Here is a 115,343-nt window from a genome sequence, read left to right as displayed (position 1 = left end):
GGCCACGCTGGGCATGTACCTGCTGAGCGTGAAGGCCGACGCCACCATCGCCCCCGGCGACTGGCTGCAGCTCGGTGGCGCACTGATGTGGGCAGTGCACATGCTGCTGGTCGGTCATCTGGCACGCAGGCACGACCCGCTCAGGCTGTCGGTGCTGCAGTACCTCGTCGCAGGGGTACTGTCGATGCTGGTGGCGCTCGGCCGGGAGACGATCACGCTCGACGGTGTGCTGCAGGCCGGCGGCGCCATCGCCTGGGGCGGTGTGCTGTCGATCGGCGTGGCCTACACGCTGCAGGTCATCGCGCAGCGCGACGCCCTCGCCTCGCACGCCGCCGTGATCTACAGCAGCGAGGGACTGTTTTCGGCCATCGGCGGCTGGGTGATGCTCAACGAGCAGCTCGCGCTGCGCGGCTGGCTGGGGGCGCTGCTGATCTGTGCGGCCATGGTGCTGGCGCAATGGCAGCCCGCAGAGGCCAAGGCAGAATGACCGGATGCTCCCCACCTTCTCCCACCCCGACGCGCTGACCGGCCCCGAGAGCGCCCAGGCCGCCGACCACCTGCGCACCCAGGGTTTCGCGCGCCTGTCGCCCGACGCACTGGCCGTGGCGACCGGCGTCCCGCTCGACGCGCTGCACGGCCTCGACCCGTTCTGGCACGACCTGCCGCCCGACCAGCACCTCAAGGACGGCGGCCGCTACCGCCGCCGTCGCCATGGCAGCTTCGTGCAGGACACGCGCGCCGGCACGCTGACAGCGGTGCCGCACCGCCCGCACTGGCAGCCGACCACCTACAACGCCCTGCATGGCGGCATGCTGCGCGACTTCGCGCCGCTCGCCCCGGCCATGGCCGCCTCGCCCGCCTTCCTCGCCGTCGTGCAGCACCTGGGCGACGTCTTCGCCGCCGCCGCGCACGACACGCCCAGCGAGCCACCCTTCGACGGCCGCTGGTGCATCGAAGCCCACCCCTTCCGCATCGACACGACCGGCGGCGTCGGCCGCCCCACCCCGGAAGGCGCGCACCGCGACGGCGTCAACTTCGTCGCCGTGCTGCTGGTGGCGCGCGAGGGCGTGCTGGGCGGCGAGACACGCGTGTTCCAGGCGGACGGCCCGCTCGGCGTGCGCTTCACGCTGGACCAGCCGTGGAGTGCGCTGCTGCTCGACGATCCGCGCGTGGTCCATGAAAGCACGCCCATCCAGCCCGACGGCGCTGCGGGCTGGCGCGACACGCTGGTGCTGACCTATCGCGCCGGTGACTTCCAGGATCCGCCCCGCCCCGTAGAGTGAGGGCATGACCACGCCCTCTCCTTTGCCCTATGCCGCGCGCCGCGCGGCGCGCTCGCTGTTCGTGCCGATCCGCGGCCTGCGCTACCACGTGATGGCCTGGGGCGACCCGTCGATGGTCACGCCCGAGGCGCCGCCCCTGGTACTGGTACATGGCTGGATGGACGTGGGCGCATCGTTCCAGTTCGTGGTCGATGCACTGGATGCGCTGGGCGCCGCAGGCGGCCCGCCGCGCTACATCATCGCACCGGACTGGCGCGGCTTCGGCCTGAGCGAAAGCGCTCCGTCGGGCGGCGGGACGGACACGTTCTGGTTCCCGGACTACCTCGGTGATCTGGACGCCTTGCTGCGCTCACCCGGACTGGGTCTGCAGCACGAACCGACGGTCGATCTGGTCGGCCACAGCATGGGCGGCAACGTCGTGATGCTCTACGCCGGCATCCGCCCGGAGCGCATCCGCCGGCTGGTCAACCTCGAAGGTTTCGGCCTGCCGCAGAGCCACCCCGCCCAGGCACCGCGCCGCTACGCCCAGTGGCTCGACCAGCTGCGCACACCGGCCGAGCTGCGCGACTACGACAGCCTGGACGCCGTGGCCAGCCGTCTGCGCAAGAACAACCCGCGCCTGCGCAGCGACTTCGCGGACTGGCTGGCGCCGCACTGGTCGCGCCGCAACGCCGCCGGTCGCTGGGAAATCCTCGGCGATCCGGCGCACAAGCAGGTCAACCCGCAGCTCTACCGCAAGGAGGAGGTGCTGGCCTGCTGGGCGAAGATCACAGCACCAGTCCTGTGGGTCGAAGGTGACGAGACGGACGTGACGAAATGGTGGGGCGACCGCTTCCCGCGGGCGGACTTCGAGTCGCGGCTGGAGGCTGTGCCCGTGCTGACGCGGCACCTGCTCAGCCCCTGCGGCCACATGCTGCACCACGACCAGCCCGAAGCACTGGCCGTCCGTCTGGCCGAGCACCTCGGTTACACCGGCTGAACAGCCACCACCCTGCGTTTTCGCGGGGGCGTCCATGCCAAAATCGCGCCTTTCGCGTGCCGACGCCTTCGGCACGCCGCAGACAGCATCGAGCGACCCATGGACATCGAACGCATCAACGCCATTGGCAACACCCTGGCCGACCTCAGCGAGCGCACGAACGCGCTAAGGGGGTATCTTTGACTACGAACGCAAAGGCCTGAGACTGGAAGAAGTCAACGCCGCGCTGGAAAACCCCGCGGTGTGGAACGACCCGAAGCGTGCCCAGGAACTGGGCAAGGAAAAGCGCTCGCTGGAGACCGTCGTCGGCACGATCGACCACCTCACGGGCCAGATCTCCGACAACACCGAACTCTTCGAGATGACGAAGGACGAGGAGGATTTCGACTCGCTGACGACCATCGAGACCGAAGCCGCCGCACTGCGCGACATCGTCGAGAAGCTCGAATTCCGCCGCATGTTCTCGAACCCGGCCGATCCGATGAACTGCTTCGTCGACATCCAGGCGGGTGCGGGTGGCACGGAGGCGTGCGACTGGGCGTCGATGCTGCTGCGCCAGTACCTGAAGTACTGCGAGCGCAAGGGCTTCACCGCCACGGTCGAGGACATCACCGAGGGCGACACCGCCGGCATCAAGAGCGCGACCATCAAGGTGGAAGGCGACTACGCCTTCGGTCACCTGCGCACCGAGACCGGCGTGCACCGCCTGGTGCGCAAGTCGCCGTTCGACTCCTCGGGCGGGCGCCACACCTCGTTCGCGTCGCTGTTCGTCTACCCGGAGATCGACGACTCGATCGAGATCGACATCAACCCCTCGGACGTGCGCACCGACACCTTCCGGGCCTCGGGCGCGGGCGGTCAGCACATCAACAAGACCGACTCGGCGGTGCGGCTGACGCACATCCCGACCGGCATCGTCGTGCAGTGCCAGGACGGCCGCAGCCAGCACAGCAACCGTGACGTGGCGTGGAAGCGCCTGCGCTCGCGGCTGTACGACCACGAGATGCGCAAGCGCATGGAAGAGCAGCAGAAGCTGGAAGACACCAAGACCGACGTGGGCTGGGGCCACCAGATCCGCAGTTACGTGCTGGACAACAGCCGCATCAAGGATCTGCGCACCAACGTGGAAATCTCGGCGACGCAGAAGGTGCTGGATGGCGATCTGGATGCGTTCATCGAGGCGAGTCTGAAACAGGGGCTGTGATCACCCGTCGGTGATCCGGTCCACGCAGGGGAATTTCGATGACATTGGCCGCACTGCTGTTCGACATGGACGGCACCCTGATCGACAGCATGCCGCTGCACGAACGCTCCTGGGCACTCTGGCACGCCGAGACCGGCCTGCCCTACGACGAGGCCGGCTTTTTCGCCGCCACGGCGGGGCGGACCAACCTCGAAATCCTGCGCGACCTGTTTCCAGCGCAGGGCGAGGAGGCGTTGCAGGCGATGGCCGCCCGCAAGGAAGCCCTCTACCGCGAGATCGCCGAGCGCGAGCTGACGCTGATCGCCGGCGCGCGCGAGGTGATCGCCCAGGGACGCGCCCGCGGGCTGAAGATCGCCATCTGCACCGCCGCGCCGCCCGAGAACATCGCCATCGCCTTCGCCCGCTTCGGGCTGGGCGCGCTGGTCGACACCGTCACCAGCCCCGCCGACGGCCTGCGCGGCAAGCCGCACCCGGACATCTTCCTGGAAGCCGCGCGCCGCATCGGGGTGGCGCCGGCGCAGTGCCTCGTCTTCGAGGACGCCCCGCTGGGCATCGAGGCGGCGCGCAACGGCGGCATGGCGGCGGTCGTGCTGACCACCACGCTGCCGGCGCAAGCCTTCGCGGGTTACGACAACGTGCTCCAGTCGATCGCCGATTTCACCGATTACACCCTGCCGCCCAGCCTGGGCTGACAACAAGAGACAAGCCATGCGTGAAGGTACCGTCACCCTGACCCGGCGCGAGGACTACGTCGCGCCGAGCCACTGGATCCGCTCGGTCGATCTGACCTTCGAGCTGGAGCCGGCCAAGACGCTGGTCATCAGCCGGATGCAGGTCGAGCCCAACCCGGAACGCCCTGGTCAGCCCCTGCGCCTGGACGGCGAGGACATCACGCTGACCCGCGTGCAGGTGAACGGCGAGAGCGTGTCGTTCCACTTCGACGATGGCCAGCTCGTGCTCGACAAGCTGCCCGCCGAGCCGTTCGCGCTGGAGATCCGCAACACCTGCGCGCCCGAAAAGAACACGCAGCTCTCGGGGCTCTACACCTCGGGCGGCGGTTTCTTCACCCAGTGCGAGGCCCAGGGCTTCCGCCGCATCACCTATTTCGCCGACCGGCCGGACGTGATGGCGGTCTTCAAGGTCACGCTGCGGGCGGATGCGAAGAAATACCCGATGCTGCTGTCCAACGGCAATCTGGTGGAGTCCGGCGAATTGCCCAAGGGCCGCCACTACGCCGTCTGGAGCGACCCGCACCCGAAGCCGAGCTACCTGTTCGCGCTGGTGGCCGCCGACCTCGTCTGCCGCGAGCAGAAGATCCGCACGCGCTCAGGATCCGACCACACGCTGCAGGTCTACGTCCGCGCCGGTGACCTCGACAAGACCGAACACGCGATGAATTCGCTGATCGCGTCGATTGCCTGGGACGAGGCGCGCTTCGGGCTGAAGCTCGACCTGGAGCGCTTCATGATCGTCGCCGTCAGCGACTTCAACATGGGCGCGATGGAGAACAAGGGCCTGAACATCTTCAACACGAAGTTCGTGCTGGCCAGCCCCGCGACCGCCACCGACATCGACTTCGGCAACGTCGAGAGCGTCGTCGGCCACGAGTACTTCCACAACTGGACCGGCAACCGCATCACCTGCCGCGACTGGTTCCAGCTCAGCCTGAAGGAAGGCCTGACCGTCTACCGCGACCAGGAGTTCAGCCAGGACATGGCGGGCGAGGCCTCGGCGCGCGCGGTCAAGCGCATCGAGGACGTGCGCCAGCTGCGCCAGAGCCAGTACCCGGAAGACGCCGGCCCGATGGCGCACCCGGTGCGGCCCGACCAGTACCAGGCCATCGACAACTTCTACACCGCCACCGTCTACGACAAGGGCGCCGAGGTCGTGCGCATGATGGCCACGCTCGTCGGCCGCGCCGGGTTCCGCCAGGGCATGGACCTGTACTTCGCGCGCCACGACGGCCAGGCCGTGACCTGCGACGACTTCGCGCAGGCCATCGCCGACGCCAACCCGGACAGCGCGCTGGCCGGACGGCTGGACACCTTCAAGCACTGGTACGCCCAGGCCGGCACGCCGCGCCTGAAGGCGCAAGGCTCGTTCGACGCCGAATCCGGCCGCTACACGCTGACGCTGAGCCAGCACACCCCCGCCACGCCCGGCCAGCCGCTCAAGCAGCCGTTCGTGATCCCGGTGGCGATGGGCCTGCTGGACGCCGCCGGCCAGCCGATCGCCGGCACCGACCGCGTGCTCGTGCTGGACAGCGCGTCGCAGTCGTGGACCTTCGACGGCCTGAGCGCCGCGCCGGTGCCGTCGCTGCTGCGCGGCTTCTCGGCACCGGTGATCCTGGAATGGGACGCGAGCGAGGCCGAGCTGTTCACGCTGCTCGGCCACGACACCGACGCCTTCAACCGCTGGGAGGCCGGCCAGCGGCTGGCGGTGCAGCGGCTGCTGGCGGCGGTGCGCCAGGGCGGCGCGCTGGTGCTCGATGACGCCTACCGCTCGGCGATGCAGACCGTGCTGAACGACACGGCGCTGGACGCGGCGTTCAAGGAGCTGGTGCTGACGCTGCCCAGCGAAGGCTATCTGGCCGAGCGCATGGCCGAGGCCGGCGAGCCGATCGACCCACAGAAGATCCACGCCGCCCGCGAGTCGATGCGCGCGCAGCTCGCACGCGGCCTGCACGCCGACTGGGTCGCCGCCTGGGGGCAGCACAGCCAGACCGGCGGCTACCGGCCGGACCCGGTGTCGTGCGGCCGGCGGGCGCTGGCCAATCTGGCGCTGAACATGCTCGTGCTCGACGGCGTGGCCCAAGGCGAGCCGCTGTGGCAAGGCAAGGCGCTGCAGCGCTTCAAGGACGCCGGCAACATGACCGACCGCCTCGGCGCGCTGACTGCGCTGGTCCACGGCCGCTCGGCGCTGGCAGGCGCGGCGCTGGAGCGGTTTCACGCTGGTTTCAGCAACGAGGCGCTGGTCATCGACAAATGGTTCGCGCTGCAGGCGGCGGCCCCCGAGCACGACGGCCAGGTCTTCGAGCAGATCAAGGCCCTGTCCCGCCACCCCGACTACTCGCTGCGCAACCCCAACCGCGCCCGCAGCCTGCTGCTGACGCTGACGCAGCTCAACCCGGGGGCCTTCCACCGCACCGACGCCGCTGGCTACGCCTTCTGGGCCGACAAGGTGCAGGAAGTGGACGGATTCAACCCGCAGCTCGCCTCGCGCATGGCCCGCGCCCTGGACCGCTGGCGTGCGCTGGCCGAGCCGTATCGCGGCCACGCGCGGGCCGCGATCGAGCGCATTGCCGGCAAGGCGGACTTGTCGGCCGATACGCGCGAAATCGTCACGCGGGCGTTGGCAGACTGAAATCTGGAGGCGGTAGGATCGGGGAATCCCCTGAAACGCCTCTGTAACTCCTGATCCGGCACTGCCCATGACCAAACGCATCAGCCTCACCCAGTACCTCGTCGAACAGCAGCGCGAGCACGGCCACATCCCCGGCCAGCTCCGCCTGCTGATCGAAGTCGTCGCCCGCGCCTGCAAGCGCATCGCCATTGCCGTCAACAAGGGCGCGCTCGGCGAAGTCCTTGGCTCGGCCGGCAGCGAGAACGTGCAGGGCGAAGTCCAGAAGAAGCTCGACATCATCTCCAACGAGGTGCTGATCGAGGCCAACGAGTGGGGCGGCCACCTCGCGGCGATGGCATCCGAGGAAATGGACGACATCCACGTCGTGCCCAACCGCTACCCGCAGGGCGAGTACATGCTGCTGTTCGACCCGCTCGACGGCTCCAGCAACATCGACGTGAACGTCTCGATCGGCACCATCTTCTCGGTGCTGCGCAAGGTCGGCCACAACCGGGGCGTGAGCGAAGAGGACTTCCTCCAGCCGGGCAAGTTCCAGGCGGCGGCCGGCTACTGCGTCTACGGCCCGCAGACGACGCTGGTGCTGACGGTGGGCGACGGCGTCGCGATGTTCACGCTCGACCGCGAGACGGGCTCGTGGGTGCTGACCAGCGAGCATGTGCAGATCCCGGCCGACACCAAGGAATTCGCGATCAACATGTCGAACATGCGCCACTGGGCCCCGCCGGTGAAGCGCTACATCGACGAATGCCTGGCCGGCAAGGAAGGCCCGCGCGGCAAGGACTTCAACATGCGCTGGGTGGCCTCGATGGTCGCCGACGTGCACCGCATCCTGACCCGCGGCGGCGTGTTCCTCTACCCGTGGGACCAGCGCGAGCCGAACAAGCCCGGCAAGCTGCGCCTGATGTACGAAGCCAATCCGATGGCCTTCCTCGTCGAGCAGGCCGGCGGCATGGCCACCAACGGCCACCAGCGCATCATGGACCTGACGCCGACCAAGCTGCACGAGCGGGTCAGCGTCATCCTCGGCTCGAAGAATGAAGTGCAGCGCGCCACCGAGTACCACCTGGCCGAGAATTCGCCTGTGAATTCCAGCGAAGGGGCTTCACAAGCCTGATTTTCATGGGCTACAATATCGTTCTTTCGCCGGTGTAGCTCAGTTGGTAGAGCAGCTCATTCGTAATGAGAAGGTCGAGGGTTCGACTCCTTTCTCCGGCACCAATGAAATCAACGGGTTAGCGTTCACAAGGCGCTGACCCGTTGTGCTTTCAGGGGTGCTGCAATGCTCACCCGTTCCCCGGCCACCAAGTCTCCGACAGCACCTCATCGCGCACCGCCCACGGGCACACCTCGGGGAAAGCGTCCAGCCCGGTTTCGTTGACTGCCTGCGCGACGGCGCGTGTCCAGACCACATCCAGCCACGCCGGTTCCTGCAGCTTCGGCTCCAGGCTAGGCGACTCGCCCAGGGCGTAGCGGATGTCCTTGCGCTGCGCCTTGATGGTTTTCTCCCAGCTCGCGCCGCGCCGCTCGGGCTGGTATTGCCATTTCAGCAGGTGCGCCAGCAGGACCGCCATCCGGCTGGCCAGCGCGCGCTGTTCACTCTTGCCCACGTCTTCGATCTCCCCGGCGAGGTGTTCGATGTCGAGCAGGTCGAAGCGACCCGCACGCAGCAGCCGGGCCTGTTCGTTGGCCCATGCGTTCAGGTCGGTTTCGTAGGTCTGCATGGTGGACGTCCTTGTGCATCCGGCCGCCAGTTCAGCCGGCGGCCTCACTTTGCCTTGCCGCTTGCCTCGCTGTCCACCAGTTGCTGGTACCGCCCGAAGAGAAAGGCCACGCGCTCGGTGTCGTCGGGTTTGCCGGTGTAGCCATAGGCGGCATCGACGGCCTTGTCGAGTTTCTGGTGGGCCTTGAGCAGCGCGGGGGGCATGGTCAGCGGGTCGTAGAGATCGGCCAGGGACGAATCCTGAAACGCTGCCCGCGCAGCCAGCACCGCCTGTGCAGCCGCCTCGATGGCAACACGCTGCTTGTCGATCAAGGACTCGCCGGGCCACGGGTAGTTGTTGTAAACGATGGCCGCCGAGTAGCGGTAGTCACTTTTCATGCGCCCACACGTCGCACGGACCCAGGCGTTGTGCATGGTGCTGGACAACACCCCTAAGTGATAAAACGAAGCATCCTGAGCGATCTTCACCAGATTGCTGCAAAAGGTTTCTGGCTTCTCAAACCCAAAAGGAATGAAAAACCGGCGCTCAGACGACACCTCAGGTAGCACCAAGTAGGGCTTGTCAGGCATGTTCTCAACGTGGAACCGCGTCGGCGTGTCAGCCAGCTTGCGCGTCGGCGCACTCTTGCTGGCCAACCGAACGTCTCGCACCGCCTGAATGCGCTTGCGGCATTCGGGCAAGGCGCGCAGCTCCGCCGGGCTGGCTTGGCCCAGCCACAGACACCAGCGTTCGTAGCCGTTGAGAAATTCGTCAGCACCGATCCAGCGGCGAAAGAACCAAGCAGCGTCTGGCTCGATGCGAAGGAACTCGTCGCGCTCCTCGGTCGTGAACAGGTAATGCCCGCCGTCAATCGGCTTGTTGCCAATACCGACTTCGGGCACCGCACACAGCGGCGTGCTGCGGCGTGGCAGCACCACGTCTGGCGCATCGACCAGATAGGGATTGATGTTGCGAGCGGCGACCTCTACAGGCTCGCCTTTGATGTCCGGGTATTCAAAGAGCCGCTTGCCCGCCCGGTCCTGTCCACCAAAGCCCACGATCACGCAATGGACCGCTGCCACGCCCTTGGCGTCGTTGCTCCACTGGAACGTGCGGTGTGCAAACTGGATCTTCATGCCCTGCGCCAGCATCCAGCCCCACAGGACGCCGACCTGCTCGCCCTGCGTGATGCTGTTGGTGGAGACAAAAGCTGCCCGCATGGCCGGCGCTGCCTGGAGGTAGCGCGCAGCCTTGACGTACCAAGCAGCCACAAGATCCAGCAGCCCCGCATTCTTCAAGTCGCCAAAGGCCAAGGCCACGTCTTCACGCTGTCCATCGCTCAGGAACTTGGCGCCCACGAACGGCGGATTGCCCACCACATAGCTGCACTGCCCCGGCGGCAGCACAGCCGCCCAATCCAGCCGCAGCGCATTGCCTTCGGCGATGGTCGCGCTGTGCGTCAGCGGCACGCTGGGCCGCGCCTGACCCAGACGCTGGGCGGCCACGAGGTTCATCTGGTGGTCGGTGATCCACAGCGCCACGCGGGCAATGTGCGCAGCGGAGGGGTCGATCTCGATGCCGTAGAACTGGTCCACCTGCACCCGCAGCAGATCGCGCATGTCCAGCAGGCCACGGCTCTTGGTCGCGTCGCCGTGCAGGCGATGCACCAGCTCGATCTCCAGCAGGCGCAGTTGCTGGAACGCCACGACCAGGAAATTGCCGCAACCACAGGCCGGGTCCAGCAAACGGAGTCCCGCCAGCCGCTCGTGCAGCGCCTGCAGCTTGCCCTTGTTGCGCTTGGCCGCCTCCAGCTCCGCCTTCAGCTCGTCCAGAAACAGCGGCCCCAGCGCCCGCAGGATGTTGCGCTCGCTGGTGTAGTGCGCCCCCAACTCACGGCGTGCAGCCGCCAGTTTCTTGACATCCTCGCGGCCCTTCTCCAGCACCGCCTGGAACATGCTGCCAAAGATGGCCGGGCTGATGCTGCCCCAGTTCAGCGCCGAGCACTGCAGGATGACCGCACGCTGTGCGGCGTCGAAATCCGGCAGCCGGCAGGACTCGGAAAAGAGCCGGCCGTTGACATAGGCGAAGTCGGCGAACTTGGTCGGCAGCTTGGCCGAACGCCTGGCAACCGGCGTGTCCAGCACCTCGAACAGCTTCGACAGCGTGGAGCCGAGATCGCCGCCATCGTCGGCCGAGTTCAGCAGCAAGCGATGAATCTGGGTGTTTTCACCGAAGATCCCGGTGTCATCGCCGAAGAAACAGAAAATCAGCCGGGTCAGCAAGATCTCCAGATCCCGCCCACCGTACCCATCGGCCGTCAGCGCAGCGTGCAGATCAGCCACTGCACGGGCCGCCTTGATATCGACACCCGGTTGTTCGAGGAAGCCGACACTGTCCTCCTGCGGCAGCAGGAACTTGAACAGCTCCGCCTTCTCGGGCAGCTCGTCGATGCCGCATTCATGCACCACCGTGCGCGCCAGATTGCTGAAGTCGTACAGCCGCAAGTGCTGGAAATTGCACAGCACGGCGTAACGCGGCTGCTCGCTGGGCGGCAGCAGGCCGTAGTAGCCCTGCAGTTGCTCGACGGCCGAACCCAAATCGACGTGGCTGCCCTTGTGCTCGACGATCAGCTTGCCTGGGATGAAGGCATCGACGTAGTTGTTCTTCTTGCCGAGCTTCAGGCGGTGCTCGAACGCCTTCTTCAGCACCGGCTCGCCCACGTCGAAGCAGCGCAACAAGGCGTTCCAGTACGGCTGGGCCTGACCGCGCTCGTAGTTGGCGTCGCGGTAGACATGGACAAAATCCTGTAGCTTCTGGCGGATGGCCGACCAGTCGGCGCGTCCAGGTGCAGAGGAAGTCTTGACGCCGGACTCGGCCGGGTGGTGTCCCGCTGGGGTGCGGGTACTGGCTTTGCGTGGATTCATCCCTGTCGCGTCGGGTGGCAGCCCGGCTGTGTTGGTGGCGGCCAGCAGCTTAGCCGGAATTGAAACCAGAACTGGCTGGGCGACCCGATCAGACGAGCGACAGCGGATTCCCAAGTTTGGCACCGTGATCGGCCAGCAAGGTCAGGATGGGTGGCACACCCTCCAGATTGGAATCCACTTCGTCGCGGAAGAAGTTCAGCACGCCGGCCACGCTGTCGGTCGGAAGCTGCTTTTCGGCCTGGCGTCCACCCAGCCATAGAGACTGCTTGCAGGTCTGCGCAGCAACATCGAAGACTTCCTGTTGTCTAAGTGAATACCGAGTTGCGTCGGCTTTGTTGCACAACCCCACTGAGGCTGAGTTTCCCCTGGCCCCAGACGGCGTTACGCTACGGCCCGCTTCACTGGCCTGGCCGTGGCGAAAACTCAGGCGGCAGGCACGACAGCCAGGCGCAGACCCGCGGCGCGCAGCACCGCCTGAACGTCCGACAGCTCCAGGTCATCGCCAGTCGGCAGCGCCAGCCGATGCGCCTCAGCGACATGACGCAGTGCCCGGCAGAGTGCGCCGGGGCTTTCGCTCAGGGCATCGTTCAGGTAGGCGCTGCAGGTCACCGGGTCGGCCAGCAGTTCGGCGCGGAAGGTGTTCAGCGTCTTCATGGCGCTCACGCGGCCAGTTCAGCCGGTGCCCGCTGCACGTTCAGCGGGGTGACCTTCAGCCGCTGCTCGGCCTGCCACGTGTCATAGGCGAGCTGCTCCGCCAGCCACAGCCGGGCGTCTCCACCGCGCTCCTTGCCAAGCCACGCCTCGATGCGGAACGCCATCTCGGGCGAAATCGCTGCGTGGCCGTTCAGCACCCGCGACAGGGTGACGCGGTTCACGCCGAGCTGTTGCGCCGCCTGGGTGACGTTCAGACCCAGCGCAGGCAACACGTCGTCGCGCAGCGTCAGGCCAGGGTGCGGGGGGTTGAACATGCGTGCCATGTGAGGCTCCTTGCGTCAGTGGTAGTCCTGGTAATCGACCAGTTCGGCGTCCTCGCCCACGAAGGTGAAGGTCAGACGCCAGTTCCCCGACACCCACACGGACCAGTGGCCCGACAGCGCCCCCTTCAGCGGGTGCAGCTTCCAGCCGGGGAGGTTCATGCCTTGCGCATCGGTCGCCACGTTCAGGCGGCGCAGCATGGCCCCCAGCTTCGCGGCGTGCTCGGCTCGAATCCCGGCAGTGCTGCCCGTCTCGAAGAACAGCTTCAGCCCCTTGTGTCGGAAGTTCTGAATCATGGTTGATTGTAGTCCGTAGCGTTACACACATCAACGCGCATCAACGGGAATGCACCACACGCAACGCGCCCGGTTCCTCGTTGGCGCTGGGCTGCTCGATGCCGGCCTGTTCCAGCATCCACGCCTCGGCACGGGTGTGCCACATGCGCAGCAGGTCCAGCGGGCGGCGGCGGTAGTGCTTCTCTGCCGTGGCGCTCGGCTTGTGCCCCTGAATCTGCGCCACGACACCGGCAGGCATCTCGACCCACTCCGCCAGCGTCCCGAATGAGCGGCGCAGGCCGTGGATGCTCAGGTGCGGCAGGCCAGCAGCGGCCAGGGCGCGCTCATGCCCGGTGCGCGGCTCCTTCAGCCGGCCATCGGCGGCGGTCGGGCTGCTGAACACCCACTCGTTCCGCCTGGGCAGCGCGGCCAGCAGGCGCGACACGTAGGGCGTGAGCGGGATGACGCGGGCGCCCTCCACCTTGTCGGCGATGGCGATGCTGCCCCAGCGGAAATCCACGTCCTCCCAGCGCATCCCGGCCAGCTCTTCGCGGCGGGCGCCGGTCAGGATGGCGGTCTGCAGGTAGGCGGCGTGAACCGGGTTCGCCAGCTCGCGCACCGCCTTGAACCACAGGGGCAACTGTTCGCGCTGCAGGCAGTCGCCCTCCTTCGCCTTCGACGGCGGCACGGCCTCGCTGACGGCCTTGGAGCGGTAGGCGTCCGGGGCAATCAGGGCGCGGTACTCGGGATGTTCGCCCGCCCAGCGGATGAAACCCCGCACCAGCCGGAAGGCGGACGCAGCGGCGGTGGGACGCTCGGCAGCCTCCCGATCCAGCCACGCGGCCAGCACGTCGGCGTTCAGCTCGGACAGGCGCAGGGGCAGCAGCGCGGCCAGCGGGGCGGCCACGGTCTTCCCTGCCCCTCGCTGGCGCTGCTCGCCACCGGGCGCGGCCATGCGGGTGTGGTTCAGGTAGGACCGGGGGGACCACTTCGGGCGCCGCGCTTCCAGGTAGACCGCCCACGCCTCGCCCACCGTCACGGACTCGCGGGCGCGCACCACGGCGGCGGCTTCGCGGTCGGCTTGCGCCTGGGCGATGGTGGCGGCTTTCTCGGCCCGTGGGTCGGCGCCCTTGTCCACCAGCGTCTGCAGGCGGCGTGCCTCGGCGCGGGCCTCGGGGATGCTCCACGACTCCGGGGCGCCGATGGTCAGGCGCAGGGTCTTCCCGGCGTACTCGGTCTGGAAGATGAACGCCTTCGACCCCGAAGCCGTCACCCGCAGCGCCAGATTGGGCGCGGCGTCATCCCACAGGAACGCCTGCCCCTTCCCGTGCGACGTGAACGCGGTGACTCGGCCGACGGTGAGCTTGGTTCGTGCCATCTGGTGCCTCTGGTCTTACATGGGCCAGCCGTGTAAGTGCTGGTGTAAGACGAATCACGGCATGCAGATGAACACGCATCAACACAACGAACAGCGCAAGTGCTTGATTTACAAGGAATCAGCCTCTCACATCAACACGCATCAACGCCCCAAAATACGCACTTTTGCTCATTCGTAATGAGAAGGTCGGGGGTTCGACTCCTCTCTCCGGCACCAATAAAATCAACGGGTTAGCGCTCACAAGGTGCTGACCCGTTGTGCTTTGTGGCTGTGCTGTAGACCCCTGGCCGTGGTGTAAGCACTGTTCGACGATATATGGCTGGCCAGTTCGCGCTGTTCGATCTTGCCCACGGCAGGGCCACAAGCGCTGACAATGCCTCTGTCAAAGACCACGCGAGTCCCATGTCCTCCAAGCGCACGGAACCGAACAGCCCCGAGCCCGCCCCGCCCGCGGCCCCACCCGCCCCCCGCACCAAGGTCACCGCGAGCGACGTCGCCAAGGCGCTCGGCGTCAGCCCCGCCACCATCTCGAACGCCTTCAACCGCCCGGACCAGCTCTCGGTGACGTTGCGCACCGAGATCATCAGCCGCTCACGCGAGCTGGGCTACTTCGGCCCGGATCCCGCCGCCCGCGCGCTGCGGCGACGCGACGAGGTGCGCGAGGTGGCGGTGGTCTACCACCACGGACTGGAGTTCGCCCTCACCGACCCGATCAGCCTGGACTTCCTGCGCGGCGTCAGCCACGAACTCGACCAGCGCGCGCTGTCGCTGCAACTCATCCCCAAGCTCGGCCGCGACCTGCAGCTCGCCGCCGCGTTCCAGACCACCGCCGACGCGCTCATCGTCCACGCCGAGATCGGCGCCAACCTGGTCCCGGAAGTGGTGGCCGCACGCAAGCCGCTGGTGCTGGTGGACACGGTCGTGGAAGGGGTGCCGAGCATCGGCATCGAGGACCGCGACGGCGCCGACCAGGCGATGACCTACGCGCTGTCGAAGCAGCCCGACCGCGTGCTCGCCGTGTGCTTCACACTGAACGGGCAGCAGCGTCGGCACGCGATGGCCGCCGGGCGCAAGGTGCAGCCGCGCAGCGCGTCCGTGGCCATCGAGCGGCGCATCGGCTTCGTGCGCGCCGCCCGGCGGCTGGGCCGGGCGCTCGACACGGTCGACTGGATAGAGGTCGATGACATCCACCCCGAGACGTCGGCGCAGGTGCTGGCCGCCCTCCGCGTGTCGTTGCCAGCGGGCAGCCGGATCGCGGTCGTGGGCATGACGGACCGCATGGCCCTGGCCGCGCTGGCCGAGGTGCGCACCTGGCCCGGGGTGACGCTGGCGGCGGCTGTCGGCTTCGACAACATCCCTGACGCCGCCACCGCGGGGCTGACCACGATGCGCCAGGACGCACACCGCAAGGGTGTGCTCGCCGTCCAGGCGCTGCTCGACGGGCTGCGACCGCCCGCACTCGGTGTCGAGCTGGTCGTCCGCGACACCTGAACTGCCCAGAACTGACGCCTCAGGATTTCCCTTGGCCTAGGGAAATCCCCGACTTCACAGAACTTGACGGTTTTCTGAACCGATTCAGAATCGCGCCCTGTCGTCTCTGAATCGATTCAGAGCGCTCATTCAACGAGGAGCATCGAGATGCAAAAGAACCTGCAGAAGACATCGGGGCTGGTGGGGCTGATGCCCCTGGCGCTGGCCATGAGCGGTCTGTTCGTCGCGGCGGCGGCGCAGGCGGAAGGCGTGGAGCTGCACGGCTACGTGCGCACCCAGGTCGGCGGCACCAGCGAAGGCGGCAACCTGCAGTGCTTCGGCGGCGACGGCACCTGGCCGATCCGCTCCAAGTACCGGCTGGGCAACGAGTGCGACAACTTCGCCAGCACCACCGCCATCATCCCCTTCGGCAAGTCCGACGGCGCCTGGGCCAAGTACCACCAGACCCTGTCGTTCAAGGAAAAGGGCAAGCAGGCCTGGGAAAGCACCGACGACAAGACGCTCAACATCGCCAGCGAACAGGCGTTCATCGAAGCGGGCGGCTTCTTCGACGGCGGCGCGCTCGACGCGGCCAAGGTCTGGGTGGGCAAGCGGTTCTACAACCGCCATGACATCCACATGAGCGACTACTACTACTGGGGCAACAACGGCATGGGCGCCGGCATCGAGGAGATCAACGCCGGCCCGGCCAAGGTGTCACTCGCCTACTTCCAGAATGGTGGCAACGCCAACGGCGTCGACGACATCGTCGGCAAGCGCTACTCGGCCCGCTTCTACGACATCGACGTCAACCCGAACGGCAAGCTCGAAGCCGAGCTGGTCCTGCTGAACGGCAGTACCGCATCCGCCGACGTCACCAAGGAAACCGGCAATGGCACCATGCTGTTCCTGCAGCACACCCAGAGCGGTGTGCTCGGTGGCTGGAACAAGTTCGGCATCGTCTACGGCAGCAAGCTGGGCAGCGGCTTCGAGTGGCTGCCGACCTACCAGGGCGGCGGTGTCGCCAAGGGCCATTCGTGGCGCATCCATGACCACCTGTACTTCGCGCCAGCTGGCACGAAGATCACCGGCGTGGTGACCGCCAGCTACGGCAAGGCCAACTTCGGCGGCCCCAACAGCAACACCTTCATGAGCGTCGGCATCCGGCCGCAGTACAACTACAACGACCTGCACAGCACGGTGCTCGAAGTCGGCTACGACGCAGGCGAGACCGACGGCGGCAGCAAGCCCAAGGTCGCCAAGGTCACCCTCGCCCAGCAGCTCACGCTGAGCACCGGCTTCTGGGCCCGCCCGGTCTTCCGCGCCTTCGTGACCCACGCCAAGTGGAACGACGCCGCCGGCACGCAGGCCAACGGGGTCTTCGGCACCAAGAAGACGGGCACGACCTTCGGCGCCCAGGCCGAGGTGTGGTGGTAAGCCAGTCATGACGTCATCACCCTTCAGGGACACCCGGGAAAAGCCGGTCGGCACCGACTGGTGGCGCGGCGCGGTGCTGTACCAGGTGTACCCGCGCAGCTTCGCCGACCACAATGGCGACGGGGTGGGCGACCTCCCCGGCATCATCGAGCGGCTGTCCTACATCGCCGGGCTCGGCGTGGACGCGGTCTGGATCTCGCCGTTCTTCAAGTCGCCGATGAAGGACTTCGGCTACGACGTCGAGGACTACCGCGATGTCGATCCGCTATTCGGCACGCTGGCCGACTTCGACCGGCTGATCGAGCGGGCGCACGCGCTGAACCTGAAGGTGATGATCGACCAGGTGGTGTCCCACACCGCGGACACCCACGCCTGGTTCCAGGAAAGCCGCGCCAGCCGCGACAACCCGCGCGCCGACTGGTACGTCTGGGCCGACGCGCAGCCGGACGGCTCACCACCGAACAACTGGCTGAGCGTGTTCGGCGGCTCGTCCTGGCAGTGGGACACGCGCCGCCGCCAGTACTACCTGCACAACTTCCTGACCGCGCAGCCGGACCTGAACTTCCACAACCCGGCCGTGCGCGCGGCCGTGCTGAGCGACATCCGCTTCTGGCTCGACCGCGGCGTGGACGGGTTCCGCCTCGACACGACCAACTACTACTTCCACGACCAGGCGCTGCGCTCGAACGACCCGCTGCCGCCGGACATCAACCGCGCTCCAGCGCACAACCCTTACGACCTGCAGGCGCACGTCCACGACAAGAACCGCCCGGAAAACGTGCTGTTCCTCGAAGAAGTGCGCACCTTGCTGGATGAATACGGTGCGGCCAGCGTGGGCGAGGTGGGCGACGCGGACGCGCTGGCCACGATGCTCGCCTACACCGCGGGCGACCGGCGCCTGCACATGACCTACAGCTTCTCGATGCTGTCGCCGGACGCGAGCGCCGCGCACCTGCGCCGACAGGTCGAGCAGTTCGAAGCCGCGGCGGCCGAACCCGGCCAGGGCGGCTGGGCCTGCTGGACCATCGGCAACCACGACGCCGAGCGCGTGCTCACCCGCTGGAAGGGCACGGGCGCACCGGAGTCCTTCGTGCGCGTGATGCTGACGATGCTGGTGAGCCTGCGTGGCAGCGTGTGCTGGTACCAGGGGGACGAACTCGCGCTGGAACAAGCCGACCTGCCCTTCGAGGCGCTGGTCGATCCGCCGGGCATCGCCTTCTGGCCCGAGTACAAGGGCCGCGACGGTTGCCGCACGCCGATCCCGTGGCAGGCCGACGCGCCGCACGCCGGCTTCAGCGGCGGGCTGGACGTGAAGCCGTGGCTGCCGGTGGTGGACGCGCACCGCCCGCGTGCCGTCGATGTCAGCGAGGCCGATCCGCACGCGCCACTGCACTACATGCGCGCGCTGCTGCCGTGGCGGCGTTCGTTCCCGGCGCTGGTCAAGGGCGGCATCCGCTTCCTCGACGCGCCCGAGCCGGTGATGGCGCTGGTGCGCGAGGCGCCGCTGCGCAAGCTCGGCCCGTCCCTGCTGATCGTGCTCAACCTGGGCACCGAACCACTGCAGATCACGCTCGACGACGCGCCGGCGAGTGTCCCCATGAACGTGCCCGGCCTGCCCGACGCACAACGAGCCCGCCGCACGGGCACCCACTTCTCGCTGCCGCCGCACGGGATCTACTTCGGCGCCCTGGAGGCTTGAGAGGAACGTCATGGCTGATCTGAAATTCAAGGCGCTGCGTAAGTCCTTCGACCAGACGGAGATCCTGCACGGCATCGACCTCGACGTGGCCGATGGCGAGTTCATGGTCTTCGTCGGGCCGTCCGGCTGCGGCAAGTCGACCATGCTGCGCTGCATCGCCGGGCTGGAGGAGATCACCTCGGGCGAGCTGCACATCGGCGGCCAGCTCGTCAACGACATCCCGCCCTCCAAGCGCTCCATCGCGATGGTGTTCCAGAGCTACGCGCTCTACCCGCACATGTCGGTGGCCCAGAACATGGCGTTCGGGCTGAAGCTGGCGGGGATGTCGCAGCCGGAGATCGACACCGCCGTGCAGCGCGCCGCGCAGATCCTCAAGATCGAGCCGCTGCTGGCGCGCAAACCCAAAGACCTCTCCGGCGGCCAGCGCCAGCGCGTCGCCATCGGCCGCGCCATCGTGCGCAAGCCGGGCGTGTTCCTGTTCGACGAGCCGCTGTCGAATCTGGACGCGGCGCTGCGCGTGCAGATGCGCGTCGAGCTGGCGCGGCTGCACCGCGAACTCCAGACCACGATGGTCTACGTCACCCACGACCAGGTCGAGGCGATGACGCTGGCCAGCCGGATCGCCGTGTTCCATGCCGGCGTGATCGAGCAGGTCGGCACGCCGATGCAGCTCTACCACCACCCCGCCAACCTGTTCGTCGCGGGCTTCATCGGCTCGCCGACGATGAATTTCATGCCCGGCAAGCTGGAGTGGGCCGGCAACGACCGGGCCGAGGTCCGCCTGGACAGCGGCCACTTCGTCACGGCGAACGTCGATGCCAGCCGGCTGCCGCACGGCTCGACCGTGACGCTGGGCGTGCGGCCGGAGCACCTGCAGGCGAGCGCCCAGCCCGGCAGCAACGAGGTGCGCGGTACGGTGCAGGCCGCCGAGCACCTGGGTGACGTGACCTACCTGTACCTGCAGGTGGCCGGCGTGCCGCAGACCGTCGTCGCCCGCACCGACCCCGAGAACCCGCTCGCCAGCGGCGACGCGGCGCACCTCGTGCTGCCGCCGCACCGCTGCCACCTCTTCGACGCCCAGGGGCTCGCCCTGCCGCGCCGGACCTGACCTGACCAGACACGCCCTCCCGCATCCCCGAGGAACCGCCATGACCGCCACCCGCTCCACCTTCGCCCTTTCCGCCCTCGGCGCCGCCCTGCTCGCCGCGGGCGCGTTCACCGCCCCGGCCGCGCTCGCCGCCGAACCCGGCAAGCTGCTGATCTGGTACAGCACCGACGGCGCCAAGGGCATGCAGAAGATCGGCGCCGAGTTCACTGCCAAGACCGGCATCCCCGTCACCGTCGAGGCGCCGGAAGACGGCCCTGGCAAGTTCCAGCAGGCCGCGGCCGGCGGCAAAGGTCCGGACATCTGGATCTGGGCGCACGACCGGGCGGGCGAGTGGATCGCGGGCGGCCTGATCGTGCCGGTGACGCCGAGCAAGAAGGTGCAGGCCGACATCGACCCGCTGGCGTGGAAGGCGTTCAGCATCGGCGGCAAGACCTGGGCCTATCCGTACTCGATCGAGGCGATCTCGCTGGTCTACAACAAGGCGCTGGTCAAGGCGCCGCCGAAGACCTTCGAGGAGGTGCTGGCCCTCGACAAGCAGCTCCAGCCGCAGGGCAAGCGCGCCATCCTCTGGGACTACACCAACACCTACTTCACCTGGCCGCTGCTGGCCGCGGGGGGCGGGTATGCGTTCAAGCAGAAGGCGGATGGCACGTATGACGGCAGCGATGTGGGCGTGAACAACCCGGGCGCGGTGGCCGGTGTCGAGCTGCTGAACAAGCTGCTGCGCGAGAAATACATGCCGCTCGAATCCGGCTACGCCGAGATGGAAGGCGCGATGGCCCAAGGCAAGGTCGCGATGATGATCAACGGCCCGTGGTCGTGGGACAACCTGAAGAAGGCCAACATCGACTACGGCGTGGCCAAGATCCCGATGGTCAACGGCAAGAAGGCCGCCCCGTTCGTCGGCGTCAAGGGCGCGATGATCAACAAGGCGTCGCCGAACAAGGATCTCGCGGTTGAGTTCATCGAGAACTACATGCTCACGCCGAAGGGGCTGAAAACGCTCAACGACGCCGAGTCGATCGCGGTGCCGGCCAGCAAGGCGTATTTCGACGAGGTCAAGTCCAACCCGAACATCGCCGCGACGATGGCCTCGGCCCAGGACGGCGCCCCGATGCCCAACAACCCCGAGATGGGCCGCTTCTGGTCGGCGATGGTCTCGGCGCTGGGCAACGTGATGGACGGTCGGCAGTCGCCCAAGGAGGCGATGGACGCCGCTGCCAAGCGCATGCTGACCAAGTGAGCCCGCGAGCACTGGCCGACACACCATGAGACTCGATCACCCCGTTCGCCGCTTTGCCGGTCCCGTGCTGCTGGTGCTGCTCGCGCTGGCGGCGCTCTACCTCGTCACGCTGATGTACGCCGTGGGCGAGACGCTGCTGGCGGGGATGCTGCTGGTGCTGGTGGCGCTGGCCGCGTGGACCTATTCGTCGGCGAAGACGATGGCGCTGCGCTACCTATTCCCCGGCATCGCGGCGGCGGCGGTGTTCGTGGTGTTCCCGATGCTCTACACGGTGTCGATCGGCTTCACCAACTACAGCTCGCGCAACCTGCTCGACTTCGAGCGCGCGCGGCAATACCTGGTGGATGAGACGTACCAGGCCGAGGGCGGCGTGTTCTCGTTCGCACTGGTGGGTGCCGGCGCGGAGGGCCAGTTCCGCCTGCGCCTGCAGGACCAGGACGACGAGAACAAGGTCTTCACCTCGCCACCGCTGGCCCTTGATGGCGCTGCCGCAGAGATCCGCCTGAGCGCGGCCGACGCGGCCACGGCCAGCGCCGACGCCGCGCCACTGACCGAGGTGATCGCACGCCAGAAGCTGCTCAAGCCGCTGACGCTGGTCACGCCCGACGGCGTCAAGGTGCGCATGGCTTCGCTGCGCCAGTTCAGCCCGGTGCAGCCGCTCTACGCCGCACAGCCCGACGGCACGCTGAAGAACCTGCGCGACAACGTCGTGCTGACGCCGAACTTCAAGACCGGCTTCTTCGAGACCGCCGCGGGCGAGCCGGTGACGCCGGGGTTCAAGGTCGGGGTCGGGCTGGCCCACTACGCCCGCATCTTCACGGACAGCAAGTTCCGCGAACCGTTCGGGCGCATCTTCCTGTGGACGGTGGCGTTTTCGGGGCTGACAGTCCTGTTCGCGGCATCGCTGGGCATGCTGCTGGCGGTGCTGCTGAACTGGGACAGCCTGCGCTTCAAGGGCGTGTACCGGTTGGCGCTGTTCCTGCCCTACGCGGTGCCGGGCTTCATCTCGATCCTGATCTTCAAGGGCATGTTCAACCAGAGCATGGGCGAGGTGAACCTGGTGCTGAACGCGCTGTTCGGGGTCAAGCCGGCATGGTTCTCGGACCCGTTCCTGGCCAAGACGATGATCCTGATCGTCAACACCTGGCTGGGCTTCCCGTACATGATGATTGTCTGCATGGGGCTGATCAAGTCGATCCCGGCCGACCTGTACGAAGCGTCCGCGGTCGCTGGCGCCGGCCCGATCACCAACTTCACCCAGATCACGCTGCCGCTGATCCTCAAGCCGCTGACGCCGCTGTTGATCTCGTCGTTTGCGTTCAACTTCAACAACTTCGTGCTGATCACGCTGCTGACCGGCGGGCGGCCCGACTTCCTCGACATCAGCGTGCCCGCAGGCTCGACCGACCTGCTGGTGTCCTACACCTTTCGCATGGCCTTCCAGGACTCGGGGCAGCAGTTCGGCCTCGCCTCGGCCATCTCGACGGTGATCTTCTTCATCGTCGCCGCCATCACGCTGGTGCAGATGCGGTTCACCAAGCTGGCTGAGCAATCGAGCCGCTGAACCGGAACGGAACAGGAGCCTTTCCCCATGGCCATCGTCCTCGACAAGTCCCAGCGCTGGCGCGTCGCCGCCGCGCACGCCTTCCTGATCGTGCTGTGCATCCTCGTGGTGTCGCCGTTCCTGATCGTGCTGTCGGTGTCGCTGCGGCCCGGCAACTTCGCCACCGGCAGCCTGATCCCCGACACCATCAGCCTCGAACACTGGAAGTTCGCCTTCGGCCTGCCCTACCCCGGCCCGGACGGCACGCTGATCGAGCCGGAACTGCCGGTGCTGAAGTGGCTGTGGAACTCGGTGAAGATCGCCACGCTGTCGGCCTGCGTCACGCTGCTGTTCTCGACCACCGGCGCCTACGCTGTGGCGCGCATGAAGTTCCGCGGGCGCCAGCAGGTGCTGACCGGGATGATGCTGATGCAGATGTTTCCCTCGGTGCTGGCCCTCGTGGCGATCTACGCCATCTTCGACCGCATCGGGGCCGCCTTCCCCGCCTTCGGGCTGGACACGCACTGGGCGCTGCTGCTGGCGTATTCGGGCGGCATCGCGATGCACATCTGGACCATCAAGGGCTACTACGAAACCATCCCGATGGAGGTCGAGGAAGCCGCCAAGGTCGATGGCGCGACACCGTGGCAGTCGTTCCGGCTGGTGCTGCTGCCGATGGCACTGCCGATCCTGGTGGTGGTGTTCCTGCTGGCCTTCATCGGCACGATCATCGAATACCCGGTCGCCTCCGTGCTGCTGCACCGCGAGGAGATGCTGACGCTGGCGGTGGGCACCAAGATGCTCGCCCACGAGCACAACTTCCGCTGGGGCGACTTCGCCGCGATCGCGATCCTGTCGGGTCTGCCGATCACGGTCGTCTTCATGCTGGCCCAGAAATGGATGATCGCCGGGCTCACCGCCGGCGGCATCAAGGGTTGATTTTCACCACGTCAAAAGGAGACGCTCATGCACCACCACACTGCGACCCGACTGCTCGCCGGCCTGACGCTGGCCCTCGCCACAGTGCTGCCCGCCCACGCCACGTCCAGCCCAGGCGAAGGCCAGGTGGCGATCAACTACAACCGCTGCGACAACAACTACGACGGCTGGGGCCTGCACGTCTGGAAGAACCCCGGCATCCCGCTGCCTGGCGTGGAGTGGTCCAACCCGATGAAGCCCAAGGGCAAGACCGACTTCGGCATCTTCTGGCACGCCGACCTCTCCGAATTCGGCAGCACCGGCACCGTCAACTACATCGTCCACAAGGGCGACTCCAAGGAACAAGGCGGCCGCGACATGAAGTTCGAGGGCAAGACCACCAAGGAGATCTGGGTCAACAGCGGCGACCGCCGGATCTACACCTCGCTGGAGGACGCCCGGAAGGCCCGCGAAGAAAAGCCCTGCCAGTAAGTCCACACGCACCGACCAGCCCGCCATGACCTTGCGCCGCCTCTCGACCCGCCTGCTCATCAGCACCAGCCTGGCCCTCCACGCGGTCAGCGCCGTCGAGGCAGCGCCCCCGCTGCCGACCGACACCGCCCCCATCGCCGCAGCCGACCCGGGCAGCACGCTCTCGCCGGACTGGCGGCACGGCCCCTTCATGGAGATCTACGTCCGCGGCTACCAGGACAGCAACGGCGACGGCGTCGGCGACCTGCGTGGCCTGATCGCGCGGCTGGACCACCTGCAGTCGCTGGGCATCCGCGGGATCTGGCTGATGCCGGTGATGCGCAGCCAAGACCACGACCACGGCTACTCCGTCAGCGACTACCGCGACATCGAACAGGACTACGGCACACTGGCCGACTTCGACGAGCTGCTGAAACAGGCCCATGCGCGCGGCATCGGCGTGATCATCGACTACGTCATCAACCACAGCGCCGCCGACCACCCGCTGTTCCGCCACGCCGAGTCGTCGCCGAAGAGCCCGTGGCGCGACTGGTACGTGTGGGAGAAGGACAAGCCGGAAGGCTGGCACATCTACGGCAACACGCCCTGGTACGAGAGCGACCACGGCTGGTACTTCGCCGGCTTCTACAGCGAGATGCCGGACTTCAACCTGAAGAACCCGAAGGTGCTCGACTGGCACCACGACAACCTGCGCTTCTGGCTCAACCGCGGCGTGGACGGCTTCCGCTTCGACGCGGTCGGCAACCTCGTTGAACACGGCCCGCTCGCCTGGGAAGGCCAGCCCGAGAACCACGTCATCATGAATGGCGTGCGCCAACTGGTGGGCCGCTATGCCAACCGCTACATGGTCTGCGAGGCGCCGGGCGATCCGCTGGCCTTCGGCAAGGAGGATTCCTGCGGCTGCTCCTTCGCCTTCGGGCACCAGCACAAGCTCGTCGGCGGAGCGCTCGGCAGCCCGGCGATGCTGGAGCAGGTCGCCAGCTACTTCGAGACCGCCCCGGCGACGATGGCCACCTTCGCCTCGAACCACGACGGCTTCGCCGGCGCCCGGCTGTGGGACCGCATGCGTGGCGACGACAAGGCCTACCGCCTCGTGGCCGCGACCTACCTGCTGCAGCACGGCACGCCCTTCCTCTACTACGGCGAGGAGATCGGCCTGGCCGGCGGCAAGGGCCTGAGCGGCGACCACAAGCTGCGCACGCCGATGAGCTGGACCGCCGACCCGCAGACCGGCGGCTTCACGACCGCTGAGCCCTTCCGCGCACTGTCGGCGAACGTGGCGACGCACAACGTCGCGGCCCAGGTCGGCGACCCGAACTCGATCCTGTCGTTCTACAAGTCGCTGATCGCGCTGCGCAACAGCCGGCCGTCGCTGCAGAAAGGCCGCTACGAAGCGCCGAAATCGACCGGCTGGGTCATCAGTTTCCAGCGTGTCCACGAGGGCGAACGCACGGTCGTCGTGCTGAACTACGGCGTGCAGCCCGCTGCCACGACCGTCGCTGGCCTGCCCGCGAAGCAGGCGCTGCGCCCGCTGTGGCCGGCAGCCGGTCGCGCCACGCGCAGCAATGCGCAGGGCCAGGCGCGCGTGAAGCTCGCGCCGCAATCGTTCGCCGTGTATGCCGTCAATGCCGCGAAATAAGGGGCACAACGCCCGCGCTGCGCTGCTGTCGCTGACCCTCGCGCTGCTCGCTGGCTGCGGCGGCGGTGGTGGCAGCGACACGCCTGCCGCCCCGCCGACTCTCGATGCCACCAGCGTCAGCGCCGTCGCCGCATCCGATCCCGGCAGCGCACTGCCCGCGAACTGGCAGCGCGGCGTCTTCATGGAAATCTTCGTCCGCGCCTACCAGGACAGCGATGGCGACGGGATCGGCGACCTGAAGGGCCTGACCTCGCGGCTCGATGACCTGAAGGAACTCGGCATCACGGGCCTGTGGCTGATGCCGATCCACCCGAGCCAGGACCGCGACCACGGTTACGCCGTCACCGATTACCGCGCCATTGCCCCCGAATACGGCACGCTCGCCGACCTCGACGAACTGCTGCGCAAAGCCCACGCCCGCGGCATCGGCGTGGTCCTCGACTACGTGATGAACCACAGCGCCGCCGCCCACCCGCTGTTCGCCAACGCACGCAGCGCGGCGGACAACCCGTGGCGCGACTGGTATGTCTGGCAGAACTCGACCCCCTCGGGCTGGAACATCTACGGCAACAACCCGTGGCACGGCGCCGGCAGCAACGGTAGCAGCGGCGTCGGCCACTACTTCGGCGGCTTCTGGAGCCAGATGCCGGACTTCAACCTGAAGAACGCCCGCGTCGCCGAGTGGCACCGCGACAACCTGCGCTTCTGGCTCAACCGCGGCGTGGACGGCTTCCGCTTCGATGCGGTCGGCAACCTCGTCGAAAACGGCCCCGCCGCCTGGGAAAACCAGCCGGAGAACCATGCGCTGATGGCCGCAGTCCAGGGCGTGCTCACCGGCTATGCACGGCGTTACCTCGTCTGCGAAGCGCCGGGCCAGCCGCACCGCTACGCCGAGGACGACTCCTGTGGCAGCGCGTTTGCGTTCGGGCAGCAATACGACATCGTGTCGGCCGCCAAAGGCGACACGGCCGCCATCGCCCGCGTCGCGGCCTACCGCAGCACCGCCTCCGACACGCTGGCCGGCTTCGCGTCCAACCACGACGGCTTCGCAGGCGAGCGGCTGTGGGACCAGCTCGGCGGCGACGGCACCCGGCTGCGGCTCGCAGCGGCGACCTACCTGCTGTCGTCGCCCACCGCGTTTGTCTACTACGGCGAGGAGATCGGCATGGCCGGCGCCAGCGGCCTGAGTGGCGACCCCCGAATGCGCACGCCGATGAGCTGGACCGGCAGCACCGCCAACGCTGGCTTCACCACCGGGCGCCCTTTCCGCGCACTGTCGGCCAACGTCGCCAGCGCGAACATGGCGGCGCAGCGCAACGACCCGGCCTCGCTGCGCTCGTTCTACCGCGACGTGATCGCGCTGCGCCAGTCGCTGCCCGCGCTGACGCTGGGCCAGTACGGCGGCGCGCTGGCGCAGGACACGCGGATGCAGTTCCGCCGCGTGCTGACCACCGCGGCTGGCACCGACACGGTCTGGGTCGGCTTCAACTACGGCGACCGGGCTGCGACACTCGACATCGCCGACCTGCCGGCCGGGATGGTGCTGCGCCGACACTGGCCCGCGGGCGCCGAGGACGTGACGCTCGACACGCAAGGCCGGGCCTCGGTGACGCTGCGAGCACGCTCGTTCGCCGTGTTGCAGGCGGTGCAGACGCCATGAACCGCCGCCGCTGGCTGGCATCGGCATCCGGTGTGGCGCTGCTGGGCGCGGGCGCCGGCTGTGGCCATGCACCCGGCCTGCCAGACGACACCCGCCCACCCCGTGACCCGGCGCTGTGGCCGTTCGCCTCGGATAGTCTGTGGAATACACCGCTTGGCGATGGCGCCCGCTACGCAGCGATCCGCAGCCCCGGCTTCGACCCGACCGCCGGCGCCCGGATCAACACGCGGCAGTGGAGCCACCCGGTCTTCATCGCCCAGGCCGATGATCCAACCGTGGCGCTGCACCTGCTCGGCCAGAGCCGTCCTGTACGGGTGCAGCGTGTGCCGCCTCAGGCCTGGCCAGGCCCGATGGCCGATGGCTCGCTGCTGCTGATCGACGTGCCTCGGCGCAGCGTGGTCGAGCTGTGGCGGGCCGAGCGGGTGGGACCGGACCGGATCGTGGCAGAGGCAATCGCCGTCAATGCGCTGACCGGCCCCGGCATGGGAAGCACCTGGCAGGGGATTCGGGCCAGCGGTGGCTCGGCGCTGGGCGGCCTGATCCGCCAGGGCGAGCTGGAGCATGGTTTCGCCCATGTACTCGCGCTGGCGGTGCCGCCGCAGGCGCTCAACCGGCTCGGACCGGAGGGAAAAGCCTGGATCTGGCCTGCCGTCTCTGCCGACGATGGCGGCGGGTGGCGCTACGGCATGACCGGGAATCTGTACCTCGGGCGCCTGCTGGCGCTACCGCCCGAGGTGGCACTGGACTCGCTCGGGCTGCAACCCGGGCCGGAAACCGTGCTCGCCCGGGCGCTGCAGGACTTCGGCGCCTGCATCACCGACACGGTGCAGCAAGGTGGCCCGGTCGCCTTGCAGGGTGAGCCGGCTGTCCACGACAGTGCGGCGCGTATCCGCCCCGAAGCGCTGCGTGTGCTGGTCCAGCAGCTGCGGGTGGTCGTCAACCACACGGCACGCAGTGTCGGCGGCGGTGGTCGGCGGCGGGCCCCGATGGCTCCGGAGTTCGTCCGCGGCTAACTGGTCCTGCACCAGCCGAACGGAGACCCTCGCGGTCAGTCCGCCACGCCGCCACGGTCGAACCGCGCAATCGCCGCAGCCACCTGCGACAGCGGCAGCACCTCGTCGACACCGTTCAACCGGATGGCCTCCATCGGCATGCCGAAGACGGCGCAGCTCGGCTCGTCCTGCGCCACCGTGCGGATGCCCTGGTCATGCAGCTGCTTCATGCCCCGCGCACCGTCATTGCCCATTCCGGTGAGGAGGATGGCCAGTGCCTGCGCCCCGGCACAGTCGGCCACAGACTGGAACAGCACATCGACCGATGGCTTGTGGCGGTTCACTGGCGGTCCGTCGCTCACCACAGCGAAGTACTGTCCGCCCGATCTGCGCAGCTGCAGGTGCCGTCCACCGGGCGCGATCAGGGCGAGTCCTCGCTCCACCCGGTCACCGTTGCGGGCTTCGCGCACACGCACGGCACAGGCGCTGTCAAGGCGCTGCGCATACATGGCCGTGAACTTCTCCGGCATGTGCTGCACGATGACGATGCCCGGACTGTCCTCTGGCAAGCTCCGCAGCACCGCCTCGATCGCCTGCGTCCCCCCGGTGGAGGCACCGATCAGGACGGGCCGGTCTGCGCCCGCCGGCCCGGTCACGCGCTCCACCGGGCGCGGGCGCAAACGGGCAGCCTGTTTCAGGGTCTGCACGAGCGTGTGGGTGGACAACAGCAGAAACTGCTGCAGGCCCTGGCGCGGTCGCCCCAGCACCGCAACGCCGCCCGCGGCCAGCGCCGCCAGCGCCGCCGGGCTGCGCTCCTCCCCCAGACCCGTCCACAGGACCGTCGGGATCGGCATCTCGCCCCGCAGCAAGCGCAGGAAAGCGGGCACATCCACCGCAGGAATGTCGAGGTCGAGCAGCAGCACATCCGGCGGGTTCCTGCGCACCGCAGGCAGCGCGGTCTGCGGCGTGGGCGCGCTGCCCACCAGCGCGATGTCGGGGTTGTCGCGCAGCATCTGCTGCAGGGACTGGCGCACGACGGCCGAGTGGTCGACCACGAACAGCCGGATGGCGGAGGATGGACTCACAGCGGCACCGCCTCGATCTGCGGCGCCTGCGGACCGACGGTCCAGCGCAAGCGGCGGTACACGGTTCCACCGAGATCAGCCGACACCACCCGCACGCCCTGCGCAGCCAGTGTGCCGAGCGCCCAACGTGCGTTGTGATCACCGACGCTGAGGCCGGACACGATCCCTGGGAACATGTTCCCGCCACCCACCACAAAGGCTTCGCACTGCAGCATCCGAATGCCCCGGTCCTGCAGCAGCCGCGCCATGGACTGCAGCGCCTGGTCCGCCTGCGCAGTCGGGACAGCCGAGCGCTGGGTGGAGGTCCGCGTGTAGACAAAGTGGCACATGGCGCCGACCGTACGGCGCGGATCGGTGAGCACGATGGCCACGCAGGAGCCCAGCAGCGTCTCCAGACGGTCGCCGCGCAACCCCAGCGCGACATCGCCCGGGTGGAGTGTCACCACACGCGGCACCTTCACCTCGATGAGGAAACGGGCTTGCGGAACACGCCGGGGGCCAGCGGCTGCAGCTCGGTCCCGGACGGCACCCGGCATTCGGCGGTCCCGATGAAGAACAAGCCGCCCGGGCGCAAGCGCGCCAGCACACGCTCCACCACGGCACGCTTGGTGTCCTGATCGAAATAGATCAGCACATTGCGCAGGAACACGACATCGAACGGCCCCAGCGGCTCGATGGGCCGGCACAGATTGAGCTGGCCGAACTGCACCCGCTCGGTCAGCCGCTCCTGGATCTGCACCAGCCCCTCGGCCTCGCCCTCGCCGCGCAGGCAGTAGCGCCTGAGGCGCTGCGGCGACACGCAGCGCAGCCGCGCCTGCGGGTAGACCGCCTGCCGGGCGCTGCGCAGCACGCGGTCGCTGATGTCGGTGCCCAGGACCGACCAGCCACCGCCCAGCAGCCCCTGCTGCTGCAGATCCGACAACAGCATGGCGATGCTGTAGGCCTCGTCTCCAAAGGACGAAGCCGCGCTCCAGACCGCCAGCGACGCTGGCCGCTGTCGGCTCAGCGTCTGCTCCAGCAGATCGAAATGCTGCGGTTCGCGGAAGAAATAGGTTTCATTGGTGGTGAGCAGGTCCACGGCGACCTGGAACTCGCCCACATCCGCCTCTGCGGTGATGCGCTGCAGGTAGGCCTCGAAACTGTCCAGCGCGAGGTGGTGCATGCGGGGCGACAGGCGGGCGCTGACCAGGGCCTTCTTGCTGTCGTTCAGCGACAGGCCGATGCTCGCCTGCATCAGGGCAGCGATCTGGCGGTAGGTGGTGTCGCTCAGTTCCTGGATGGGGGTCGGCATGAGGCTCGAACTCTCTGTCGCACGGTTCACCAGGCCGGCGCGGCCACCCCGACCTCCTGGGCAGCCTCGCACAGGCTGGCCATTTCCTGCACATCCAGCGCACGGTCGGGATCGAGCAGGAAGACAAAGCGCGGCCCCAGCTTGGCGATGCCGCAGATGAAATCCCGGCGCACTGTGGTGCCGAAGTCCGGTGGCGGTTCGATGTGCTCGGCGCTGATCTTCAGGACTTCGCTCACCGCGTCGACGAGCAGCCCCAGCTCCGCGCGCTCCCCCGAGCGCACCGCATCGAAGATGACGATGCAGCTCTTCTTGCCGATCCGGGTGACCGGCCGGCCGAAGCGGGCATTGAGGTCGATCACCGGCAGCACCGCGCCGCGCAGGTTGATGACCCCGCGCAGGAATTTCGGCATCAGCGGCACGGTGGCCATCGGACCGCACTGGATGATCTCGCGCACTGTCCGGATGTCCATGCCCAGCACCTCCTCGCCCAGCCAGAAGGTGAGGTACTGGGCGGATGCCGGGGTGACGCTGCTGGCCGTGGTCTGTGGGTTCATCTGCAGCTCCTCGGATCAGTAGGGGCGGAAATTGCCACGGGTGCCTCCGCCCATCGCCGCGGGCAAGGGCGATGCGGCGGCCGATCCCGACGAACGGACGGGCGTGCGCATCGGCGAGCCAGGGGCCCGGCGGTCTGGCATGGCGGGCGGCAACCCGACGCGCCCGCGCACCGGCGCCGGCGCCGCGTAGCCCGTGTCCAGGCTGAAGAACGCCACCGACTCCAGCAGCTGCTCGGCCTGGCCGGACAGCTCCTCCGAGGTGGCAGCCAGTTCCTCGGACGCCGAGGCGTTCAGCTGCGTGGCGTTGCTGAGCTGCCCCATGGCACTGCTGATCTGGTTGACCGACTGGCTCTGCTCCTGCGAGGCGGCGGCGATCTCCTGCACGAGATCGGAGGTCTTGCGGATGGACGGCACGATCTCGTCCAGCAGCCGTCCTGCGCGCTCGGCCGTGGAGACGCTGTCGCTGGCGAGGTTGCCGATTTCCTTGGCCGCCTCCTGGCTGCGCTCGGCCAGCTTGCGCACCTCATCGGCCACCACCGCGAAGCCCTTGCCATGCTCGCCGGCCCGGGCCGCCTCGATGGCGGCATTGAGCGCCAGCAGATTGGTCTGGTAGGCGATGTCGTCGATGATGCCGATCTTCTGGGCGATCTGTTTCATGGCCATCACGGTCTGCGTCACGGCCGCGCCGCCTTCGCTGGCCTCCTTGCTGGCCTTGGAGGCCATGACATCGGTCACCCGGGCGTTGTCGCTGTTCTGGCCGATGGAGACCGACATCACGTCGATGGAGGCGGTCGTCTGCGTCACCGAGCTGGCCTGTTCGCTGGCCGACTGCGACAGCGACTGCGCCGTGGCGCTCACCTGCCCTGCCGCGCCGGTCAGGGCATTGGCGGCGGCCCGCACCTCCTCGATCACCATGGCCAGCTTCTCGGCACTGGTGTTGGCGTCCTGCTTGACCTGGTTGAAGACGCCGTCGGCCTCACGCGTGATGCGCTGGGTGAGATCCCCTTCGGCCAGACCGGAAAAGACCCGTCCGACATCCTCGATGAGGCTGGCCAGCTTGTCGCTGGCGGAGTTGGCATCGTTGCGGACCTGGGCGAACGTGCCTTCGTAGGGGCGCTCGATGCGCTGCGACAGGTCACCGCTGGACAACGCCGCCATCAACCGACCGATGTCGCCGAAGATCGTCGCGGTCGTCTCCACCAGGGCATTGACCCCTTCGCACAGCACCTTGACCGAGCCGCTCTTGCCCTCCAGCGGAACGCGCTGCGACAAGTCCCCCCGCATGGCGGCCACCGTCACCGCCTGCGCCTGGTCGACCGACTGGCTGAGCATGCGGGTCATGCTCACCTCCGCCGTGACGTCGGAGGCGATCTTGACCACCTTGGTGACACGGCCGGTCTCGTCGCGGATCGGGGCGTAGATGCCGCGGATCCACACGGGCTGCCCACTCCGGTTGACCCGCATGAACACATCGTTCTGCGGGCGCCCCTGGCCGAGGTCACGCCAGAAGTCGGCGTAGGCCGGCAGGCAGGCCTGCGCCGGATCCATGAACATACGGTGGTGCTTGCCGACGATCTCCTCGATGCGGTAGCCCATCAGGCCGAGGAAGATCTGGTTGGCCGAGGTCACATGGCCCTGCGGATCGAATTCGATGTAGGCCGACACGGCGTCGATCGCCGCCAGCGTGCCCAGGTAGTGCTGCCGGACCGTCTCGGCCTCGGTCAGGCGCCGTGTGAGGTCGGCTGCGGCCTGTTCGGCCTCGGCCCGCGCGCGGACCTGCACCTCGACCTCGGCCTCCAGACAGGACAGCTCGTCGCCGGCGAAGGTGCGGGCAAGCCAGGAAATTTGGGACTGGGTCATGGAGGTCTCCGCCGGTGGCTACATGGCCCTATCGGCAAAAGGCGGGCATGCTTGAGCGCAAGGTCGCCGCCGGACCGGCTCGGCGCTCCGTGGAAACATTGACACAAACTTAACGTTGCGGTGCTAGATTGCAGACCGCTCCCAGGCTGGATCCGCACACATGAAGACAAGTACCCTCGCTGCTCTCCTGATCGTTGCTGGCGCAGCCGGTACCAGCTATTGGTGGTTGCAGCGCACACCCGCTGCGGACACCGCCGCTGGCAGCACTCCGTCCCCCGCAGGCTCGGCAGCCAGCGGCGCACCAGGAACCGCCAGCGGCACGCGGGCGGGACCACAGACCGTCGGCATCGCCCTCGCGCAGCAGCGGGATGTGCCCGTCTCGGTCGAGGCGGCCGGCAGCGTCATCGCCCTCGACAGCGTCGAGATCCGCCCCCAGACCGCCGGCATCGTGACCGAGGTGGCCGTCACCGAAGGCCAGCCGGTCCGGCGCGGCGACCTGCTGTTCAAGCTCGATGACCGGGCCGAGCGCGCCAACCTGGAAAAAGCCCGTGCCCAGCTCGCCCGGGACAAGGCGACCCAGGCCGACATCGAACGCCAGCTCGCCCGCGCGCGCGAGCTGTTCGAGCAGAACTTCATCGCCCGCAACGCCGTGGACAGCCTGCAGACGCAGCTCGACGCCCAGCTCGCCGCCGTGCGCGCCAGCGTGGCGGCGGTGCAGTCCACCGAGGTCGCGCTCAGCAACGGCGTGCTCAAGGCGCCGATGAGCGGCCGGGCGGGCGCGATCAATGTCGTCAAGGGCAGCCTGGTGCAGCCCGGCGGCGCCGCACTGGTGACGCTGACGCAGATGGACCCGATCGGCGTGAGCTTCACGCTGCCGGAGGCACAGCTCGGGCCCCTGCGCAAGGCGGACAAGGAGCTGGCGAAGGAGGGTGGCGTGCCGCTGGTGGTGCAGCTGCCCGGCGAGCGGCGGGGTCAGCCCGCGGTGGCGCTGCCGGGCCATGTCAGCTTCATCGACAGCGGCGTGGACCCGACCACCGGAACGATCCGCATCAAGGGCAAGCTGCCGAACACGGACCGCCAGCTCTGGCCCGGCCAGTACGTGACGACCCGGCTGACACTGCGCACGGTCAAGGACGCCATCGTCATCCCGCAGGCCGCCCTCATCGTGCGGGGCAACGAGCGCACGGTCTATGTCGTCGATGCGCAGGGCATGGCACAGATGAAACCCGTGCAGACCCGCCAGCCGCTGGGTGAGCTGGTGGTGGTCGAGGGCATCGCGGCGGGCGAGAAGGTCATCGTCGAAGGCAAGCAGAACCTGCGCCCCGGCACCCCCGTGCGCGAGGCCGCCGCCCGCGCCGGCAAGGGCGGTGACCGGGCTTCCGGTGCCGCCGGCGCGGCCAGTGCGGCTGGCGCCGCCAGCGGAGCGTCGCGATGAGCTTCACCGACCTGTTCATCCGCCGTCCGGTGATGACGGTGCTGCTGAACTTGGCGATCGTGCTGGCCGGGCTGGTGGCGCTGGACAAGATCCCGGTCGCCGCGCTGCCCAGCTACAACACGCCGGTGATCCAGGTCTCGGCCGATCTGCCCGGCGCGAGTCCCGACACGATGGCCAGCTCCGTCGCGCTGCCGCTGGAAAAGCAGTTCTCGACCATCGCGGGGCTGGCCACGATCAGCTCGACCAACACGCTCGGGCGCTCCTCGCTGACGCTGGAGTTCGAGCCGGCGCGCAACATCGACGCGGCCGCGGTGGACGTGCAGGCCGCGCTGTTCCGCGCCCAGCGCACGCTGCCGGCCGAGATGACCGCGCCGCCGTCGTACCGCAAGGTCAACCCGGCCGACGCTCCGGTGCTGCTGCTGGCGATGACCTCGCCGTCGATGTCGATGTCGGAGCTGAACGAGTTCGCCGAGAACCTGATCGCGCCGAGCCTGTCGACGATCAACGGCGTCGCGCAGGTGTCGATCTTCGGCCAGAAGCGCTATGCGGTGCGCATCCGCGTCCGGCCCGATGCGCTGGCGGCCCGCGGGCTGACGATGGACGAGCTGCGCGCCGCCGTCGGCAGCGCCAACGCCAACACGCCCGTCGGCACGCTGGACGGCCCGCGCCAGACCCTCACCATCGTCGCCAACCGCCAGCTCGCCAGCGCACGCGAGTTCGGCAACCTGATCGTGACCACCCGCGGCGGCGCCCCGATCCGTCTGCGCGACGTGGCCGACGTGCAGGACAGCGTCGAGACGGCCCGCACCTTTGCCAGCTTCAACGGCGAGCCCTCGATCACGCTGGCCGTGCAACGCCAGCCGGACGCCAACACGGTCGAGGTGGTGGACCGCGTGAAGGCGATGCTGCCGCGCTTCGAGGCGCAACTGCCCGCCTCGATCCGCATGAGTCCAGCCAATGACCGCTCGGTGTCGATCCGCGAGGCGCTGCACGACGTGAACCTGACGCTGGCCGGCACCGTCGTGCTGGTCGTGCTGGTGATCTTCATGTTCCTGCGCCGGCTGTCGGCCACCCTTATCCCGGCGCTGTCGCTGCCGGTGTCGCTGATCGGGGCGCTGTCCCTGCTGTACGCGGGGGGCTACAGCCTGAACAACGTCTCGCTGCTCGGCATCACGCTGGCGGTCGGCCTGGTCGTGGACGACGCGATCGTGATGATGGAAAACATCGTGCGCCACGTCGAGGACGGCATGGCTCCGTTCGAGGCCGCCCTGAAGGGCGCGCGCGAGATGGCGTTCACGATCCTGTCGATCTCGGTCTCGCTGGTGGCGGTGCTGATCCCGATCTTCTTCATGCCGGGCGTGATCGGGCTGCTGTTCCACGAGTTCGCGATCGTCGTCGGCCTGGCGATCCTGGTGTCGGCGGTGGTGTCGCTGACGCTGGTGCCGATGCTGTGCAGCCGCTTCCTGCGCCACCACACGCCGCAGGAGGAAACCGCGCTGGGCCGCGGGTTCGAGCGTGGATTCAACGCATTGCTGCGGGGCTACACCCGCACGCTCGACTGGGCGCTCGCCCATCGCTGGGTCATCGGGCTGGTGGCGATCGGCAGCTTCGTGCTGACCGCGTGGCTGTTCGTGCAGATCCCGAAAGGCTTTTTCCCCGAGGAGGACATCGGCCAGATCCAGGTCACGGTCGAAGCCGCAGAGGACATCTCCTTCGAGGCAATGCTCCAGTTGCAGACCCAGGTGGCCACCATCCTCCAGAAGGATCCGGCCGTCCGCACGGTCAGCTCGTTCACCGGCGGCGGTGGGCCGACCGGCACGCAGAACACCGGCCGGATGTTCCTCAACCTGCATCCGCGCAGCGAGCGTCCGCCGATGAAGGAGGTGGTCGAGACCCTGCGCAAGAAGACACGGGGCGTGCCCGGCGTGCAGGTGTTCATGCGCCCGGTGCAGAACCTGCAGCTCGGTGGCCGGGCCAGCAAGAGCCGCTACCAGTACACGCTGCAGAGCGTCAGCGCCGATGCGCTCAACGAATGGGCCGGCAAGCTGCAGGGCCGGCTGCGCGAGGACGCCGAGCTGTTCCGCGACGTGACCAGCGACTCGCAGTTGCGCGGCCTGCAGGCCAGCCTGAGCATCGACCGCGACAAGGCCGCCCTGCTCGGCGTGTCGATGACCGATCTGCGCAGCGCGCTCTACTCGACCTTCGGGGAGCGGCAGGTCTCGACCATCTACAACCCGAGCAACACCTACGCGGTGCTGATGGAGGCGGCCGAGTCGGACAAGCAGTTCGAAGAGGCCTTCGGCAAGGTCTGGCTGCGGTCGAAATCCGGCGCACTGGTGCCGCTGAGCGCGTTCGCGACCGTCCAGCGCACCCTTGGCCCCACGGCGGTCAACCACCAGGGCCAGCTGCAGGCCATCACGCTGAGCTTCAACCTCGCCCCCGACGTGTCGCTCGGCACGGCCACCGCCAAGCTCGAAGCCCACGCCCGCGAACTCGGCCTGCCCCCGACGCTCATCGGCACCTGGGGGGGAGACGCAGCGGTGTTCCAGGACTCCCAGTCCGGCCAGCTCGTGCTGCTCGGCCTGGCGATCCTGGTGATCTACCTGCTGCTGGGGGTGCTGTACGAGAGCTACATCCACCCGCTGACCATCCTGGCCGGCCTGCCGTCGGCCGCTGTCGGGGCGCTGGCGACGCTGACCTGGTTCGGCATGGACCTGACGCTGATCGCCACCATCGGCATCCTGATGCTGATCGGCATCGTCAAGAAGAACGCGATCATGATGATCGACTTCGCCCTCGACGCGCAGCGCCACCAGGGCATGGCGCCGCATGAGGCGATCCGCACGGCCTGCCTGCTGCGGCTGCGGCCGATCATGATGACGACGCTGGCGGCGCTGATGGGTGCACTGCCGATCGCGCTCGGCCTGGGCGCGGGGGCCGAGCTGCGGCAGCCGCTCGGCCTGGCCGTCGTCGGCGGGCTGGTGCTGTCGCAGGCGGTGACGCTCTACATCACGCCGGTGATCTACCTGGCGCTGGACCGCTGGAGCGGGCGCGGGCCGATCGTCGATCCATCGCTGGAGCCACCGGCGCACTGACGCTGCAAAACTCCCCTCTCGCCCCGCAACGGCCACCCATTCGGTGGCCGTTTTCGCATCCGGATGCGGGGGGCCTTGTTCAGTCCGGGTTCATTCTTATGTGTACATTTTTGTATCTAAATTTACGTTTAGATACTTTGTCACCTGAGGAGACTCCCGTTGACCACTGGCCACCCCCCACATCCACACCGCCCACTCCCCCGCCCGGGGACATCCCATGCGAAGCCCTCTCGGCGACTGCGCGTGCTCCAGTTCAGCCTTGGCGCCACCGCCTTCGGCAGCATCCTGGCCATCGGCAGCATCGCCGAGGCGCAGGTCACGGCCGAGCCCATCGAGACGCCTCGGTCGCTCAAGACCGTGCCGCGGCCCGAACCGTCCAATCTCGGCACGTTCGTGCAGAACAAGACCGAGGCCATCGCACTGGGCAAGGCACTGTTCTGGGACATGCAGCTTGGCAGCGACGGCAAGACCGCCTGCGCCTCCTGCCACTTCCAGGCCGGCGCCGACAGCCGCAGCAAGAACCAGCTCTCGCCTGGCCTGAACCGCATGGCGTCGCTGACGTCGCCGAATCCGGACACCACCTTCCAGCTCGGCGGCGTGAACTACCAGTTCAAGCTGCACGACTTCCCGCTGCACCGGCTCAGTGACCCGAACAACCGCAACTCGTCCTTGGTGCGCTCGGTGAACGATGTCGCGGCCTCGCAAGGTGTGTTCCTGGAGCGCTTCTCCGGCATCAGCACGACACTGAAGCCCCTGCCGACGATGGCGCTTCCGCTCTTCGGCCTCGTCCTGCATGACCCGTATGCGAACTGGTACAGCAGCACGACCGAGCAGCGCACGCTGGTCCCCGATCCGCTCTACACCGCCTCGGGCGTCAACACCCGCCGTGTCGAGCCGCGCAACACCCCGACCGTCATCAACGCGGTCTTCAACTTCCGCAACTTCTGGGATGGCCGGGCCGAGCACGTCTTCAACGGCGTCAACCCCTTTGGCCTGCGCGATCCGAATGCCCGCGTCTACCGCAACGTGCAGGCCGGTCTCCAGTGGTCGATGCAGCCCACGCAGGTGCGCATGAACAACGCGAGCCTGGCCTCGCAAGCCTCCGGCCCGCCGCTCAGCCATTTCGAGATGAGCGCAGAAGGCCGCGACTTCGCGGACATCGGCCGCAAGATGCTCTATCTGCGCCCGCTGCAGCACCAGCAGGTCAATCTGACCGACAGCGTGCTGGGGTGGCGCCGCCACCTCAGTGGCAAGGGTCTGAGCGAACCCAACTACGCCTCGATGGTCCAGAAGGCCTTCAGGCCGGAATGGTGGAACGGCAGCAGCCTCGTGCAGGTCAACGCCGATGGCTCGAAGACGCTGGTGCCGATGAGCGCCTCGCCGGCCGCCAACCAGTACACCCACATGCAGCAGAACTTCAGCCTGTTCTTCGGGCTGGCGCTGCAGCTCTACCAGGCCACGCTCGTCTCGGACGATGCGCCCTTCGACCGCTGGGCGGCAGGCGCCACCACCGCCATGTCCACCTCGGCGCAGCAAGGCTTCGGGCTGTTCATGGGCAAGGGCCGCTGCGTCAACTGCCACGGCGGTGCGGAGTTCACCAACGCCAGCGTGCGCAAGGTGCTCGCCACGCCGATGGCCCGCATGGTCATGGGCAATGGCGCCACGGCGGTCTATGACGAGGGCTTCTACAACATCGGCGTGCGGCCTACGCTGGACGACCTCGGCGCTGGCGCCAAGGATCCGTTCGGCAACCCGCTGGCGATGTCGGCCCTGGCCCAGATCAGCAACACCCGCGTGAAGGAGCTGGTCGGCATCCACCCGAACCTGACCGTCTCGCCGACCGAGCGCATCGCGGTCAACGGCCAGTTCAAGACCCCGACGCTGCGCAATGTGGAGCTGACCGGGCCGTATTTCCACAACGGCGATTCGGCCACGCTGCACCAGGTGGTGGAGTTCTATAACCGCGGCGGCAATTTCCATGACCAGAACCTGCCGGACCTGGACGCCGACATCACCCCGCTCGGGTTGACCGAAACCGAGAAGACGGCGCTGGTCGACTTCATGCTCGCGTTGACCGACCACCGCGTGCGTCACGCCAAGGCGCCGTTCGACCACCCGCAGCTGTTCATCCCGAATGGCCACGACGTGGCCTCGAACGGCGTGGTGATCGAAGCCGGACGGGCCAAGGACTCGATGGTCGAGATTCCCGCCGTCGGCGCAGCCGGCCGTGCCACCCCGCTGCCGAACTTCCTGCACACCACCAACACCGGCTTCCAGCTGGTGGCCGCCCACTCGGGCAAGTGCGTGGACGTTTCCGGTCGTGGCACCAGCGATGGCACCCCGATCATCCAGTGGTCGTGCAACGGTCAGGCCAACCAGAAATGGGAGCAGGTGCCCGCCAACGGCGGCTTCCTGGTGCGCAGCGTCGACTCGGGCAAGTGCCTGGATGTCTCCGAAATCAGCTATGCCCAAGGTGCGCGGATGTGGCTGTGGAACTGCCACGGCGGCGACAACCAGGTCTTCAACTGGGTGGGCAATGAGCTGAAGGTCAAGCACAGCGGCCAGTGCCTGAACGTCAGCGGCGCGTCCCAGTCCGACGGGACCACGATGATCCAGTGGCCTTGCACTCCGCTGGCCGCCAACGACAACTTCAGCAAGCGCTGAACGTCCCCCAACGGATCCCGGATCCCGGATGCGGGATGCGGGATGCGGGATCCGCCTGCACAACGGCCACCCATTCGGTGGCCGTTGTGCCGTTCAAACACGGGAGGCGGTTCGGCGCAGTCTCTGGTCAACTTCCTTGGATACATTTTTAGCGCCAAATTACACTTGGTAACTATTAGTTTATTTTCAGGAGACCGCCTTTGACTCCCGCCACGCCCCCCAGACCGCCAGCCCGGCGAACCCGCCTGCTCCAGATCGGCCTTGGCGCCAGCGCCCTCGGCAGCATCCTCGCCTTCGGTGACATCGCGCAGGCACAGATCACCGTCGAGCCGCCCGCCACGCCCCAGTCGCTCAAGGGCGTGCCGCGGCCCGAGCCGTCCAATCTCGGCGAATTCGTGCTCAACAAGAGCGAGGCGATCGCGCTGGGCAAAGCGCTGTTCTGGGACATGCAGATCGGCAGCGACGGCAAGACCGCCTGCGCCTCGTGCCACTTCCAGGCCGGCGCCGACAGCCGCAGCAAGAACCAGCTCTCGCCCGGCCTGAACCGGATGGCGTCGCTGACTTCACCGAATCCGGACACCACCTTCCAGCTCGGTGGCGTGAACTACCAGTTCAAGCTCGACGATTTCCCCTTCCACAAGCTGGCGGATCCGAACAACCGCAACTCCTCGGTGCTGCGCTCGGTCAACGACGTGGCCTCGTCGCAGGGCGTGTTCAACGAGCAGTTCCTCGGCGTGATCGGCACGCTGCTGCCGGGCGCCTACATGCTGCCGTTCACCAATGGCACCTACACCCAGGACGCCTTCGCCACCTGGTACGGCTCCACCACCGAGCAGCGCCAGCTGCTGGCCGACCCGGTCTTCCGCGCCAGTGGTGCCAACACGCGCCGCGTCGAGCCGCGCAACTCGCCGACGGTCATCAATGCCGTCTTCAATTTCCGCAATTTCTGGGACGGTCGGGCTGAGTTCGTCTTCAACGGGGTCAACCCCTTCGGCCTGCGCGACCCGAATGCGCGGGTCTACAAGAACATCCTGAACGGCGCCACCTGGTCGATGCAGCCGACCCAGGTCCGCATCGACAACGCCAGCCTGGCCTCGCAGGCCTCCGGCCCGCCGCTCAGCGATTTCGAGATGAGCGCCCACGGCCGCGCCTTCCCCGATGTCGGCAAGAAGATGCTCTACCTGCGCCCGCTGCAGGGCCAGCAGGTCAGCTCCACCGACAGCGTGCTGGCCGGGCGCCGCCACAGCTCCGGCCTGGGCTTGAGCGAAGCCAACTACGCCGCGATGGTGAAGAAGGCCTTCCGCCCCGAATGGTGGAACAGCGACCAGCTGATCCAGGTGAACCCGGACGGCAGCAAGTCGCTGGTGACGATGACGTCCACGCCGACCGCTGCGCAGTACACCCAGATGCAGCAGAACTTCAGCCTGTTCTTCGGGCTGGCGCTGCAGCTCTACCAGGCCACGCTGGTCTCGGATGACGCGCCCTTCGACCGCTTCCTTGGCGGCAATTCCAATGCAATGTCCACCCGCGCGCAGCAGGGCATGGGCGTGTTCTTCGGCAAGGGCCAGTGTGCGAGCTGCCACGGAGGTGCGGAATTCACCAACGCCAGCGTCCGCAAGATGCTCGCCACCCCGATGGCGCGCATGCCGATGGGCAATGGCGCAGTGGCGGTCTACGACGAAGGCTTCTACAACATCGGCGTGCGGCCCACGCTGGACGACCTCGGTGCCGGCGGCAAGGATCCCTTCGGCAACCCGCTGGCGATCTCGGCCCTGGCGCAGATCAGCAACACCCGCGTGCGGGAGCTGGTCGGCATCAACCCCAACCTGACCGTCTCGCCCACCGAGCGCATCGCTGTCAATGGCCAGTTCAAGACCCCGACGCTGCGCAATGTCGAATTGACCGGGCCGTATTTCCACAACGGCGAATCGGCCACGCTGCACCAGGTGGTGGAGTTCTACAACCGTGGCGGCAACTTCCACGAACAGAACCTCGCCGACCTGGACGCCGACATCAAGACCCTGGGCCTGAGCACGGATGAAAAGACCGCGCTGGTCGAGTTCATGAAGGCGCTGACCGACGACCGCGTGCGCTTCCACGCCGCGCCGTTCGACCACCCGCAGCTCCTGGTGCCCAACGGCCACGCCGGCTCGACCAACGCCGTCACCAACGACGGCACCGGCCGGGCCGTGGACAGCATGCTGACCATCCCCGCGGTGGGCGCCTCGGGCTACAGCAAGTCGGCCACGCCGGCGAACTTCCTGAACACGCACCACTCCGGTCAGCCGGTCGTGCAGCTCAAGACCCCGGGCGGCAAATGCCTGGCGCCGAACACCTCGCTGCTGACGCTGCTGACGGCCGACCTGCAGGGCAAGGGCTGCACGACCGCGAGCAACCAGCGCTTCCAGATCCTTCCGGAAGCCGATGGCAGCATGCGTCTGGTGATGCAGCACAACGCCTCGCTGCTGCAGGGCTCGGCCCTCCAGCTGATCGGCCTGAAGATCACCAGCGGCAGGCACAACGGCCTGACGCTGCAGCACTGGCGTCTGGAAGACCTGGGCAACGGCTTCACGCTGCTGCGCAACCGCTCCAGCAACCTGTGCATCGAGCTGACGCCGGACCTGCTGCTGGGCAACAAGGCCACCCAGCAGAGCTGCTCCAGCGCGAAGACGAACCAGCTCTTCCGCGTGACGCCGGTCTGATCCACCGCGCCGCCGACGTCAGCGCAGCCCGGACGTCAACAGTCCGGGCAGGCCGCTGGCCCGCCGCGTTCGCCGCTGCAGCGCCTGGGCCCACACCGCGGGGTCCGGCGCCACCAGCGTGAACGCGGCTTTTGCGCGCGTGATGCCGGTGTAGACCAGCTCGCGCGTGAGCACCGGGTTCAGGTGCGGCGGCAGCACCAGCGCGACATGCTCGAACTCCGAGCCCTGCGACTTGTGCACCGTCATCGCAAACGCCGTCTCGGTGGCCGCCAGCCGGCTGGCCATCACCGAGCGCGGCGGCTGGCTCTCCCCTTCCAGCCGCCAGACCCGCAGGCTCGCGCCGCCGTCCACCCCCGGCAAGGCCACGCCCACGTCGCCGTTGTAGACCCCGAGCGCGGCGTCGTTGCGCGTGATCATCACCGGCCGGCCGGCGTACCACTCGCCGTGGCGCGCGACCACACCGCGCCCGCGCAGGTGGGCCTCGATGCGGGCATTCAGGCCCGTCACGCCCCAGTCGCCCTCGCGCAGCGCACACAGCAACCGCACCCGCTCGAACGCCCGCAGCACCCGCACGACCCAGGCCTCGTGGGCCGCCACGTCGCCCGCCGGGGGCTTCTGGGCGAGTTCGGACAGGTAGAGCCCATAGCCGACCGGCGCCCCCGGGCGCCCCCGCAGGGCCAGCTCCAGCACGGCGGGCAAGGCCTGCGCCTCGGTCAGCACCAGCCGCTGCACGGCCGGCTCGCGGTGCCGGAACACCGCCTCGGCCGCCCGCACGTCGCCCGCGTTCACCGCCTGGGCCAGCGCGCCGATGGCGCCCTGGAAACGCCGGCTTTCGCGCAGCATCACCGTCTGCTGCGCCAGCGCCGGCAGTGGCTGGTGCGCCTGGTGCTGCAGCGCGGGCGGCAGGGTACTGCCGGTGCAGGCGGCGATCCAGGCGACGCTGTCGGCGTCGTAGTGCCCATGCTCGGCCGGTCCGCACAGATCGCCGAGCACGGCGCCCGCTTCCACCGACGCGAGCTGGTCCTTGTCGCCCAGCAGCACCAGCCGCGCCCGCTCCGGCAGCGCCGCCAGCAGCGCGGCCATCATCTCCAGGTGGACCATCGACGCCTCGTCCACCACCAGCAGGTCGACGTCAAGCGGGTGGCGGGCATCGTGGCGCAGCGCGCGGGTGTCGGGCCGCGCGCCGAGCAGGCGGTGCAGCGTCAGCGCCTCCTTCAGCCGGTTGGCCAGCAGCGCCCAGTCCAGCACGCCGGGCAGAGCCGCGCCGAGCTGGCCGAGCGCCTGGTCAATCGACTGCTTGAGCCGCGCCGCCGCCTTGCCGGTGGGCGCGGCCAGCGCGATGCGCAGCGTGTCGGGCGCTGGGTGCAGCGCGAACAGCAGCGCCAGCAGGCGGGCGACGGTGTAGGTCTTGCCGGTGCCGGGGCCGCCGGTGATGAGGGCGATGCGGCCCCGCAGGGCCATGGCGCAGGCGATGCGCTGCCAGTCGGGGGCGGCGGGAGCCCCCGGATCGCCCGGCGCTGCCCCCGGCTCGGTCGGACCAAAGAGCCGGTCCAGCCAGTGGCGCACCGTGGCCGGCGCGGGCAGCGGCTCCGGCGGGTGTCCGGTCGCCCCGGCCGTGTCCGCGCTGGCGTGCCCGAGCGCTGCAGCCGCATGGGTGCGGGCCAGCACGGCCCGGGCCACGGACTGCTCGTCGCGCCAGTGGCGGCGCAGGTAGAGGCGGGTGCCGTCCGGGGCGGCGTCCAGCACGAACGGCGACGCCCCCTGCCCTGCGGCCGTGCCGTCGTCCACGGCCGCGCTGCTGCGCAGGTGGTGGTGCCAGTCGGCCAGGTCGGGCGACAGCCGCGCCAGAGCGCCCGCCAGCGCGGCGCGGGCGGCGGCCGGGCCGTCCAGCCAGGCGTCGTCGTCCGGACGGGCGATGGCCTCGGCGCGGCGCTGGTGCAGCAGCGCCTCCAGCGTGATGCAGGTATGGCCACGGCTTTCGCGCTGCGCCAGCAAGGCCGCGCAGAGCAGCAGCTCCGGCGCCGCCGGTGTCGGCTCGGCGTCCAGCTCGTCCTTCAGCCAGCGCGCCAGCGCCACATCCAGCCGGCGCAGCCAGCCCGCGTCGCACCAGCGGTCGAGTTCGGCCAGCAGCGCGGTCGGGGTCAGCGGGCCGAGGGGCGCCGGATCGTCCGGGATCGGGTCGGGCGGGAGGAGCGGCGGCATCAGGCGTTCACCATCGAATCATCCAGACCACCGGCGGAGCGGGCCGGGTCGGTTAGGGCAGCGGGCGCCTCGTCCAGGCAGCGGTCCAGCGCCTCCAGCAGCGCCAGCGGCGCCGGCACCACGACACACCCCGCCTGCGGCCCGCGCACCCCGCGCAGGAACAGGTAGACCGCACCGCCCAGGTGCTGCCCCGGGTCGTAGTGCTCGCCCAGGCGCTGGCGCAGCAGCCGGTGCAGGGCGAGCAGGTAGAGCGCTGCCTGCAGGTCATAGCGGTGGATGAGCATGGCCGCGTCCAGCGCAGCGGCGTGGTAGTCGGCATCGCCGTCGCCGAGGTGGTTGGACTTGTAGTCCAGCACCCACCAGCGCCCGCCCTGCTCGAACACGAGATCGGCAAAGCCCATCAGCAGGCCCTGCAGCGTGCGGGGCACCAGCGCCGGCCGGGGCTGGCCGGGCAGCAGGTGGGTGCGGCAGACGCGGTCAAGCGCGGGGCTGTGCAGCGCGACACTCGGCATCCAGAACTCCATCTCCGGCAGCACCGCCCCGGTCTGCGCCAGCGGCACGCCGCCCAGCGCCGGCAGCGGCGTGTGCAGCACCGCCGCCATCCAGGCCAGCACCTCGTCGGCCCGGTCGCCATGGCCGTGGCGTTCGCAGCGGCGGCGCACGAAGGTCTGCACCAGCGGCGTCTCCCAGCGGTCGAAGCCTTCCTCGGCCAGCCACTGCAGCAGCTCGTGCAGGAAGTTGCCAGCCAGCGCGCCCTTGGGGAAGCGGTGCCAGGCGGCATCGGCCTGCGCCTGCGGCTGGGGCAATGACGACCGGGACGCGGCCTCGGCGGTCGGGTCGCTGGTCGGGTCGCTGCTGGCGCCCTGCCCGGCCAGCCATTCCTCGCGGAGCTGCTCGTCCCGCGCCGGGTCCGTGGCCCAGGACGAGGCGGGCACGAAGCGGCGGTCCTCCTCCTCGACGCGGACACTGTCCGGGGTGTTCGGGGCCGGCGAATTCGCGAGATCCCCGGCATCCCGCAGATCGCGCACCAGGCCGGAGAAGCTGCCCACGCTCCAGCGCCGGTCGAACTGGGCGGTGTAGTGCGGGGCGTCGGCCAGCGCCACCGGCGCCTCGGCGCGCTGCAGGCGGGTGTAGCCGGCGCGTGCGGGCAGGGTCTCCACCGAGACGCTGCCGGCAGGTACGGCCGTCTCGCCGTCGTCGGCCGCCGCGCTGGCCCAGTCCTGCAGCCGCTGCAGCGCCAGCGCCGCCGACAGCGCACCCTGTCCGCCGCCGAGCAGATAGCCCAGCGCGCTGCGGTCCAGCTTGTTGCCGCCTGAGCGCCCCGCCTTGAGCAGGCCCACCCCCAGCCACAGCGCATGGCGCGCCCGCGTCAGTGCGACATACAGCAGGCGCAGATCCTCGCGCAGCCGCTCGCGCTCGGCCGAGGCCATGGCGTCGTCGCCGAGCGTGAAGTCGAGGGCGCGGGTGCCGTCCTGGTCGACCCAGGTGATGAAGCGGCGGCCGCGCCGGTCCACCTCGCGGCAGGAGGCGGCAAAGGGCAGCAACACCACCGGGTACTCCAGCCCCTTGGACTTGTGCACCGTCACCACCTGCACCAGCTCGGCGTCGCTTTCGAGCCGCACCACCCGCTCCTCGCCCGTCCCGCCCACGCCGAGGATCTGCTCGGCCAGCCAGCGGATCTGGGCCTGCTCGCCGTCGAGCTGGGCGGCGGCGGCCTGCAGCAGCTCGCCCAGGTGCAGCAGGTTGGTGAGCCGGCGCTCGCCGCCGTCGGCGTCCTCGGTGTCGCCGAGCCAGCGCGCCGGCAGGTCCAGGGCGTGCAGCGTCTGGCGCACCAGCGTCAGCACCCCCTGGCGCTGCCAGACCCCGCGCAGGCGCTGCAGCTGCGCCAGCCGCGCGTCCCAGGCCAGCTCATCGGTCACCAGCTGCGCCAGGGCGTGCATCGGCAGCACGACCATGGCCGTGGCGTAGGCGGCCCGGGCGAGTGGCGCGTTCAGCGGCTCGGCCACCGCCTGCAGCCAGCGCAGCAGGTCACGGGCCTCGTCCGACTGGAACACCGAGTCCTGGTCCGACAGGTACACCGACGCCACGCCGCGCCGCAGCAGCGCCCGCCGCATGGCGTCCGCCTCGCGCCGGCTGCGCACCAGCACCGCCACATGCCCCGGCGCCAGCCGCTGCCAGCCGCCCGCCGCGTCCCGGAAGCCCACGGTCGCATCGTTCAGCCAGTCGACGAGCTGCTCGGCCGCGTGCTGGGCCAGCGCATCGGTGAGCGACGTCTGGGGCAGCACGGTGTCGAGCAGCCGCACCGTCAGCGCGGGCAGCGCCCGCTCGCCGCGCACGAACACCTCGCTGCGGCCCTGGGCCGCCACCGGCTCGAAGGGCAGCGCCAGCGGCCCGCCCCGGTCAAAGGCAAAGGCGCCGCCCGACCAGCGCCGCTCGGCCTGCGAGAAGATGGTGTTGACCGCCTCGACCAGCGCCCGGGTCGAGCGGTAGTTGGTGCCCAGCACATGGTGGCGGCCCTCGGTGGCCTGGCGCACCTGCAGGTAGCTGTAGATGTCGGCGCCCCGGAAGCCGTAGATCGACTGCTTGGGATCGCCGATCAGCAGCAGCGCGGTGTGCGGGTCGTGCGCGGCCACCCGGTAGAGGCGGTCGAAGAGGCGGTACTGCAGCGGCGAGGTGTCCTGGAACTCGTCGATCAGCGCCACCGGGTACTGCGCCAGGATGCGCTGGCGCAGCCGCTCGCCGGCCTCGCCCGCCTCGGGCGAGAGCGCATGGTCGAGCCGCGCCTGCAGGTCCGCGAAGCCGAAGCGGGCGCTGCGGCGCTTGAGCTGGTCGAGCCGGTGGGCGACGCGGTAGGTGACATGGAGCAGCAGGCGCGGGGCGAGCGGCTCCAGCGTGTCGAGTGCCTGCTGCAGGGCCTCGAACTCGGCGAACTCGGGCGGCAGCGGCGGCAGCCGGGCGCCCTTCTTGCACGCCTTGGTGATGCCGTCCGGCGTCAGGCGGGTGCGGCCGGTCTCGGGGGAGAGCTGCAGCAGCGTGGCCGCCGGATCGTCGGCCCAGGCGACGATCTGCCCGATCCAGGCCTCCAGCGAGCTGGCGCGCAGCAGATTGCCGTTGAAGGGATTCGCCCCGCCCTGCTGCACGGCGTGGATCCAGCCGGCGAGTCGGCGCGCCTTGTCCGCCCAGCCCGTCTTGAGGCGTGCCAGCGTCGCCCGGCGTTCGTCGACCAGCGCCGGCAGCCAGTCGCGCAGCCGGGCCTGGGGCTGCGGGTCGGGGCCGAGCAGCTCGGTCTGGTGCAGCAGGGCCTGCACCTGCTGCTGCATCACCGCCACCGACGGCCACACCGCCAGCAGCGCCTCCAGCGGCGCACTGTCCAGCGGGTAGACCTCGCGGCGCCAGACATCGTGCATCGCCTGCGCCAGCAGCTCGGCCTCGTCGGCGACCAGCTCCTCATTGAACAGGTTGCCGCTGTCGAAGGCGTGTTCGCGCAGCATGCGCTGGCACCAGGCGTCGATGGTGTGGACCGCCGCCTCGTCCATCGCCTCGGCCGCCAGCGCCAGCCGGTAGGCGGCCTGCGAGCGCGCCGGGGCCGCCGGGTCGTCGCCGTGGGCGGCGATCAGGTCGTGCAGGAAGGTGTCGTGCAAGGCGGGTGCGGCCGTGCCACGGAAACACTGCGCCGCCTCGATCAGGCGGGCGCGGATGCGGTCCGACAGCTCGCGGGTGGCCGCGCGGGTGAAGGTCATCACCAGGATCTGCGACGGCCCGAGCGGCTGCGCCTGGCGCCCGCCGTGGTCGCCATGGCCGAGCACGAGGCGCAGGTACAGCGCCGCGATGGTCCAGGTCTTGCCCGTGCCGGCGCTGGCCTCGATCAGGCGGCTGCCGGACAGCGGCAGGGTGAACGGGTCCAGCAGGGACATCGGGCGGGCGGCGTCAGTCATCGTGGGGTTCCTCGTCGTCCTGCTCGGCACCGGGCTCGGCATCGGGCAGCGGCTGCACGGCGACGCAGTCGGGATCGGCCACCCAGGCGCGCAGCGGCTCGTACAGCCGCTCGGCCCAGGTGTCGAAGCCCGTCCCCTCGCGCAGCCGGTCCCAGTCCGGAAAGCTCCGTGCCAGGGCGGCGTCCTGCCCCTCGCCGCTGCGCTGGTGGCCGCCTTCGTAGCAGCTGCGGGCGGCGTCTTCCGCCTTGTCGGGCTGGTCGGGGTGCTGCAGCCAGGCCAGCGCCGTGCGACAGGCCACCGGCAGCGGCTGCAGCATGCCCTGCTGCCAGACATCGAGCAGGTCGTCCAGCACCCCCTGCGCCACCGGCCGGCGCGGCGGCGTGAGCACCAGCACGGCATCCCGCGCCACGATGCGCCCCTCTAGCGCCACCCCGCAGGCGCCCGCCACCAGCATCCGCAGCCACGGCCGCACCAGCTTGTACGCCAGCGGCTGCAGCGCGCCGGTCTTCTGGTCGAGCCGGCACAGCCGCCGCGCGTCCAGCGTCAGCCAGACCGGGCGGTCGTGGCCGGGCGCTTGGCGCAGGTCGTCCAGCCAGTCGTCGAGCGTGAGGCCTTCAAGCTCGGCGCGGACCTGCCGGGGCTGGGCGGGCGCGGCACATTCGCGGCGCCAGGCATTCCACTGCAGCGCCATCGGCGCACTCTGCTGCACGAACTGCGTGCGCCAGCGCTGGCCCAGCCCGCCCACCGGCAGGTCACCCCGGCGCACCAGCCGCTCGGTGCGCGCCAGCAGATCGGCGCGGCAGTCGGCCAGCGCGGTCAGTGTCTCGGCGCCGGGCGACTCCAGCAGCTCGCGCAGCAGCAGGGTCTCGTCCAGCGCGTTCAGGTCGAACGGCTCGTCGTCCGCCACCGCCAGCTCCAGCGGCTGGAAGACGACGCCCAGGCGCTCGCGGAAGTGGTCCTTCACGGGATTGAGCAGGAAGTTCTCCAGCCGGCGCAGCGTCAGTGGCAGCATGGCCTTGCGCTCGGCCTCCCCGAGCTGGCGCGGGGCGGCGGGCGGCAACGCCGCCGTCTCGGTCGGCGCCTCGACATGCGCCTGGCGCCACTCGCGGGCGTAGGTGAACAGCGCGGATCGCCCCTCGGCGCCCTCCGCGCCCTTCGCCTGTTCGGCACGTTCGGCCTGCTCGAAGTAGCGCCGGCTGAACGGCTGCAGCGGGTGCTCGGTCGTCAGCCGTGCCACCACCGCCTCGCCCCAGCCCGCTGCGAGGTGGTCGCGCAGCTGCGAGACCAGCACCGACGGCGGCTGCGGCGTGTTGTCGCGCACGCTGCGGCCGGCCCAGCTGATCGACAGCACCCGCCGCGCCGCCAGCAGCGCCTCCAGCATCAGCATCCGGTCGTCGTCGCGGCGGGCGCGGTCGCCGGGGCGGTGCTGGCCGGGCTGCGCCATCAGGTCGAAGTCGCTGCGCGGCGCGCGGCGCGGGTAGTCGCCGTCGTTCATGCCCAGCAGGCAGACCACCTCGAACGGGATCGCCCGCATCGGCATCAGCGTGCAGAACACCACCCCGCCGCCGAGGAATCGGCTGTTCAGGCTCGGCTCATCGACCCCCGCGAGCCAGCCCTCGCGCAGCACGGGCAGCGTCACCGGCGCGTCGAATCCGGCCTCCTCGCAGTCGTCGAGCCAGCGGCCCAGCGCCTCGTGCAGCGAGGCGAGCATGAGGCGGTCGTCCTCGTCGGCCGGGTCCAGAAAGGTCTGCAGCAGCGCCTGGGCGTGCTGGAACCACTGCGCCGGCGAGGCCGGCGTGCAGGCCACGGCCCACCAGCGCCGCAGCGCGTCGATCAGCCCGGCCAGCGCGCCGGCGATCTCCGACTCCAGGCCACCGATCTCGTCGTAGGGCTCGATCGCGTGCCAGGGCGGCGCCGCGCCGCCGCTGTCCGAGCGCCCGCAGGCATAACCCAGCAACATGCGCCGCAGGCCGAACAGCCCCGTGTTCTGCTCGCCGCAGGCGCCCAGCCCGAGGCCCTGGCGCTGGGTGGCGTCCAGCCCCCAGCGCACGCCGGCGCCGGCCAGCCAGCGGGCGGCCGTCGCGCGGTCCTGGTCCTGCAAGCCGAAGCGCCGGGCCAGCGCCGGCACTTCCAGCAGGTCGCGCAGCTCGCTGGCCGTGCAGCGCTGCGCGGTCACACGCAGCAGCCACTCCACCGCCATCAGCAGCGGCTGGCGCCCGCGCTGGCGCAGGTCGGCGATCTCGTAGGGGATGTGGCGGGGATCGTGCTGGCCGTGCTGGCCGAAGACGGCGTGGATGATCGGCGCATACGGCTCGATGTCCGGCAGCATGACGACGATGTCCCGGGGCGCCAGCGGCGTGGCACCGGGGTGCGCCAGCAGGTGCAGGAGCTGGTCGTGCAGCACCTCGACCTCGCGCATCGCGCTGTGGGCCATGTGGAAGACGATCGAGCGGTCGCGGTCGCCTTCGGGCCGCGGCGGGCCGCCCCGCACCCGCTCGACGAGTTCGTCCAGGGGCAGGCCGTCGCGGACCGCGCTCTGCACCTGGGCCAGCAGCGTGTCGCCGTCGCCCTCATCGAAGAGGTCGATGCGCGGGATCTGGAACTGCTGGCGTGCGGTCTCGGCGTCGTCGAACGCATCAAGCAGGCGCAGGAAATCGCGGCCCTGCCGGCCCCAGGCCGCCAGCAGCGGATGGGCCTGGCCATGCGCCTGGTCGAGCGGGAGGGCGCCCAGGTCGACCCCACGGCGGTGGCCGTGGCGCTGGCGCGGTGCGCGCAGCAGCTCGCGGCCGTCGATGATGTCGGCCCAGTGGAACTGGCAGGGATTGGGCACCGCCAGCAGCACCTGCGCCCGCTGCGACAGCGCGGCCAGCGCCTGCAGCGTCTGCCACGGCAGGTGGCTGTGGCCGAACAGCACGACGCGGCGCGGCAGCGGCTGGCGCGGTGCGTCGCCCGCCTCCACCGCCGCGACAAACCGCCGGTGCACGTCGCTGCGCACCGCGCGGCGCCCGGCCGGGTCCAGCCGGTCGACCAGGCGGCACCAGAGCCGGGCCTGCCAGCGCTGGTCGTCGGGCAGCGGCTCGGCCACCCCGTTGGCGCGGATGAGCACCTCGCGGCCACGGGCCCAGGCGTCGAGCCAGTCGGCGCGGTAGAGCTGGTACTGGTCGTAGAGGTCGGACAGCCGCTCGGCGAGCTGCAGCCGGCGGCCGAGGTCGTGCGTGCCATCGGCGGCCGGCGAAGCCGCCAGGAACTGCGCCAGCGGCTCGAAGCCCGCGTCGCCGATCCACTCCGGCAGCGCCTGCATCAGCCGCCAGGTCATCGGCGCCTTGTCGAGCGGCGAGCGGGCCGGCGCCCCATCGCGGCCGAGCATCGCCCGGTACAGGCGCCAGAGAAAACGCGCCGGCAGCTCCACGCGGGTCGCCGCGCACACGCCGCTGCGCCGGGCCAGCGACATCTTCATCCACTCGGCGATGCCGTTGCTCTGCACCAGCAGCACGTCCTGCTCCAGCGGATCGAGCGGATGGCGCTCCAGCCAGGCGAAGACCGCCTCCTGCAGCAGCTCCAGCCGGTTGCCGTGCAGCACCAGCAAGCCAGGCGTGATCGGGCTGCGGTGGGAGGCGCCGGGCGCCGGGTGGCTTCTTTCAATCTCGGGCATGGGCGGCAGTATCGCCCACCCTCCCTGAGCCGGCCGGCTCAGCTGCGGTGCAGGACGCTGTCGAGTTCGGCCTCGATGGCGCGCATCGAGACTTCCTTGGCGCGCAGGTCCAGCCGCTCCACGCTGCGCACGCTGGGCAGCGGGATGCGGCACAGCCCCTCGTGGTCATGGTCCCAGCTGTCGAGGAACCAGACGCCCTCTTCATGCACCAGCCGCATCGGCGAGACGACCCGGTCCCGCTCGCGTCCGCCGTCGTCGCCATCGACCGTGAGCCGCAGCCGGCGGCGCTCCAGCACGGCGCTGGCCAGCCGCTCGAAATGCCGACCGCGCACCGGCCGGTGCACCGGCGGCACCACGCGCACACGGCGGGTGAGTTCGCGGGCCTCGGTCTCGCTGGTGCCGAGCATGCCGTTGAGCTTGTCGAGCAGCGGCTGCAGATGGCGGCCCATGCTGCCGTTGACGCCCAGCCCATCCAGCAGCTGGTGCATGCTCAGCAGCGCGTGGATCTCGCGCTCGTTGAACCACACACCCGGCGCCTCGGTGGCGAGGTTGCGCCGGCCATTGCGCCCCACGGCCTCGAAGCGGTAGCCGTTGCGGTCGCGGTCATAGACGATGGCCGCGTCCATGCGCGTGCGCAGGTGGTCCAGATCGCGCTTGAGCGTGGCGCGCGAGACAGCCAGCTCAGTCATCAGATCGGCGAAGCTCACACAGCCGCGGCTGCGGATGAGCATCTCGATCTTGCAGAAACGTTCCGTGCGTTCCATGGTTTGTATTCCCCTAGTCGACGCGGTGCAGCACCCGCCAGAAAACGCCAGATTCATGCGCCATACCAAAGGATGGCTCACGAATCGAGCCTCATGGTAGCGGGGTGTCCACGTGTAACCAACGTTACCGACCCCGTGTTCGGGGGACCAATCGACATCCCCGGGCCGTCCTTGCGCACTACGCACTCCCGGTGAGCAGGGGATCGGAGCGGTCCCCCCTGAAACCGGGCACCGGAGGATTCAGATGGGGGCAACACAGCCGACAAAAGGGAGGCCTACACTCATCCACGCCACGTCCACGTCCACGAGCGCCTGCCCATGCCAAGACCGAACCCGACTGTCTCGCCGATCTCCCGCCTGCGTGCGCTGCTCACTGCGCTGGCACTGGCTGGCACGGTCGGCTCGCCGGGCGCTGCCGGCACGGAAGCCAGTCCGCCCGCACGCCCCGACCTGCGCGGCACACCAGCGGGCGAGGCACGCGTGATCGTCAAGTTCCGCTCGACACGGTCGGTGAATGCGCTGTCCGCCGCCGCGGCCGCCACGGCCAGCGCCGACATCGCACCCCGCCGCGCCCAGGCCCTCGGCCAGCGCACCGGGCTGCGGCTCAGTGACGGCCCTGCCGTGTCCGCCGACACCCAGGTGATCCGCGCCACTGGCCTGAGCAGCGCCAGCCTGATGCGGGCGCTGGCGGCGGATCCGCAGGTCGAGTACGTGGTCGAGGACCGCCGACGCCGTGCCCATGCGGCTGCGGTCAGTGACCCGCTGTTCACGGGCGGTGCCAGTGTCAGCCCCGCCGCGGGTCAGTGGTACCTGCAGGCCCCGAACGCCGTGCTGGTCTCGTCCGTGAACGCCGAATCGGCCTGGGCGCTCACGACCGGCCGCGCCGACGTCGTCGTCGCCGTGCTCGACAGCGGCGTGCGCTTCAACCACCCGGATCTGGACGGCAAGCTGCTCGCCGGCTACGACTTCGTCAGCGAAGCGGTCACCTCCAACGATGGGGACGGCCGCGACGCCAACCCGACCGACCCGGGTGACTGGATCACCGCGTCCGAAGACGCCAGCTCCCCGACCTTCGCCGGTTGCGGCGTCCAGGACAGCGCCTGGCATGGCACCCAGGTGGCCGGCCTCGTCGGCGCGGCCACCAACAATGCCAGCGGCATGGCGGGCATCGGCCGCCATGTGCGCGTGCTGCCGGTGCGCGTGCTGGGCAAATGTGGCGGGTACGACGCCGACATCGTCGCCGGCATGCGCTGGGCGGGCGGGCTGCGGGTGTCCGGCGTGCCCGACAACCCGACACCCGCGCGGGTCATCAACCTGAGTCTGGGCGAGGTGGGCTCCTGTGTCCCGGGAACCGACCCCACCCGCCCGGGCATCGCCCGGCTCTATCTGGACGCCATCAACGAACTGCGGCAGGCCGGCGTCGTCATCGTCGCGTCGGCAGGCAATGACAACGGCGAGGTCAACCTGCCGGGCAACTGCGCCGGTGTGATCGCGGTGGGCGGACTGCGCCACGCGGGCGACAAGAGCGGATTCTCCAGCCTGGGGGCCGAAGTGTCGATCGCCGCCCCCGCCGGCAACTGCGTCAACGAAACGGGCGAGTGTCTCTATCCGGTGCTCAGCACGACCAACACCGGCACGACCGGACCGGCCTGTCCGAGTTACACCACGGGCAGTGGCACGGCGGGTCTAGGCACCAGTTTCTCCGCACCGCTGGTGTCGGGCACGGTCGCATTGATGCTGTCGGCACAACCGACGCTCACCCCCAGCCGCGCACTCGAACTGCTGCAGTCCACCGCGCGGGCCTTTCCGGCACGCCCCGCAGGCGCCACCGCACCAGCCTGCAGCACCGACACCCGCGTCTCGCAGATCGAATGCCACTGCACCACCAGCACCTGCGGCGCCGGCATGCTGGATGCGGGCGCCGCCGTGCGCGCGGCGGTCGGCACCTCGCTGGTGGCCCGGCTGGGGGACGGCAGCACGCGCATTGCGCTGAACGGCAACACCACACTGGATGCCAGCGGCTCCCGACCCGGCACGGGCCGCACCCTCACCGGCTACCAGTGGCGCATCACGGACGGTGCCGCCCTGGCCGGCTTCAGCGGCAGCACCACGGGCAGCGTGGCCTTGCTGGGTGCGCTCGGCAGCGGGCTGGCGACGGTGGAGCTGACCGTCACCGACAGCAGCGGCGCCACCAGCCGCAGTGCAGCCGTGTTGCGCACCGGCCCGGCGCCGGCCGCGGTCTGCGGGCCGGATGCCAACGACGCCGTGGCCTCGGACGGCGGCGGCGGTGCGATGAACGGCGGCTGGCTGGCGGGGCTGGCGGCCGTGGTGGCCCTGCTCGCTTGGAGTCGCCGCCGCGCGGGTTCAGCCGTTCACTGAACGCCCAGGCGGCGCGCCAGCGTCTGCACGTGGCCCATCGACACCCGGTGGGCGTGGAGAAGTCCCAGCAGGCCCAGGCGGTGCAGCTCGATCACCGCCTCGTCCGGTAGCGTGGCCAGCCGGGCTTCGTCGACCATGTAGAAGCCACCCGCGTTGAGCGGCTGGCCATCCGGCAAGGTGCCCTGGATCTCGCCGCCGCGCAGCAGGTCCAGCGCCACCAGCCGGTCGCAGAACACACGGGTGCGCACCGTCTCGCGCTCGAAGTTGTCGAGCAGCTGGCGCACAGCCTGCAGCACTGGCGTCGGTTCGCCCGCCGCGTCCAGCACCACCTCGCCCGCGTCACCGCCGAAGCCCGGCCAGGCGGCATCGACCACGAGATCCAGCGCCCCGGCCCCGTTGTCCGTGTAGGCAAAGGGAAAGCGGCGCAGGAAGGCGGGCAGGTAGGTGGCCAGCCATTCGCCGGACGGGCCGACAAACAGGTTCTCGCCTTCGCGCAGCCCCAGCAAGGCCACCGGCGACACCCGCACCCGGCCCTGCGCGTCCTGGCCGGCCGGCACGAAGGCGATCGGGAACTCGCGGGCTGCTTCAGTGCACTCGATGGCGGTCAGGGGCACCGCGTTCAGGCCCCGGGCAATGCCCCAGTCGCACACGGGCGCGACACGACAACCCGCATGCGCATCACGGGTCAGCTGTACCGGCTGCCGGTACAGCGTGGCAGAGGAAGCGGTCATTCGATCAGTCCTTCATCGTCACCGGTGCGGCTGGCCAGCACCTTGTCCACACGCTTGCCATCGAGGTCCACCACCTCGAAGCGCCAGCCGGCCCATTCCACCGAATCCGTGGTCTGCGGCAGGCGCCCGAGCAGCAGCATCACCATGCCGGCCAGCGTGTTGTAGCGGCCGCGGTCCTCGTCGGGCAGCTGCTTCAGGCCCAGGCGGTCCTTGAGTTCCGGCACCGGGATCATCCCGTCCACCAGCCAAGAGCCGTCCTCGCGCTGCACAGCCCAGGCGTCCTCGGCCAGGTGCGGCGTGAACTCGCCGGTGATGGCCTCCAGCACATCGCGCAGCGTGATCACGCCCTGCACCTCGCCGTATTCATCCACGACGAACACCATCTGCACCGGCGAGCCGCGGAAATGCTCCAGCAGCTCCATCCCCGAGAGCGTTTCCGGCACGAACACGGGCGGCTGCATCGAGTCGATCAGCGAAATCTCGCGGCTGGCGGCGAGTTGCATCAGCAGCTGGTGCGCGGTCACCACCCCCAGCACCTCGTCCAGCCCCCCGCGGCAGATCGGGTAGCGCGAATGGCCGTGCTCGGTCAGCCCGGACAGGATCTCCTCGCGGCTGGCCGACACCTCCAGCCAGGCGATGTCGCCACGCGGGATCATCATCGAGCCGATCTGGCGGTCGTCGAGACGGAAGACATTGCGCACCATCTGGTGCTCATGCGCCTCGATCACGCCAGCGTCCAGGCCCTCTTCGAGGCTGGCGGCGATCTCCTCTTCGGTCACGCCGCGGTTGGTGCTTTCGCGCACCCCCATCAGACCGAGCACGGCCTGGGTCGAGCCGGCCAGCAGCTTGACGAAGGGACTGGCGGCCACCGAGAGGCCCCGCATCGGACGCGCCACCAGCCGGGCCACCGTTTCGGGGTACATCTGGCCAACCCGTTTGGGCACCAGTTCACCGAAGATGATGGTCATGAAGGTGATGATCGCCACCACCAGGCCGGTGCCGATCACATCGGCCACCGCCTCCTGGAGCCGCAGGGTGGCCTGCAGCCAGTCGGCCACAGGACCGGCGAAGGCCGCCTCGCCCACGATCCCGTTGAGCACACCGATCGAGGTGATGCCGATCTGGACCGTCGAGAGGAACTGGGTGGGGCTGTCGTGCAGGTCAAGCGCGGTGCGGGCACCGGCGTCGCCGGTCTCGGCCATCACCTGCAGACGGGCCTTGCGGCTGGCCGTGAGGGACATCTCCGACATGGCGAAGACGCCATTGATCAGGATCAGAACAAAAAGCAGAGCTAGGTCCATGGGAGGCACGAAAATCCTTCGCGCCCGAAGTTGAGGCGCGAAGAGCGTAGCAGAATCCGCGCCATGGACTACCTGATTGGCGATCTGCAAGGCTGCTGTGACGCTTTTGAGCGACTGCTGGCCACCCTCGACTTCTCGCCTTCGCGCGATCGGCTCTACCTGCTGGGCGATCTCGTCAACCGAGGGCCGTGCTCTCTGCAGGTACTGGAGCGGCTGGCCGGCTTCGGTGAGGCGGCCACCTGCCTGCTCGGCAACCACGACCTGCACCTGCTGGCCGTGGCCCACGGCGTGCGGCGCGCGCACCGCAGCGACACGCTTGGCGAGATTCTGGACAGCCCGCGGCGCGCGCATTGGCTGGACTGGCTGCGCCACCAGCGTCTGGCCGTGCAGGACCACGGCTGGCTGATGGTGCATGCCGGCGTGGCGCCGCAGTGGAATGCCGCGCAGACCCTCGCGCTGGCGGCCGAGGTGGAAGCCCTGCTGCAGAGCGCCGAGCTGCCTGCGTTCCTGCAGGTGATGTATGGCAACGAGCCTGCGCGCTGGGACGACACGCTGCAGGGTGCGGACCGCTGGCGCTTCGTGGTCAACGTGCTGACGCGGATCCGCTTCTGCGCGGCCGATGGCACGCTCGATTTCCAGCTGAAGGAAGGCGCCGATGCCGCTCCGTCACACCTGATGCCCTGGTTCGACGTGCCTGGCCGTGCCACCGCCAGCACGCCGATCGCCTTCGGCCACTGGTCCACGCTCGGCCCGATGGAACGCCCGGACCTGCTGGCACTCGACACCGGCTGCGTCTGGGGCGGCCGCCTCACGGCCGCGCGCGTGGATGGCGGGCGGCGTGAACAGGTCTGGGTCGACTGCCCGCAGGCGCAGGCCCCGCACTGAAGTTCTGCCACAATGGCGGCCCTGCAGCAGGTCCAGGAAGCTTGGCAGAGTGGTCGATTGCACCGGTCTTGAAAACCGGCAACCCGCAAGGGTTCCAGGGTTCGAATCCCTGAGCTTCCGCCAGGACGAGAACCCACGTTCACCGGCCCGGTCCGGCCCGTCCCGACTCAGGTCGTCCAGCGCATCAGCGTCACGAGCAGCACGACAAATCCCAGCCCGAGATTGACCGAAACCCAGGTGCGGATCTGCGCCAGGGCCACTCCACCGGCCACCCCGTCGGACGCCGCCACGGCCTGGCCGAGCTTCTTGTAGAGCGTAAAGCGGATGTGCATGAAGATCGCCACCATGGCGACGCCAAGCACCGCCATGACGGTCCAGGCCAGCGGCATCTCGAAGCTGCCACCCGACTGCACCACTTGCTTGGCGACACGTCCCAGCATCCAGACCCCGCTGGCCAGCGTCAGCAGCGACGCCACCAGCACCGCCTGGAAGAAGCGGCCGAGCACATCGTGCATCAGGCGCAGCCGCACCAGCGGGTCGAGCCGAGCGACTGCTGGCTGCAGGAAGAGCGTGGCAAACACCATGCCACCGATCCACACGAGGATGGCCAGCACATGAACGGCCTTGAGGGCTGCATAGATCATCGAATGCTCCGGTTGAAATCGGTGTCGGTCAGGACGCGCGGCGGCGGGCCGCTTTCGTGTCGCTCGGCTCCTCGCCGTCGACGAGATGCCAGTGGCGCCGTGCGGCGTCCACGACCAGGACTTCGCCGTCGGCCAGGCGGCCATCGGCCTGCGCGGCGGCCAGGGACAGACGCAGCACCGTCCTTTGCAGCACCGGGTCCGAGATCTCGGCCATCAATGCGGCCAGGGTGCTGTCGTCGATCTTCCCCATGTACGAACCTGTGCCATCCCCGCCCGCCAGCAGTTCTTCGCACAGCGTGTAGACGATGTGCGGCAGCAGTTGCGGCTCCAGGCCGAGTGCACGCTCGGCGCCCAGTCGCGTGAGGACGTCAAACTCGGAGCGGCACACCTGACCGTCGGAGATGAGGACCAGCGCGACGATGCGTGCGGCGGCTTCGGGGCTGTTGTGGGGGTAGCGGCGCATGGAGCGACTCCTGTTCTGAAACTCATGTTCATGTCCTGGCGGGCCGGACCTCGCTGACCTTGGCCCGCAAGAAGGCTTGGTCGCCGGCCGAGTAGTCCCACTGCTCGATCTGGCAGCACCCGGGCGCGGCATCCTCGCCCCAGCGCAGCAGGTTCACCGAGTTGGGCACCCCATCGCGAACCCGTGAAGAGACCGCTGTGCCGGCCTGCACGACCCACAGCGGACGCGCCAGTCCGTGCAGCGGCAGCACGAAGGGGAGGTGGATATGCCCGCCCATGACCAGGTCGGCGCCGGCCTCGGCCCAGCGCTGCACAGCGACCGCATGGCCGTGCAACCGGTCGGGCATGTCTTCGGCGCGGGTCACCGCCACAGGCTGGTGCACCACCACCACGCGCAGCTGCGCGGACTCGGCCCGCTCCAGAAGCCGGGCCACACGGTCGACCTGCAGTGCGGAGACCTCGCCATGCTGGTGTCGCCGGGGCCGCGTGGTGTTGACACACACCACCAGCAGATCCGGCGAGCGGTGCACGGGCTCGAGATCTGTGCCGAACGCGGCGGTGTAGCGCCCATAGGGATGGCGCAGGCGGGTCCACAGGTCGAACAGGGGAATGTCGTGGTTGCCGGGAATGGCCAGCATGGGCACACCAAGGCTGTCCACGAACGCGCGTGCCGCCCGGAACTGGTCCGGGCGGGCGCGCTGCGTGATGTCCCCCGACAGCACGAGCATGTCGGGCCTCTGCTGGCGCACGATCCGGGTCAGTGCGTCGACGACTGGAGCCTGCTCGGTGCCGAAGTGCGTGTCGGAAATCTGCAGCAAGATGCTCATGCGCCAGCGTCCTCGGCCCGGGAGACCGCCTCGGCCGTGGCCGTGCTGCGCTGCGGCCCCAGCAGGTACAGGGGCTTGGCGAGCACACGGAAATCGAGCGGCGCACGCATCGTCGTCACCTCGCCGTCGAAGGCCACCTTCACCCCGCGGCGGCCCTGCGGGAGCGTGGGCCTGACCACCAGGTGGTCGAACTCGAAGCGCTCCACGCCAGCGGCTTCCCCCAGCCGGCCCATTGCGCCATGCAGCATCAGCCCGATCATCGACAGCGTTCCGATGGGCCGCAGCACCAGCGCAGCCATGCTGCCGTCCCCGGGCGTGCCCGCGATGGTGTCTTCCGGCTCCGCGCCCAGCTGCTGCAACTGCAGGCGGTTGTTGCCGACGAACAGCGTCAAGGTGTGCACGTCGCGCACCGTGCCACCCGTCTCGATGCGCAGACGCCACTGGCGCTGTGCCCGCAGCAGCGTCGTGCAGGCCGCCACGAACGCCACCCAGCGGCTGCGACCGAAGCGGGCCTTGTAGGCCTCTCGGTCTTCCAGCAGGTCAGGATAGAGCCCGAGGCTGGCGTTCACCAGGAACAGACGGTCGTTGATGCCAGCCACCTGGACCGGGGCTGGCACCGAATGCAGCAGCAGGCGGACCGCCTGGGCGGGGTCTGCAGGGATGCCGTGTGTGCGGGCAAAGTAGTTGAACGTGCCCTGTGGCACCACGCCCATGGCGCAGCCTGCCGCGTGTGCGGCCTGCGCCACGGTATTGAGCGTGCCGTCGCCGCCGACGGCGACCACGGCGGTGCGGGTCGACAAGGCCTTTTGTGCCGACACGCGCGCCACCCGCGCCAGATCGGCAGGCGTGCAGAACGCCAGCTCTCCACGCCGCCCCTGCGCCTGCAGCACCGATTCGATGATCTCGCGCTTCGAGGCCGCGGCATTGCTGCCTGCGGCGGCGTTGACCACGAACTGCAGCGGTGCCGCCGGATCGAACTGCGGTGCAGGCATTCAGTCGCGGCGCAGCAAGTCACTGAAGCGTCTGGTCATGCGGTCACCTGCGAGCGCTGCGGTACCGCTGCACTGCCGCCGCGGCTGCGCCACAGCGCGATGAGCAGATGCAGTCCGACCCCCAGCAGGACCAGCAGCATGCCGCCAAGACCCCAGATCACCCAGGACACGATGGTCAGACCATCCGCCAGCAGCGGCATGGCCTGCAGAACGCTGTCGATGGTGGGGGCGAGACCCGCGAACAGGGCCGTGATCGCCTGCACGGTCTCCGGCGGAATCCAGGGCACCAGCCACTCTGGGAGGCGAAGTGTCTCGACGCCCGATGCAGCCCCGGTCAGCACACCCGCATTCGAAATCGTCCACACGGCAATGCCATGCAAGGCCCAGGCGGCAAGTGACCACAGTGCGAGAAGGCTGAACACCACCGCCCAGCTGAGTGCGTAGAACATGATCGATCCATTTTGGTTGCGTCACGACAGGCCGCAGTCTTTGTCAGTTCGGCGGTAGATGAAACCAGCACCAATCAGAAATAGACTTCTGTTTTTCCGATGTGAACCGCACATGCTCAACTACCGTCATCTGTACTACTTCTGGGTCGTCACCAAGGAGGGCGGCTTCTCCCGGGCAGCCGAGCGACTGGACATGGCGGTGCAGACCATCAGCGCGCAGGTGCGCGAACTCGAAAAGGCGCTGGGCCACCAGCTGCTCAAGCCTGCCGGGCGAGGCGTCACGATGACCGAGGCGGGCCAGGCCGCCTTCGCCCGCGCCGAAGAGATCTTCCAGCTGGGTCAGCTGATTCCCGAGGAGGTCCGTGCCGCGGCGAATGGACAGATCGCCCGTCTGGCCGTCGGGCTGTCGGACGGGATTTCCAAGCTGGCGGCGCATGCGCTGCTGGAGTCCGTGCTGGACACCCCCGCGCTGCGGCTGGTCTGTCACGAAGGCGAGTTCGAGCAGCTGCTGGCTGAACTGGCGCTCCACCACCTGGATCTGGTGCTGGCCGGGCAACCGGCGCCCCGCAACCCGAATCTCCGCCTGACAAGCGAACGGCTCGTCGAGTCCCCGGTGGAGTGGTACGGCCCGGCCGTGCATGTGCACCCGGAGACCGTGGCGCAGTTTCCCCAATCGCTGAACCGCTTGCCCGTGCTGCTGCCGACAGGACATTCAGCCCTGCGCCCGAGCCTGGACCGCTGGTTCGAGTCCAAGGGCCTGCGGCCACAGATCGTCGGCGAATTCGAGGACAGCGCGCTGCTGGCCGTGTTCGCTGCACGCGGGCTGGGGGTGTTCCCGGTCAGCAGCCTGGGCGCGGACGATGTGGGCCTGATGCCGGGGCTGTGCCTGCTCGGGCGCTGCGATGGGGTGAAGGAGGAGATCCACGCCATCCGCTCGCGCCGTGGGCAGCACCACCCGCTGGTGCTGCAGGTCATCGCCGCGGCACACGCCAGTGCCGCCAGACCCGCGTCCCGTTGAGGCGCACCGCCCGGCACCAGGGCTGGACGTCTGAGCATCTGGGCGTCTTGTTCAGGTTTATCCGATGCCCCGCTTCCTGAAAGGCTGCTTTTCCGGGTCACCGAGGCAGGCCACAGTCCCCCTGTCTTTCACCCGATAACCGATGGAGATCCCGCGATGCAAGTGCTCTTCAAGTCCCGTGATCCACACGCCACCGCACTGCGCGATCTGACCGAGCGCCGTGTGCGCTTCGCGTTCCGGCGCATGGGCGGGCTGGTGCCGCGTGCCGAAGTGCAGTTCTCGGACGAGAACGGTCCGCGCGGCGGCATCGACAAGCGCTGCCAGCTGGAACTCAGAACCCACGGCGCCGGATCGGTGGTCATCTCCAGTGTGTCCAGCGACTGGCGCACGGCACTGGACCATGTGCTGGCGCGCGCTGCACGGCTCCTCATGCGCCTGTGGCACAAGGGGCACGACGCCCGTCGACTGCGCCAACGGCCCGCCGGCCCCGACTTCTGAACCGGCACGCCCCCGCGCGACCAGCCACCCCCACCCAGCCACCCCCACCCAGCCGCTCAGCGCCCGCCGACGGGGGCCAGCTCCGGCGCCAGCCACGGCAGCAACCCGGCGCCCGCGCTGCGCATCTGCGCCACCGCAGCCCAGGCGTCGTGCTGTGCATTGACCTCCGCCAGCCGCAGCTGCATGTGCTCGGCCTCGGCCGAGATCAGGTCGAACAGCGAGCGCCGGCCCAGGCGTGCCCACTGCGCGTAGGTGGCCGAGCGGACCTGCTCGCTGTCCTTGAGCACCTCGGTGATCTGGGCTGTGCGTGTGCGGGCGCTGACGGCGGCGTCGTGCAAGGCGGTGGCCGTCCGGATGCGCTCCTCGATCAGCGCCTCTTCCTGCCGCCGGGCGGCAAGCGCCCGCTCGGCCGCTGCGTTACTGCCCGCCATCGCGGCACCGCCATCGGCCAGCGTCAGGTTCAGGGTCAGTCCGGCATTCCAGCTGGTGGCGTCGGCATGCACCGCACGGGACTGGCTCGTCCCGGCCTGCCAGCGCAGCTGTGGCGCCGTTTCCGCACGGCTGGCGCGGGCATAGGCGAGCATGGCCTCGGCCTGCAGACGCAGCTGCTGCACGTCCGGACTGGCACCCATCTCATCGACCACCTGCGCCAGCGCAGGCACGTCCTGCAGCGGTCGCCCCGCATCCGACCACGGCAGGATGGCCGGGCCGCCCACCAGCTGCTGCAGCCGGGTCTGCGCCTGGCGCCGGGCGGTGAGCGCATCTTCGCGGACCAGCTGCGCCTGGCGCAGTCCCACGCGCGCCTGGGTGAGTTCGCTGCTGCGGCCCCGGTCCAGCTCGACCACCTGCTCCATCATCCGGACCAGGCAGGCCATCTTGGCGACATGCCGGTCGTGGACTGCGACCTGCGCGGTGTAGCGGTTGCGCTCCAGCACCGTCACCACGGCCTCGCGCACCACCCGCTCGCGGACCGAGCCGATGTTGACCTCGCCCGCCTCTGCCATGCGCTGCCGGTACTGCACCAGCGCGTCCAGCCGTCCGCCGTCGTAGAGCGGCGCCGTCACGCTCAGCGCGAGGCTGCTGGTGCGGCCTTCGCGGCGGGTGGCGCCGTCCTGGGCAGACTGGGCCAATCCCAGTCCGCTGCTCAGGCCGATGGCCGGTCGGGCGGCGGCGGCGGTCTGGTCCAGGTCGAAACGGGCGGCGCGGCTCCCGTGCTGCGCCCCGCGCACCTCGGCACTCTGGGCCAGGGCGTCACGCGCCAGAGACGCCAGCGAGGGCAGCACATCCTCGCCCTCGCCTGCACCCGCCATGGCGGATGTCGACTCGGCGGCAGGCACTTCAGCGCAATCCGGTGCGGCGGCGCGGACACCGATGCTGGCCAGTGCACTGGCCAAGCACAGCAGCCAAGGCATCAGCCGTGCCGCAACGGATGTGGGCCGAAGGCGGGTCGGCAGGACCGTCTCACCGCTCACGGAACGCCTCCCGCCCCTTGAGCATCGGCGACACCAGGAACTCCAGCACGCTGCGCTCCCCGGTGCGGATCTCGACCGAGGCAGTCATGCCAGGCAGCACGGTCAGCGGCCGACCGGTGGCGGTGCGCAGCCGCGAGGCGTCGGCGCGGATGCGGGCCTTGTAGTACGTGCTGTCCTGCGACGCGCCGGGACGGTCCTCGCCGAGCGCATCGGGGCTGATGACCTCGATCGTGCCCTCCAGCCCGCCGTAGGTGTAGTAGTCGTAGGTGCTCAGCTTGACCGTGACCGGCAGGCCGGCGTGCACGAAGCCGATGTCCGCGGGCGCGATCCGGGCCTCGACCAGCACCCGGTCGCCCTGGGGCACGATCTCCATGATCGGCGCCCCCGCGCCGACCACACCGCCCACCGTCGTCATCCGCACGTTCTTGACGATGCCGCGCACGGGTGACTTCAGCGTCGTGCGCTGCACCGCATCGACCTTGGCGAGCTGCTGCGGCGCGAGCTGGGCCAGTTCACCGTTCACGCGCACCAGCTCGGTGGCCGCGTCCTGGCGGAAGCGGTTCAGCCGCTCCTGCACCTGCATCAGCAGGTCGTTGCGCTGCCGGTCCAGCCGCATGACCTCGACCTCGGACATCAGGCCGCGCTCGGCCATCTGGCGCGCGGTGGCCAGCTCCTGCTCCAGCAGCGCGATGTTGCCGCGGCTGGCCGAGACGGAGTCCTCCAGCACGCGCCGCCGGGCCTGCAGCGCGTCCGTCTCGGCGGCGAGGATGGCCGACCCCGCTGCGCCGGCGGCACGCAGCTCGGCCGGCGGGTTCAGTGCCGTGCGGCCATTCGCCTCGGCGGACAGCCGCGCCGCCGTGCCCAGCAGCGACCACTGGCGCGCGCGGCCTTCGTTCTGCTGGGCCGCGACGCGGGTCGGGTCGAGCTGGACCAGATCGGCACCGACCTCGACCAGATCGCCCTCGCGCACCAGCACCGCGCGCAGCAACCCGCCCTCCAGGCTGGCGATGACCTGCTCCTGGCCGTCGGGTACCACCTTGCCCTGCGCGCGCGTGATCACGTCCACCGGCGACAGCGCGGCCCAGGCTCCCGCGGCCACCACGATCAGGCACAGCAAGTAGATGGCCCACAGCGCGTGGGGCGTGGGCTCGACCAGACTGGCCTGGCGCGTGCCCGTGAGGAAGTGTTCGTCGCCGGGCACAAACCGTCCGGTGGACGCTGCCGCGGCTGTGCCGGTTTTCATCGGGATCTCCGCATGTGGTGCATCTCGGTCCTCCTCAGACCGCGGCCACGGCCGGCGGACTCGGTGCGGCAGCGGTCGGCGCCGCCTGCACAGCCGACAGGTTGGCCGGGCCAGTGGCCGGGCGCTGGCCGGACAGCGCCTGCAGCACGGCCGCCTTCGGACCATCCGCCAGCAGGCGCCCCCCATCGAGCACGACGATGCGGTCGACCAGCTCCAGCATCGCCGGCCGGTGTGTCACCACCACCAGCGTGCGCGGCCCGAGCAGGCGCTTGAGGTGCTGCACGAACTGCTGTTCGGTCTGCGCATCCATCGAGCTGGTCGGCTCGTCCATCAGCAGGATCGACGGCCGGGTCACCAGACAGCGCGCCAGCGCGACGAGCTGCCGCTGACCACCCGAGAGCATCGCCCCGCCCTCGCCCACCGGCATGTCCAGCCCCTGCGGATGCGCGGCCGCGATACGGTCCAGGCCGGTCAGGTGCAGCACGTCGGACAGGGCTTCGGGGCTGGCGCTGTCGCGGCCGAGCAGGATGTTGTCGCGCAGACTGCCGCGGAACAGGCGTGGCTCCTGCTCGACGAAGCCGACGCGGGCGCGGTAGTCCGCGGGGTCGATCTGGCGCAGGTCGATGCCGTCGACTTCCGCGGCCCCCTGCGTCGGCTGGTAGAGCCCGGCCAGCAGGCGCAGCGCCGTGGACTTGCCACTGCCGATCTTGCCGAGAATGGCCACCCGCTCGCCCGCCCGGATGCGCAGGTCCACGCCCTTGAGCACCGGATGGGTGGAGGCCTGGCCATAGGCGAAGCTCGCCTCGCGCAGGCCGAGCGCGCCCTGGATCTGCGGCGAGGCCAGATAGCGCCGGCCCGGTTCGCGGTCGACGGGCAGCGCCATCATCTGGTCGATCATCTGCAGGGCCGCCCGCGCGCCCTGGTAACGCGAGGCCAGCGCGACCACGCTGCCCAGCGGCGCCACGGTCCGGCCGGCGAACATCACCGCCGAGATCAGCGCACCGCCGGTGAGCTGGCCGTCGCGGATCAGGTGCACGCCCCAGACCAGCATCACCACCGTGACCAGCTGCTGCGACACCATCGTCACGTTGCTGACCCAGCTCGACAGCGTGCGTGCCCGCAGCGAGGCCTGCGCCGCGGCGGCATTGGCCTCTTCATACTGGCGCTGGAAATAGCCCTGGGCACCGCAGGCGCGGATGGTCTCGATGCCCTCGACCGACTCGACCAGCAGGCCCTGCATGTCGGCCATCTGCCGCTGCTGCGCCGTCATCGAGCGGCGCAGCCAGTGCTGCACCCCGACCGTCAGCAGCAGGATCAGCGGCACCGCCACCACCAGCACCAGCGCCAGCGGCCCCGCCATCAGCCAGGTCACGCCGATGAACAGCAGCACGAAGGGCAGATCGCTCAGCGCCGACATCGTCGCCGAGGTGGAGAACTCGCGCACCACTTCGAGCTGCGCCATGTGGTGGGCAAACGAGCCGGACGAGTCCGGGCGGTGCTCCAGCCGGATCGACAGCGACTGGCGGTACAGCTTCGCGCCCAGCGCCAGATCGGCCTTGCGGCCGGCGTGGTCGATGAGATGGCTGCGCAGCTGGCGCGCGGCGAGGTCGAAGGCCACGGCCAGCCCCGCCCCGGTCGCCAGCGCCCACAGCGTCGTCATCGCCTGGTGCGGGATCACGCGGTCGTAGACCACCGAGGTGAACAAGCCGGTGAACAGCATCAGCACATTGCTGAGCATCGCGGCCAGCATCGCCCCGCGGTAATAAGGAACGTAGCGGCGCAGCGTCTGCCAGAGCCAGTGGCCGGTGTCGCCGGTCTGGCCCGCCGGTCCGGGGGCGCCTTCGCCGTCGGGCCCGGCGGCCAGCGCGGGCATGGCGATCAGCACCTGTCCACTGGACTGCGCCTGCATCTCCGCCACGTCCAGCCAGCGCTCGACGGACTGCGTTCCCTCCGCCCCGGGCAGCAAGACGCGGAACTGCAGTCCGCCGGCATGTTCCTCGCGGGCGACCAGCACACAGGCCTGCCCGTCCTGCAGCAGCAGGATCACCGGCAGCAGCAGCCCGAGCACCTGCGCCGGATCACGCTGCACCAGCGCCGTCTGGAACCCCGCCTCGCGCAGCACCTGCTGCACCGTCGCGGCGTTCAGCGGCGGCACCAGCCCGAGCGGGGACAGCAGCGAGGTGCGGCTGCGCTCGATGCCGTGGTGGTGGCACAGCCACAGGGCGGCGGACAGCAGCGTGTCGTCTGCCGCAGCGGTGTCCGTCATGCCAGGAATCCGAACTGGCGGCGCACCACATCGAGCATCTGGTCGATCTTCTGGTCACCGTGGTGGTGGTCGAGCGCGTGGCGGTGGCGGGCGACGAGCTGGTCGGCGCCGCCGTCGTCGAACAGGGCGTTGGCCTGCGCGACCACGGCCTGCGGCGCGATGACATCGTGCGGGCCGTAGAAGACGATGTGGCGCGGGTCGAGGTCGCGCACCGGCGCGAGGTGGCGCAGCGCGTCCGGCACGATCGGGATGCCGCCGGAGATCAGCGCGTCGAAGATGCGGATCGGCACGTCGTTGAGCACCGGCACGATCCAGTGCGCCTTGTGCGCGGTCCACTCGGCCAGGCGCTCGGCGGGGGTGCGGACGTGGAAGCTGCGGTCGCTGAAGCCGACCGAGGGGAAATGCTGGCCCAGCGTCGTCACCACGCGGTTGCGGAAGGCAAACGGCGCATAGGGGATGTGCATGCCCAGCGGCAGATCCGAGCGTTCGGCCTGCAGCATCTGCGGCAGCTGCTGCGCCAGGAAGGAGCGCGGCCACTGCACCGAGCCGCAATAGACCGGCCCGGCGATGTTGGCGTTGTAGCGGCTCAGCAGATAGAGGTGTTCGTGGTGCGCAGGTGCGTAGACGTCGCTGTGCGCCGCCAGCAACGTGCTCAGGTCGAGCCAATGGTGGTTGTCCCAGTCCCAGGCGGCGAAGACGGTGTGCTCGCAGCGGCTGAACAGGTCCGCAAACGCGGGGCCGCCGTTGTCCAGCCCGACGTCGTTGTTGTTGACGATCACCACCGCATCGCGCAGGTGGGCCACCCGGGCATCGCGGGTGGTGGCATCGGCGGGCTGGAAAAACCCCTTGGGAAGGAACTCGACAGTGCAGCCCGGGCGCTGGTAGGTGAAGCCGCTCAGGTTGGCCGAGATCAACACCCGCTCGATGCGCCGGCCCCCGAAATGCATCTGCAGCTGGCGGGTGCGCAGCTGCTTGGCGGCGGCGAGGTGGAACAGCGCATCGCTCTGGGCGTGGGCCATCAGCTCGGTGCTGTGGCGCGCGGGCAGGCCGCGGTCGGGCAGGCCGAGAAAGCGCTCGCTGATCTGGACGGAAGCCGAAAGGACGGACTGGGTCATGAACGCACCTGCGGATCGGTTCGGGAATGTCTCAGGCCGCAAGGGCCGGGGTCTGGATCGCTGCGGCCACGGGGGTGGCGGACGGCTGCAGCCCGTGCGGCAGCGGGCCGGTGCTGCTGCTCAGCAGGCGCTCGAAGTAGTCGATGGTGCGTGCAAGGCCTTGCTCCAGCTGCACCCGGGGCGCCCAGCCCAGCGTCTCGCGGGCCTTGGTGATGTCAGGGCAACGCTGCATCGGGTCGTCCTGCGGCAGCGGACGGAACACCAGCGGCGAGGCCGAGCCCGTCAGGCGCAGGATGGTCTCGGCCAGTTCGCGGATCGTCACCTCGACCGGGTTGCCGACGTTGATCGGGCCGGTCACCTGGTCGGGCGTGCCCATGAGCCGCAGCGCGCCGTCGATCAGGTCGTCCACATAGCAGAAGGAGCGCGTCTGCAACCCCTCGCCGTAGAGCGTGATCGGCTGGCCCTGCAATGCCTGGACGATGAAGTTGGACACCACGCGGCCATCGTTGGGGTGCATGCGCGGGCCGTAGGTGTTGAAGATGCGCAGCACCTTGATGCGCAGCTGGTGCTGACGGTGGTAGTCGAAGAACAGCGTTTCGGCGCAGCGCTTGCCTTCGTCGTAGCAGGAGCGGATGCCGTTGGGGTTGACGTGGCCCCAGTAGTCCTCGCGCTGCGGGTGGACCTGCGGGTCGCCGTAGACCTCGCTGGTGGAGGCCTGCAGGATCTTGGCCTTCACCCGCTTGGCCAGGCCGAGCATGTTGATGGCGCCGTGCACGCTGGTCTTGGTCGTCTGGACCGGGTCGTGCTGGTAATGCACGGGCGACGCGGGGCAGGCGAAGTTGTAGATCTCGTCCACCTCGGCGAACAGCGGAAACGTCACGTCGTGGCGCATCAGCTCGAAGCGCGGGTGACCGATCAGGTGCTCGACGTTGCGGCGCGTGCCGGTGAAGAAATTGTCGGCACAGATCACCTCGTGCCCGCGGGCCAGCAATTGCTCGCACAGGTGCGAGCCGAGAAAGCCGGCGCCACCGGTGACCAGGCTGACGGTTCGATCGTGGATGCTCATGGGACGGGTCCGTTCGTGTCCGTCGATGGTGCCGCAGCCCCTGCGCCCGCGCCGGTCCAAGCAGCACGGGTTTTGCCGGTCAAATCTCCGGGGTGCGATGGGCGCGGCCCATGGCCTGGAAACAGGAAATCCCCACCGAGGAGTGGTGGCGCGACGGCACCGACGTGCGCCGCAATAGCGCCGGATCCCGGAAAAACACCGAGGTGCAGTTCTTGTAGATAGGACTTACGCAAGTTGAACTCAGTTAGCACAGAGCTTGGACTTTTGTAGCCATCTCAAATGTACGCCATCGGCACTGACGGTCGAGCTATTTCCTGCCGCATGTAATTCGACATCATCGCCTTCTTGATGCTGTAGATATTCGTCCTCATGTCTCTGGCCAGCGCGGACAGATGGTTCCACGCCAAGATGACACAGGCAATGTGATTCCTCTGCGCCCTGGCAGATCGACACTGGCATTTCTCCATGCCCAGCACCTGCTTGACCTCCCGGTGATACTGCTCGATCTTCCACCTGATCGCGCAGATCTCTCGCGTGTCGTCCACCGAAGTCTGTTCCAGATCATTGGTCACCACCCATTCCGTGCGACCGTTTCCCGTCGCCACCCGAAACAGCTTGACCTTGAGGCTGCCTGGAAACTTGTTCACCTTGACGAGCTTGCCGTGCGCGGCGCCTTGGTCGCTCCACTGCAACTCACTGACGGCCTGATAGGGCGCCTGCGCCTGACTGTCATCGACCAGGCGATTGCTCTTGAGCGGGCAGTAGAAGATCTTGCCCGCACGATGGATGTGCACCATCAGCTCCTTGGTGGCGTACCAGGAGTCCATCAGCACCACGCGGAATGGCAGCTTCTTGCCCGTCATGGCCTCGTCGAACATCTCCTGGACGTGCTGGAGCTTGGTCTTGTGGTCCACCTGCGGGGCGAACACTCGCCAGTCGATGATCCAGTAGCGACCGCTGCGGGGGTTGACGTACAAGCAGTTGACCACACCGATGCCCTTGATCAGGCCATGGGCATTGCCGCTGTACTGCCGCCGCACCAGCTCGATCGCATGGGAGTGGTTCTTGTCCGAGACGCTGTCGTCGAACAGCAAGAAAGCGTTCGGATCAGGTTCGATGGATTTCTCCACCTGCTCCCAGACGATGGCAGGCGTTATGTTTTCGTCTTGCAGGTAACGGTTGATGGCGTCATGCGAGAAATGCGGGTGATGGTCGGCGAAGTAGGTTTGGGTATAGTTGGTCTGGGTGGAGATCAGAAACTGACAGTAGTCGCGTCTTGTCGGCTTCATCATGGCTCCTGTTGAGTTGAGGCAAGCCAATTGTAGGCATATTTAATGAATCCGAACAGCCAGTTGAAACAAGATATTTCAGTGCACATCGGGTGCCGGATCAATCCATGGATCAGAATATGGCACTCAAAACTCAGTTGAGTTTGAAAGTTTCTTTTGCGTAAGTCCTAGTAGAGATACGACGGAATCAGGCCCCAGAAATCGATGCGGTAATACCCCTGGTCAATCAGGAACTGCTGGCCAGCGTCAAATTCCGGGCCATCGGCGTTGTCGAAGACGATGAGGCCGCCGGGGGCGAGCTTGTCGGGGGCCACCCGGGCGCAGTCGTTGCGGCTGGAGCCGTCGATCACGATCACGTCGAAGGACGCATCCGGATAGGCGCGGATGGCATCGAAATAGTCGCTGCCTTGCCGGAACAGCGAGGCGCTGTTCGGCCGGATCTGCTTGACCACCTCGGCATGCCAGGCCGCGTCGTCCTCCACGGACACCACATGCGCCGTGCGCGCAGACCACCACAGCGTCGAGTTGCCGGAGCCCCACTCGAACACCGTCCATTCGGGTCGCACCACGCTGTCCAGGAAGTCGATCGCCGGGTAGGTGAACCAGGGGATCGGCTCGTCCTGCGCGTTCAGCGGCCGGCCCTTGCGCACCGAGTTCAGCAGGCCCGAAGTGACAACGCCGTTGGTGTCCGGCGGCAGCAGCGCGGAGATCTCGTCCCACGGCGTGGCCTGGAACAGCAAGTGAGCGCTCAGCACGCGGATGTCGCGCAACTCGGCGCCCCCTCGGGCCAGGCTTTCGCGCACAAGGCGCGCCGCACCGGCGATGTCTCCTCTGGCGGCCAGCGCCAGGATGTCGTTCTTCATGGGGAATGTTCCTGTTCAGACCTTGCGCAGCAGGCTCAGCAGATGCGGCCCGCGCCATTCCTGACTGAGTATCTCGAAACTTCCCTTGAAACCATAGACCGACGCCCAGCGCAACTGGTTGTCGAAATACAGCGGAAAGGTTTCTTCGGTGATGAAATTGATGTGCGTGGGATCTCGAAATACTGCTGCATGGGGGTATGCGGGCGTGAAGGACATCAACACGCCACCGGGCTTGAGCACACGGTGAATCTCGTTCATGACCTCGACAAAGGCATTGCGGCGCTGCGGCACGTAAATCAGGCGCGGAATATGTTCGAGAAAATCGTGCGCCGTCACATACTCGAATGAGCTGTCCGGAAACGGAATCGGCTCGACCACCAGATCGGCCTTGACGATGTGCGCCTCGGCGTCGTCGCGCACGTCGACACCGTAGACCTCCTGCGCGTTGAACGGGTTCTTGGGTTGCAGGCCGCAGCCCAGGTCCAGGGATTTGCTCATCGGATGTCCTCAAGGGGAGACGGGATCGGTCGCACAGGCCGCGCGGGCCGCAGGGATCTCGGGCAGCGGAGGCGGCATGCAGAAGAAGCCAGCCCAGAACGCGGGGTTGTATTTCCACCAGGCATGTCCGCCCATGGGCGGCACGCCGTTGATCGCGTGGTAGTGCTCCGGCGACAGCTCCCACGCGAACAGCGAGGCCACCCGCTCATTGGGCAGCACGAAGGCGGTGGACAGCAGGCCCATCACCGCAAAGTAGAGGTCTTCGCTGGAGCCGCTCTGGCGGAAATGCTCGGCCGCCTGCGGAAACTCGCGCAGCAGCGCCTGGCAGGCCCGCACCCGGCGCAGGCTCAGGCCACCATTGCCGACCAGCGCGCGCACGGTCTTGGCGTTGCCCCCCTCGAAGCGGTCCAGGTGGACCTTCACCGGCAGGCCTTGCGGCCATGGCGCACCAACATAGTCGTACGGCAAACCGGCCCAGTGGTCGAGATCGTCCCGCAGCAGCACCGCGTCGGTCTGCAGGATCAGCAGGAACTCGTGTGCGGCGTACCGCTCGTAGAAGCCGGGGTCCAGCAACAGCAGGTTGTAGCCGCGGATAGAGCCGAAATAGACCGGGTCGTAGCCGTGAAAACCGATGCCGGGATAGCGCTGGGCGTAATAGGCCAGGTCCAGCCCCTTCGGCCCGATGAACAGCACCTCGCGCCCTTTCTCGGCCAGCAGCGGCAGCGAATGGTCGAGCGAGAACTGCTCCAGCGCCGACAGCACAGGCTGGTAGATGGGCACCAGGACAACGGTGTGCGACATGACCGGGCCTCAGGCGGATGCGGCTGCGGCTGCGGCCGGTGCGCTCAACGCATCGCGGGCACCCCCGAGCTGCGACTGACGCCACATTGCAAGGTAGGCCGCCTCCAGGTGCCGCGTGAAGGCATCGACGTCGAACAGCGCGCTGTCACGGTGCCGCTCGGCGAGGCGGGCCTTCAGGGCAGCGAGCCGGGCCGGATCACGGGCCAGCGCCAGGGCGAGCTGCTCGTAGTCGGCCACCGTGTGCGTGACCAGCTCGGGCAGCCCGGCCGCCTGCAGCAGGCTCCCGGCCACCCGCGACGGGAAGGACTGCCCCGAACACGTCAGCACCGGCAGGCCCGCCAGCAGCGCGTCGGCGGCGGTGCTGTGGGCGTTGTAGGGGTGGGTGTCGAGGAACAGGTCGGCCACCCGGTAGCGCGCCAGGTGGTCCTCGACCCGCGGCACACGCTGCGCGAACACCAGCCGGTCAGGGTCGATGCCAGCGGCCTGCGCACTCGCCCGCAGGTTGCGCTGCGAGCGCTCGCTGCGCGACATCAGCCACAGCACGCTGCCGGGCACCTGCTGCAGCAGCCGCATCCAGACGGCGAACACGGCTGGCAGGATCTTGTAGTCGTGGTTGAAGGAGCAGAACACCATCCCTGTCGGCGGCAGGCCGCAGTCGGCACGGCTGGGCGCGTGGTCGGCGATCTGCAGATTGGACGCGGGTGGCAGATAGGCGTCCGGCAGGTAGACCACCTGCTCGTCGTAGAAACGCCAGTGTTCGGGCGGAATCACGTGGCGATCCGCCAGGATGTAGTCCATGCAGGACAGGCCCATCGTGCCGGGATAGCCAAGGAAATTGACCTGCACCGGCGCCGGACGCCGCGTGAAGATGTCGGCCCGTGAATCCGCGGTGTAGCCCGCCAGGTCGATGACGATGTCGACCTCGCGTTCGCGCAGCCAGGCGGCGATCTGCGCGGAGGTCATCTGCCGTGCATCGAGGAACTGGTCGAAGGCGCGGGTCATGCGCTCGCGCAGACGGCTGCCGTCGTCGACCCCGAGCGAGACGCCAATGGTCTCGAAACGGCCCCGGTCGTGGCGCTCGAAGATGCCGGCCATCAGATGCCCGACCGGGTGCTCGCGCAGGTCTGGCGAGACATAGGCCACCCGGATACGGTCGTGGCGGTAGCGCTGGCCCGTCCACAGTGGTGCCGGGTGGATCGGGTAGCGCTGCTGGGCGAACAGGCGTGCGCAGCGCTGGTGCGCTTCGGCCGAGTCCGAGATGGCCATCAGACCGAGGGACTTGCTGCTGCGCCAGCCAGCGTGCACGCCGTCGATCACCTGCCGGGACAAGGCATCGAAGCCACGCCAGTCGCAACTCTGCAGTTTTTCATGGCAGAGCATGCCGAGCGCGTAGTCGTGTTGCGGTGCCAGCTGCACCAGACGCTCCAGCAAGGCGATGGCGTCTTCGCCACGCTTGAACTCCGCCATCAGCGTGGCCGCATTGGACAAGGCCACCACGTTGTCGGGCTGCAGCGCCAGGACTTGCTGGAAGCGGGTCAGCGCCGCCACATGCTGCTGCAGATCGCGCAGCAGCACGCCACTGTTGATCCAGGCATCGGCGAAGGTCGGCTGGAGATCGATGGCCCGCTGGTAGCTCTGCAAGGCCTCCTCGCGGCGGCCGGCATTGACCAGCGCAGTGGCATGGGCAAACCAGAGCGGCGCGAACGGCACGGCGCTCTGGACGACGCGCTCCAGCAGGTCCAGGGCGGCGGCATTGTCCTGCCGCCGCAGCCAGATCACGGCGATCGAATACAGCGCGACCGGATCGGCCGGGCACTGGTTCAGGAAATGCAGCAGCAACTGTTCTGCTGCGGCGTCATGCCCCTGGTTCTGGAGTTCGATGGCGCGGATCAGCACCGAGCGGTCCACAGACAGCGGAGCGGTCGGTGCGGTGACGGAGGCACGGGGCGTGGCGGTGGGCACCAGGGTCATGGCAGCTCGGGCAGGCGCCGTGCCCACGCTGGAACCTGAGGGCACGACTGGGAATCGGTGCCAGGATGGTTGCAGCAATGTGCCGCCCGAAATGGCGAAAAGCGCCGGACTTGGCCGGCGCTTTTCCGCGCATCCTGTCCGGCTGGACCTGATGCGCTGCCCTTGCGGGCCTGGGGCGATCAGCCCCGGATCAGAGGATCGGCTGCTGGCGCAGCAGCTCCTCCAGTGCCTGGGCCGAGGCCTGCGCGGTCAGGAGCCCGGCATCCGGCGTCGGCACGCAGGCGACCGAACCCGAGGCCGCCGTCTCCGCCAAGGGAGCTTGCGGCGCAGCGACCAGCAGATCCGACGCCATGAGCGGCCCCTGGCAATCCGTCACCGGGGCCACGTCCGCCTTGGCGAACCAGACATCGGCCATCTGGTGGGTCTGTCCATCGACCGTTTCGTAATGCGAGGACAGCGCGATGAGGTTGCCGTTGTCCGAGGCACTGCCAGCCTGCGCGGTGAGGTCCAGCGACACGATGCCCAGATCCGCCAGTGTCTTCAGCTCACCTGCGTCGGTGCTGCCGTCCGAGTCGGCGTCGATCCAGAGCTTCAGCTCGCTGAAATGCGCATCCGCAGCGGTCAGCCGGCCATCCAGGTCGGAGTCCAGCGCCCGCAGCGCGACATAGCCGTCACCCGCCCGCTCGCCAGAGGGCAGCAGGGTCGCCAGACCAAACAGTTCTCGACCGTCATTGATCTGCCCGTCGCCGTTGAGATCGCGCACCAGCAGGCCATCTCCTGCAGACACCCAGCCCACCTGGTGCGCGACACCTGTCGCGCCAAGGTCGAACTGGACACCATGGGCGGCTGCCAGCGTGCGGATGCCATTGCCGTCCAGATCCAGCACGATCGGAGTCACCAGCGGCATGGCGTCGATCTGGGCGACGGACATGACCGCGACGTCAGCCGCCTCGAAGGCAGAGGCCTGTGCGGTGCTCAGCGCCTGGATGTCAGCGGTTTCCAAGGCCACGACCTGGGCGGTGGTGAGCGCCACGATTTGCGCTGTGGTGAAGGCCGCCACATGCGCTGTATTGAACGCCACGATGTCAGCAGTGGAAAGCGCCTGGATGTGCGCGGTGCTGAGCACAGCGACCTGCGCCGTTGTCAGCGCATTGATCTGGGCAGTGGTGAAAGCCTGGATGTCAGCAGTGTCCAGAACACGGATCTGCGCGGCCGTCAGAGCACGAACATCCGAGGTTTCCAAGGCCAGCACTTGCGCCGTGGTCAGGGCGTTGATTTGCGTCGTGGTCAGCGCCGCGACCTGTACGGTCGTCAGGGCCACGATGTCGGCCGTGCCCAGCGCCACCAGATCGCGCGTCTCCAGCGCCACGACCTGCGCCGTCGTCAGCGCGGCGATCTGCGTCGTCGTGAACGCCGCCACCTGCGTGCTGCTCAGCGCGGCGATGTCGGCCGTCTCCAGTGCGCGGACCGCTGCGGTGCCAAGCGCCACCAGATCCCGCGTCTCCAGCGCCACGACCTGCGCCGTCGTCAGCGCCGCGATCTGCGTCGTCGTGAACGCCGCCACCTGCGCGCTGCTCAGCGCAGCGATGTCGGCCGTCTCCAGTGCGCGGACCGCTGCGGTGCCGAGCGCCACCAGATCCCGCGTCTCCAGCGCCCCGACCTGCGCCGTCGTCAGCGCCGCGATCTGCGCCGTCGTGAACGCCGCCACCTGCGCGCTGCTCAGCGCGGCGATGTCGGCCGTCTCCAGTGCCCGGACCGCTGCGGTGCCAAGGGCCACCAGATCCCGCGTCTCCAGCGCCACGACCTGCGCCGTCGTCAGCGCGGCGATCTGCGCCGTCGTGAACGCCGCCACCTGCGCGCTGCTCAGCGCGGCGATGTCGGCCGTCTGCAGTGCAGCGATCTGGCCGCTCGTCAGCGCGGCGACCTGCGTCGTCGTCAGCGCGCCGACCTGTGCGGTCGTCAGCGCCACGATGTCGGCGGTGTTCAGCGCACGGATCGCCGCCGTGCCCAGCGCCACCAGATCGCGCGTCTCCAGCGCCCCGACCTGCGCCGTCGTCAGCGCAGCGATCTGCGCCGTCGTGAATGCCGCCACCTGCGCGCTGCTCAGAGCAGCGATGTCGGCGGTCTCCAGTGCGCGGACCGCTGCGGTGCCGAGCGCCACCAGATCGCGCGTCTCCAGCGCCACGACCTGCGCCGTCGTCAGCGCCGCGATCTGCGCCGTCGTGAACGCCGCCACCTGCGCGCTGCTCAGCGCGGCGATGTCGGCCGTCTGCAGTGCAGCGATCTGGCCGCTCGTCAGCGCGGCGACCTGCGTCGTCGTCAGCGCGCCGACCTGTGCGGTCGTCAGCGCCACGATGTCGGCGGTGTTCAGCGCACGGATCGCCGCCGTGCCCAGCGCCACCAGATCCCGCGTCTCCAGCGCCCCGACCTGCGCCGTCGTCAGCGCAGCGATCTGCGCCGTCGTGAATGCCGCCACCTGCGCGCTGCTCAGCGCAGCGATGTCGGCGGTCTCCAGTGCGCGGACCGCTGCGGTGCCGAGCGCCACCAGATCGCGCGTCTCCAGCGCCACGACCTGCGCCGTCGTCAGCGCCGCGATCTGCGCCGTCGTGAACGCCGCCACCTGCGCGCTGCTCAGCGCGGCGATGTCGGCCGTCTGCAGTGCAGCGATCTGGCCGCTCGTCAGCGCGGCGACCTGCGTCGTCGTCAGCGCGCCGACCTGTGCGGTCGTCAGCGCCACGATGTTGGCGGTGTTCAGCGCACGGATCGCCGCCGTGCCCAGCGCCACCAGATCGCGCGTCTCCAGCGCCCCGACCTGCGCCGTCGTCAGCGCCGCGATCTGCGCCGTCGTGAATGCCGCCACCTGCGCGCTGCTCAGCGCGGCGATGTCGGCGGTCTCCAGTGCGCGGACCGCTGCGGTGCCGAGCGCCACCAGATCCCGCGTCTCCAGCGCCACCACCTGCGCCGTGGTCAGTGCGGCAATCTGCGTCGTCGTGAACGCCGCCACCTGCGCGCTGCTCAGCGCGGCGATGTCGGCCGTCTCCAGTGCCCGGACCGCTGCGGTGCCAAGGGCCACCAGGTCACGGGTTTCCAGCGCCACGACCTGCGCCGTCGTCAGCGCCGCGATCTGCGCCGTCGTGAACGCCGCCACCTGCGCGCTGCTCAGCGCGGCGATGTCGGCCGTCTGCAGTGCAGCGATCTGGCCGCTCGTCAGCGCGGCGACCTGCGTCGTCGTCAGCGCGCCGACCTGTGCGGTCGTCAGCGCCACGATGTTGGCGGTGTTCAGCGCACGGATCGCCGCCGTGCCCAGCGCCACCAGATCCCGCGTCTCCAGCGCCCCGACCTGCGCCGTCGTCAGCGCCGCGATCTGCGCCGTCGTGAATGCCGCCACCTGCGCGCTGCTCAGCGCGGCGATGTCGGCGGTCTCCAGTGCGCGGACCGCTGCGGTGCCAAGGGCCACCAGATCCCGCGTCTCCAGCGCCACGACCTGCGCCGTCGTCAGCGCGGCGATCTGCGTCGTCGTGAACGCCGCCACCTGCGTGCTGCTCAGCGCGGCGATGTCGGCCGTCTCCAGTGCGCGGACCGCTGCGGTGCCAAGCGCCACCAGATCCCGCGTCTCCAGCGCCACCACCTGCGCCGTCGTCAGCGCCGCGATCTGCGCCGTCGTGAACGCCGCCACCTGCGCGCTGCTCAGCGCAGCGATGTCGGCCGTCTCCAGTGCGCGGACCGCTGCGGTGCCGAGCGCCACCAGATCCCGCGTCTCCAGCGCCCCGACCTGCGCCGTCGTCAGCGCCGCGATCTGCGCCGTCGTGAACGCCGCCACCTGCGCGCTGCTCAGCGCGGCGATGTCGGCCGTCTGCAGTGCAGCGATCTGGCCGCTCGTCAGCGCGGCGACCTGCGTCGTCGTCAGCGCGCCGACCTGTGCGGTCGTCAGCGCCACGATGTCGGCGGTGTTCAGCGCACGGATCGCCGCCGTGCCCAGCGCCACCAGATCCCGCGTCTCCAGCGCCACGACCTGCGCCGTCGTCAGCGCCGCGATCTGCGCCGTCGTGAATGCCGCCACCTGCGCGCTGCTCAGCGCAGCGATGTCGGCGGTCTCCAGTGCGCGGACCGCTGCGGTGCCGAGCGCCACCAGATCGCGCGTCTCCAGCGCCACGACCTGCGCCGTCGTCAGCGCCGCGATCTGCGCCGTCGTGAACGCCGCCACCTGCGCGCTGCTCAGCGCGGCGATGTCGGCCGTCTGCAGTGCAGCGATCTGGCCGCTCGTCAGCGCGGCGACCTGCGTCGTCGTCAGCGCGCCGACCTGTGCGGTCGTCAGCGCCACGATGTTGGCGGTGTTCAGCGCACGGATCGCCGCCGTGCCCAGCGCCACCAGATCGCGCGTCTCCAGCGCCCCGACCTGCGCCGTCGTCAGCGCCGCGATCTGCGCCGTCGTGAATGCCGCCACCTGCGCGCTGCTCAGCGCGGCGATGTCGGCGGTCTCCAGTGCGCGGACCGCTGCGGTGCCGAGCGCCACCAGATCCCGCGTCTCCAGCGCCACCACCTGCGCCGTGGTCAGTGCGGCAATCTGCGTCGTCGTGAACGCCGCCACCTGCGCGCTGCTCAGCGCGGCGATGTCGGCCGTCTCCAGTGCCCGGACCGCTGCGGTGCCAAGGGCCACCAGGTCACGGGTTTCCAGCGCCACGACCTGCGCCGTCGTCAGCGCCGCGATCTGCGCCGTCGTGAACGCCGCCACCTGCGCGCTGCTCAGCGCGGCGATGTCGGCCGTCTGCAGTGCAGCGATCTGGCCGCTCGTCAGCGCGGCGACCTGCGTCGTCGTCAGCGCGCCGACCTGTGCGGTCGTCAGCGCCACGATGTCGGCGGTGTTCAGCGCACGGATCGCCGCCGTGCCCAGCGCCACCAGATCCCGCGTCTCCAGCGCCACGACCTGCGCCGTCGTCAGCGCGGCGATCTGCGTCGTCGTGAACGCCGCCACCTGCGTGCTGCTCAGCGCGGCGATGTCGGCCGTCTCCAGTGCGCGGACCGCTGCGGTGCCAAGGGCCACCAGATCCCGCGTCTCCAGCGCCACGACCTGCGCCGTCGTCAGCGCCGCGATCTGCGCCGTCGTGAACGCCGCCACCTGCGCGCTGCTCAGCGCGGCGATGTCGGCCGTCTCCAGTGCGCGGACCGCTGCGGTGCCAAGCGCCACCAGATCCCGCGTCTCCAGCGCCACCACCTGCGCCGTCGTCAGCGCCGCGATCTGCGCCGTCGTGAACGCCGCCACCTGCGCGCTGCTCAGCGCGGCGATGTCGGCGGTCTCCAGTGCGCGGACCGCTGCGGTGCCGAGCGCCACCAGATCCCGCGTCTCCAGCGCCACCACCTGCGCCGTGGTCAGTGCGGCAATCTGCGTCGTCGTGAACGCCGCCACCTGCGCGCTGCTCAGCGCGGCGATGTCGGCCGTCTCCAGTGCCCGGACCGCTGCGGTGCCAAGGGCCACCAGGTCACGGGTTTCCAGCGCCACGACCTGCGCCGTCGTCAGCGCCGCGATCTGCGCCGTCGTGAACGCCGCCACCTGCGCGCTGCTCAGCGCGGCGATGTCGGCCGTCTGCAGTGCAGCGATCTGGCCGCTCGTCAGCGCGGCGACCTGCGTCGTCGTCAGCGCGCCGACCTGTGCGGTCGTCAGCGCCACGATGTCGGCGGTGTTCAGCGCACGGATCGCCGCCGTGCCCAGCGCCACCAGATCGCGCGTCTCCAGCGCCACGACCTGCGCCGTCGTCAGCGCGGCGATCTGCGTCGTCGTGAACGCCGCCACCTGCGCGCTGCTCAGCGCGGCGATGTCGGCCGTCTCCAGTGCCCGGACCGCTGCGGTGCCAAGGGCCACCAGGTCACGGGTTTCCAGCGCCACGACCTGCGCCGTCGTCAGCGCCGCGATCTGCGCCGTCGTGAACGCCGCCACCTGCGCGCTGCTCAGCGCGGCGATGTCGGCCGTCTGCAGTGCAGCGATCTGGCCGCTCGTCAGCGCGGCGACCTGCGTCGTCGTCAGCGCGCCGACCTGTGCGGTCGTCAGCGCCACGATGTCGGCGGTGTTCAGCGCACGGATCGCCGCCGTGCCCAGCGCCACCAGATCCCGCGTCTCCAGCGCCCCGACCTGCGCCGTCGTCAGCGCCGCGATCTGCGCCGTCGTGAACGCCGCCACCTGCGCGCTGCTCAGCGCGGCGATGTCGGCGGTCTCCAGTGCGCGGACCGCTGCGGTGCCAAGGGCCACCAGATCCCGCGTCTCCAGCGCCACGACCTGCGCCGTCGTCAGCGCGGCGATCTGCGTCGTCGTGAACGCCGCCACCTGCGTGCTGCTCAGCGCAGCGATGTCGGCCGTCTCCAGTGCGCGGACCGCTGCGGTGCCGAGCGCCACCAGATCCCGCGTCTCCAGCGCCCCGACCTGCGCCGTCGTCAGCGCCGCGATCTGCGCCGTCGTGAACGCCGCCACCTGCGCGCTGCTCAGCGCGGCGATGTCGGCCGTCTCCAGTGCCCGGACCGCTGCGGTGCCAAGGGCCACCAGATCCCGCGTCTCCAGCGCCACGACCTGCGCCGTCGTCAGCGCGGCGATCTGCGCCGTCGTGAACGCCGCCACCTGCGCGCTGCTCAGCGCGGCGATGTCGGCCGTCTGCAGTGCAGCGATCTGGCCGCTCGTCAGCGCGGCGACCTGCGTCGTCGTCAGCGCGCCGACCTGTGCGGTCGTCAGCGCCACGATGTCGGCGGTGTTCAGCGCACGGATCGCCGCCGTGCCCAGCGCCACCAGATCGCGCGTCTCCAGCGCCCCGACCTGCGCCGTCGTCAGCGCAGCGATCTGCGCCGTCGTGAATGCCGCCACCTGCGCGCTGCTCAGCGCAGCGATGTCGGCGGTCTGCAGTGCAGCGATCTGGCCGCTCGTCAGGGCGGCGACCTGCGTCGTGGTCAGCGCGGCGACCTGTGCGGTAGACAAAGCCTGCACCTGAACTGTAGAGAAGGCGCGCAGTCCGGACGTGGTGAACGCCATGATGTTGACAGTGGAGAGAACCGCCAGATCCGCAGTCGAAAGTGCCGCGATCTGGCTGGTGGTCAGAGCCGCGATCTGGGCAGTGGTAGCACTTGCCCACTCAGCTGTCGAGGTAGCAGCAAATGTGGGGGAAGAGACAGTCGACATGGTGCGGGACCTTGGTAGGAGAGCCGAGGTGGAAGCTGACGTCGAAGACCACATCACCACTTCCTCTAGTGGCGGTATCGACACCGACCCATTGAACTGAAATCAGCTCCTCAGCACGTCGCGCGCTCCGTCAGTCCGATTCGCGCCTCCTGGCCGGCAGGACGACGACCCGCCGAAAAGTGCAGGGCACACACCAGTCTTTTCGAAATTTTCATTTGCGGATCAGCCCGCAGATGTCAAATTCCTCCGAATCGATTACCGCAATCGTTCCGGAGTCCCCTCCGGAATCCCCCGCCAACTGTGAAATGCGTTGCACTTTCTTTTTGCGCGCCAGATATCGAGCACTGGCTCACGTGCTGAAACTCAGTCGTGAAAGCCTGCCGTGCAGACTTAACGTGCCCGGCAGGAATGCGATGCGCCCCTGCAATCCGGGGAAGCAATCGGCCACCAGCAACCGCTAAACTGCGGCCGGTTTTACCCGTTTATCACCTCTTTCATTGCGAGTGCCGCATTTCCGAGCAAATCGGGTGCGGCAATCCTCTCGCCCTCGGAGTATGCAAGTCATGAAGTTGCCCGTGTTCAGTTCCTCCGCCTGCCTGCGGACCTCGCTCACCGTAGGGGTTCTCGCCGCCGCGGCCCTCCTTGCCGCTTGCGGTGGAGGTGAAGGCGACAAGAAGGTCGCCACCCAGGTCGCCGCCAAGGTGAACTCCGGCGAAATCTCGGTGCACCAGGTGAACTTCGTGCTGCAGCGCCAGCAAGGCCTGAAGCCCGAGCAGGCACAGGCGGTGAGCCGGCGCGTGCTGGAAGGTCTCGTGGACCAGGAACTGGCCGTCCAGCAGGCCGTGGATCAGAAGCTTGATCGCGACCCGCGGATCGTCTCGGCCATCGAAGCCGCACGCAGAGACATCCTCGCCCGCGCTTACGCCGACCGCCTCGCGGAAGCCGCGACCGCGCCAACAGCCGAAGACATCAAGGCCTACTACGACAGCAAGCCGGCCCTGTTCTCCAAGCGTCGCATCTACGGCCTTCAAGAGTTCAACATCGAAGCCAACGCCGAACAGAAGGCCGCACTGCAGGCGAAGATCCCGACCCTGCGCAGCGCCGATGAACTGGCGGGTGCGCTCAAGGCAGCCGGCATCCGGTTCGCCGGGCGCAACGTGTCGCAGGCACCGGAGAACATCCCGATGGGCTTCCTGGACCAGCTCGCCAAGCTGAACGAGGGACAGTGGGTCGTGGTCGCCACGCCGACGGGTCTGAACGCCGCGCTGCTCGCCTCGGCCAAGCCCGCGCCGGTGACCGAAGAAGCCGCCAAGAAAGCGATCGAACAGTTCCTCCTGACCGATCGCAAGCGCAAACTCGTCGCAGACGGCATCAAGGCGCTGCGTGGATCTGCCAAGATCGAGTATGTCGGCCAGTTCGCTGCAGCCGCTTCGGGCCCAGCGGACGCTGGCAATGCTGTCGAGGCTCCCGCAGTGACCCCGACGCCGCCGGCTGGCGCTTCTGATGCGCTGGACGCTTCCGCCCTCCAGAAGGGCCTTTCGGGTCTGAAGTAATCCATGATGCTCACGCTAAACACCACCTCGCCCCTTTCCATGCGTCTCTTCGGGCGCGTGCTGCTCGCCTTTCTGACGCTGCTGGCGCCAATGCTGTCCTGGGCTCAGGTCTCCGACGCACAACGCGACTATGTGCTGGGAGCGGGCGACGTGATCCGCGTGAGCGTCTACCAGAACGCCGACCTCACGCTGGAAACCCGTCTCGCCGAAAGCGGCACCATCAGCTTCCCGCTGATCGGACAAGTCAAGCTCGGCGGCCTGTCAGTACCCAGGGCCGAAAAGTTGATCGCGGACGGACTGCGCAACGGCAACTTCGTGCGCCAACCGCAGGTGAGCATCCTGGTCACGCAGGTGCGGGGCAACCAGGCGTCGGTGCTGGGCATGGTCAACCGTCCTGGTCGCTATCCGCTCGAACAGACGGGCATGCGCCTGAGCGAACTGCTGGCAACGGCTGGTGGCATTTCCCAAGGCGGCAGCGACCTCGTGACGCTCAGCGGGATGCGCGACAACCGTTCCTTTCGCGTCGTCATCGACCTGCCGAACCTGTTTGCAGCCTCCACCAGGTCCAACGATCCGGTGATCGTCAATGGCGACACGGTCTACGTCGACCGCATGCCGATGGTCTACATCTATGGCGAAGTCCAGCGCCCTGGCGCCATGCGCCTCGAACGGGACATGACGGTCATCCAGGCGCTGGCCACCGGCGGTGGCCTGACGCAGCGCGGCACGGAGAAGGGACTGCGTGTCCACCGCCGCAATGCCGATGGCAAGGTCGAAATCCTGCAGCCCAGCATGAACGATGCCATGAAGGACGGCGACGTGATCTACGTGCGCGAGAGCCTGTTCTGACCAAACAGGCAAGCCGAGGGGACGGTCGTGTGACTTGCACAGCGTCCCCGCAGTGCCAACAACATTCCGGGTGCGATTCCACATGACCTTTGCGCAACTCCTGTCGATACTGAAAGCGCGCTGGATTTCAGCCATCGTGGTCGCGCTGCTGACGATCGGGGCCACCGTTGCCGCCAGCCTGTTGATGCCCAAAAGCTATACGGCAACAGCGACGGTGCTGCTGGACATCCGCTCCCCGGACCCGATCGTGGGCATGCCGATGGGTGGCATGTCGACTCCGTCCTACATGGCAACACAGGTCGACATCCTGACGAGTGACCGGGTCGCCCAGCGCGTGGTCCAAAAACTTCGCCTGAACGAGAATCAGGAAATGCGTCAGCGCTGGAACGCGGAAACCGGCGGCAAGGGAAATTTCGAAGCCTGGATTGCCAACATTTTCCAGAAGAAGCTGGAAGTCAAACCTTCGCGCGAAAGCAACGTCATCAACGTCAGCTACACCAACGCAGACCCGCGCTTTGCCAGCGCCTTGGCCAATACATTTGTACAGGCCTATATCGACATCAGTGTCGGTCTGCGCGCGTCGCCAGCAAAACAGTACAACGAATTCTTTGATGCCCGCAGCAAGGAAATGCGGGAAGCCGTAGAGCGCGCGCAGGAAAAGCTGTCAACCTTCCAGAAGGCCAATGGACTGACAGGGGCAGACGAACGTTTTGACATCGAGACCCAGCGCCTCAACGAACTGAACACTCAGTTGGTCACCCTGCAAGCCATTTCCGCGGAATCGTCGAGCAGATCCGCTCAGGTGCGCACTTCAGGTGACCAGATGCAGGAAGTGATCAACAACAGCCTCGTGTCATCACTGCGCTCCGACCTGTCCCGCCAAGAAGCAAAACTGACCGAAATGAACGCAAAGTTCGGCGATGCACATCCCCTGGTGCTGGAACTGCGCGCCAACATCGGAGAATTGCGCCAACGCATCGAAACTGAAACCCGGCGTGTCACAGGTGGGGTCGGGGTGACGGGATCGATCAACCGACAACGCGAAGCCGAAACCCGCGCTGCCCTTGATGCACAGCGCAACAAGGTGCTCAGGCTCAAGGCATTGCGCGATGAAGCAGTCGTGATGCAGCGCGAGGTGGAAACCGCCCAGCGGGTCTATGAACAGGTCACCCAGCGGCTCAATCAGACCAGCCTGGAGAGCCAGCTCAACCAGACCAATATCTCCGTGCTGTCACCCGCCACTGAACCCACGGACCATTCTTCGCCCAAGATCATCCTGAACATTCTCGTCAGTGTATTTGTAGGCACATTGCTCGGCGTCAGCTTCTCCATCCTCAGAGAATTGACGGATCGTCGTGTGCGCACGCTGGACGATCTCACCACCGGGCTGGATATCGCCGTGCTCGGCATGATTCCGCGCCCATTGCGGTCAGGTCTGTCTGGACGCAACTCGCCAATGGTATTGCCCAGCAATATCCTGAAGCATCTGCCGAAGCCGGGCAACTGAACGACCGAGACACCAACATGACCATTGCCGCACAGACGACACCCAAGGGTGTTCATCACGATCGCAACAGTTCGATGAACGCAGACGATGTGCACAGCACCCTGGACCAGGACCGCAGCATTGGCGAAATCATCCGGGAGACAAAAAGTCTCACGCAGGAACAGGTCAATCAGATCCTGGAGTACCAGCGGGCCAATAACCTGAGGTTTGGCGAATCAGCCGTCAAGTTGGGTTTTGTGTCAGACTCGGACATCGTTTTCGCTCTGAGCCAGCAATTCAACTATCCGTATGCCCCGGAAAGTCGGCGGGCCAGTCACCGCGAACTCGTTGCAGCAGCCCAGCCTTTTGGAAAACAGGCAGAAGCCTTCCGCGCCATTCGCAGCCAGCTGATGATGCGCATTTTCAGTCCACAGGAACCGAAGCGTGCACTTGCCGTGACCAGTCCCGAAGGGGGTGACGGAAAGACATTTCTCGTGGCCAATCTGGGTGTTGTGCTGGCCCAACTGGGCGGACGCACGTTGATCGTCGATGCCAACTTGCGCAATCCCCGACTGCATGAACTGTTTGACCTCCCCAATACCTCCGGCCTCACCGGCATTCTCAGCGGAAGGCAGGAGGAAAACGTCATCTACCAAGCACCGGATATTCCAAGCCTGTTTGTCATGCCAGTCGGCGTCATTCCCCCGAATCCACTGGAGTTGCTGGAGCGTCCGGCGTTTCGCCTGCTGATGAGCGAACTGCTCAGAAAGTTCGATCATGTGGTCGTGGATACCCCCGCCAGCGCGCTCGGCAGTGATGCGCTGGTCATTGCGGCACGCAGCGGAGCCGCGATGACGCTGGCAAGAAAAAACAAGACCCGAGTCAAGCAACTGCATGACCTTGTTGGTCAACTGAGCGAAACCACCGCAAAACTGACGGGCGTCATCGTCAACGAATTCTGAGTCTTGGACATGGACTTGACCTACACACAAAAACCAGCGGGAAGCCTCCACCCTGAGGACACCTTGGCCAACAACGTGCCGTGGCTAGTTGCCATCGCAGGATTGCTGGCCATGTACGGCCTGACCTTCTGGGACCTTTTCCATGGATTATGGGCGGGTGATCAGCAAGGTCACGGGCCCATCGTGCTGGCCATTTCCATCTGGCTACTGTGGAAGAACCGTGTTGCCCTGAACGCCCTCTCCATCCAGCCCCAACCACTGGCAGGGTGGAGCAGTCTGGTTTTTGGACTTCTGCTCTATCTTGTCGGCAGGTCGCAGGACATCCTGATATTTGAAGTCGGCTCCATTGTCTTCGTCATCGCCGGCATGCTGATGCTGTTGAGCGGTTTCCAGGCAGTGCGTCTGATGTGGTTCTCCCTGTTTTTCATGGTCTTCATGATTCCGTTGCCAGGCGTGTTTGTCGACGCACTCACGCAACCCATGAAGATGGCAGTTTCCTATGTCGCTGAATTTACTCTCTACCACGTAGGCTACCCTATCAGCCGAAGTGGCGTGATCTTGCAGATTGGTCAATACCAGTTGCTCGTGGCAGATGCTTGTGCAGGACTCAACACATTGTTCACGCTCGAAGCACTCGGGCTGCTTTATCTCAATCTCATTCGCCACCAATCGGCCATCCGCAATATCGCGCTGGCCATTCTCATCGTACCCATCAGCTTCATCGCCAACGTGATTCGCGTGATAGTACTCACCTTGATCACTTACCATTTTGGTGATGAAGCTGGCCAAGGCTTTTTGCACGGATTTGCGGGCATGGTGCTGTTCATGGCTGCGCTGATGCTGATCATCGCTTGTGATGGTTTGCTGCGGATGATTCTGCCTCATCGCACGGACGACAACTGAACCCGCATACGAACCCGCATACAGGTCAGGCCAACACCATGAACAAACGCTCCCTCACCGCCATCGTCGCCGCAGTGCTGATGTCTCTCACGGCAGCTTCTGCCAACCATCTGAAACCGACACAACACTTTTCCGATACACGAGGCGGGAAAACACTAAACCAGATCATTCCCGGTCAATTTGGCCGCTGGCAGCAGCAGGAAATTTCCAGCGGCATCGTCAATCCGCAACAACAACAGCTGCTGGACGAACTGTATTCCGAGCAGGTCAGTCGCACCTATATCTCTGATCAAGGCTATCGCATCATGCTGTCGATTGCCTACGGAAAGAACCAGAACGATTCTTTTCAGGTACATCTTCCGGAGATATGCTATCCCGCACAAGGGTTTCAAGTCGTATCCAGTGCGCCCACAACAATCGACACGCCGTTTGGCACCATACCAGCCAAGCAACTCAAGACCACATACCAGTCCCAACGCATCGAACCTGTCACCTACTGGACAACCATCGGCAACCACGCCGTGCGGTCAGGCACGGACAAAAAACTGAAAGAGATTCAGTATGCGATGGAGGGGCAGATTGCCGACGGTCTTCTGTTTCGCGTGTCGAGCGTAGATCCCAATCTACCCAGAGCATTTGATGCTCAATTGAATTTCGTTTCAGAGATGATGTCATCACTCTCACCCGGGGATCGGCTTCGTCTGGCAGGTCTGACCAGGTAAGCTGCATGGCAATCCATTGGCAGAAAATTGCCAAGATTGGGGTATCGATATTTGATCAGGCATGGCTGAGCGGCATCAGTCTCCTGATTTCGCTCATCTTCGTCAAGGAACTGGAAAAAAGCGAGTTCGGACTCTACGTTCTGCTGTTCAACACGTGCCTGTTCTTTCAAGGGATCGGCGGCGCACTTCTGGCGGCCCCGTACACCACCTTGCACACGCGCAAACAAGGGCTTCACCAGATCGGCGTTGTCGAGATATTCACCAAAGGGACTCTGGTCTTCGCCGCAGGAGCCGCAATCCTTGCTGGGTTGGCTTACGCAGCTTATGAAGCATGGTCAGATGATCCACTGTTGACGACTGCTGCAGGCATCGGCTTCGCCGTCTGCATCACGGGCTCGGTCGCAAAAGACAACACACGGGTCTACCACTACTCTCGGCATGATCCAACCGCAGCGCTGAACAGCAACCTGGTATATGGTTGCTTGCTGCTTGGCATCATTTTTCTGATGGTTCAGACGGACACAGTCTCCGCTGCGGGCGTGTTGCTGGCCATTGGGGCCTGCAGCGCCCTCGTCAGCGTACCGCGTCTGTTGAATCCCATGTCGAAAGACATTCCAGTCGCCAATTCAGACCCTGCTCCGATCGACACGGCCTCGAAGCCCGACACTCGACAACTGTTGGGTGAATACTGGGCATGTGGCCGCTGGGCCGCACTCGGTTCGCTTGTGACATTCCTGACCAGCAACACCTACCCCTATCTTGCGGCGATCAGCTTCAGCAAGGCAGAAGTGGCGGATATTTCCGTGGCACGCCTGCTGTCAATGCCCATCGCACTGCTCGGAGCGGCGTGGTTCAATCTGATGCGATCACGCCTGTCCCAATGGGCCGCCGAGAACAGACACGACGTGCTGGACTCGACGGTGAGAAAGTCTGTCATCGGCGCAGCAGCGCTGTCGGCAAGTGTCGCTGTCATGATCGGCGTCTCTGGTGATCTGGTGCATCATTTTTTTGGTGAAAAATACGCCAATCTTCGTGTCCTGAATTTGCTGTGGACTGCACAGACAGGTTTAGCCTTCATCAAGGGCATCTATGCGGCCACACTCATGACCGGGGACAACGGGTTCAAGGATCTGAGTCGGATCGGTGTTGTCACACTGGCTGCCACGGTGGTGGCGATGCTGCTTGCCAGCATGACCCATCATTCCGAATCCATCGTGTTGGCACTCATCTTTCTGGAAATTTTCCAGATCGCCCTGATCCAGCGCAGCCGACACCACATGCGGACACTGAGATGCCAAGTTTCCAGCTAGTTTTCCAGATCATTGCCGGCCTGGGGCCCTATTTTTCCGTGGCCATTCTGCTGGCCATGTTCCTGGGCCTGTTTTTGCCCTGGGGTGTCATGAACCCCCAGAAATGGCTGTTTCTGTATATTTTTGGAATTGCGCTGCTGCCTTTTGGTGGAAACGATCCAGACGGCGGGGGCAGTCTGTACAAACAACTGACGTGGGGACTTCTCTACGTTTTGTGTTTCATCATCCTTCTCCGCTCGCGCAAGGATCCGGATTCGCCCAAGCTGAATATCCCACCAGAACTGCTGCTGCTGTACACGTTCCTGTTCATCACGATTGCCTGGTCCGACTACCGTTTGAGTTCTTTCAAGCGATACATGCTGCTCGTCGGTCTATTGTTGATCGCACTCATTTCAGCCAAACTTTCCTTGCAAGGCAGATCCTTTGCCAGCCTGCTGGACAAGCCTATCGCATTCTTTATGCTGTGCGGAGTGGCGATGGCACTGGCGCTCCCAGAGATGGCATTCGACTCGGACGGCGCACTGCGAGCCTATACCTCTCACAAGAATACCTGGGGGCAATTCATGCTCCTCTGCTCGGTTGTCTTCCTCAACAACACATTGAATCGAAACAATCTAAAACTGAATGTACCGCTATTGTTCATCGCTCTCGCGCTGCTATACCTTTCAAAAAGTGCCACCAGCTTGCTGGCATTCATTTTCTCCACATTCTTCGTCCTGATCGTTTATGGATTCTTCAGCAAGAACATCGCAGCCAGACTGATATTGCTTGCAGGCACATTGGCAGCTGCAGTGGCTTTGCTGGTCTATTCTGTTCTTCATGGAAAACTTCCGTTCGATGCCATGATCGAACTGGTCTTCACCAGCATGGACAAGTCTTCCACCTTGACAGGCCGTATCCAGCTCTGGCAGCTGATGGGTGCAGAAATCGTCCATCACCCCTGGTTTGGAACGGGTTTCGGCGGCTTCTGGGTGGGGCTGGATGGCGCAGCCGGTGCACTGGGTCGGCGACTGGACTGGGGCCCACCGACGCAAGCACACAGTGGCTACATTGACGCCATGAATGAAATCGGCGCCGTCGGCATGCTGCTCTTCGCCGTCGTGATGGTGTTTCATGTCTACCGCTGTGCAGGGCTCTACTCGGCGGGGCTGAAGAGCCATTTCCTGCTTCACATCGCAATCATGATCAGCTTTCTGGTCAACAACTATGCTGAATCTTCCCTGATTCAAGGCACCAACATGTGGTGGATCATCATGACCTGCTCCATCATCGAGGTCAGCAATCGCCTGCGTCTGCACAGGCCACCACTGAAACAATTCCAACAAGCAAAACTCCGCCCGCAGTTCTAGCAGGCTGACAGCGGTCTCGAATTTCATGCCCATGGCACCTCATACTCGCCTGATCTCCGTTTGCATCTGTACTTTCAGACGACCGGACGGACTGCGACGTGCACTGGAATCCGCGTTTGCGTTGCAGATTCCGTCCGGCTGCACCCTTGAACTGCTGGTCGTCGACAATGACGCATCCGGCTCTGCCTCGACCGTGGTGGATTCATTCCGCGCGTTCACCACCGAAATACGGTCTCTTCGCTATGTCAACGAACCGACACCCGGCGTGAGTCACGCCCGCAACAGATGTCTGGAGAGTGCGGCGGGAGAGATGCTGGCTTTCTTCGACGACGACGAGTTTGTCAAGCCGGACTGGCTTGTCGAACTGCTGGCGTGCACGGACCGGACACAGGCGGATGCCGTGTTTGGTCCGGTTCTGCCTTCGTTCGAGATCCCCCCGACACCCTGGGCGCTCGCGTCTGGTGTCCATGACCGGCAGCGATTTCCATCGGGCACGGTCTTGCCATGGCGCGAAGCACGCACCGGCAACGTGGCGCTACGCCGCAGCATGCTGGCAGGAGGGCATCGCTTTTCCACCGAGTTCGCGCGCACAGGCGGAGAGGACAGCCTGTTTTTCGCCACAGCGCAGTCTCAAGGCAGGAAACTGGTCTGGTGTGACGAGGCCATCGTCCATGAGTCGGTTCCTGCCCAGCGCATGGAACCGACCTGGATCCTGCACAGGGCGTTCATGGGCGGACGCACTTACGTTCGACTGGAGGCCCGTCTCGGCCACCGATTGCCCTACACCACATTTGCTCTGCGCGGATTGGTGGCATCGGTGGTGTCACTGGCCACCGTCGCCGCACTGTATCTGCGGGGAGATGCACGGCATGTGCGGCATCTGTGCCGACTTTACGGCCATCTCGGGAAAATCATGGCGCGCTTTTACTCGTACGGCCCGTACGCCGGTGACGCCTGATGTCCAGTCAACATGGCGCCGGAACGTGCTCGGCAGAGCAAGCCGAGTTCACTGCAAGGTGAGACTGCCACCGAAACGCGGCCACACTGGTGCTGGCCGACTGAACCCGGCGGTGCGCTCGATCGCCGCCCTCGCCTCCCGGCCTTGGGCCAGCACTTCATGGATCCAGCGCATCGTGCGCACCTCCGCCGACTCGCCCAGGACCCCGGGATCCAGTGCGTCGATCAGCTCTCGCACCCCTGCCTGCAAACCAACTTCAGGTTGAAAACCCAGCAGTTCCTGGGCCTTGCGGTAGCTGGGCCGGTGGTGGTGGAGATCCGGAGTTCCGCCTTCCGGCAAGGTCAGTACCGCGCCACCCAGTGCACCACGCACCACCTCGGCCACTGCGCTGGCATTGACCGAATGGTGGCTGATGTTGAAGATCTGCCGACTCACCGCCGGGATCGGAGCGTGCAGTGCGGCCAGGATGCCTGACACGGCATCGCTCAGGTGCAGGTGCCCGCGACATTGCACGCCGTGGTTGTCCAGTGTGATCCGGCCCAGCCGTATTGCACTGAGCACCATGGCATGGACCATCAGATCCAGGCGCATCCGCGACCCGCTGCCATGGACCAGACCGAGCCGCAGGACCAAGGGGGCGAATCCCTCACGGGCCAGCGGCAGCACGGCCGCCTCCGCCATCAGACAGTGCTGGGCCTGGTGCGTGAGCGGACGCACCGGCGAGGTTTCCGTCGATTCCACATCGGCCGTGTGGCCGTAGACGCTGCAACTGCTGATGAGCAGATAGCGAGGCACCCCACAACTGCGTGCGAGTTGCGCCAGGCGCACCTGTGCGCGGTGATTGACTGCGTCCGCACCGATGGGATCCGACTCCGCCGCCAGTTCACTGGACAGCCCCGCCAGATCGACAACCGCCTGCATCCCGGTGAGGTGCCCTCGGTGCAACGCACGGGTATCGAGCGGGCGGATGTGCAGTCGGTTGTGCTGACGCAGATCGGCCAGACCCTGGTCCCCGAAACTCATGTTGTCGACGGCCGTGACGCGGTGACCGCGCGCCAGCAAAGCCCGCACCAATGCCGACCCGATATAGCCAGCGGCACCAGTGACCAGAATGTGCTGAGGTCGGTCCATGTCTTGAGGTAGGCAGCGAAGCGGGGCGGAGCACCAGACACCGGTGGGCATCAGCCGGAGGTCGGTTGCGATGAACAACCCGAACACTGTGCCGCGTTGGTCATGGCTTGCAGCCCCCCGGAACACGGGTTGTTTCCATTTCCCGGGCCAAGGCGAGAACTATTTCAGCTGACCACGGACTTGCGCGACAAGGTGTTGCGAATCACCTCGATCACATGGTGCACATCGCTGTCCTGCACGCCCTGGTGGATCGGCAGACACAGGCCTTCGCCGTACAGCGTGTCGCAGATCGGAAGGTCCACAGGGTCGATCAGCCCCTTGAGACAGGGCTGGCGGTGCAGCGGGTAGAACATGGAGCGGGTCTGCACGCCCGCCAGTTCCAGCGCATCGCGCAGTTCCGGCATGCGCGGACACAGGATCGGAAAACGAAACGGGATGAACTCCGAGTTCGGGTCCACCTTCATGAACCGCAGTTGCTCCAGGCCGGTCAGCCCTTCCTGGAACAGGGCGTAGCGGCGCAGCCGGTCGGCCTTCACCTGGGGGAGTCGGGCCATCTGCGACTGCCCGACAGCGCATTGCAAGTCGGTGACACGAAAGTTCATGCCCAGCGTTTCGTGCACGAACGAACCACTCGATTCACGTCCCTGGTTGCGCAACAGGCTGATGCGCCGCGCCAGCATCTGCTCACGCGACAGCACGGCAGCCCCCTCGCCCATCGTGATGGTCTTGTCCGCGAAGAAGGAGATGACCCCGACATCACCGAAGGTGCCCGCATGCTGGCCGCGGTAACGCACGCCGCAGGCCTGCGCCGCGTCCTCGATGACCACCAGACCGTGGCGTCGGCCCACGGCGGCGATCTCCGCCGCGTAGGCGGCCTGGCCATAGATGTGCACCGGCATCAGTGCCGACGTGCGGGGCGTGATGGCGCGCTCGAAGGCCTCGGGCCGCGCGGTGAAGGTATTCGGGTCCACGTCGATCAGGACGGGCTTGAGTCCCGCGAACACCGCCGCACTCGCGGACGCCATGAAGGTGAACCCCGGGATGATGATTTCGCTGCCACGGGGCAGGTCCAGCGCCAGCAGGGCCAGAAACAGGCCGAGCGTGCCGTTGGGGGCCAGCGCGATGTGGTTGGATCCTGTCAGCTGACTCAGGCTCTGCCGGAAGGCGGAAGCAGCAGGCCCTTCTGTCAGCCAGTTCCGCTCGATACAGGCGTTGAGTGCCTCGAGTTCCGATCGGCCAAGCCATGGCTCGACTTGCTGAATTCGCTGGAACTGCATGTTTTTAAACCCCTTTTGTCGACGTTTGCGTTCAGGAGAAAGCTTAATCGCAGCGGGGGCCATCCCGGTGCCTGCGGACCTGTGCATGCCGTGCAAACTGCCTCACGGCACCCACCACAAACAGGGTGTTGTGGACGAGGTAGCGCCTCCAGAGCCGACGCGGCTCCTGTGTCAGGCGAAACAGCCACTCGAAACCATGGTCGCGCATCCAGGCCGGCGCTCGGGCGACAGTGCCTGCATGGAAATCGATGCCCGCCCCGATGCCCAGCATCACCGCCTGGATCCGACCGCGGTGCTCGAACATCCAGCGGTCTTCCTTGGGACAGCCAAGTCCCGTCATCACCAGATGCGCACCCGAGGCATGGATCCGCGCGATGTCGGCAGCATCCTCTTCCGGGCTGAGCGGGCGGAACGGAGGCGAGTGCAGCCCGACAATGCGCAGTGCCGGATAGCGCAGGCTCAACGCAGCCTTCAAGGCGGCCAGCGTCTGATCGGTCGTGCCATAGACATAGACCCCCAGACCGCGTGACTCGGCCTCGACGAGCAGCCGCGTCATCAGGTCCGGCCCGTTGATGCGCTCCTGCTGCGGATGGCCCAATCGGCGCAACATGGCGGCCACCGGCCACCCGTCCGGCGTGACCATGTCGGCATTCGCGATGTGGTGGCCATGCTGCACATCGCGGGTGGCGCACACGATCGAATGGGCATCGCAGATGGAGACATAACGCGACTCGCGCCGCTCCGCCCAGTCGCAGATGCGCTCGACGGCGGTCGTCCAGTCCAGCACGTCGACGAGTACGCCGAGCACCTCCGCGCGCTGACGCGGCGCAAGACGCGCCTGCGCGGCTTCGGACGACCCCGGCGTCACCATGCGTCAGCGGCGCATCAGCTGCTTGACAGCCTGCACCAGGAACTGGGTGTTGGTGACCAGGTAGCGGGGGCCGAGTCGGCGCGGCTCGGACCAGAAGCGGTGCAGCCACTCCAGTCCATGGCGCTGCATCCACAACGGTGCGCGCTGCAAGGTACCCGCGTGGTAGTCAAAGGCGGCCCCCACCCCCACCATCACGGCCTGCACCTGCCCGCGGTGCGCGGCCATCCAGCGCTCCTGTTTCGGACAACCCAGACTGACCCAGACCGTTCCGGCCCCTGACGCATTGATCCGCCGCACCACATCGGCATCCTCTTCCGGCGTCAGGACGCGGAACGGGGGCGAGTAGCTGCCCGCGATCTGCAGGGCGGGGAAATCCTTGCGCAGACGCTGCTGGAGCAAGTCCAGCGTCTGCGGGGTGTTGCCGTACAGGAAGATGCGCTCGTCACGCTGTGCGGCCATGGCGCAGTAGCGGAGCATCAGATCGGGACCGTTGATGCGCGTCTGGTCGCGAAACCCCAGGCGGCGCATCATCCAGGCGACCGGCGCACCATCCGGTGTGGCCATGTCGGCCTGTTCGATCACGTCGTGGAAATCCGGATCCTGCTGGGCCGTGACGACGGAATGCACATTGCAGATGCAGACATAGCGGCTCTCGCGCCGCTGCGCCCAGCGGCTGATTTCCGCGCAGGTCTCGTCCCAGGAAATCGCATCGATGGGGGCGCCGACCACACTGACCAACCTGCGCACCCCGGCCGATGTCGGCAGATTCGCAGAGGGTATCGCGCTGGAGAAGTCTGGCCGATGGAGCATGGTCTGGGAGAAGTGAGGGCCTGAATAGTAAGCGGGGCCGTCGGCCGAAATTTCGGGAACCTGAGCGCCAAGGCGTCCGGCGCACGATATGTACGCGCACGATTTCACGCATGCATGGCCCTGCGCATCAAAATGAAAAGACCGGGTTTCACTTTCTTTTGCAGCGATCGACAACCCCTTGGACACCCCAGCTGGCACGCCACAGGCCACTACCGGTACCCCAACGGACAAATCGACCATGCAACAAGCCCGAACACTGCGCCGGCCGGCGACGATCGTCGCCACCGCCCTCCTGCTGGTGTCATGTGGTGGCGCAGACGATGGCAGCGCACCAGACACCGCCGATTCGACGCCCCTGGAACTGGAAGCCCCCAACACTGCCGCCGAGCGACAGGCCCTGGAGGCCGTTCAACCTGGTCCAGCTGCCGAGAACGTGCATGTCATCGTGACGCTCAATGCGGCGGTCGTGGCCGAGCACACACAGGCACGCGCCCGCGCACTCGGTGCCGATTCACCTCGGGCACAGGCGGAGCGCGGCGTACAGGCGCTGACGGCACGCCTGATGGGCGCCTCGACCTCTGCGCGCGCCCACCGTGTCTTCGCCCATGCCCTGCCAGGATTCGCCGCCACAGTCCCGGCCCAGGACGCCGCGGACTTCCTGCAGCGGCTGCAGAACGATCCCGCCGTCGTGCGCATCGAACACGACCGCATCGCCACCACCCACATCACGCCCGTGGTGCGCACCCGGACGCTGAACCAGCAGACCTGGGGTCTCGACCGCATCGACCAGCTGAAGCTGCCGCTGAACGACATGTTCCGCAACAGCCTGGACGGCAGCGGCGTGCATGTCTACATCGTCGACACCGGCATCGATCCACACCAGGACTTCGGCACCCGCCTGGCACAGCAGGGCTACAGCGTCATTCAGGACAGATACGGCACCCGGGACTGCAACGGACATGGCACCCACGTCGCCGGCACGGCGGCCGGCACGACAGCCGGTGTGGCCCCGGGAGCCACGCTGGTGCCCGTGCGGGTGCTGAACTGCAACGGCAGCGGCAGCCTCAGCGGCGTCATCCAGGGTCTGGACTGGATCCTGGCCAACGGCAAGCGACCAGCAGTGGTCAACATGAGTCTGGGGAGCGCGGCATCCCCGGCCGTCGACGAGGCGGTGGCCCGCCTGGCCAATGCCGGGTTCACCATGGTCGTGTCCGCGGGCAACAGCAACACCGACGCCTGCAGCGCCTCCCCGGCGCGTGCGCCCAGTGCGCTGACCGTGGCTGCCACCACGCCCAACGACGCCCGCGCAAGCTTCTCGAACTTCGGCCGATGCGTGGACCTGTTTGCCCCCGGAAGCGCGATCCGGTCCGCTTCGCACACCGATCCGAACGGCTGGTCGTTCAAGAGCGGCACCTCGATGTCCGCACCGCATGTCGCCGGTGCAGCGGCCTTGCTGCTGCAGCAGCGGCCGAAACTCACCGCCGCACAGGTGAGCAGCCAGATGCTCTACCAGGCAAGCACCGCCGTGGTCACCGACCCCCGAGGCTCGCCCAACAAGCTGCTGTTCGCGGGCGCCGGCCGGCTGATCAACTTCCCGACGCCCTGGGACGTGCACATCGCCCAGCTCAGTCCGCTCGGCAAGGCCGTGACGCGCAGCACCTGGAGCGCCGGGGTCACCATCACCGTGCACAACGAAGACGGACTGCCGCAGAAGAGCGTGAAGGTGACCGGCCAGTTCTCGAACCGGACCAACCTCGTGGCCTGCACGACCAGTGCCACCGGCACCTGCGTGCTGCGCAGCGTCAACCTGCCGCTCAGCACGGCCGGGCTGACCTTTGCGGTGACTCAACTCAGTGGCACGGCCATGACCTACAGGGCTGGCGACAACCTGCGCAGCAGTGTCGCCATCGCACGCCCCTAACCACCGCAGAGCGCCCGGTCAGGGCTCCGGCATCAGCAGCGCCCGACGTGCCTTGACTGTGGCCAGCACCAGCTCGCTCAGCCCGGCCCCGGCAGCAGGGCCGTCGAGATGGGCGTACAGCTGGCGCCGCATCCGCGGCTCCCAGAACTTGCGGATGTGGCTGGCGACACCCTCGATCGCCTCCTCGCGGTCTGGGAAAACGGCAAAGAACTCGCCGATGCGGTTCGCCAGCCGCACGACGGTCTGGTCGGGACCATGGCTGTGCGCGGTCATCGCGTGGCCTCCGGCTGCACAGGGCTGGCCTGGGCGAGCAGGGCTTCCTGCGTCTGGCTGAACTCGGCAAAGCCGCGCTGCCACGCGCTCATCGGACGGAGCTGCGTGACCCGGCTGACCTGCACCGCCGTCACCTTGTACTCGGGGCAGTTGGTCGCCCAGTCGCTCGAATCCGTGGTGATGACGTTGGCGCCGGACTCGGGGAAATGGAAGGTCGTGTAGACCACACCCGGCTGCACCCGCTCGGTCACGTCCGCCCGCAGCACCGTCTCGCCCGCCCGGCTGGCGATGCCGACCCAGTCGCCGTCCTGCACGCCGCGCTCCTCGGCGTCATGCGGGTGGATCTCCAGCCGGTCCTCCTCGTGCCAGCGGCTGTTCTCGGTGCGGCGGGTCTGTGCGCCGACGTTGTACTGGCTCAGCACGCGCCCGGTGGTCAGGATCAGCGGGAAGCGCCGCGTCACCTTCTCCTCGCTCGCCACGTACTGCGTCGGCAGGAAGCGGCCCTTGCCGCGCACGAAGCCGCCGACGTGCATGATCGACGTGCCGGCCTCGTCGGTGGTCTCGTTGCACGGCCACTGCACGCTGCCGAGTCGCTCGATCTTCTCGAAGCTCACGCCGGCGAAGCTGGGGGTGAGCGCCGCGATCTCGTCCATGATCTGCGACGGATGCGTGTAGTGCATCGGGTAGCCGAGCGCGTTGGCAAACGCCTGCGTCACCTCCCAGTCCGCCTTGCCCGACAGCGGCGGCATCACCTGGCGCACCCGGCTGATGCGGCGCTCGGCGTTGGTGAAGGTGCCGTCCTTCTCCAGGAACGAGGCGCCCGGCAGGAAGACGTGCGCGTACTTGGCGGTCTCGTTCAGGAAGATGTCCTGCACGACGACACATTCCATCGCCGAGAGCGCCGCCGCGACATGCTGCGTGTTCGGATCGGACTGCGCCGGGTCTTCGCCCTGCACGTAGAGCGCCTTGAAGCTGCCGTCGAGCGCGGCGTCCAGCATGTTCGGGATGCGCAGCCCCGGCTCCGGGTTCAGCGTCACGCCCCAGGCGGCGTCGAACTGGGCGCGCACCGTCGTGTCGCTGATGTGGCGATAGCCGGGCAGCTCGTGCGGGAAGCTGCCCATGTCGCAGGAGCCCTGCACGTTGTTCTGCCCACGCAGCGGGTTCACGCCCACGCCTTCGCGCCCGACCATGCCGCAGGCCATCGCGAGGTTGGCGATGCCGATCACCATCGTCGAGCCCTGGGCGTGCTCGGTGACGCCGAGGCCGTAGAAGATCGCGCTGTTGCCGCCGCGTCCGCCGCCCGCGTAGAGCCGCGCCGCGCCGCGCACGACCTCGGCTGGCACGCCGCTGACCTCGGCCATCGCCTCGGGCGAGTTCTCCGGCTTCGACACGAACTCGCGCCATTGCTGGAAGCTCTTCGGGTCGCAGCGTTCGGCCACATACGCCTCGTTCACCAGTCCTTCGGTGACGACGACATGCGCCAGCGCGGTGATGACGGCGACGTTGGTGCCGGGTTTCAGTTGCAGGTGGTGGTCGGCCTTGACGTGCGGCGCGTCCACGAGGTCGATGCGGCGCGGATCGACGACGATCAGACGCGCGCCCTGGCGCAGCCGCTTCTTGAGACGCGAAGCAAACACCGGGTGGCCTTCGCTCGGGTTCGCGCCGATGACCATGACCACGTCGGTGTGCTCGACCGACTTGAAGGTCTGCGTGCCGGCGGAGGTGCCGTAGGTCTGGCCGAGGCCGTAGCCGGTCGGGCTGTGGCAGACGCGGGCGCAGGTGTCGACGTTGTTCGTCCCGAACGCAGCGCGGATCAGCTTCTGCACGAGGTAGGTTTCCTCATTGGTGCAGCGGCTCGACGTGATGCCGCCGACCGCATCCCGGCCGTAGGTACCCTGGATGCGGCGGAACTCGCCGGCCGCGTGCGCCAGCGCCTCGTCCCAGCTCACCTCGCGCCACGGGTCGGTGATCTTGTCGCGCACCATCGGCTTGGTCAGGCGGTCCTTGTGCGTCGCGTAGCCCCAGGCGAAACGGCCCTTGATGCAGCTATGTCCTTCGTTGGCCTTGCCGTCCTTCCACGGCGTCATGCGCACGACCTGCGTGCCCTTCATCTCGGCCTTGAAGCTGCAGCCGACGCCGCAGTAGGCGCAGGTGGTGATGACGCTGTGCTCGGGCTGGCCCAGCTCGATCACGCTCTTCTCGGTCAGCGTCGCGGTCGGGCAGGCCTGCACGCAGGCGCCGCAGGAGACGCACTCGCTCTGCATGAACGGCTCGTCCATGCCCGGCGACACACGCGACTCGAAGCCGCGGCCCGAGATGGTCAGCGCGAACGTGCCCTGCACCTCCTCGCAGGCGCGCACGCAGCGGTTGCAGACGATGCACTTCGACGGGTCGTAGGTGAAATACGGGTTCGATTCGTCCTTGGCGTGGGCGAGGTGCAGGTGGTGGCGGCCGGTGATGCCCGCCACCGGCGTCTCGCCGACGCCGTAGCGCACGTTGCGCAGGCCGACCACGCCGGCCATGTCCTGCAGCTCGCAGTCGCCATTGGCCGCGCAGGTCAGGCAGTCGAGCGGGTGGTCGCTGATGTACAGCTCCATCACGCCCTTGCGCAGCTTCTGCAGCGTCGGGCTCTGGGTGCGCACGTTCATGCCGGCTTCGGCGGGCGTGGTGCAGGACGCGGGCGTGCCGCGCCGGCCGTCGATCTCCACCAGACACAGCCGGCACGAGCCGAACGGCTCCAGCGCATCGGTCGCGCAGAGCTTGGGCACCTGGATGCCGGCGTCCACGGCGGCACGCATCAGCGAGGTGCCCTTGGGGACCGTGACCTCGAAGCCGTCGATGGTCAGCGTGACCGGCTCGGCGTCGGCGCCGAGGCGGCTGACGGGGGTGCCGAAGTCGATTTCCTGGACCTTGAGCGCCTTGATCGGGATGATCGGATGAGGATGCGGGTGGTTCATCAATGTCTCCTTCGCCTCACAGACCGAAGTCCGCCGGGTAGTGGTTCAGCGCCGACAGCACCGGGAACGGCGTCATGCCGCCCATCGCGCACAGGCTGCCGCCGACCATCGTCTCGCACAGGTCGCGCAGCAGCGTCACCTGCTGCTCGCGGACCACGGGTTTGTCGCGGTTCAGCGTGATGCGGTCGATCACCTCGACGCCGCGTGTCGAGCCGATGCGGCACGGCGTGCATTTCCCGCACGACTCCAGCGCACAGAACTCCATCGCGTAGCGCGCCAGCCCCGCCATGTCGGCGGTGTCGTCGTGGACCACCAGCCCGCCGTGGCCGACCACGGCGCCGATGGCGGCATAGGCTTCGTAGTCGAGCGGCACGTCCCACTGCGACTCGGGCACGTAGGTGCCGAGCGGCCCGCCGACCTGCACGGCCTTCACCGGCCGGCCCGAGGCGGTGCCGCCGCCGAAGTCGAACAGCAGCTCGCGCAAAGTCAGCCCGAAGGCCCGCTCGACCAGCCCGCCCCGCTGCACGTTGCCGGCGATCTGGAACGGCAGCGTGCCCGTGGAGCGCCCGACGCCGTAGCCCCGGTAGAACTCGGCCCCTTGCGCCAAGATGGTCGGCACGGCGGCAAAGGTCAGCACGTTGTTGATGACGGTCGGCTGGCCGAACAAGCCTTCGAGCGCCGGCAGCGGCGGCTTGGCGCGCACGATGCCGCGCTTGCCCTCCAGGCTCTCCAGCATCGCGGTTTCCTCGCCGCAGACGTAGGAGCCGGCGCCCATGCGCACGTGCAGGTGGAAGGCCCGGCCCGAGCCGCACACGTCGTCGCCGATCCAGCCCGCGGCCGTCGCGCGCGCCACCGCCTCGGTCAGCGTGGCGACCGCGTGCGGGTACTCGGAGCGCACGTAGACATAGCCCTCGGTCGCCCCCACCGCCAGCGCGGCGATCGCCATGCCTTCGATGAGCAGGTAGGGGTCGCCTTCCATCAGCATCCGGTCAGCGAAGGTGCCGGAGTCGCCCTCGTCGGCGTTGCAGACGACGTATTTGCACGCCCCCGCCGACGCCGCCGCGCCCGCGACCGTCTTCCATTTGATGCCCGCCGGAAACGCCGCCCCGCCGCGTCCCCGCAGGCCGGAGCGGGTCACCTCGTCCACGATGGCCGCGCCGTCCCGCGCTGCGGCCGCCTGCAGCCCCGCCCAGCCGCCGTGGGCCGCGTAGTCGCCCAGCGACAGCGGATCGGTCACGCCGACGCGGGCGAAGGTCAGGCGCTGCTGCTTGGCCAGGTAGGGGATCTGCTCGGTCAGGCCGTGGCGACGCGGGGAGCCCCCACCCCAGCCCTCCCCCGCTGGGGGAGGGAGCAAGACCGGCTCACCCTGGGCCAACCTTGGCTCTTGTGCTCTTTCTCCTCCCCCCAGCGGGGGGAGGCCGGGAGGGGGGCCTCCGGCGTCAGCCGCCTCCGCGACAAGCGCCGGCCACAGCGCCGCCACGTCCTCCGGCGCCACCGGCCCGTAAGCGACCCGGCCTGCGGGCGTGGCCACCTCGACCAGCGTCTCAAGCCACAGCAGACCGCGCGAGCCGTTGCGCACCAGGTTCAGCGCCACGCCATGCGCCAGCGCCTGGGCGTGCAGCGCGTCGGCCACCGCGTCGGCGCCGACGGCCAGTGCCGCGCTGTCGCGGGGAACGTACAGGGTCAATGTGGTGCTCATGCGCCTTCTCCCTGGGCGAGCAGTGCGTCCAGCTTGGCCGGTGTCATCCGCGCGTGCAGCCGCTCGCCGACCATCACGGCCGGCGACTGCGCGCACAGGCCGAGGCAGTACGCCGCTTCGAGCGTGTCACAGCCAGCCGCGTCGATCGCCGTACGCGCGTGCGCCATCAATGCCTCGGCGCCCATCGCGCGGCACGCCTCGGCACGGCACACCTGCACGACCCGACCGCGTGGCGGCGTCGTGCGGAAGTGGTGGTAATAGGTGACGACGCCGTGGACCTCGGCGCGCGACAGGCTCAACGCCCGCGCGATCACCGGCAGCGCCGCGGGTGGAATGAAGCCCAGCGTGTCCTGCACACCGTGCAGCACCGGCAGCAGCGCACCGGGCAGCGCCGCGCGCTCGGCCAGCACGGCGTCCACCGCCTGCTGCTGGGACGCCGTCAATGGAAGGGTCGAGGGAAGGTCGAGGGTGGCGGTCATGCCGCACTATCGCCCCACCCTTCGCCCCTGTCCAATCACGTGTTCGAACCGCCCGATACAGCGGTTGAATGATGCGCCGCAGCATCCGCCGGCCCGACCACCCCGCGCCACCAGGGCGCCTCGCTCGCCAGCGTCGTCGCCGCCTGCTGCGCCAGTGACAGCCGCCCGCCCTGCGGCAGCAGCAGCCCCATCACCACCCTCAGGTCCGGCTCGACCAGCGGCACCAGCTCCAGCGCCGGGTACTGCCGCGCCAGCTCGGCCAGCACGCCGGGCATCACGCTGCACAGCCCGCCGCCCGCCCCACCCGCGGCCCCACCGCCCTCGCCGTCCAGCACCGCCAGCATCAGCGTCAGCACCGAGTTCGTCTCGATCACCGGCCGCACCACCGCCCCCGCCTGCGCAAACGCCTCGTCCACGATGTGGCGGTTGTGCATCTCGCGGGTCAGCATGCACAGGTCGAGCCGCGCCGCGTCCGCCCAGCGCATCGGCTCGACCGGCGCCTCGGGGTCCGTGCCCGGCGCGCGGCGGCGCAGCAGCACATAGCGCTCGCCGTAGGTCGCCACCACCTGCGCCTTGACGGCGCGGGCGCGGGCGCGGTCGGCGTAGCCGAGCGCGAGGTCGAACGAGAGCTGCTCCAGCCCGGTCTCGATCTCGGCCGAACTCAGCGAGCGCACCGAGGGCCGGATGCCCGGGTGGCGCTCGCGCAGCCGCGCCGCCAGCCGCGCCACCACCGGCACCGCCGTCGGCACGCAGGCGATCACCAGCGGCCCGCCCGGGTCGGCGACCGAGGCGCTCAGCTCCTGGCGCAACGCCTCGCGCTCGTGGAGCATCCGGTGCGCGCTGGCGAGCACACGCTCGCCCTCCGGCGTCAGCCCCTCGTACTGGCGCCCGCGGCGCACCACCGTCACGCCGAACTCCTGCTCCAGAGCGCGCACCGCGTTGGAGAGCGCCGGCTGCGTGATGTGGCACGCCTCGGCGGCACGGCCGAAGTGGCGGTGCTGGGCAAGTGCCGCGAGGTAGCGCATGGCGTCGAGCAGGTTCATGGTCACAACTGTAGCCGTGGAACCGTGCAAAACCGCACTGGCCATGCGCCGGCCCTCCAGCGCCATTCGCTATGATTTTCTGCGCAATACGTCACATTTTTCGACACAACTAGACACATTCTGGAAGCATGGCATGGGAATCAGGGGCACCGCCCGATGGGCATGGACCACAGGACTGGCCGCCGTGTGCGCGGCACTGGCCGCCTGCGGCGGCAGTGGCGGGACCGACGCCCCGGACGTCGACCTCGCCGGCCCCGGCTACCGGCTGTCGGGCACGCTGTCGGTGCCGGCCGGGGCGGCAGTGGACAGTGACCTCAACGATGTCCAGCAGCTCGGTCGCACCCGCAACGACACCCTGGCCACGGCGCAGGCGCTGACCGCGCCCGTGTTGCTGACCGGCAGCATCAACCGCCCCCGCACCGGCCCGAACGGTGCCAACCATGCCGAGGGCGACACGACCGACACATTCGTGCTGGATCTGGCACGCGGCGATCTGGTCGAGCTGGCCTTTGCACCCGGACCGGACACCGGGTCCGCAGACCTGGACCTCTACGTCGCCTCGGCCGACGGCCTGCTGACCGGGGCCTCCGACCGCAGCGACACCCCGCATGAATGTGTGCAGATCACGGAGCCGGGACGCTATTACCTGAAGGTCGAGGCCTTCCAGCGGGCCGCCGTCTACACGCTGCGCGCCGGGCCAGCCGCCACGGTCACCACCGGCTGTGTCGCCACCACGGCACGCACCACCTTCGACCCCGGAGAACTGGTCGCCCAGCGCCTCGATGCCGGACAGCCGCTCAGCGCCCGCGCACTGGCGCAGACGCAGGCACTGTCGCTGGCCCGCCGCGCCGGCGCCCTGCCCAGCGCAGCCGCCACCGCGGACGCCGCCCATGGGCCCATCCTGGTCACCCTGCCGGCGAAGGCCGCCGAGCGCCGCCGCGGCCTGGCGCTGCTGGCCGGGGATCCGGTCGGCCTCTCCACCACCATTGGCACATCCGCGAGCGCCCTGGCCGCCACCCACGACCTGGCGACACTGGGCGACATCGACGCCCGGCTCGACACCCTGCGCTACGCCAAGGCACTGCTGGCCACCGGCGCCTATGCCTACGTCGAGCCCAACTGGCGACTGGAGACCTCGGCCACAGTCGGCCTCTTCCCGCCCGACGACCTGCATTACGGCGAACAGCGCTGGCAGCATGCGCTGATCGAGCTGCCCGCGGCCATGCAGCGCATCCAGGCCCTGCCGATCCAGCCGGCGCGGCGTCCGGTCATCGCGGTGATCGACACCGGCGTGATGCTGGACCACCCGGACCTGCAGCCACAGCTCGTCTCGCACGGGCGGACGTTCCTCACCGACCGGGTGCCCGGCGACCGCAACCAGGCCAGTGGGGACGACCAGCGCCTGGCCGAAGACAAGGCCATCTCGCATGGCACCCATGTCGCCGGCACGGCCGCCGCCGCCACCTTCAACGGCCTCGGTGTGGCCGGCGTGGCGCCGATGGCGCGGCTGATGCCACTGAACGTGTTCGGACGCAACGGGTCGGCCAAGTCGATCGACATCCTGCAGGCCATGCTGTACGCGGCAGGTCTCGACAACAGCGCCGGCGTGCTGCCTGCGCGGCGGGCCGATGTGCTCAATCTCAGCATGGGCAGCCCGGGGCCCTGTGGCGTCGCCTTCCAGGACACCATCAACCGGGTGCGCGCGGCTGGCACGCTGGTCGTGGCCGCCGCGGGCAGCAAGGCCGACAACGCGGCAGGACAGGCCGCCGACGTGCAGCAGCCGGCCAACTGTGCGGGGGTCATCGCCGTGGGCGCCGTCCGCTCGGACCGGCAGCTTTCGCCCTACGCCAACACCGGCGCGGCCCTCACCGCCACCGCGCCGGGCGGGGATCTCGGCCCGGACGATGTCAGCCGCGGCTTCAGCGAGGGCATCTTCAGCACCCTGGTCAACTTCACCGGCGACGGCCAGCGGGTGGCCGGTGTCGGACCGCAGCAGGGCAGCTCGATGGCGGCGCCGCAGGTCAGTGGCGTGCTGGCCCTGATGCGCTACCTCGATCCGGAGCTGTCGGTGCAGGCGGTGGACACGCTGTTCGCCAGCGGCCAGCTCACCGACGACCTCGGCCCCACGGGCCGGGACAGCGCCCACGGCTGGGGGCTGATCAACGCCCGCAAGGCGGTCGAAGCCGTGCTGGCCCCCCAGGCGGTGGCGGACAGCGTCGCCTCGGGTGCCGTCACGCTGGGCATCCGCCCGGCTCGGCTGGACCTCGGCAGTCTGCGCAGCACGGCCACGCTCGACCTCATCGTGACCGCCGGCAAGCGGTCCGCGGCCACGGACACGGTGGTCAGCATGCGCAGCAGCAGCCCGGCCATCACGCTGCGCACCGGCACCGCCGACGCCAGCACCAGCCTGCACCGCACGCAGGTCGAGATCGACCGGCGCCTGCTGCCCGTCGATGGCACGCACAGCCTGTCCATCACGCTGACCTTGCGCAGTGGCGCCGAGCTGACCGTGCCCGTGACCCTCGACCGCCCCGCCGGCAGCGCCAGCAGCGGCGCCGGCTGGGGCCCCGTCCATGTCACGCTGCGCGATCCGGACACCGGCCGCGTGCTGCACACCCTGGTGGCCCACGCCTCGCAGGGGCGCTACCAATGGCAGGTCGACGGCTACCGACGCGCGCGGGTCTCGGTGAGCGCGGGCACCGACCCGGACAACGATGGAGTGGTCTGCGGGCCGGGCGAAGGGTGCGGCACACCGGCTCCAGCCGATGCCGCAGCCCGTGCAGACCGCGCCGTGGCACTGGCAGGCGACCGGCACGATCTGGATCTGTCGCTGGCGCTCGTGCCCTGGCGGCGCTGAACGGCTTGCTTAGCCAGACGGGTTTCCCCTGAGGAGCGCGTGTGGAATCTCGGTATATTTGCCGCACCGTTCCCTCACCCGCCCGCGGGAGTCCATGAACCACACGTCAGCGCAGTCCCTCCTCCACCCCACGCGATGTTCGCAGCCGGTCCGCCGGCTGGCGTTCGTGCTGCTGGCAGCGGTGGCGTTCAGCACGGCGGACGTGTCCGCCCAGGGCCTGCAGACGACCCGCAGCACGGAAGCCGACACCCCGCCACCGTCCAGGTCGCGCGCAGCCCCCACCACGCTGCGTGTCATCTCGACCCGCAGCCACATGCAATGTCCGCTGCCCGGCAAGAACAGCCGGGTGCTGAGCATCGACTCGCCCAGCGAGTGGGAGGACACCATCGAGCACCAGGATGAACGCACCGCGCTGGGCCGCAAGGTGCGCTGGTCCAAGGAGCGGGTGCTCGTCTACGCGCTGGACGCCAAGCCGCATGCGGGCATCCGGCTGGAGTCACCGTCTCGGGTGATCCGGATCTCGCAGGGCATCCTGTACTGGCCGGTCCGGCAGGTGCTGCCGGAAACGCGGACGGAGAAAGCCACGGTGCTGACCCGGCCCTGCGTGATGACCACGATCGACCGGGCCTACTGGCACCGCATCAGGATCGTGCCAACGAGACCCTGAAACTGAGGGGTAAACATCCCCTTTCCGCGGGGATGGAGCCACCGGACCGAGGTTAGAACTGAAACACCGTGCGATTCTCGCCCGGCTGCGATGTGTCGCCTCCGTTTCGGAGCGGCCGCCCTAACCCGATACCACGATGGCTTCCTGTCTGTCCCTGCGTCCGCGCTGTGCCCTGGCTGCACTTGTACCGGCTCTGCTGGCCGCCTGCGGCGGCGGCGAACCCGCGTCCTTGACCGAGGAGCTGACCCTGCCTCCGACGGCTTCCGCGCTGGCCGCCGCACCCAGTCCCGTCCGCACGCTGCGCACCGTGCCCAGCGCCAGCGCCAGCCCCAGCACCGGACTGACAGTGCGCGCCAGGGGCAGCCTGTTCGACGGCGTCGGACCCGTCATGGTCGTGCGCATCAACCAGCAGGTGATCGGCACGGTCGAGGTCACGAACACCACGACATGGGCCGACTTCCGCTTCAGCGCTCCGGCACTGGTGGCCGGTGACAAGGTGGATGTCGTGTTCACCAACGACATGGCTGCTGGCGGCGTCGACCGCAACCTCTTCATTGCCTCGGTGGGCGATGACGCGACCGTGGTGCTGCCGTCCACCGTCGGTGCCGTGATCGACCGGGGAACCGGCAACGCGGCCTTCGACGGCAAGGATCTGCTGTCCGGCCACCCCACGCTGGCCAACAATGGCGCGCTGCGGCTGACCTGGCCTGCGCGGAGCAAGCTGTCCGCTGCAGCACTGGTGCGGCGCCAGGCCGCCGCCCGCCTGCTGCTGCAGGCCAGCTTCGGCCCCACCCCCGCGGCACTGGATGCGCTTTCGGCCACGACGGACGCAGCCTGGATCGCCGCCCAGATCGCGATGCCCGTCACCAACGACCATGTCGATGCGGTGCAGGCCCGCTACGACCTCGGCGCGGACTACCGCCCGGGCGGCACCCGATACGATCCCTACGTGGTGGGCAACACGTTCTGGCGCACCACGCCGTTCGCCCTCGACCAGCTGCGCAAGCGCACCGCATTCGCGCTGCACCACATCTTCATGGTGTCGCAGCAGGACACGAATCTCTGGTACCACAGCCGCGCCTATGCCCACTACCTGGACCTGCTGAACCGCCACGCCTTCGGCAATTTCCGGACCTTGCTCGAAGAGATGGCGCTGAGCCCGGCGATGGGCATCTACCTCTCGCACCTGCGCAACCGCAAGGAAGACCTGTCGATCAACCGCCAGCCCGACGAGAACTTCGCCCGGGAGCTGATGCAGCTGTTCACCATCGGTCTGCAGGAGCTGAACCCGGACGGCAGCCTCAAGCTCGACAGCGCCCGGCAGCCGATCGAGACCTACCGCAATGCCGACGTCATGGCGATGGCCAAGGTCTTCACCGGCTACACCTGGGGCTTCCCGGATGGCCAGATGACCAGCGACAAGTTCGGCTGGCTGGAGCCGGACTACAGCGCCGCCGGCGACCAGCGGATCGACCTGCAGCGCATGAAGCCGCTCGCCGACCAGCATTCGGTGGTCGAGAAGAGGCTCTTCGTCGGCAAGCCGTGGGCCGTGACGCTGCCCGCCGGCTCGACTGCACAGGCCGATGTCAAGGCGGCCCTCGACACGCTGTTCCAGCACCCGAATGTCGGACCGTTCATCGGGCGCCAGCTCATCCAGCAACTGGTCACGAGCCAGCCGAGTGCGGCCTATGTGGGCCGCGTGACCGCGGTCTTCAACAACAACGGCAGAGGCGTGCGAGGTGACCTGGGCTCGGTGGTCCGGGCCATCCTGCTGGACCCGGAAGCGCGCAGGGCGCCCGCCGTCACCAGCCCGTCCGGCAAGCTGCGCGAACCGCTGCTCGGGCTTGTCCACTGGATGCGCACCTTCAACGCCGTCTCGGTCAATGGCCAGTACCACATGGGCTGGCAGGTGAATCCGGTGGGCCAGACACCATACCGGGCCCCATCGGTGTTCGGTTACTACCGCCCTGGCTATGTGCCACCGGTGGCCAGCTTTGCCACACGCCAGGCCACGGCTCCGGAATTCCAGATCCTCGACGAGAACACCGTGGCGGGCTGGACCAATCTGGCCAGCGCGATGGGCGGCGGTGGCCTGGGCTGGATCGGCCATGCGCCGGAGCTGCCGGGCAACTACAGCGCACTGCATGGGCTACTGGTCAGCGGTGGTGTCGGCGCCCTGCTGGACGAGATCAACTTGCTGCTGCTCGGGGGGCACATGTCGGCCGAACTGCGCCAGCACCTGACAGACGCCGTGGTGAGCGTCGCAGACGGCAGCGCACGCGGCCACGCCGACCGTGTGCGTCTGGCGGTCTTCCTGACACTGGCCTCACCCGAATTCCGCATCCAACGCTGATCTGCACCATGAACGCCTCGCGCCGACACTTCCTGCGCCAGTCCTGCGGACTGGCCACCACCGCAACCCCCCTGCTGCCCGGCTTCAACACCCCGCTGGCCATGGGCCTGGCCAGCATCGGCGCCCTCGCCGCAGGTCAGGCCGCTGCCGCCGACACCAGTGGCTACCGCGCCCTGGTCTGTCTCTATCTGGCGGGTGGCAACGACGCCCACAACTGGGTCGTGCCGACGGATACGGCCAGCTACCTGGACTACTCCCGCACCCGCGGTGCCCTGGCCTGGCCGGCGGTGAAGCTGCAGGCGCTCAGCAGCGCGGGTCAGGCGTCGGGCCGGACCTTCGGCATGCCGCTGGAGCTTGCGCCGATGCACAAATGGTACGAAGCCGGCAAGCTGGCGGTGCTGTCGAACGTCGGTTCGCTGGTGCGCCCGCTGACCCGGACCGAGTACCTCGCTGGAGGCTCTGCACTGCCACCGAAGCTCTATTCGCACAACGACCAGACCTCGTTCTGGCAGTCGCTCGCACCAGAGGGCGCCGCCTCCGGCTGGGGTGGGCGCATGGGCGATCTGCTGCAATCCGCCAATGCCCACCCGGCGCTCACGGGCGTGTCCGCCTGCGGCAATGCCGTGTTCCTGACCGGCAACACCGTGCAGCAATTCCAGATTGGCGAGTCCGGCCCGGTCCGCATCGAGGCCCTGGACCGCGCGCAGAGCATGGGATCGACCCAGACGGCTGCGCTGCTGCGCAAGGTGATCCTGTCCAGCGGAGCCAATCCGCTGCAGGCCGAGTACGCACGCATCACCCAGCGCTCGCTCGACACCACGGCCCTGCTGACCTCGGCCCTGTCGAGCGCCGGGATCCCGGCCCTGCCCACAGGCACGGTCACGCTGCCGTCCGGCGCCACGCTGCGGCTGGACCAGGACGGGCTAGCCCGGCAGCTGCGCATGGTCGCGCAGATGATCGCGGCCGGCTCCGGCCTGGGCATGCGGCGCCAGGTGTTCATGGTGTCCCTGGGCGGCTTCGACACCCACGCGAACCAGCTGCGCGATCAGCCCATGCTCATGGCCCGTGTGGCCAACAGCGTGGACTGGTTCCTCTCGGTGCTGCAGGGCGGGGGTCTGCTCGACCGCACCACGCTGTTCACCGCCAGCGACTTCGGCCGCACCCTCACCAGCAATGGCCAAGGCAGTGACCACGGCTGGGGCGCGCACCACTTCATCGCGGGCGGCGCCGTGAAAGGCCGCAAGATCTACGGCCAGTTCCCCATCACCGCACTGGGCACCACCACGGAAGTCGACAACGGCCGCCTGTTGCCAACCACGTCGGTGACCCAGTACGCCGCCACCCTCGGCCGCTGGATGGGACTGAGCCGCAGCGAGCTGGGGCTGGTGCTGCCCACCCTGAGCAACTTCTCGGCCACCGACCTGGGGTTTCTGGCCTGACAGGATCGGGTCGGCTCAGGTGCCCTTGGACACCGTGATCGTCGGGAACTTCGACGAGTAGTCCTTGGCCTTGTCCGCGACCTTCACCGCGATGCGGCGCGCCACCGTCTTGTAGAGCGCAGCGATCTCGCCGTCCGGCTCGGCCACCACGGTCGGGCAGCCGGCGTCGGTCTGCACGCGGATCGACAGGTTCAGCGGCAGCGCACCGAGGTACTCGATGTCGTATTCCGTGGCCATCTTCTTGCCACCGTCAGCGCCGAAGATGTGCTCGGTGTGGCCGCAGTTCGGGCAGCAGTAGACCGCCATGTTCTCGACCACGCCGAGGATGGGCACGCTGACCTTCTCGAACATCTTCAGGCCCTTCTTCGCGTCGAGCAGCGCGATGTCCTGCGGCGTCGTGACGATGACCGCGCCGGTGAGCGGCACCTTCTGCGCCAGCGTCAGCTGGATGTCGCCGGTGCCCGGAGGCATGTCGACGATCAGGTAGTCCAGATCCTTCCAGTTGGTCTGGCGCAGCAGCTGCTCCAGCGCCTGCGTGGCCATCGGGCCGCGCCAGATCATGGCCTGGTCGTTGTCCACCAGGAAGCCGATCGACATGACTTGGATGCCGTGGCCGATCAGCGGCTCCATGGTCTTGCCGTCGTAGCTCTCCGGGCGGGCGCCGGTGATGCCCAGCATCATGGGCTGGCTCGGGCCGTAGATGTCGGCGTCGACGATGCCGACCGCCGCACCTTCGGCGGCCAGCGCCAGCGCCAGGTTCACCGCCGTCGTGCTCTTGCCGACGCCGCCCTTGCCGGAGGCCACGGCGATGATGTTCTTCACGCCGGGCAGCAGCTGCACGCCGCGCTGCGCCGCGTGGGCGATGATCTTGCTGGTGACGCTGACGCTGACATTGGCCACGCCCTCGACCGAGCGGGCTGCAGCGATCAGCGCGCTGCGCAGGCTGTCGATCTGGCTGGCGGCGGGATAGCCGAGTTCGACCTCGAACGCGACATCGCTGCCGGTCACGCGCAGGTTCTTCAACTGGCGGGTGGAGACAAAGTCGCGGCCGGTGTTGGGGTCGATGACGGCCTGGACGGCCTGCTTGATCGCGGTGTCGGAGAGGATGGGCATGGTGTGGTCTGAGAAAAGCAGACCGCAGTCTAGCGAAGCCCCCTCGTGGCCGTGAAAGGGAAAGTCGCTACGCCGCCAACGGGATTTCCGCCGCGCAGGCCAGGACGCTCCAATGTGGGACAACCGAAGGGTTCAGGGGCCCGGCTGGACCACCGCCTCGACCGTCACCGCCCCGACCGGCAGCGCCACGCAGGGCAGGATCCAGCCCTCGGCACGCTCCTCAGCCGTGAGTCCCGGCCAGTCGATGCGCCAGCGGACCTCGCCCTCGACCAGCCGGCACAGGCAGGCCCGACACGTCCCGTTGCGGCAGGAACTCCGCAGCCGAACACCGGCCGCCCGCGCCGCCTCCACCAGCGACTGCCCCGGCGCCACGCGCACGCACCAGCCCAGCGGCTGCACGGTCAGGACAGGTCGGTCATCGGGCGGTGGATTCATGTCGCAACGATATAGCGCCGCAACCTAAAATCACCGTCCTCCCCGAGAACACTGCCAAGACGCCACGACATGACCCGCATGACCCGCCAGCTCTTCGTCACCACCGCCCTGCCCTACGCCAACGGCAAGTTCCACATCGGCCACATCATGGAGTACATCCAGGCTGACATCTGGGTGCGGTTCCAGCGCATGCAGGGGCATCAGGTCCATTTCGTCGGCGCCGACGACGCGCACGGCGCGCCCATCATGATCGCGGCCGAAAAGGCAGGCATCACGCCGCAGCAGTTCGTCGCCAACATCGCCGCCGGCCGCCAGGAATACCTCGACGGTTTCCACATCTCCTTCGACAACTGGCACTCCACCGACGGCGTCGAGAACCACGAACTCGCGCAGGACATCTACCGCGGCCTGCGCGACAACGGGCTGATCGAGGTCCGCGCCATCGAGCAGTTCTTCGACCCCGAGAAGGGCATGTTCCT

General features: G+C 68.1%; 86 protein-coding genes and 2 tRNA genes (2 of these 88 cut by a window edge). 43 read left to right on the top strand and 45 right to left on the bottom strand.

Features of this window, described 5'->3' with window-relative positions; genetic code table 11:
- From U5O44_RS18065 to U5O44_RS18030, 8 genes are all read left to right on the top strand, one after another.
- Positions 1 to 487, top strand: partial view of a DMT family transporter gene (locus tag U5O44_RS18065; protein WP_322589788.1) — the 3' portion only. 368 nt of this gene lie to the left of the window's left edge; 487 of the gene's 855 nt are visible here — the last part of the coding sequence; its start codon lies off the left edge, out of view; it ends in the stop codon at positions 485 to 487.
- 4 nt (positions 488 to 491) lie between these two features.
- The gene (locus U5O44_RS18060) at positions 492 to 1,283 is read left to right on the top strand and encodes a 2OG-Fe dioxygenase family protein (protein ID WP_322589787.1); all 792 of its coding nucleotides are present in this window, start codon (positions 492 to 494) and stop codon (positions 1,281 to 1,283) included.
- Between the two features lie 4 nt (positions 1,284 to 1,287).
- The gene (locus tag U5O44_RS18055) at positions 1,288 to 2,262 is read left to right on the top strand and encodes an alpha/beta fold hydrolase (RefSeq protein WP_322589786.1); all 975 of its coding nucleotides are present in this window, start codon (positions 1,288 to 1,290) and stop codon (positions 2,260 to 2,262) included.
- A gap of 99 nt (positions 2,263 to 2,361) precedes the next feature.
- Positions 2,362 to 3,466, top strand: a protein-coding gene (prfB, locus tag U5O44_RS18050) for a peptide chain release factor 2 (protein ID WP_322589785.1) whose coding sequence is annotated in 2 segments (ribosomal slippage) — positions 2,362 to 2,442 and positions 2,444 to 3,466 — 1,104 coding nt in all. Because the reading frame shifts where the segments join, the coding sequence is not laid out codon by codon here.
- Between the two features lie 38 nt (positions 3,467 to 3,504).
- A complete protein-coding gene (locus U5O44_RS18045; RefSeq protein WP_322589784.1) occupies positions 3,505 to 4,158 on the top strand; it encodes an HAD family hydrolase in 654 nt (217 codons plus the stop codon).
- Positions 4,159 to 4,174: 16 nt separating this feature from the next.
- Complete coding sequence (gene pepN / locus U5O44_RS18040; RefSeq protein ID WP_322589783.1) at positions 4,175 to 6,829, top strand: aminopeptidase N; 2,655 nt, start codon at positions 4,175 to 4,177, stop codon at positions 6,827 to 6,829.
- A gap of 67 nt (positions 6,830 to 6,896) precedes the next feature.
- Positions 6,897 to 7,943, top strand: coding sequence for a class 1 fructose-bisphosphatase (locus tag U5O44_RS18035; RefSeq protein WP_322589782.1), 1,047 nt, complete (start codon positions 6,897 to 6,899; stop codon positions 7,941 to 7,943).
- Between the two features lie 28 nt (positions 7,944 to 7,971).
- Positions 7,972 to 8,047: transfer RNA gene (locus U5O44_RS18030), tRNA-Thr, on the top strand.
- Between the two features lie 65 nt (positions 8,048 to 8,112).
- Here the strand turns inward: U5O44_RS18030 and U5O44_RS18025 are convergent.
- From U5O44_RS18025 to U5O44_RS17995, 7 genes are all read right to left on the bottom strand, one after another.
- Positions 8,113 to 8,550 (bottom strand): DUF29 domain-containing protein, encoded by a 438-nt coding sequence (locus U5O44_RS18025; RefSeq protein ID WP_322589781.1) that lies wholly within the window; start codon positions 8,548 to 8,550, stop codon positions 8,113 to 8,115.
- A gap of 44 nt (positions 8,551 to 8,594) precedes the next feature.
- Entirely contained in the window at positions 8,595 to 11,453 is a 2,859-nt protein-coding gene (locus U5O44_RS18020) for a DNA methyltransferase (protein ID WP_322589780.1), read from the bottom strand.
- A gap of 88 nt (positions 11,454 to 11,541) precedes the next feature.
- On the bottom strand, positions 11,542 to 11,796 hold the full coding sequence (locus tag U5O44_RS18015) for a hypothetical protein (protein WP_322589779.1): 255 nt from the start codon (positions 11,794 to 11,796) through the stop codon (positions 11,542 to 11,544).
- 80 nt (positions 11,797 to 11,876) lie between these two features.
- A complete protein-coding gene (locus U5O44_RS18010; RefSeq protein ID WP_322589778.1) occupies positions 11,877 to 12,107 on the bottom strand; it encodes a hypothetical protein in 231 nt (76 codons plus the stop codon).
- A 5-nt stretch (positions 12,108 to 12,112) separates the two neighbouring features.
- A complete protein-coding gene (locus tag U5O44_RS18005; protein WP_322589777.1) occupies positions 12,113 to 12,430 on the bottom strand; it encodes a HigA family addiction module antitoxin in 318 nt (105 codons plus the stop codon).
- Positions 12,431 to 12,445: 15 nt separating this feature from the next.
- Complete coding sequence (locus U5O44_RS18000) at positions 12,446 to 12,724, bottom strand: type II toxin-antitoxin system RelE/ParE family toxin (protein ID WP_322589776.1); 279 nt, start codon at positions 12,722 to 12,724, stop codon at positions 12,446 to 12,448.
- A 40-nt stretch (positions 12,725 to 12,764) separates the two neighbouring features.
- On the bottom strand, positions 12,765 to 14,081 hold the full coding sequence (locus U5O44_RS17995) for a tyrosine-type recombinase/integrase (protein ID WP_322589775.1): 1,317 nt from the start codon (positions 14,079 to 14,081) through the stop codon (positions 12,765 to 12,767).
- Positions 14,082 to 14,483: 402 nt separating this feature from the next.
- Between U5O44_RS17995 and U5O44_RS17990 the strand changes: the two genes are divergently transcribed.
- From U5O44_RS17990 to U5O44_RS17940, 11 genes are all read left to right on the top strand, one after another.
- Positions 14,484 to 15,572, top strand: coding sequence for a LacI family DNA-binding transcriptional regulator (locus tag U5O44_RS17990; protein ID WP_322589774.1), 1,089 nt, complete (start codon positions 14,484 to 14,486; stop codon positions 15,570 to 15,572).
- A gap of 147 nt (positions 15,573 to 15,719) precedes the next feature.
- Positions 15,720 to 16,988: a maltoporin gene (locus tag U5O44_RS17985; protein ID WP_322589773.1), complete on the top strand. Its 1,269-nt coding sequence runs from the start codon at positions 15,720 to 15,722 to the stop codon at positions 16,986 to 16,988.
- A 7-nt stretch (positions 16,989 to 16,995) separates the two neighbouring features.
- The gene (locus U5O44_RS17980; protein ID WP_322589772.1) at positions 16,996 to 18,687 is read left to right on the top strand and encodes an alpha-glucosidase; all 1,692 of its coding nucleotides are present in this window, start codon (positions 16,996 to 16,998) and stop codon (positions 18,685 to 18,687) included.
- 10 nt (positions 18,688 to 18,697) lie between these two features.
- Positions 18,698 to 19,795, top strand: coding sequence for an ABC transporter ATP-binding protein (locus U5O44_RS17975; protein WP_322589771.1), 1,098 nt, complete (start codon positions 18,698 to 18,700; stop codon positions 19,793 to 19,795).
- 40 nt (positions 19,796 to 19,835) lie between these two features.
- Entirely contained in the window at positions 19,836 to 21,038 is a 1,203-nt protein-coding gene (gene malE, locus U5O44_RS17970; protein ID WP_322589770.1) for a maltose/maltodextrin ABC transporter substrate-binding protein MalE, read from the top strand.
- Positions 21,039 to 21,063: 25 nt separating this feature from the next.
- On the top strand, positions 21,064 to 22,602 hold the full coding sequence (gene malF / locus U5O44_RS17965) for a maltose ABC transporter permease MalF (protein WP_322589769.1): 1,539 nt from the start codon (positions 21,064 to 21,066) through the stop codon (positions 22,600 to 22,602).
- 27 nt (positions 22,603 to 22,629) lie between these two features.
- Positions 22,630 to 23,520, top strand: a complete 891-nt coding sequence (malG, locus tag U5O44_RS17960; protein ID WP_322589768.1) for a maltose ABC transporter permease MalG — start codon at positions 22,630 to 22,632, stop codon at positions 23,518 to 23,520.
- Between the two features lie 27 nt (positions 23,521 to 23,547).
- The gene (locus tag U5O44_RS17955; RefSeq protein ID WP_322589767.1) at positions 23,548 to 23,991 is read left to right on the top strand and encodes a pullulanase-associated domain-containing protein; all 444 of its coding nucleotides are present in this window, start codon (positions 23,548 to 23,550) and stop codon (positions 23,989 to 23,991) included.
- Between the two features lie 25 nt (positions 23,992 to 24,016).
- Positions 24,017 to 25,630 (top strand): alpha-amylase family glycosyl hydrolase, encoded by a 1,614-nt coding sequence (locus U5O44_RS17950; RefSeq protein ID WP_322589766.1) that lies wholly within the window; start codon positions 24,017 to 24,019, stop codon positions 25,628 to 25,630.
- Complete coding sequence (locus U5O44_RS17945) at positions 25,617 to 27,290, top strand: alpha-amylase family glycosyl hydrolase (protein WP_322589765.1); 1,674 nt, start codon at positions 25,617 to 25,619, stop codon at positions 27,288 to 27,290. The genes U5O44_RS17950 and U5O44_RS17945 overlap by 14 nt, the downstream gene beginning before the upstream one ends.
- Positions 27,287 to 28,303, top strand: coding sequence for a hypothetical protein (locus tag U5O44_RS17940; RefSeq protein ID WP_322589764.1), 1,017 nt, complete (start codon positions 27,287 to 27,289; stop codon positions 28,301 to 28,303). The genes U5O44_RS17945 and U5O44_RS17940 overlap by 4 nt, the downstream gene beginning before the upstream one ends.
- Positions 28,304 to 28,338: 35 nt before the next feature.
- Here U5O44_RS17940 and cheB read toward each other — a convergent pair whose 3' ends face one another.
- From cheB to U5O44_RS17915, 5 genes are read right to left on the bottom strand one after another with little or no spacing between them, the layout of a single operon-like run.
- Positions 28,339 to 29,367 (bottom strand): chemotaxis-specific protein-glutamate methyltransferase CheB, encoded by a 1,029-nt coding sequence (cheB, locus tag U5O44_RS17935; RefSeq protein WP_322589763.1) that lies wholly within the window; start codon positions 29,365 to 29,367, stop codon positions 28,339 to 28,341.
- Entirely contained in the window at positions 29,364 to 29,810 is a 447-nt protein-coding gene (locus U5O44_RS17930) for a chemotaxis protein CheD (RefSeq protein ID WP_322589762.1), read from the bottom strand. The genes cheB and U5O44_RS17930 overlap by 4 nt, the downstream gene beginning before the upstream one ends.
- A 14-nt stretch (positions 29,811 to 29,824) precedes the next feature.
- Positions 29,825 to 30,658 (bottom strand): CheR family methyltransferase, encoded by an 834-nt coding sequence (locus U5O44_RS17925; RefSeq protein ID WP_322589761.1) that lies wholly within the window; start codon positions 30,656 to 30,658, stop codon positions 29,825 to 29,827.
- A 26-nt stretch (positions 30,659 to 30,684) separates the two neighbouring features.
- Positions 30,685 to 31,212 carry a chemotaxis protein CheW gene (locus tag U5O44_RS17920; RefSeq protein WP_322589760.1) on the bottom strand — a complete coding sequence of 176 codons (528 nt, stop codon included), beginning with the start codon at positions 31,210 to 31,212 and terminating at the stop codon, positions 30,685 to 30,687.
- Positions 31,213 to 31,227: 15 nt separating this feature from the next.
- Entirely contained in the window at positions 31,228 to 33,072 is a 1,845-nt protein-coding gene (locus U5O44_RS17915; RefSeq protein WP_322589759.1) for a methyl-accepting chemotaxis protein, read from the bottom strand.
- Between the two features lie 160 nt (positions 33,073 to 33,232).
- On the opposite strand from U5O44_RS17915, the gene U5O44_RS17910 reads away from it, so the two are divergent.
- From U5O44_RS17910 to U5O44_RS17895, 4 genes are all read left to right on the top strand, one after another.
- Positions 33,233 to 34,507: an efflux RND transporter periplasmic adaptor subunit gene (locus U5O44_RS17910; RefSeq protein ID WP_322589758.1), complete on the top strand. Its 1,275-nt coding sequence runs from the start codon at positions 33,233 to 33,235 to the stop codon at positions 34,505 to 34,507.
- The gene (locus U5O44_RS17905; protein WP_322589757.1) at positions 34,504 to 37,602 is read left to right on the top strand and encodes an efflux RND transporter permease subunit; all 3,099 of its coding nucleotides are present in this window, start codon (positions 34,504 to 34,506) and stop codon (positions 37,600 to 37,602) included. Before U5O44_RS17910 ends, U5O44_RS17905 begins: the two co-directional genes overlap by 4 nt.
- A 243-nt stretch (positions 37,603 to 37,845) precedes the next feature.
- A complete protein-coding gene (locus U5O44_RS17900; protein ID WP_322589756.1) occupies positions 37,846 to 40,266 on the top strand; it encodes an RICIN domain-containing protein in 2,421 nt (806 codons plus the stop codon).
- 200 nt (positions 40,267 to 40,466) lie between these two features.
- Positions 40,467 to 42,968 carry a cytochrome c peroxidase gene (locus tag U5O44_RS17895; RefSeq protein WP_322589755.1) on the top strand — a complete coding sequence of 834 codons (2,502 nt, stop codon included), beginning with the start codon at positions 40,467 to 40,469 and terminating at the stop codon, positions 42,966 to 42,968.
- Positions 42,969 to 42,986: 18 nt separating this feature from the next.
- Here U5O44_RS17895 and recD read toward each other — a convergent pair whose 3' ends face one another.
- The 4 genes from recD to U5O44_RS17875 are packed head-to-tail and all read right to left on the bottom strand — an operon-like array spanning position 42,987 to position 53,521.
- Positions 42,987 to 45,170: an exodeoxyribonuclease V subunit alpha gene (gene recD / locus U5O44_RS17890; protein ID WP_322589754.1), complete on the bottom strand. Its 2,184-nt coding sequence runs from the start codon at positions 45,168 to 45,170 to the stop codon at positions 42,987 to 42,989.
- A complete protein-coding gene (recB, locus tag U5O44_RS17885) occupies positions 45,170 to 49,105 on the bottom strand; it encodes an exodeoxyribonuclease V subunit beta (protein WP_322589753.1) in 3,936 nt (1,311 codons plus the stop codon). Before recB ends, recD begins: the two co-directional genes overlap by 1 nt.
- Positions 49,098 to 52,757, bottom strand: coding sequence for an exodeoxyribonuclease V subunit gamma (gene recC, locus U5O44_RS17880; RefSeq protein ID WP_322589752.1), 3,660 nt, complete (start codon positions 52,755 to 52,757; stop codon positions 49,098 to 49,100). The genes recB and recC overlap by 8 nt, the downstream gene beginning before the upstream one ends.
- Positions 52,758 to 52,795: 38 nt before the next feature.
- Positions 52,796 to 53,521 carry a helix-turn-helix transcriptional regulator gene (locus U5O44_RS17875; RefSeq protein ID WP_322589751.1) on the bottom strand — a complete coding sequence of 242 codons (726 nt, stop codon included), beginning with the start codon at positions 53,519 to 53,521 and terminating at the stop codon, positions 52,796 to 52,798.
- 318 nt (positions 53,522 to 53,839) lie between these two features.
- On the opposite strand from U5O44_RS17875, the gene U5O44_RS17870 reads away from it, so the two are divergent.
- Positions 53,840 to 55,900, top strand: coding sequence for a S8 family peptidase (locus U5O44_RS17870; protein WP_322589750.1), 2,061 nt, complete (start codon positions 53,840 to 53,842; stop codon positions 55,898 to 55,900).
- Here U5O44_RS17870 and U5O44_RS17865 read toward each other — a convergent pair.
- A complete protein-coding gene (locus U5O44_RS17865; RefSeq protein ID WP_322589749.1) occupies positions 55,894 to 56,631 on the bottom strand; it encodes a SapC family protein in 738 nt (245 codons plus the stop codon). The two genes, U5O44_RS17870 and U5O44_RS17865, sit on opposite strands and share 7 nt — an antisense overlap.
- Positions 56,628 to 57,932, bottom strand: coding sequence for a hemolysin family protein (locus U5O44_RS17860; RefSeq protein ID WP_322589748.1), 1,305 nt, complete (start codon positions 57,930 to 57,932; stop codon positions 56,628 to 56,630). Before U5O44_RS17860 ends, U5O44_RS17865 begins: the two co-directional genes overlap by 4 nt.
- A gap of 63 nt (positions 57,933 to 57,995) precedes the next feature.
- Between U5O44_RS17860 and U5O44_RS17855 the strand changes: the two genes are divergently transcribed.
- Positions 57,996 to 58,817 (top strand): symmetrical bis(5'-nucleosyl)-tetraphosphatase, encoded by an 822-nt coding sequence (locus U5O44_RS17855; protein ID WP_322589747.1) that lies wholly within the window; start codon positions 57,996 to 57,998, stop codon positions 58,815 to 58,817.
- Between the two features lie 35 nt (positions 58,818 to 58,852).
- Positions 58,853 to 58,940, top strand: a tRNA-Ser gene (locus U5O44_RS17850).
- 44 nt (positions 58,941 to 58,984) lie between these two features.
- Here U5O44_RS17850 and U5O44_RS17845 read toward each other — a convergent pair.
- From U5O44_RS17845 to U5O44_RS17825, 5 genes are read right to left on the bottom strand one after another with little or no spacing between them, the layout of a single operon-like run.
- Entirely contained in the window at positions 58,985 to 59,461 is a 477-nt protein-coding gene (locus tag U5O44_RS17845; protein WP_322589746.1) for a CopD family protein, read from the bottom strand.
- A gap of 28 nt (positions 59,462 to 59,489) precedes the next feature.
- On the bottom strand, positions 59,490 to 59,924 hold the full coding sequence (locus U5O44_RS17840) for a tellurite resistance TerB family protein (protein ID WP_322589745.1): 435 nt from the start codon (positions 59,922 to 59,924) through the stop codon (positions 59,490 to 59,492).
- A gap of 28 nt (positions 59,925 to 59,952) precedes the next feature.
- Positions 59,953 to 60,750, bottom strand: coding sequence for a metallophosphoesterase family protein (locus tag U5O44_RS17835; RefSeq protein WP_322589744.1), 798 nt, complete (start codon positions 60,748 to 60,750; stop codon positions 59,953 to 59,955).
- The gene (locus U5O44_RS17830; protein WP_322589743.1) at positions 60,747 to 61,742 is read right to left on the bottom strand and encodes a diacylglycerol/lipid kinase family protein; all 996 of its coding nucleotides are present in this window, start codon (positions 61,740 to 61,742) and stop codon (positions 60,747 to 60,749) included. Before U5O44_RS17830 ends, U5O44_RS17835 begins: the two co-directional genes overlap by 4 nt.
- A 35-nt stretch (positions 61,743 to 61,777) precedes the next feature.
- A complete protein-coding gene (locus U5O44_RS17825) occupies positions 61,778 to 62,191 on the bottom strand; it encodes a hypothetical protein (RefSeq protein WP_322589742.1) in 414 nt (137 codons plus the stop codon).
- Between the two features lie 112 nt (positions 62,192 to 62,303).
- On the opposite strand from U5O44_RS17825, the gene U5O44_RS17820 reads away from it, so the two are divergent.
- Positions 62,304 to 63,209 (top strand): LysR family transcriptional regulator, encoded by a 906-nt coding sequence (locus tag U5O44_RS17820; RefSeq protein ID WP_322589741.1) that lies wholly within the window; start codon positions 62,304 to 62,306, stop codon positions 63,207 to 63,209.
- Positions 63,210 to 63,365: 156 nt separating this feature from the next.
- The gene (locus U5O44_RS17815; protein WP_322589740.1) at positions 63,366 to 63,707 is read left to right on the top strand and encodes an HPF/RaiA family ribosome-associated protein; all 342 of its coding nucleotides are present in this window, start codon (positions 63,366 to 63,368) and stop codon (positions 63,705 to 63,707) included.
- 56 nt (positions 63,708 to 63,763) lie between these two features.
- On the opposite strand, the gene U5O44_RS17810 is transcribed toward U5O44_RS17815, so the two are convergent.
- The 11 genes from U5O44_RS17810 to U5O44_RS17760 form a co-directional block, all read right to left on the bottom strand.
- Positions 63,764 to 65,119: a TolC family protein gene (locus tag U5O44_RS17810; protein WP_322589739.1), complete on the bottom strand. Its 1,356-nt coding sequence runs from the start codon at positions 65,117 to 65,119 to the stop codon at positions 63,764 to 63,766.
- A 49-nt stretch (positions 65,120 to 65,168) separates the two neighbouring features.
- A complete protein-coding gene (locus U5O44_RS17805) occupies positions 65,169 to 66,422 on the bottom strand; it encodes an HlyD family type I secretion periplasmic adaptor subunit (RefSeq protein ID WP_322589738.1) in 1,254 nt (417 codons plus the stop codon).
- A 34-nt stretch (positions 66,423 to 66,456) separates the two neighbouring features.
- Positions 66,457 to 68,688 (bottom strand): type I secretion system permease/ATPase, encoded by a 2,232-nt coding sequence (locus U5O44_RS17800; protein WP_322589737.1) that lies wholly within the window; start codon positions 68,686 to 68,688, stop codon positions 66,457 to 66,459.
- Positions 68,685 to 69,803, bottom strand: coding sequence for a hypothetical protein (locus U5O44_RS17795; protein ID WP_322589736.1), 1,119 nt, complete (start codon positions 69,801 to 69,803; stop codon positions 68,685 to 68,687). Before U5O44_RS17795 ends, U5O44_RS17800 begins: the two co-directional genes overlap by 4 nt.
- Before the next feature lie 31 nt (positions 69,804 to 69,834).
- Entirely contained in the window at positions 69,835 to 70,869 is a 1,035-nt protein-coding gene (locus U5O44_RS17790; RefSeq protein ID WP_322589735.1) for a UDP-glucuronic acid decarboxylase family protein, read from the bottom strand.
- Between the two features lie 275 nt (positions 70,870 to 71,144).
- Positions 71,145 to 72,158 (bottom strand): IS701 family transposase, encoded by a 1,014-nt coding sequence (locus tag U5O44_RS17785; RefSeq protein ID WP_322586630.1) that lies wholly within the window; start codon positions 72,156 to 72,158, stop codon positions 71,145 to 71,147.
- 167 nt (positions 72,159 to 72,325) lie between these two features.
- Entirely contained in the window at positions 72,326 to 73,021 is a 696-nt protein-coding gene (locus U5O44_RS17780) for a class I SAM-dependent methyltransferase (protein WP_322589734.1), read from the bottom strand.
- A 15-nt stretch (positions 73,022 to 73,036) separates the two neighbouring features.
- On the bottom strand, positions 73,037 to 73,519 hold the full coding sequence (locus U5O44_RS17775; protein WP_322589733.1) for a class I SAM-dependent methyltransferase: 483 nt from the start codon (positions 73,517 to 73,519) through the stop codon (positions 73,037 to 73,039).
- 9 nt (positions 73,520 to 73,528) lie between these two features.
- Entirely contained in the window at positions 73,529 to 74,320 is a 792-nt protein-coding gene (locus U5O44_RS17770) for a DUF5672 family protein (RefSeq protein WP_322589732.1), read from the bottom strand.
- 9 nt (positions 74,321 to 74,329) lie between these two features.
- On the bottom strand, positions 74,330 to 76,291 hold the full coding sequence (locus tag U5O44_RS17765) for an O-linked N-acetylglucosamine transferase, SPINDLY family protein (protein WP_322589731.1): 1,962 nt from the start codon (positions 76,289 to 76,291) through the stop codon (positions 74,330 to 74,332).
- Positions 76,292 to 76,481: 190 nt separating this feature from the next.
- Positions 76,482 to 83,447 carry a heme utilization protein gene (locus U5O44_RS17760; protein ID WP_322589730.1) on the bottom strand — a complete coding sequence of 2,322 codons (6,966 nt, stop codon included), beginning with the start codon at positions 83,445 to 83,447 and terminating at the stop codon, positions 76,482 to 76,484.
- A gap of 563 nt (positions 83,448 to 84,010) precedes the next feature.
- On the opposite strand from U5O44_RS17760, the gene U5O44_RS17755 reads away from it, so the two are divergent.
- The 9 genes from U5O44_RS17755 (at position 84,011) to U5O44_RS17715 (ending at position 93,539) form a co-directional block, all read left to right on the top strand.
- Entirely contained in the window at positions 84,011 to 85,000 is a 990-nt protein-coding gene (locus U5O44_RS17755; protein WP_322589729.1) for an EpsD family peptidyl-prolyl cis-trans isomerase, read from the top strand.
- Positions 85,001 to 85,006: 6 nt separating this feature from the next.
- The gene (gene epsE / locus U5O44_RS17750; RefSeq protein ID WP_473964715.1) at positions 85,007 to 85,849 is read left to right on the top strand and encodes a polysaccharide export protein EpsE; all 843 of its coding nucleotides are present in this window, start codon (positions 85,007 to 85,009) and stop codon (positions 85,847 to 85,849) included.
- Between the two features lie 82 nt (positions 85,850 to 85,931).
- Entirely contained in the window at positions 85,932 to 87,356 is a 1,425-nt protein-coding gene (gene epsF / locus U5O44_RS17745; RefSeq protein WP_322589727.1) for a chain length determinant protein EpsF, read from the top strand.
- Positions 87,357 to 87,373: 17 nt separating this feature from the next.
- Positions 87,374 to 88,297 (top strand): polysaccharide biosynthesis tyrosine autokinase, encoded by a 924-nt coding sequence (locus U5O44_RS17740; RefSeq protein WP_322589726.1) that lies wholly within the window; start codon positions 87,374 to 87,376, stop codon positions 88,295 to 88,297.
- Between the two features lie 9 nt (positions 88,298 to 88,306).
- Entirely contained in the window at positions 88,307 to 89,200 is an 894-nt protein-coding gene (gene xrtB / locus U5O44_RS17735) for an exosortase B (RefSeq protein ID WP_322589725.1), read from the top strand.
- Between the two features lie 38 nt (positions 89,201 to 89,238).
- Positions 89,239 to 89,922, top strand: a complete 684-nt coding sequence (epsI, locus tag U5O44_RS17730) for an exosortase-associated protein EpsI, B-type (protein WP_322589724.1) — start codon at positions 89,239 to 89,241, stop codon at positions 89,920 to 89,922.
- Between the two features lie 5 nt (positions 89,923 to 89,927).
- Positions 89,928 to 91,232 carry a polysaccharide biosynthesis protein gene (locus U5O44_RS17725; protein ID WP_322589723.1) on the top strand — a complete coding sequence of 435 codons (1,305 nt, stop codon included), beginning with the start codon at positions 89,928 to 89,930 and terminating at the stop codon, positions 91,230 to 91,232.
- A complete protein-coding gene (locus U5O44_RS17720; protein ID WP_322589722.1) occupies positions 91,214 to 92,581 on the top strand; it encodes an O-antigen ligase family protein in 1,368 nt (455 codons plus the stop codon). Before U5O44_RS17725 ends, U5O44_RS17720 begins: the two co-directional genes overlap by 19 nt.
- A gap of 25 nt (positions 92,582 to 92,606) precedes the next feature.
- Positions 92,607 to 93,539 (top strand): glycosyltransferase family 2 protein, encoded by a 933-nt coding sequence (locus tag U5O44_RS17715; RefSeq protein ID WP_322589721.1) that lies wholly within the window; start codon positions 92,607 to 92,609, stop codon positions 93,537 to 93,539.
- Between the two features lie 48 nt (positions 93,540 to 93,587).
- Here the strand turns inward: U5O44_RS17715 and U5O44_RS17710 are convergent, their stop codons facing one another.
- Genes U5O44_RS17710 through U5O44_RS17695 form a run of 4 tightly spaced genes read right to left on the bottom strand, consistent with a single transcriptional unit; the run spans position 93,588 to position 97,628 of the window.
- On the bottom strand, positions 93,588 to 94,796 hold the full coding sequence (locus tag U5O44_RS17710) for an NAD-dependent epimerase/dehydratase family protein (protein WP_322589720.1): 1,209 nt from the start codon (positions 94,794 to 94,796) through the stop codon (positions 93,588 to 93,590).
- 38 nt (positions 94,797 to 94,834) lie between these two features.
- Entirely contained in the window at positions 94,835 to 96,010 is a 1,176-nt protein-coding gene (locus U5O44_RS17705) for a DegT/DnrJ/EryC1/StrS family aminotransferase (RefSeq protein WP_322589719.1), read from the bottom strand.
- Positions 95,991 to 96,818: a WecB/TagA/CpsF family glycosyltransferase gene (locus U5O44_RS17700; RefSeq protein ID WP_322589718.1), complete on the bottom strand. Its 828-nt coding sequence runs from the start codon at positions 96,816 to 96,818 to the stop codon at positions 95,991 to 95,993. The genes U5O44_RS17705 and U5O44_RS17700 overlap by 20 nt, the downstream gene beginning before the upstream one ends.
- 3 nt (positions 96,819 to 96,821) lie before the next feature.
- A complete protein-coding gene (locus tag U5O44_RS17695) occupies positions 96,822 to 97,628 on the bottom strand; it encodes a WecB/TagA/CpsF family glycosyltransferase (protein WP_322589717.1) in 807 nt (268 codons plus the stop codon).
- 238 nt (positions 97,629 to 97,866) lie between these two features.
- Here U5O44_RS17695 and U5O44_RS17690 point away from each other — a divergent pair, with 238 nt between their 5' ends.
- On the top strand, positions 97,867 to 99,549 hold the full coding sequence (locus tag U5O44_RS17690; protein WP_322589716.1) for a S8 family peptidase: 1,683 nt from the start codon (positions 97,867 to 97,869) through the stop codon (positions 99,547 to 99,549).
- Between the two features lie 18 nt (positions 99,550 to 99,567).
- Here U5O44_RS17690 and U5O44_RS17685 read toward each other — a convergent pair whose 3' ends face one another.
- The 5 genes from U5O44_RS17685 to U5O44_RS17665 are packed head-to-tail and all read right to left on the bottom strand — an operon-like array spanning position 99,568 to position 106,000.
- A complete protein-coding gene (locus tag U5O44_RS17685) occupies positions 99,568 to 99,822 on the bottom strand; it encodes a formate dehydrogenase subunit delta (RefSeq protein ID WP_322589715.1) in 255 nt (84 codons plus the stop codon).
- Positions 99,819 to 102,779, bottom strand: coding sequence for a formate dehydrogenase subunit alpha (fdhF, locus tag U5O44_RS17680; protein ID WP_322589714.1), 2,961 nt, complete (start codon positions 102,777 to 102,779; stop codon positions 99,819 to 99,821). Before fdhF ends, U5O44_RS17685 begins: the two co-directional genes overlap by 4 nt.
- A gap of 16 nt (positions 102,780 to 102,795) precedes the next feature.
- A complete protein-coding gene (locus U5O44_RS17675) occupies positions 102,796 to 104,478 on the bottom strand; it encodes an NADH-ubiquinone oxidoreductase-F iron-sulfur binding region domain-containing protein (protein WP_322589713.1) in 1,683 nt (560 codons plus the stop codon).
- Positions 104,475 to 104,957, bottom strand: coding sequence for an NAD(P)H-dependent oxidoreductase subunit E (locus tag U5O44_RS17670; protein ID WP_322589712.1), 483 nt, complete (start codon positions 104,955 to 104,957; stop codon positions 104,475 to 104,477). The genes U5O44_RS17675 and U5O44_RS17670 overlap by 4 nt, the downstream gene beginning before the upstream one ends.
- A gap of 35 nt (positions 104,958 to 104,992) precedes the next feature.
- The gene (locus tag U5O44_RS17665; protein WP_322589711.1) at positions 104,993 to 106,000 is read right to left on the bottom strand and encodes a LysR family transcriptional regulator; all 1,008 of its coding nucleotides are present in this window, start codon (positions 105,998 to 106,000) and stop codon (positions 104,993 to 104,995) included.
- A gap of 184 nt (positions 106,001 to 106,184) precedes the next feature.
- On the opposite strand from U5O44_RS17665, the gene U5O44_RS17660 reads away from it, so the two are divergent.
- From U5O44_RS17660 to U5O44_RS17645, 4 genes are all read left to right on the top strand, one after another.
- Positions 106,185 to 108,857, top strand: a complete 2,673-nt coding sequence (locus U5O44_RS17660) for a S8 family serine peptidase (RefSeq protein ID WP_322589710.1) — start codon at positions 106,185 to 106,187, stop codon at positions 108,855 to 108,857.
- 94 nt (positions 108,858 to 108,951) lie between these two features.
- The gene (locus U5O44_RS17655; protein WP_322589709.1) at positions 108,952 to 109,524 is read left to right on the top strand and encodes a hypothetical protein; all 573 of its coding nucleotides are present in this window, start codon (positions 108,952 to 108,954) and stop codon (positions 109,522 to 109,524) included.
- A gap of 136 nt (positions 109,525 to 109,660) precedes the next feature.
- Positions 109,661 to 111,877 carry a DUF1800 family protein gene (locus U5O44_RS17650; RefSeq protein ID WP_322589708.1) on the top strand — a complete coding sequence of 739 codons (2,217 nt, stop codon included), beginning with the start codon at positions 109,661 to 109,663 and terminating at the stop codon, positions 111,875 to 111,877.
- 8 nt (positions 111,878 to 111,885) lie between these two features.
- On the top strand, positions 111,886 to 113,316 hold the full coding sequence (locus U5O44_RS17645) for a DUF1501 domain-containing protein (protein WP_322589707.1): 1,431 nt from the start codon (positions 111,886 to 111,888) through the stop codon (positions 113,314 to 113,316).
- A 15-nt stretch (positions 113,317 to 113,331) separates the two neighbouring features.
- On the opposite strand, the gene apbC is transcribed toward U5O44_RS17645, so the two are convergent.
- A complete protein-coding gene (apbC, locus tag U5O44_RS17640; RefSeq protein ID WP_322589706.1) occupies positions 113,332 to 114,429 on the bottom strand; it encodes an iron-sulfur cluster carrier protein ApbC in 1,098 nt (365 codons plus the stop codon).
- Positions 114,430 to 114,561: 132 nt separating this feature from the next.
- Complete coding sequence (locus tag U5O44_RS17635; protein WP_322589705.1) at positions 114,562 to 114,864, bottom strand: 2Fe-2S iron-sulfur cluster-binding protein; 303 nt, start codon at positions 114,862 to 114,864, stop codon at positions 114,562 to 114,564.
- Between the two features lie 78 nt (positions 114,865 to 114,942).
- Here U5O44_RS17635 and metG point away from each other — a divergent pair, with 78 nt between their 5' ends.
- Positions 114,943 to 115,343, top strand: the 5' end (the start) of a protein-coding gene (gene metG, locus U5O44_RS17630; RefSeq protein ID WP_322590528.1) for a methionine--tRNA ligase. 1,669 nt of this gene lie beyond the right edge of the window; only the first 401 of its 2,070 coding nucleotides appear in the window; its start codon is at positions 114,943 to 114,945; its stop codon lies beyond the right edge, outside the window.

The organism is Sphaerotilus sp. (assembly GCF_034519685.1).
GTDB lineage: Bacteria > Pseudomonadota > Gammaproteobacteria > Burkholderiales > Burkholderiaceae_C > Sphaerotilus.
Note: the sequence above shows the minus strand (reverse complement) of the source record. Positions and strands in the feature narration are given on the sequence as shown.

What these genes read in the sequence shown, in the direction of transcription:
- U5O44_RS18060 (WP_322589787.1), top strand. Translation starts at nt 492, where the DNA reads ATGCTCCCCACCTTCTCCCACCCCGACGCGCTGACCGGCCCCGAGAGC.
- U5O44_RS18055 (WP_322589786.1), top strand. Translation starts at nt 1,288, where the DNA reads ATGACCACGCCCTCTCCTTTGCCCTATGCCGCGCGCCGCGCGGCGCGC.
- U5O44_RS18045 (WP_322589784.1), top strand. Translation starts at nt 3,505, where the DNA reads ATGACATTGGCCGCACTGCTGTTCGACATGGACGGCACCCTGATCGAC.
- pepN (WP_322589783.1), top strand. Translation starts at nt 4,175, where the DNA reads ATGCGTGAAGGTACCGTCACCCTGACCCGGCGCGAGGACTACGTCGCG.
- U5O44_RS18035 (WP_322589782.1), top strand. Translation starts at nt 6,897, where the DNA reads ATGACCAAACGCATCAGCCTCACCCAGTACCTCGTCGAACAGCAGCGC.
- U5O44_RS18025 (WP_322589781.1), bottom strand. Translation starts at nt 8,550, where the DNA reads ATGCAGACCTACGAAACCGACCTGAACGCATGGGCCAACGAACAGGCC.
- U5O44_RS18020 (WP_322589780.1), bottom strand. Translation starts at nt 11,453, where the DNA reads ATGAATCCACGCAAAGCCAGTACCCGCACCCCAGCGGGACACCACCCG.
- U5O44_RS18010 (WP_322589778.1), bottom strand. Translation starts at nt 12,107, where the DNA reads ATGAAGACGCTGAACACCTTCCGCGCCGAACTGCTGGCCGACCCGGTG.
- U5O44_RS18005 (WP_322589777.1), bottom strand. Translation starts at nt 12,430, where the DNA reads ATGGCACGCATGTTCAACCCCCCGCACCCTGGCCTGACGCTGCGCGAC.
- U5O44_RS18000 (WP_322589776.1), bottom strand. Translation starts at nt 12,724, where the DNA reads ATGATTCAGAACTTCCGACACAAGGGGCTGAAGCTGTTCTTCGAGACG.
- U5O44_RS17995 (WP_322589775.1), bottom strand. Translation starts at nt 14,081, where the DNA reads ATGGCACGAACCAAGCTCACCGTCGGCCGAGTCACCGCGTTCACGTCG.
- U5O44_RS17990 (WP_322589774.1), top strand. Translation starts at nt 14,484, where the DNA reads ATGTCCTCCAAGCGCACGGAACCGAACAGCCCCGAGCCCGCCCCGCCC.
- U5O44_RS17985 (WP_322589773.1), top strand. Translation starts at nt 15,720, where the DNA reads ATGCAAAAGAACCTGCAGAAGACATCGGGGCTGGTGGGGCTGATGCCC.
- U5O44_RS17980 (WP_322589772.1), top strand. Translation starts at nt 16,996, where the DNA reads ATGACGTCATCACCCTTCAGGGACACCCGGGAAAAGCCGGTCGGCACC.
- U5O44_RS17975 (WP_322589771.1), top strand. Translation starts at nt 18,698, where the DNA reads ATGGCTGATCTGAAATTCAAGGCGCTGCGTAAGTCCTTCGACCAGACG.
- malE (WP_322589770.1), top strand. Translation starts at nt 19,836, where the DNA reads ATGACCGCCACCCGCTCCACCTTCGCCCTTTCCGCCCTCGGCGCCGCC.
- malF (WP_322589769.1), top strand. Translation starts at nt 21,064, where the DNA reads ATGAGACTCGATCACCCCGTTCGCCGCTTTGCCGGTCCCGTGCTGCTG.
- malG (WP_322589768.1), top strand. Translation starts at nt 22,630, where the DNA reads ATGGCCATCGTCCTCGACAAGTCCCAGCGCTGGCGCGTCGCCGCCGCG.
- U5O44_RS17955 (WP_322589767.1), top strand. Translation starts at nt 23,548, where the DNA reads ATGCACCACCACACTGCGACCCGACTGCTCGCCGGCCTGACGCTGGCC.
- U5O44_RS17950 (WP_322589766.1), top strand. Translation starts at nt 24,017, where the DNA reads ATGACCTTGCGCCGCCTCTCGACCCGCCTGCTCATCAGCACCAGCCTG.
- U5O44_RS17945 (WP_322589765.1), top strand. Translation starts at nt 25,617, where the DNA reads ATGCCGCGAAATAAGGGGCACAACGCCCGCGCTGCGCTGCTGTCGCTG.
- U5O44_RS17940 (WP_322589764.1), top strand. Translation starts at nt 27,287, where the DNA reads ATGAACCGCCGCCGCTGGCTGGCATCGGCATCCGGTGTGGCGCTGCTG.
- U5O44_RS17925 (WP_322589761.1), bottom strand. Translation starts at nt 30,658, where the DNA reads ATGCCGACCCCCATCCAGGAACTGAGCGACACCACCTACCGCCAGATC.
- U5O44_RS17920 (WP_322589760.1), bottom strand. Translation starts at nt 31,212, where the DNA reads ATGAACCCACAGACCACGGCCAGCAGCGTCACCCCGGCATCCGCCCAG.
- U5O44_RS17915 (WP_322589759.1), bottom strand. Translation starts at nt 33,072, where the DNA reads ATGACCCAGTCCCAAATTTCCTGGCTTGCCCGCACCTTCGCCGGCGAC.
- U5O44_RS17910 (WP_322589758.1), top strand. Translation starts at nt 33,233, where the DNA reads ATGAAGACAAGTACCCTCGCTGCTCTCCTGATCGTTGCTGGCGCAGCC.
- U5O44_RS17905 (WP_322589757.1), top strand. Translation starts at nt 34,504, where the DNA reads ATGAGCTTCACCGACCTGTTCATCCGCCGTCCGGTGATGACGGTGCTG.
- recD (WP_322589754.1), bottom strand. Translation starts at nt 45,170, where the DNA reads ATGCCGCCGCTCCTCCCGCCCGACCCGATCCCGGACGATCCGGCGCCC.
- recB (WP_322589753.1), bottom strand. Translation starts at nt 49,105, where the DNA reads ATGACTGACGCCGCCCGCCCGATGTCCCTGCTGGACCCGTTCACCCTG.
- recC (WP_322589752.1), bottom strand. Translation starts at nt 52,757, where the DNA reads ATGCCCGAGATTGAAAGAAGCCACCCGGCGCCCGGCGCCTCCCACCGC.
- U5O44_RS17875 (WP_322589751.1), bottom strand. Translation starts at nt 53,521, where the DNA reads ATGGAACGCACGGAACGTTTCTGCAAGATCGAGATGCTCATCCGCAGC.
- U5O44_RS17870 (WP_322589750.1), top strand. Translation starts at nt 53,840, where the DNA reads ATGCCAAGACCGAACCCGACTGTCTCGCCGATCTCCCGCCTGCGTGCG.
- U5O44_RS17865 (WP_322589749.1), bottom strand. Translation starts at nt 56,631, where the DNA reads ATGACCGCTTCCTCTGCCACGCTGTACCGGCAGCCGGTACAGCTGACC.
- U5O44_RS17860 (WP_322589748.1), bottom strand. Translation starts at nt 57,932, where the DNA reads ATGGACCTAGCTCTGCTTTTTGTTCTGATCCTGATCAATGGCGTCTTC.
- U5O44_RS17855 (WP_322589747.1), top strand. Translation starts at nt 57,996, where the DNA reads ATGGACTACCTGATTGGCGATCTGCAAGGCTGCTGTGACGCTTTTGAG.
- U5O44_RS17845 (WP_322589746.1), bottom strand. Translation starts at nt 59,461, where the DNA reads ATGATCTATGCAGCCCTCAAGGCCGTTCATGTGCTGGCCATCCTCGTG.
- U5O44_RS17840 (WP_322589745.1), bottom strand. Translation starts at nt 59,924, where the DNA reads ATGCGCCGCTACCCCCACAACAGCCCCGAAGCCGCCGCACGCATCGTC.
- U5O44_RS17835 (WP_322589744.1), bottom strand. Translation starts at nt 60,750, where the DNA reads ATGAGCATCTTGCTGCAGATTTCCGACACGCACTTCGGCACCGAGCAG.
- U5O44_RS17830 (WP_322589743.1), bottom strand. Translation starts at nt 61,742, where the DNA reads ATGCCTGCACCGCAGTTCGATCCGGCGGCACCGCTGCAGTTCGTGGTC.
- U5O44_RS17825 (WP_322589742.1), bottom strand. Translation starts at nt 62,191, where the DNA reads ATGTTCTACGCACTCAGCTGGGCGGTGGTGTTCAGCCTTCTCGCACTG.
- U5O44_RS17820 (WP_322589741.1), top strand. Translation starts at nt 62,304, where the DNA reads ATGCTCAACTACCGTCATCTGTACTACTTCTGGGTCGTCACCAAGGAG.
- U5O44_RS17815 (WP_322589740.1), top strand. Translation starts at nt 63,366, where the DNA reads ATGCAAGTGCTCTTCAAGTCCCGTGATCCACACGCCACCGCACTGCGC.
- U5O44_RS17810 (WP_322589739.1), bottom strand. Translation starts at nt 65,119, where the DNA reads ATGCCTTGGCTGCTGTGCTTGGCCAGTGCACTGGCCAGCATCGGTGTC.
- U5O44_RS17805 (WP_322589738.1), bottom strand. Translation starts at nt 66,422, where the DNA reads ATGAAAACCGGCACAGCCGCGGCAGCGTCCACCGGACGGTTTGTGCCC.
- U5O44_RS17800 (WP_322589737.1), bottom strand. Translation starts at nt 68,688, where the DNA reads ATGACGGACACCGCTGCGGCAGACGACACGCTGCTGTCCGCCGCCCTG.
- U5O44_RS17795 (WP_322589736.1), bottom strand. Translation starts at nt 69,803, where the DNA reads ATGACCCAGTCCGTCCTTTCGGCTTCCGTCCAGATCAGCGAGCGCTTT.
- U5O44_RS17790 (WP_322589735.1), bottom strand. Translation starts at nt 70,869, where the DNA reads ATGAGCATCCACGATCGAACCGTCAGCCTGGTCACCGGTGGCGCCGGC.
- U5O44_RS17785 (WP_322586630.1), bottom strand. Translation starts at nt 72,158, where the DNA reads ATGAAGCCGACAAGACGCGACTACTGTCAGTTTCTGATCTCCACCCAG.
- U5O44_RS17780 (WP_322589734.1), bottom strand. Translation starts at nt 73,021, where the DNA reads ATGAAGAACGACATCCTGGCGCTGGCCGCCAGAGGAGACATCGCCGGT.
- U5O44_RS17775 (WP_322589733.1), bottom strand. Translation starts at nt 73,519, where the DNA reads ATGAGCAAATCCCTGGACCTGGGCTGCGGCCTGCAACCCAAGAACCCG.
- U5O44_RS17770 (WP_322589732.1), bottom strand. Translation starts at nt 74,320, where the DNA reads ATGTCGCACACCGTTGTCCTGGTGCCCATCTACCAGCCTGTGCTGTCG.
- U5O44_RS17765 (WP_322589731.1), bottom strand. Translation starts at nt 76,291, where the DNA reads ATGACCCTGGTGCCCACCGCCACGCCCCGTGCCTCCGTCACCGCACCG.
- U5O44_RS17760 (WP_322589730.1), bottom strand. Translation starts at nt 83,447, where the DNA reads ATGTCGACTGTCTCTTCCCCCACATTTGCTGCTACCTCGACAGCTGAG.
- U5O44_RS17755 (WP_322589729.1), top strand. Translation starts at nt 84,011, where the DNA reads ATGAAGTTGCCCGTGTTCAGTTCCTCCGCCTGCCTGCGGACCTCGCTC.
- epsE (WP_473964715.1), top strand. Translation starts at nt 85,007, where the DNA reads ATGCTCACGCTAAACACCACCTCGCCCCTTTCCATGCGTCTCTTCGGG.
- epsF (WP_322589727.1), top strand. Translation starts at nt 85,932, where the DNA reads ATGACCTTTGCGCAACTCCTGTCGATACTGAAAGCGCGCTGGATTTCA.
- U5O44_RS17740 (WP_322589726.1), top strand. Translation starts at nt 87,374, where the DNA reads ATGACCATTGCCGCACAGACGACACCCAAGGGTGTTCATCACGATCGC.
- xrtB (WP_322589725.1), top strand. Translation starts at nt 88,307, where the DNA reads ATGGACTTGACCTACACACAAAAACCAGCGGGAAGCCTCCACCCTGAG.
- epsI (WP_322589724.1), top strand. Translation starts at nt 89,239, where the DNA reads ATGAACAAACGCTCCCTCACCGCCATCGTCGCCGCAGTGCTGATGTCT.
- U5O44_RS17725 (WP_322589723.1), top strand. Translation starts at nt 89,928, where the DNA reads ATGGCAATCCATTGGCAGAAAATTGCCAAGATTGGGGTATCGATATTT.
- U5O44_RS17720 (WP_322589722.1), top strand. Translation starts at nt 91,214, where the DNA reads ATGCCAAGTTTCCAGCTAGTTTTCCAGATCATTGCCGGCCTGGGGCCC.
- U5O44_RS17715 (WP_322589721.1), top strand. Translation starts at nt 92,607, where the DNA reads ATGCCCATGGCACCTCATACTCGCCTGATCTCCGTTTGCATCTGTACT.
- U5O44_RS17705 (WP_322589719.1), bottom strand. Translation starts at nt 96,010, where the DNA reads ATGGCCCCCGCTGCGATTAAGCTTTCTCCTGAACGCAAACGTCGACAA.
- U5O44_RS17700 (WP_322589718.1), bottom strand. Translation starts at nt 96,818, where the DNA reads ATGGTGACGCCGGGGTCGTCCGAAGCCGCGCAGGCGCGTCTTGCGCCG.
- U5O44_RS17695 (WP_322589717.1), bottom strand. Translation starts at nt 97,628, where the DNA reads ATGCTCCATCGGCCAGACTTCTCCAGCGCGATACCCTCTGCGAATCTG.
- U5O44_RS17690 (WP_322589716.1), top strand. Translation starts at nt 97,867, where the DNA reads ATGCAACAAGCCCGAACACTGCGCCGGCCGGCGACGATCGTCGCCACC.
- U5O44_RS17685 (WP_322589715.1), bottom strand. Translation starts at nt 99,822, where the DNA reads ATGACCGCGCACAGCCATGGTCCCGACCAGACCGTCGTGCGGCTGGCG.
- fdhF (WP_322589714.1), bottom strand. Translation starts at nt 102,779, where the DNA reads ATGAACCACCCGCATCCTCATCCGATCATCCCGATCAAGGCGCTCAAG.
- U5O44_RS17675 (WP_322589713.1), bottom strand. Translation starts at nt 104,478, where the DNA reads ATGAGCACCACATTGACCCTGTACGTTCCCCGCGACAGCGCGGCACTG.
- U5O44_RS17670 (WP_322589712.1), bottom strand. Translation starts at nt 104,957, where the DNA reads ATGACCGCCACCCTCGACCTTCCCTCGACCCTTCCATTGACGGCGTCC.
- U5O44_RS17665 (WP_322589711.1), bottom strand. Translation starts at nt 106,000, where the DNA reads ATGAACCTGCTCGACGCCATGCGCTACCTCGCGGCACTTGCCCAGCAC.
- U5O44_RS17655 (WP_322589709.1), top strand. Translation starts at nt 108,952, where the DNA reads ATGAACCACACGTCAGCGCAGTCCCTCCTCCACCCCACGCGATGTTCG.
- U5O44_RS17650 (WP_322589708.1), top strand. Translation starts at nt 109,661, where the DNA reads ATGGCTTCCTGTCTGTCCCTGCGTCCGCGCTGTGCCCTGGCTGCACTT.
- U5O44_RS17645 (WP_322589707.1), top strand. Translation starts at nt 111,886, where the DNA reads ATGAACGCCTCGCGCCGACACTTCCTGCGCCAGTCCTGCGGACTGGCC.
- apbC (WP_322589706.1), bottom strand. Translation starts at nt 114,429, where the DNA reads ATGCCCATCCTCTCCGACACCGCGATCAAGCAGGCCGTCCAGGCCGTC.
- U5O44_RS17635 (WP_322589705.1), bottom strand. Translation starts at nt 114,864, where the DNA reads ATGAATCCACCGCCCGATGACCGACCTGTCCTGACCGTGCAGCCGCTG.